This window comes from Flavobacterium endophyticum, assembly GCF_003634455.1.
Classification (GTDB): domain Bacteria; phylum Bacteroidota; class Bacteroidia; order Flavobacteriales; family Flavobacteriaceae; genus Flavobacterium; species Flavobacterium endophyticum.
This window is the reverse complement of the sequence record NZ_RBLC01000002.1, coordinates 1-115,343: the sequence shown is the minus strand read 5'-3', so window position 1 is coordinate 115,343 and position 115,343 is coordinate 1. Positions and strand designations below refer to the sequence as shown.

At 39.7% G+C, this 115,343-nt stretch carries 98 protein-coding genes, 1 tRNA gene and 1 other RNA gene (1 of these 100 running past the window's edge); 40 read left to right on the top strand and 60 right to left on the bottom strand.

Annotated features, from left to right (window positions below):
* Together CLV94_RS10120 and CLV94_RS10115 are read right to left on the bottom strand one after the other, a co-directional pair.
* On the bottom strand, window positions 1-1,134 hold the 5' portion of the coding sequence (locus tag CLV94_RS10120; RefSeq protein WP_121376617.1) for an aminotransferase-like domain-containing protein. It extends 285 nt beyond the left edge of the window; only the first 1,134 of its 1,419 coding nucleotides appear in the window; its start codon is at window positions 1,132-1,134; its stop codon lies off the left edge, out of view.
* A 56-nt stretch (window positions 1,135-1,190) separates the two neighbouring features.
* Window positions 1,191-1,556, bottom strand: a complete 366-nt coding sequence (locus CLV94_RS10115; protein ID WP_121376375.1) for a hypothetical protein — start codon at window positions 1,554-1,556, stop codon at window positions 1,191-1,193.
* Between the two features lie 229 nt (window positions 1,557-1,785).
* Here CLV94_RS10115 and CLV94_RS10110 point away from each other — a divergent pair, with 229 nt between their 5' ends.
* Both CLV94_RS10110 and CLV94_RS10105 read left to right on the top strand, forming a co-directional pair.
* A complete protein-coding gene (locus tag CLV94_RS10110; RefSeq protein ID WP_121376374.1) occupies window positions 1,786-2,688 on the top strand; it encodes a T9SS type A sorting domain-containing protein in 903 nt (300 codons plus the stop codon).
* Between the two features lie 231 nt (window positions 2,689-2,919).
* Window positions 2,920-3,969: a glycosyltransferase family 9 protein gene (locus CLV94_RS10105; RefSeq protein WP_121376373.1), complete on the top strand. Its 1,050-nt coding sequence runs from the start codon at window positions 2,920-2,922 to the stop codon at window positions 3,967-3,969.
* 48 nt (window positions 3,970-4,017) lie between these two features.
* Here the strand turns inward: CLV94_RS10105 and CLV94_RS10100 are convergent, their stop codons facing one another.
* Window positions 4,018-4,548: a hypothetical protein gene (locus tag CLV94_RS10100; RefSeq protein WP_121376372.1), complete on the bottom strand. Its 531-nt coding sequence runs from the start codon at window positions 4,546-4,548 to the stop codon at window positions 4,018-4,020.
* 66 nt (window positions 4,549-4,614) lie between these two features.
* Here CLV94_RS10100 and CLV94_RS10095 point away from each other — a divergent pair, with 66 nt between their 5' ends.
* The gene (locus CLV94_RS10095) at window positions 4,615-5,133 is read left to right on the top strand and encodes a DUF1801 domain-containing protein (RefSeq protein ID WP_245982529.1); all 519 of its coding nucleotides are present in this window, start codon (window positions 4,615-4,617) and stop codon (window positions 5,131-5,133) included.
* A 53-nt stretch (window positions 5,134-5,186) separates the two neighbouring features.
* On the opposite strand, the gene CLV94_RS10090 is transcribed toward CLV94_RS10095, so the two are convergent.
* Both CLV94_RS10090 and CLV94_RS10085 read right to left on the bottom strand, forming a co-directional pair.
* Window positions 5,187-5,510 (bottom strand): nuclear transport factor 2 family protein, encoded by a 324-nt coding sequence (locus CLV94_RS10090; RefSeq protein ID WP_121376371.1) that lies wholly within the window; start codon window positions 5,508-5,510, stop codon window positions 5,187-5,189.
* A 20-nt stretch (window positions 5,511-5,530) separates the two neighbouring features.
* Complete coding sequence (locus CLV94_RS10085) at window positions 5,531-6,325, bottom strand: SDR family oxidoreductase (RefSeq protein WP_121376370.1); 795 nt, start codon at window positions 6,323-6,325, stop codon at window positions 5,531-5,533.
* Between the two features lie 124 nt (window positions 6,326-6,449).
* Here CLV94_RS10085 and CLV94_RS10080 point away from each other — a divergent pair, with 124 nt between their 5' ends.
* The 4 genes from CLV94_RS10080 (at window position 6,450) to CLV94_RS10065 (ending at window position 9,410) form a co-directional block, all read left to right on the top strand.
* Complete coding sequence (locus CLV94_RS10080) at window positions 6,450-6,806, top strand: winged helix-turn-helix transcriptional regulator (RefSeq protein ID WP_121376369.1); 357 nt, start codon at window positions 6,450-6,452, stop codon at window positions 6,804-6,806.
* A gap of 35 nt (window positions 6,807-6,841) precedes the next feature.
* A complete protein-coding gene (locus CLV94_RS10075) occupies window positions 6,842-7,474 on the top strand; it encodes a class I SAM-dependent methyltransferase (RefSeq protein ID WP_121376368.1) in 633 nt (210 codons plus the stop codon).
* A gap of 254 nt (window positions 7,475-7,728) precedes the next feature.
* On the top strand, window positions 7,729-8,859 hold the full coding sequence (gene chrA / locus CLV94_RS10070) for a chromate efflux transporter (RefSeq protein ID WP_121376367.1): 1,131 nt from the start codon (window positions 7,729-7,731) through the stop codon (window positions 8,857-8,859).
* An 89-nt stretch (window positions 8,860-8,948) separates the two neighbouring features.
* Window positions 8,949-9,410: a hypothetical protein gene (locus tag CLV94_RS10065; protein ID WP_121376366.1), complete on the top strand. Its 462-nt coding sequence runs from the start codon at window positions 8,949-8,951 to the stop codon at window positions 9,408-9,410.
* 124 nt (window positions 9,411-9,534) lie between these two features.
* Here CLV94_RS10065 and CLV94_RS10060 read toward each other — a convergent pair whose 3' ends face one another.
* From CLV94_RS10060 to CLV94_RS10045, 4 genes are all read right to left on the bottom strand, one after another.
* Window positions 9,535-10,443 carry an SDR family oxidoreductase gene (locus tag CLV94_RS10060; protein WP_121376365.1) on the bottom strand — a complete coding sequence of 303 codons (909 nt, stop codon included), beginning with the start codon at window positions 10,441-10,443 and terminating at the stop codon, window positions 9,535-9,537.
* Between the two features lie 57 nt (window positions 10,444-10,500).
* Window positions 10,501-11,685 (bottom strand): MFS transporter, encoded by a 1,185-nt coding sequence (locus CLV94_RS10055; protein ID WP_121376364.1) that lies wholly within the window; start codon window positions 11,683-11,685, stop codon window positions 10,501-10,503.
* A gap of 85 nt (window positions 11,686-11,770) precedes the next feature.
* The gene (locus tag CLV94_RS10050; RefSeq protein ID WP_121376363.1) at window positions 11,771-12,607 is read right to left on the bottom strand and encodes a helix-turn-helix domain-containing protein; all 837 of its coding nucleotides are present in this window, start codon (window positions 12,605-12,607) and stop codon (window positions 11,771-11,773) included.
* 42 nt (window positions 12,608-12,649) lie between these two features.
* Window positions 12,650-13,060, bottom strand: a complete 411-nt coding sequence (locus CLV94_RS10045; RefSeq protein ID WP_121376362.1) for a VOC family protein — start codon at window positions 13,058-13,060, stop codon at window positions 12,650-12,652.
* Between the two features lie 194 nt (window positions 13,061-13,254).
* On the opposite strand from CLV94_RS10045, the gene CLV94_RS10040 reads away from it, so the two are divergent.
* From CLV94_RS10040 to CLV94_RS10030, 3 genes are all read left to right on the top strand, one after another.
* Window positions 13,255-14,109, top strand: coding sequence for an AraC family transcriptional regulator (locus CLV94_RS10040; RefSeq protein WP_121376361.1), 855 nt, complete (start codon window positions 13,255-13,257; stop codon window positions 14,107-14,109).
* A 162-nt stretch (window positions 14,110-14,271) separates the two neighbouring features.
* Complete coding sequence (locus CLV94_RS10035; protein ID WP_121376360.1) at window positions 14,272-14,766, top strand: hypothetical protein; 495 nt, start codon at window positions 14,272-14,274, stop codon at window positions 14,764-14,766.
* A gap of 161 nt (window positions 14,767-14,927) precedes the next feature.
* Window positions 14,928-15,527 carry an HD domain-containing protein gene (locus CLV94_RS10030; protein WP_121376359.1) on the top strand — a complete coding sequence of 200 codons (600 nt, stop codon included), beginning with the start codon at window positions 14,928-14,930 and terminating at the stop codon, window positions 15,525-15,527.
* An 816-nt stretch (window positions 15,528-16,343) separates the two neighbouring features.
* On the opposite strand, the gene CLV94_RS10025 is transcribed toward CLV94_RS10030, so the two are convergent.
* Window positions 16,344-17,216, bottom strand: a complete 873-nt coding sequence (locus CLV94_RS10025; protein ID WP_121376358.1) for a hypothetical protein — start codon at window positions 17,214-17,216, stop codon at window positions 16,344-16,346.
* Between the two features lie 8 nt (window positions 17,217-17,224).
* Window positions 17,225-19,120, bottom strand: coding sequence for a phospholipase D-like domain-containing protein (locus tag CLV94_RS10020; protein ID WP_121376357.1), 1,896 nt, complete (start codon window positions 19,118-19,120; stop codon window positions 17,225-17,227).
* Window positions 19,121-20,074: 954 nt separating this feature from the next.
* On the opposite strand from CLV94_RS10020, the gene CLV94_RS10010 reads away from it, so the two are divergent.
* From CLV94_RS10010 to CLV94_RS10000, 3 genes are all read left to right on the top strand, one after another.
* Entirely contained in the window at window positions 20,075-21,451 is a 1,377-nt protein-coding gene (locus tag CLV94_RS10010) for an RCC1 domain-containing protein (RefSeq protein WP_121376355.1), read from the top strand.
* Between the two features lie 379 nt (window positions 21,452-21,830).
* Complete coding sequence (locus CLV94_RS10005) at window positions 21,831-22,223, top strand: RCC1 domain-containing protein (RefSeq protein ID WP_121376354.1); 393 nt, start codon at window positions 21,831-21,833, stop codon at window positions 22,221-22,223.
* Window positions 22,190-23,206, top strand: coding sequence for an RCC1 domain-containing protein (locus CLV94_RS10000; protein WP_170148782.1), 1,017 nt, complete (start codon window positions 22,190-22,192; stop codon window positions 23,204-23,206). The genes CLV94_RS10005 and CLV94_RS10000 overlap by 34 nt, the downstream gene beginning before the upstream one ends.
* Before the next feature lie 163 nt (window positions 23,207-23,369).
* Here the strand turns inward: CLV94_RS10000 and CLV94_RS09995 are convergent, their stop codons facing one another.
* The 19 genes from CLV94_RS09995 to CLV94_RS09905 all read right to left on the bottom strand — a co-directional run bounded on the left by CLV94_RS09995 (window position 23,370) and on the right by CLV94_RS09905 (window position 43,719).
* Window positions 23,370-26,291 (bottom strand): PQQ-dependent sugar dehydrogenase, encoded by a 2,922-nt coding sequence (locus tag CLV94_RS09995; RefSeq protein WP_121376352.1) that lies wholly within the window; start codon window positions 26,289-26,291, stop codon window positions 23,370-23,372.
* A 259-nt stretch (window positions 26,292-26,550) separates the two neighbouring features.
* The gene (locus CLV94_RS09990) at window positions 26,551-27,327 is read right to left on the bottom strand and encodes a T9SS type A sorting domain-containing protein (RefSeq protein ID WP_121376351.1); all 777 of its coding nucleotides are present in this window, start codon (window positions 27,325-27,327) and stop codon (window positions 26,551-26,553) included.
* A gap of 18 nt (window positions 27,328-27,345) precedes the next feature.
* Window positions 27,346-28,530 carry a hypothetical protein gene (locus CLV94_RS09985; protein WP_121376350.1) on the bottom strand — a complete coding sequence of 395 codons (1,185 nt, stop codon included), beginning with the start codon at window positions 28,528-28,530 and terminating at the stop codon, window positions 27,346-27,348.
* A 153-nt stretch (window positions 28,531-28,683) separates the two neighbouring features.
* A complete protein-coding gene (locus CLV94_RS09980) occupies window positions 28,684-29,796 on the bottom strand; it encodes a hypothetical protein (RefSeq protein ID WP_121376349.1) in 1,113 nt (370 codons plus the stop codon).
* A gap of 151 nt (window positions 29,797-29,947) precedes the next feature.
* Window positions 29,948-30,697 (bottom strand): LytR/AlgR family response regulator transcription factor, encoded by a 750-nt coding sequence (locus CLV94_RS09975; RefSeq protein ID WP_121376348.1) that lies wholly within the window; start codon window positions 30,695-30,697, stop codon window positions 29,948-29,950.
* 6 nt (window positions 30,698-30,703) lie between these two features.
* Window positions 30,704-32,680 carry a tetratricopeptide repeat-containing sensor histidine kinase gene (locus CLV94_RS09970; RefSeq protein WP_121376347.1) on the bottom strand — a complete coding sequence of 659 codons (1,977 nt, stop codon included), beginning with the start codon at window positions 32,678-32,680 and terminating at the stop codon, window positions 30,704-30,706.
* Between the two features lie 695 nt (window positions 32,681-33,375).
* Window positions 33,376-33,753 (bottom strand): hypothetical protein, encoded by a 378-nt coding sequence (locus tag CLV94_RS09965; RefSeq protein WP_121376346.1) that lies wholly within the window; start codon window positions 33,751-33,753, stop codon window positions 33,376-33,378.
* 192 nt (window positions 33,754-33,945) lie between these two features.
* Window positions 33,946-34,030 (bottom strand) — tRNA-Ser (locus tag CLV94_RS09960).
* A gap of 157 nt (window positions 34,031-34,187) precedes the next feature.
* Window positions 34,188-35,324, bottom strand: coding sequence for a 3,4-dihydroxy-2-butanone-4-phosphate synthase (gene ribB, locus CLV94_RS09955; RefSeq protein WP_121376345.1), 1,137 nt, complete (start codon window positions 35,322-35,324; stop codon window positions 34,188-34,190).
* Window positions 35,324-36,778: an LptF/LptG family permease gene (locus tag CLV94_RS09950; RefSeq protein ID WP_121376344.1), complete on the bottom strand. Its 1,455-nt coding sequence runs from the start codon at window positions 36,776-36,778 to the stop codon at window positions 35,324-35,326. Before CLV94_RS09950 ends, ribB begins: the two co-directional genes overlap by 1 nt.
* A 7-nt stretch (window positions 36,779-36,785) precedes the next feature.
* Complete coding sequence (locus tag CLV94_RS09945; protein ID WP_245982528.1) at window positions 36,786-37,430, bottom strand: LolA family protein; 645 nt, start codon at window positions 37,428-37,430, stop codon at window positions 36,786-36,788.
* Window position 37,431: 1 nt separating this feature from the next.
* Window positions 37,432-39,903, bottom strand: coding sequence for a DNA translocase FtsK (locus CLV94_RS09940; RefSeq protein WP_121376342.1), 2,472 nt, complete (start codon window positions 39,901-39,903; stop codon window positions 37,432-37,434).
* 40 nt (window positions 39,904-39,943) lie between these two features.
* Window positions 39,944-40,318, bottom strand: coding sequence for a diacylglycerol kinase family protein (locus CLV94_RS09935; protein ID WP_121376341.1), 375 nt, complete (start codon window positions 40,316-40,318; stop codon window positions 39,944-39,946).
* Between the two features lie 16 nt (window positions 40,319-40,334).
* The gene (gene tpx / locus CLV94_RS09930) at window positions 40,335-40,832 is read right to left on the bottom strand and encodes a thiol peroxidase (RefSeq protein WP_121376340.1); all 498 of its coding nucleotides are present in this window, start codon (window positions 40,830-40,832) and stop codon (window positions 40,335-40,337) included.
* 111 nt (window positions 40,833-40,943) lie between these two features.
* A complete protein-coding gene (locus CLV94_RS09925; RefSeq protein WP_121376339.1) occupies window positions 40,944-41,681 on the bottom strand; it encodes a heavy-metal-associated domain-containing protein in 738 nt (245 codons plus the stop codon).
* A gap of 87 nt (window positions 41,682-41,768) precedes the next feature.
* Window positions 41,769-42,329, bottom strand: coding sequence for a helix-turn-helix domain-containing protein (locus CLV94_RS09920; protein WP_121376338.1), 561 nt, complete (start codon window positions 42,327-42,329; stop codon window positions 41,769-41,771).
* 84 nt (window positions 42,330-42,413) lie between these two features.
* Window positions 42,414-42,671 carry a DUF6952 family protein gene (locus CLV94_RS09915; RefSeq protein ID WP_121376337.1) on the bottom strand — a complete coding sequence of 86 codons (258 nt, stop codon included), beginning with the start codon at window positions 42,669-42,671 and terminating at the stop codon, window positions 42,414-42,416.
* A gap of 27 nt (window positions 42,672-42,698) precedes the next feature.
* The gene (locus CLV94_RS09910) at window positions 42,699-43,010 is read right to left on the bottom strand and encodes a thioredoxin family protein (protein ID WP_121376615.1); all 312 of its coding nucleotides are present in this window, start codon (window positions 43,008-43,010) and stop codon (window positions 42,699-42,701) included.
* A gap of 73 nt (window positions 43,011-43,083) precedes the next feature.
* On the bottom strand, window positions 43,084-43,719 hold the full coding sequence (locus tag CLV94_RS09905) for a peroxiredoxin (RefSeq protein WP_121376336.1): 636 nt from the start codon (window positions 43,717-43,719) through the stop codon (window positions 43,084-43,086).
* A gap of 292 nt (window positions 43,720-44,011) precedes the next feature.
* On the opposite strand from CLV94_RS09905, the gene CLV94_RS09900 reads away from it, so the two are divergent.
* Window positions 44,012-45,946 carry an amino acid permease gene (locus tag CLV94_RS09900; protein WP_121376335.1) on the top strand — a complete coding sequence of 645 codons (1,935 nt, stop codon included), beginning with the start codon at window positions 44,012-44,014 and terminating at the stop codon, window positions 45,944-45,946.
* A 72-nt stretch (window positions 45,947-46,018) separates the two neighbouring features.
* Here CLV94_RS09900 and CLV94_RS09895 read toward each other — a convergent pair whose 3' ends face one another.
* Together CLV94_RS09895 and CLV94_RS09890 are read right to left on the bottom strand one after the other, a co-directional pair.
* Window positions 46,019-48,199, bottom strand: a complete 2,181-nt coding sequence (locus tag CLV94_RS09895; RefSeq protein WP_121376334.1) for a S9 family peptidase — start codon at window positions 48,197-48,199, stop codon at window positions 46,019-46,021.
* Window positions 48,200-48,410: 211 nt separating this feature from the next.
* Window positions 48,411-49,637 (bottom strand): aminotransferase class I/II-fold pyridoxal phosphate-dependent enzyme, encoded by a 1,227-nt coding sequence (locus CLV94_RS09890; protein ID WP_121376333.1) that lies wholly within the window; start codon window positions 49,635-49,637, stop codon window positions 48,411-48,413.
* Between the two features lie 177 nt (window positions 49,638-49,814).
* On the opposite strand from CLV94_RS09890, the gene CLV94_RS09885 reads away from it, so the two are divergent.
* The 5 genes from CLV94_RS09885 (at window position 49,815) to CLV94_RS09860 (ending at window position 56,946) form a co-directional block, all read left to right on the top strand.
* On the top strand, window positions 49,815-50,273 hold the full coding sequence (locus CLV94_RS09885) for an Lrp/AsnC family transcriptional regulator (RefSeq protein WP_121376332.1): 459 nt from the start codon (window positions 49,815-49,817) through the stop codon (window positions 50,271-50,273).
* A gap of 539 nt (window positions 50,274-50,812) precedes the next feature.
* Window positions 50,813-52,219 (top strand): dihydrolipoyl dehydrogenase, encoded by a 1,407-nt coding sequence (lpdA, locus tag CLV94_RS09875; protein ID WP_121376330.1) that lies wholly within the window; start codon window positions 50,813-50,815, stop codon window positions 52,217-52,219.
* Window positions 52,220-52,326: 107 nt separating this feature from the next.
* On the top strand, window positions 52,327-53,613 hold the full coding sequence (locus CLV94_RS09870; protein ID WP_121376329.1) for an anthranilate synthase component I family protein: 1,287 nt from the start codon (window positions 52,327-52,329) through the stop codon (window positions 53,611-53,613).
* A 61-nt stretch (window positions 53,614-53,674) separates the two neighbouring features.
* Complete coding sequence (tilS, locus tag CLV94_RS09865; RefSeq protein ID WP_121376328.1) at window positions 53,675-54,979, top strand: tRNA lysidine(34) synthetase TilS; 1,305 nt, start codon at window positions 53,675-53,677, stop codon at window positions 54,977-54,979.
* Window positions 54,976-56,946, top strand: a complete 1,971-nt coding sequence (locus CLV94_RS09860) for a protein-disulfide reductase DsbD family protein (protein WP_121376327.1) — start codon at window positions 54,976-54,978, stop codon at window positions 56,944-56,946. The genes tilS and CLV94_RS09860 overlap by 4 nt, the downstream gene beginning before the upstream one ends.
* A 30-nt stretch (window positions 56,947-56,976) precedes the next feature.
* Here the strand turns inward: CLV94_RS09860 and CLV94_RS09855 are convergent, their stop codons facing one another.
* Together CLV94_RS09855 and CLV94_RS09850 are read right to left on the bottom strand one after the other, a co-directional pair.
* Window positions 56,977-58,338: a CoA-disulfide reductase gene (locus CLV94_RS09855; RefSeq protein ID WP_121376326.1), complete on the bottom strand. Its 1,362-nt coding sequence runs from the start codon at window positions 58,336-58,338 to the stop codon at window positions 56,977-56,979.
* A 71-nt stretch (window positions 58,339-58,409) separates the two neighbouring features.
* Window positions 58,410-59,612: a sensor histidine kinase gene (locus CLV94_RS09850; RefSeq protein ID WP_121376325.1), complete on the bottom strand. Its 1,203-nt coding sequence runs from the start codon at window positions 59,610-59,612 to the stop codon at window positions 58,410-58,412.
* 196 nt (window positions 59,613-59,808) lie between these two features.
* Here CLV94_RS09850 and CLV94_RS09845 point away from each other — a divergent pair, with 196 nt between their 5' ends.
* The gene (locus CLV94_RS09845; RefSeq protein WP_121376324.1) at window positions 59,809-61,308 is read left to right on the top strand and encodes a YifB family Mg chelatase-like AAA ATPase; all 1,500 of its coding nucleotides are present in this window, start codon (window positions 59,809-59,811) and stop codon (window positions 61,306-61,308) included.
* Between the two features lie 138 nt (window positions 61,309-61,446).
* On the opposite strand, the gene CLV94_RS09840 is transcribed toward CLV94_RS09845, so the two are convergent.
* From CLV94_RS09840 to CLV94_RS09830, 3 genes are all read right to left on the bottom strand, one after another.
* Complete coding sequence (locus tag CLV94_RS09840; RefSeq protein WP_121376323.1) at window positions 61,447-63,888, bottom strand: RICIN domain-containing protein; 2,442 nt, start codon at window positions 63,886-63,888, stop codon at window positions 61,447-61,449.
* A gap of 61 nt (window positions 63,889-63,949) precedes the next feature.
* Window positions 63,950-64,810, bottom strand: coding sequence for a KPN_02809 family neutral zinc metallopeptidase (gene ypfJ / locus CLV94_RS09835; RefSeq protein WP_121376322.1), 861 nt, complete (start codon window positions 64,808-64,810; stop codon window positions 63,950-63,952).
* A 227-nt stretch (window positions 64,811-65,037) separates the two neighbouring features.
* The gene (locus tag CLV94_RS09830; RefSeq protein ID WP_147406613.1) at window positions 65,038-65,412 is read right to left on the bottom strand and encodes a hypothetical protein; all 375 of its coding nucleotides are present in this window, start codon (window positions 65,410-65,412) and stop codon (window positions 65,038-65,040) included.
* Between the two features lie 263 nt (window positions 65,413-65,675).
* Between CLV94_RS09830 and CLV94_RS09825 the strand changes: the two genes are divergently transcribed.
* The 3 genes from CLV94_RS09825 to CLV94_RS09810 all read left to right on the top strand — a co-directional run bounded on the left by CLV94_RS09825 (window position 65,676) and on the right by CLV94_RS09810 (window position 68,254).
* Window positions 65,676-66,200 carry a hypothetical protein gene (locus CLV94_RS09825; RefSeq protein WP_245982525.1) on the top strand — a complete coding sequence of 175 codons (525 nt, stop codon included), beginning with the start codon at window positions 65,676-65,678 and terminating at the stop codon, window positions 66,198-66,200.
* A gap of 619 nt (window positions 66,201-66,819) precedes the next feature.
* Entirely contained in the window at window positions 66,820-67,608 is a 789-nt protein-coding gene (locus tag CLV94_RS09815; RefSeq protein WP_121376319.1) for a sensor histidine kinase, read from the top strand.
* On the top strand, window positions 67,598-68,254 hold the full coding sequence (locus CLV94_RS09810) for a response regulator (RefSeq protein WP_121376318.1): 657 nt from the start codon (window positions 67,598-67,600) through the stop codon (window positions 68,252-68,254). Before CLV94_RS09815 ends, CLV94_RS09810 begins: the two co-directional genes overlap by 11 nt.
* Window positions 68,255-68,311: 57 nt before the next feature.
* Here the strand turns inward: CLV94_RS09810 and CLV94_RS09805 are convergent, their stop codons facing one another.
* The 5 genes from CLV94_RS09805 to panB all read right to left on the bottom strand — a co-directional run bounded on the left by CLV94_RS09805 (window position 68,312) and on the right by panB (window position 73,476).
* Entirely contained in the window at window positions 68,312-69,109 is a 798-nt protein-coding gene (locus tag CLV94_RS09805) for a hypothetical protein (protein ID WP_121376317.1), read from the bottom strand.
* Between the two features lie 56 nt (window positions 69,110-69,165).
* Window positions 69,166-70,491, bottom strand: a complete 1,326-nt coding sequence (locus tag CLV94_RS09800) for an aldehyde dehydrogenase (protein WP_121376316.1) — start codon at window positions 70,489-70,491, stop codon at window positions 69,166-69,168.
* 10 nt (window positions 70,492-70,501) lie between these two features.
* Window positions 70,502-71,839: a hypothetical protein gene (locus tag CLV94_RS09795; RefSeq protein ID WP_121376315.1), complete on the bottom strand. Its 1,338-nt coding sequence runs from the start codon at window positions 71,837-71,839 to the stop codon at window positions 70,502-70,504.
* Window positions 71,840-71,928: 89 nt separating this feature from the next.
* A complete protein-coding gene (locus tag CLV94_RS09790) occupies window positions 71,929-72,618 on the bottom strand; it encodes an RluA family pseudouridine synthase (protein WP_121376314.1) in 690 nt (229 codons plus the stop codon).
* A gap of 39 nt (window positions 72,619-72,657) precedes the next feature.
* The gene (panB, locus tag CLV94_RS09785; RefSeq protein ID WP_121376313.1) at window positions 72,658-73,476 is read right to left on the bottom strand and encodes a 3-methyl-2-oxobutanoate hydroxymethyltransferase; all 819 of its coding nucleotides are present in this window, start codon (window positions 73,474-73,476) and stop codon (window positions 72,658-72,660) included.
* Between the two features lie 108 nt (window positions 73,477-73,584).
* On the opposite strand from panB, the gene CLV94_RS09780 reads away from it, so the two are divergent.
* Window positions 73,585-74,019, top strand: a complete 435-nt coding sequence (locus CLV94_RS09780) for a nuclear transport factor 2 family protein (protein WP_121376312.1) — start codon at window positions 73,585-73,587, stop codon at window positions 74,017-74,019.
* Between the two features lies 1 nt (window position 74,020).
* Here CLV94_RS09780 and CLV94_RS09775 read toward each other — a convergent pair whose 3' ends face one another.
* The 12 genes from CLV94_RS09775 to CLV94_RS09720 all read right to left on the bottom strand — a co-directional run bounded on the left by CLV94_RS09775 (window position 74,021) and on the right by CLV94_RS09720 (window position 86,981).
* On the bottom strand, window positions 74,021-75,751 hold the full coding sequence (locus CLV94_RS09775; RefSeq protein ID WP_121376311.1) for a sensor histidine kinase: 1,731 nt from the start codon (window positions 75,749-75,751) through the stop codon (window positions 74,021-74,023).
* Between the two features lie 103 nt (window positions 75,752-75,854).
* Complete coding sequence (locus CLV94_RS09770) at window positions 75,855-76,220, bottom strand: four helix bundle protein (RefSeq protein ID WP_121376310.1); 366 nt, start codon at window positions 76,218-76,220, stop codon at window positions 75,855-75,857.
* 46 nt (window positions 76,221-76,266) lie between these two features.
* Window positions 76,267-77,397, bottom strand: coding sequence for a sensor protein KdpD (locus CLV94_RS09765; protein WP_121376309.1), 1,131 nt, complete (start codon window positions 77,395-77,397; stop codon window positions 76,267-76,269).
* A gap of 17 nt (window positions 77,398-77,414) precedes the next feature.
* Window positions 77,415-78,500, bottom strand: coding sequence for a porin (locus CLV94_RS09760; RefSeq protein ID WP_121376308.1), 1,086 nt, complete (start codon window positions 78,498-78,500; stop codon window positions 77,415-77,417).
* A 2-nt stretch (window positions 78,501-78,502) separates the two neighbouring features.
* Window positions 78,503-79,063, bottom strand: a complete 561-nt coding sequence (locus tag CLV94_RS09755; protein ID WP_121376307.1) for a K(+)-transporting ATPase subunit C — start codon at window positions 79,061-79,063, stop codon at window positions 78,503-78,505.
* 12 nt (window positions 79,064-79,075) lie between these two features.
* A complete protein-coding gene (gene kdpB / locus CLV94_RS09750; protein ID WP_121376306.1) occupies window positions 79,076-81,121 on the bottom strand; it encodes a potassium-transporting ATPase subunit KdpB in 2,046 nt (681 codons plus the stop codon).
* A 20-nt stretch (window positions 81,122-81,141) separates the two neighbouring features.
* Complete coding sequence (kdpA, locus tag CLV94_RS09745; protein WP_121376305.1) at window positions 81,142-82,830, bottom strand: potassium-transporting ATPase subunit KdpA; 1,689 nt, start codon at window positions 82,828-82,830, stop codon at window positions 81,142-81,144.
* Window positions 82,831-82,833: 3 nt separating this feature from the next.
* Window positions 82,834-82,911: a potassium-transporting ATPase subunit F gene (locus CLV94_RS17260; RefSeq protein ID WP_121376613.1), complete on the bottom strand. Its 78-nt coding sequence runs from the start codon at window positions 82,909-82,911 to the stop codon at window positions 82,834-82,836.
* A gap of 84 nt (window positions 82,912-82,995) precedes the next feature.
* Entirely contained in the window at window positions 82,996-83,277 is a 282-nt protein-coding gene (locus tag CLV94_RS09735) for a DUF7674 family protein (protein WP_121376304.1), read from the bottom strand.
* 161 nt (window positions 83,278-83,438) lie between these two features.
* Window positions 83,439-84,791 (bottom strand): sigma-54-dependent transcriptional regulator, encoded by a 1,353-nt coding sequence (locus tag CLV94_RS09730; RefSeq protein ID WP_121376303.1) that lies wholly within the window; start codon window positions 84,789-84,791, stop codon window positions 83,439-83,441.
* 36 nt (window positions 84,792-84,827) lie between these two features.
* Window positions 84,828-85,283 (bottom strand): hypothetical protein, encoded by a 456-nt coding sequence (locus tag CLV94_RS09725; protein ID WP_121376302.1) that lies wholly within the window; start codon window positions 85,281-85,283, stop codon window positions 84,828-84,830.
* 273 nt (window positions 85,284-85,556) lie between these two features.
* Window positions 85,557-86,981: an L-serine ammonia-lyase gene (locus CLV94_RS09720; protein WP_121376301.1), complete on the bottom strand. Its 1,425-nt coding sequence runs from the start codon at window positions 86,979-86,981 to the stop codon at window positions 85,557-85,559.
* Between the two features lie 794 nt (window positions 86,982-87,775).
* Between CLV94_RS09720 and CLV94_RS09715 the strand changes: the two genes are divergently transcribed.
* From CLV94_RS09715 to CLV94_RS09690, 6 genes are all read left to right on the top strand, one after another.
* Window positions 87,776-90,274 (top strand): M14 family metallopeptidase, encoded by a 2,499-nt coding sequence (locus CLV94_RS09715; RefSeq protein ID WP_121376300.1) that lies wholly within the window; start codon window positions 87,776-87,778, stop codon window positions 90,272-90,274.
* A 2-nt stretch (window positions 90,275-90,276) separates the two neighbouring features.
* A complete protein-coding gene (locus CLV94_RS09710; RefSeq protein WP_121376299.1) occupies window positions 90,277-91,542 on the top strand; it encodes an SMP-30/gluconolactonase/LRE family protein in 1,266 nt (421 codons plus the stop codon).
* 5 nt (window positions 91,543-91,547) lie between these two features.
* Window positions 91,548-91,961: a hypothetical protein gene (locus CLV94_RS09705; protein ID WP_147406612.1), complete on the top strand. Its 414-nt coding sequence runs from the start codon at window positions 91,548-91,550 to the stop codon at window positions 91,959-91,961.
* Window positions 91,962-92,031: 70 nt separating this feature from the next.
* Window positions 92,032-93,000 (top strand): endo alpha-1,4 polygalactosaminidase, encoded by a 969-nt coding sequence (locus CLV94_RS09700; protein WP_121376297.1) that lies wholly within the window; start codon window positions 92,032-92,034, stop codon window positions 92,998-93,000.
* Window positions 93,001-93,147: 147 nt separating this feature from the next.
* Window positions 93,148-95,037, top strand: coding sequence for a molecular chaperone DnaK (gene dnaK, locus CLV94_RS09695; RefSeq protein ID WP_121376296.1), 1,890 nt, complete (start codon window positions 93,148-93,150; stop codon window positions 95,035-95,037).
* A gap of 121 nt (window positions 95,038-95,158) precedes the next feature.
* Window positions 95,159-95,791, top strand: a complete 633-nt coding sequence (locus CLV94_RS09690) for a hypothetical protein (protein WP_121376295.1) — start codon at window positions 95,159-95,161, stop codon at window positions 95,789-95,791.
* Between the two features lie 63 nt (window positions 95,792-95,854).
* On the opposite strand, the gene CLV94_RS09685 is transcribed toward CLV94_RS09690, so the two are convergent.
* Window positions 95,855-96,916 carry a glutaminyl-peptide cyclotransferase gene (locus tag CLV94_RS09685; protein WP_121376612.1) on the bottom strand — a complete coding sequence of 354 codons (1,062 nt, stop codon included), beginning with the start codon at window positions 96,914-96,916 and terminating at the stop codon, window positions 95,855-95,857.
* An 88-nt stretch (window positions 96,917-97,004) separates the two neighbouring features.
* Here CLV94_RS09685 and ffs point away from each other — a divergent pair.
* The 3 genes from ffs to fsa all read left to right on the top strand — a co-directional run bounded on the left by ffs (window position 97,005) and on the right by fsa (window position 98,766).
* Window positions 97,005-97,103, top strand: an RNA gene (gene ffs, locus CLV94_RS09680) — signal recognition particle sRNA small type.
* 129 nt (window positions 97,104-97,232) lie between these two features.
* A complete protein-coding gene (locus tag CLV94_RS09675; RefSeq protein WP_121376294.1) occupies window positions 97,233-98,036 on the top strand; it encodes an SDR family oxidoreductase in 804 nt (267 codons plus the stop codon).
* A gap of 73 nt (window positions 98,037-98,109) precedes the next feature.
* Entirely contained in the window at window positions 98,110-98,766 is a 657-nt protein-coding gene (fsa, locus tag CLV94_RS09670) for a fructose-6-phosphate aldolase (RefSeq protein WP_121376293.1), read from the top strand.
* A gap of 74 nt (window positions 98,767-98,840) precedes the next feature.
* Here the strand turns inward: fsa and CLV94_RS09665 are convergent, their stop codons facing one another.
* Window positions 98,841-100,250: a TlpA family protein disulfide reductase gene (locus CLV94_RS09665; RefSeq protein ID WP_121376292.1), complete on the bottom strand. Its 1,410-nt coding sequence runs from the start codon at window positions 100,248-100,250 to the stop codon at window positions 98,841-98,843.
* 209 nt (window positions 100,251-100,459) lie between these two features.
* On the opposite strand from CLV94_RS09665, the gene CLV94_RS09660 reads away from it, so the two are divergent.
* Window positions 100,460-102,076: an ABC-F family ATP-binding cassette domain-containing protein gene (locus CLV94_RS09660; protein ID WP_121376291.1), complete on the top strand. Its 1,617-nt coding sequence runs from the start codon at window positions 100,460-100,462 to the stop codon at window positions 102,074-102,076.
* A gap of 86 nt (window positions 102,077-102,162) precedes the next feature.
* On the opposite strand, the gene CLV94_RS17055 is transcribed toward CLV94_RS09660, so the two are convergent.
* Window positions 102,163-102,327, bottom strand: a complete 165-nt coding sequence (locus CLV94_RS17055) for a hypothetical protein (protein ID WP_170148781.1) — start codon at window positions 102,325-102,327, stop codon at window positions 102,163-102,165.
* 176 nt (window positions 102,328-102,503) lie between these two features.
* On the opposite strand from CLV94_RS17055, the gene pyrR reads away from it, so the two are divergent.
* The 6 genes from pyrR to CLV94_RS09625 all read left to right on the top strand — a co-directional run bounded on the left by pyrR (window position 102,504) and on the right by CLV94_RS09625 (window position 106,907).
* Complete coding sequence (gene pyrR / locus CLV94_RS09650; protein WP_121376289.1) at window positions 102,504-103,043, top strand: bifunctional pyr operon transcriptional regulator/uracil phosphoribosyltransferase PyrR; 540 nt, start codon at window positions 102,504-102,506, stop codon at window positions 103,041-103,043.
* Window positions 103,044-103,086: 43 nt separating this feature from the next.
* Entirely contained in the window at window positions 103,087-104,016 is a 930-nt protein-coding gene (locus CLV94_RS09645; RefSeq protein ID WP_121376288.1) for an aspartate carbamoyltransferase catalytic subunit, read from the top strand.
* 73 nt (window positions 104,017-104,089) lie between these two features.
* A complete protein-coding gene (locus CLV94_RS09640; protein ID WP_121376287.1) occupies window positions 104,090-104,422 on the top strand; it encodes a ribonuclease Z in 333 nt (110 codons plus the stop codon).
* Between the two features lie 68 nt (window positions 104,423-104,490).
* On the top strand, window positions 104,491-105,396 hold the full coding sequence (locus CLV94_RS09635) for a ribonuclease Z (RefSeq protein WP_121376611.1): 906 nt from the start codon (window positions 104,491-104,493) through the stop codon (window positions 105,394-105,396).
* A gap of 183 nt (window positions 105,397-105,579) precedes the next feature.
* Complete coding sequence (pdxH, locus tag CLV94_RS09630; RefSeq protein ID WP_121376286.1) at window positions 105,580-106,221, top strand: pyridoxamine 5'-phosphate oxidase; 642 nt, start codon at window positions 105,580-105,582, stop codon at window positions 106,219-106,221.
* Window positions 106,222-106,415: 194 nt separating this feature from the next.
* Complete coding sequence (locus CLV94_RS09625) at window positions 106,416-106,907, top strand: CAP domain-containing protein (RefSeq protein WP_317125113.1); 492 nt, start codon at window positions 106,416-106,418, stop codon at window positions 106,905-106,907.
* Window positions 106,908-107,274: 367 nt separating this feature from the next.
* Here the strand turns inward: CLV94_RS09625 and CLV94_RS09620 are convergent, their stop codons facing one another.
* The 3 genes from CLV94_RS09620 to CLV94_RS09610 all read right to left on the bottom strand — a co-directional run.
* Window positions 107,275-109,218 (bottom strand): OmpA family protein, encoded by a 1,944-nt coding sequence (locus CLV94_RS09620; RefSeq protein WP_121376284.1) that lies wholly within the window; start codon window positions 109,216-109,218, stop codon window positions 107,275-107,277.
* Window positions 109,219-109,230: 12 nt separating this feature from the next.
* On the bottom strand, window positions 109,231-110,142 hold the full coding sequence (locus CLV94_RS09615) for a PorP/SprF family type IX secretion system membrane protein (RefSeq protein ID WP_121376283.1): 912 nt from the start codon (window positions 110,140-110,142) through the stop codon (window positions 109,231-109,233).
* Window positions 110,143-110,191: 49 nt separating this feature from the next.
* Window positions 110,192-115,343: gliding motility-associated C-terminal domain-containing protein (locus tag CLV94_RS09610; protein ID WP_147406611.1), on the bottom strand; the 5,152-nt coding region annotated here is incomplete at its 5' end.

Sequence of the window (115,343 nt, the reverse complement as noted above, 5' to 3'; positions counted from 1 at the left end):
GTTGGCATAAAGCTTATTGCGAAACATACGCAGGTGGTGGTCATAACGTCCGTGTTCCAGAAAATCAGCAATGACGTCGGAATAGAGCGACGGATTGCATACGGTCTGCACGAGCTTTTGGCGTATGATCTTGTCTTTGAACTGCCCAGGGGCAATCCAGCCCACGCGGTAGCCGGGTGCCAGCGTCTTGGAAACCGATCCGGCCCAGAGCACCAGTCCTGCTTCGTCATAAAACTTGCAGGGCTTAGGGCGTTCGGCTCCAAAATAAAGGTTGCCGTAGATGTCGTCTTCAATCAGCGGGACATTATAGGCGGTGATGAGCCGCACGAGTTCTTTTTTGTTTTCGTCGGGCATCTGGAAACCCATCGGATTGTTGAAATTGGTCACGAAGCAGCAGGCCGAGATCGCAGGCAGTACTTTTTTTAAGGCATCCAGATCGATGCCATAGACGGGATGGGTCGGAAGCTCTACTGCTTTCAGTCCGAGCAGCTTTATGGCCTGCAAGATGCCAAAATAAGCTGGGCTTTCTATGGCCACCGAGTCGCCGGGCTTGGTAACTGCCATCAGGGCGTGATAGATGGCGTTCATGGCGCCCGAAGTAATGACAAGGTCATCTTCGGTTACTTTGCCTTCTAAGACCAGCGACCATTTGGCGATTTCACGGCGCAGGTGCTCGCTGCCTTGCACCGGTTCTAGATCGGTACCGCTGTCGCTTCGGCTGCGTATGGCCTTGATGACTCCTTTGTTGAGCTTGGCCAATGGCAGGAAATTCCTGCCGGGCAGTCCCAAGGCAAATTGGGTCACATCGGGCTTGGCAATAGTATCGTAGACCTTGCTGATAAGGTCTTCTGGGGTTTTGCCTTTTCCAGCATCGGCTATAGCCGTAACAGAGGGCAGGGCCAGTTTTCGCTGTGAGGTCTTGCTGACGTAATAGCCTGTCTTGGGACGCGATTCAATCAGCGAGCGACTTTCGAGCTCGAGGTAGGCTTGCTTGGCGGTATTGATGCTGACATTATGGAGCTTTTGCACGCTGCGTATCGATGGCAGCTTGTCGCCGAGAAGCAGCGTCTCGTTCTGGATCTGTTCTTCGATAATCTTGGCTATTTTCAGGTAGAGTGTTTCCTTGCGCTGCATGGGCTTGTTGTTTTTTGGGCGATAATAGGATGTGCTTGTGCGTTGGGCATCTGGGCTTAGTTGAGCCATTTCAATACCCTGCAAATACTGTCTTTTAATTGTTCTGGATCGCTATAATTGCCGGTGCCTTTTTCTTTGAGGTAGCGGGACACGAAAGATACGAAGATTCCTTTTTCGTCTGCATTCATATCAGGACTATTGTACACCTCAAAATCGATTGCTCCCTTGGCATTGAGCACGAGGCTCGCAAAGGCAACAATGCGATCTTCTTTTTTGGCCAGCAGGAAAGGGACGCCAAAAGCAGCGGTAATATCGTGTTCTAGCGGGAAGGCTTGAAGAAAGATTTTTTTCAGCGCTTCCATGTCGGTAATATACACTTGTGCAAATTGCAGTGTTTCTTGGTATTCTAAAGAGGTTTCCATGACTGTACGTATTTGGTTTAGTAAAGTTAGGAAGACGGCAGGTTTGGTTACAGATACAGAAATATGTTTTTTAATGGGTACAGATAAGAGGCTACAACTGCAGTGAGGCAGTTGGTTGGTTGCTACTTTATCGGCATCATAAGTTATTAAGATACTTATTGTCTTTATAGATAAATTATTCTATATATTATGTTATATTTATATCATATTAACAATAAAGTTATAAATTATGAGAAAAACTTTACTTTTATTTGCACTTACAGCAAGCACATTCTCTTTTGGGCAGGTTCCGATCGGTTCGGGGACTCTTGTAGACAGCAATGCGGGACTCACGACGCCTATCTCGATTTATTATTCGACTTCATTGTCTCAGACTATTTATTTTGCTTCTGAAATCGGTACGGCAGGAACGATCACTTCGATTGATTTCATGCTAAACACTACCGGCTCGCTGGCCAATACCAATACGATGATTGATGTATGGGTAGGCCATACTTCAAGAGCTTCCTACAGTCCTGTAGTCGGCGCTTCCGGTGCGGACTGGATTAGCGTGGCCAGCCATTCGCACGTACTGACCAACGGTTCTTTTACGCTGACGGGTACGACGCTTAGGTTTACGTTTGACACGCCGTTTTCCTATAATGGAACGGATAACTTGGTGATTACAGTAGATGCCAATAAAGCAGGCGATGACGGAAATACGATAAAATTCTATCAAGCTGCTGCGACAACAGATGTAACGTCGTTAATGATCAGGACGGATCAGGCAGCGGAGAATGCCGATCCGCTAAATCCGCCTCTAAGCTATACGGGAACTACGACAGCTACTTCGGTGCAAGCCAAAAGAACGCGTCCGCAGATTGTCTTGAACGGCATTACGTTAGGAGTTGACGAGCATGGTTTGGCAAGCCGTATTGCGATATATCCAAATCCGGTAACCGACAATCTTTTTATCGGATCTGAAGATAAGGCCACTGCCGGCGAAATTTATACCCTGACCGGACAGCTGGTACGTTCGGCAGCCGTAGAACAAAACAAAGTGTCGGTAGACGATCTGGCTTCGGGTGTGTATCTTTTAAAACTTCGTATGGAAGACGGCACGGCCGCTACTAAACGATTTGTAAAGCAATAAGGTTTTACCAACCTTTTGAAATACGAAATCCCTTTGCGAAAGCAGCGGGATTTTTTTATGCGGATTGGTTTCTTTTCAAAAAGCTTGGTTCAGGCTCGAAATAAGTTAACAATTTAATTATATAAACAGAGACTTGCTGCAGTAGGAATTTAAGATATTACAACCGCTGTTTTGGCTTATCGTGCAGGCCATAAATATGTAATAACTTATAAGGTTCTCAATGAGACAGACATGGGTATTCTAAAAAAAATAAACCGCAGGCGCAGGGCCTTTATGAAAGGCCTTACCAAAAATATCGGGAGCTGCAGCTATCCTAAAATAAAGGAGACTCCTGAAGACATCAAGATTGAAAAGGTGTTGGTCTGCAGGCCTAACGGACGTTTGGGAAACCTGCTCTTGGTCACGCCGCTGGTGCAGGAAATCACAGCCGTCTTTCCAAACTGCAAGATCGACCTTATGGTAAAAGGAAATCTGGCTCCGATACTTTTCGAGAATTATGATGCTATCGATCATACGATCAAGCTGCCCAAGAAGCCCTTCAAGAGCCTTTTTAAGTACTTTCAAAAATGGACGGCCATTCGCAGGACGCGCTACGACCTGATTATCAATGTTGTCAGCTATTCCTCGTCAGGAAGGCTGGCCACTTGGATTGCCAGAGGAAAGTACAAGCTATTTGGCAATGACGAAGGAGGCTTGATTGCTTCTCGGTATGAAAACGCGCAGCACATGGCCAAGTTTCCAGTCTATTATTTCCGTGATTTCCTGCTCCATTGCGGCCTTCCGGAACGAAGCGGGGCGGTTCCGTTGCTCGATCTTAAATTAAGCACTGCTGAGTTGGAGAAAGGCAAAGGCATCGTACAAAATATAGTCGGAGACGGCAAGAAGACCATAGCCCTCTTTACGTATGCGACCGGACATAAATGTTATTCGTGCGATTGGTGGGCTCAATTTTACGAGGCCCTAAAGCAAGCATTTCCGGAGTGCAATATTCTTGAAATACTGCCTATCGAAAAGGTCTCGCAGATTTCTTTCCAAGCTCCGGCATTCTACAGCAAAGATGTACGAGAAATTGGTGCTGTCATAGCCAATACCGATGTTTTTGTAGGGGCAGACAGCGGTATCATGCATTTGGCTAGTTCGGTGCAGACACCAACGATAGGACTTTTTTCGGTTACGGATAGTACTACATACCAGCCTTATGGAAATAATAGCCTCGGTGTCAATACAGAGGAGATTGGAATTGAGGCATGCCTTGCCCTTATCAGGAGCCGTATCGGTTAGGGAAGGGATAAGTCTCTCCTGACAATATAAATCGGTACGCTATATAAACTAGGCCGGATCCAGATCGTTCGCTTCATTGAATTTGCGCATGGCATTCGAAAATAACCGTTCTGCTTCATACACGTTTTGGTACAGCTTTCGTTTTTCTTTAGAAAGCTCGAGCAAGCGGTCTAATTCCTTATCCAGTTGTTCGCCTTTGGCATTTTTGATTGTGATTTCCTGTGCTATTTCTTGTCTGGAGTACAAGTGCAGTTCTTTTAAGGATTTGTAATAACCGATGGCTGTCTGCTTCAGCTGCTGTCCCATAGTCAGATCATCAGGCTGGAGCGTTTCGATCTGCTTGATGATGGCGTCAAATTCAGTTTCCTGCGTGTCTACAACAGACAAGGCTTTGTTGAAATCATGCTGTATGAGATAGTCCAGCTTGCGGGATTCGGAGCCTTTTTCGTGAATGAGAATGTGTGAAATCTGTTTTTCTTGAAGGATGGCCTTTCTGAAATCCGCTGCTTTCTGCTTGCCGCAAGAAAAGAACGAGAGCGTGATCATCAAAAAAAGAACGGCCTTATTTAGTTTTTCCATAATCTTTTCCTTTTGCGTATTCTAATCAAAGGGGGATGGTATAGTGAAGTTACTAAATTTTTTAGGATGTTCAAAATAACAATCGGCATATTCTTATCTTTACAAAAACGAGCGGCTCTTGCGCTGGATACTACAGAAACAACCCAAATACGATGTACGATGGCTGAGAAAAAATCAAAACTGGCAGAAATCAAGACCAAACCAACCGTGGCAAGCGTAGAAGATTTTATCAATACGATTCCGGAGGAGCAAAAGCGAAAAGATAGTTTTGTGATTTTAGAAATGATGAAAGAGGCGAGCGGAGAAGAACCTGTCTTATGGGGCAGTTCCCTCATCGGGTTTGGTACTAAAAGATACAAGAGCGCTGCCACAGGAAGAGAAGTAGATTGGCTCAAGATAGGCTTTTCGCCGCGCAAGGCCAATCTGTCTCTATACATCAACGTAGGCATAGCAGAACACGCCGAGACTCTTAAAAAACTCGGCAAGCATAAGACAGGCGTAGGCTGTCTTTATATCAACAAGCTAGCTGATGTTGATTTGGATGTACTGAAAGGAATGATTGCCGCTTCTTTGGATAAAAAGTAAAAGCAGCATCGAACGCGAAGAGCAAAAGAGCAAGCATTCCGATTCGCATTTTCTTAAGCTGTTACTTCCAACGACTGGATCAGTCCGTCGATAATCTCAAAATGATAATTCAGGATAAGCGGACTTCCTTCAAATGTGCCCGAAACTTCTGTTGTCAGAATACTTGAGCTGCCTGATTCCGTATAACCGATCGGTTTCATGACGGCTTTATATTTCTGGTTCGCTTCAGCAATCCATTTCTCAATTTCAATCGTTCCAGTATACGCCTTGCCTTCATCTAAAACGGTAGCTGTTTCTGCAAAACAGTTGGCATAGGCGATACTATCGAAGTTGTTTTGCGCCTTTACTAATTCAAGGATACTATTGGGTAAATTCATGATTTTATTTTTTAGAGTTATTAAATTGTCGGGAGGGTACCGCCATCAATGATGTATTCGGTTCCGGTCAGATAGCTCGCTCGCGGCGAAACTAAAAAACCGACAAGTTCTGCTACTTCTTCTGGCTGTGCTGGCCTGCCGTAAGGAATGCCTCCAAGTGCGTCCATTACGCTTTGCGCGGCTTCTTCTATAGATCGATTGGAACTTGCCGAAATCCGTTCTATCATTCTTGTTGATGCTGTCGTCATGATCCAGCCTGGCGATACGGTCAATACGCGGACGCCTTTTGGCGCAACTTCGTTAGACAATCCTTTGCTATAGTTTATCAATCCTGCTTTTGCCGCTGCATAAGGCAAAGTAGAATCATACAAAGGCAATTTGCCCTGTATGCTAGCAATGTGGATAATAACGCCGCCTTTGCGTTCGATCATTTGCGGCAAAAACTTTCTGTCTAGGCGCACAGGAGCAAGCAGATTTGCTTGTATCGTACTTTCCCAAGCCTCGTCATCCAATACGGCAAAACCGCCGCTCGGTGTTTCGGAGCTGCCTAGGTTGTTTACAAGAATATCGAGCCTGCCGTATTTTCCTAAAACTTCGTTTACCACCTTTTGCGTTCCTTCAGGCTTGCTCAGGTCTGCCGAAATAAAATGCAGGTTTTCGTTTGCTGTTTCGGGCGCATTTCTCGCCGTGATGATTACTGTTGCGCCTGCATGTAGCAGTCGTTTTGCAATAGCATTTCCGGCACCTTTTGTACCGCCAGTCACCAAGGCAATCTTGCCTGACAACTCATTGTTGAAATTAAATTCGTGTTCCATTTTACATTTGTTTAGTGCAAAGTTGGGACATACAATCAGTTTGTACAAGTACGGAAAAACGAATTGCATAGGGATAAATTTATCCTATATTGTACAGCTTGAGACAATGGATTATTTTTGTAGTATGTATGAAAGAAAGATCCCGTTGAGTTTAAACTGCGGCCTTGACCTGATAGGCGAGGTACTGTATGGCAAATGGAAAGTCCGTTTGCTATGGTTTATCAATGAAGGGCATAAGCGCCCCAGCGAATTGCAACGCAAAATTCCCGACGCTTCCCGAAGGGTGCTGACGATGCAGCTTAAAGAACTGGAAGAACACGAATTGATTACAAAAAAGATCTATCCCGTGGTTCCGCCAAAAGTAGAATACAGCCTTACCGAATTCGGCAAGACCTTGATTCCTGTTATTGCCACTTTGGGACAATGGGGAGACGAGCACGAAGAACGACTGAGGGAAGTTATCTTGAAAAGAAATTTATAGTACATTGTAGGATGAATCATATAAGCAAATAGAAGATGACAGACGAAACTGGAAAGCCAGAGTTTTGGGAAACCGCTTTTGAAGAAAAGCAGGAGATGTGGGGCTTTGAGCCTGCTAAGTCGGCAGTAGCGACAAAAGATTTCTTTGTGGAAAAAGGCGTAAAGAACCTCCTGATACCCGGAATCGGCTATGGACGGAATGCCCAGATTTTCAAAGACAGCGGCATGACCGTAACCGGAATAGAGATTTCAAAAACGGCTATCGAAATGGCAAGAAAGCATTACGGAACGGATATGGTCATCCACCATGGTTCTGTAACCGATATGCCTTTTGATGCCAAAAAATACGACGGCGTATTTTGTTATGCCCTAATCCATCTATTAGATACGCACGAAAGAGAAAAGCTGATTCAGGACTGCTACAACCAGCTAGAAGACAATGGCTATATGGTCTTTACGGTAATCTCGAAAGAAGCGCCTACCTATGGACAGGGAACTCTTGTGAGCAAAGACCGTTATGAAATCTTTGCAGGAGCACAGCTGTTCTTTTATGATACCGAATCCATCCATGCTGAGTTTGGCAAGGCCGGATTGTTTGAAATTAGTGAGATTCAGGAAAACCAGCCGTTCTTCTTGATCAAATGCAAGAAAGAAGCGGGTCAGCTTTAGAAGATAATCCGTAGCAAAAAAGCCTTCAAGATCGTTGATTTTGAAGGCTTCTTTTTAAATAAGAAAGACAATAATAAGGTATTGTGAAAGCAGTTGCACTACCAAAGAAGCAAGATGACAATTTTGCAGTCTTGGTTTATCTATTCGATTATTATCAAAGTAAAAAGTACAATCTGCACAGACAATTATTATAGCTTTTATAGTTATTTTAGCATGCCTAAAGACGGCATATTCCACAGGTAAGAAAAGAGACAATGGAAGCTAAAGTCAGTATAAAAAAAATCATACAGCTATTTCTAAAATTGGGCTTTATTGGCTTTGGCGGTCCTGCAGCGCACATTGCTATGATGCAGCAAGAAGTCGTATTGAAAAGAAAATGGATGAGCGAACAGCATTTTCTAGACTTGCTCGGTGCTACCAATCTTATACCCGGACCCAACAGTACCGAGATGGCTATACACATTGGTTATGAGAAGGGAGGATGGAAAGGCTTGCTAGCGGCAGGACTGAGCTTTATTCTTCCTGCTGTTTTCATTACGGGTATATTTGCTTTTCTATACCAACAATACGGACAATTGCCTGAAGTGCAGCCTTTTATTTATGGTATCAAGCCTGCGATTATTGCAGTAATTATCGGAGCAGTTTATCCGTTGGCAAGGAAATCCTTAAAATCACTATTCTTAGTAATTGTTGGTATCGGGGTACTGACAGCCTCTCTGTTCAATATCAATGAAATTTACCTTATGTTTGGGGCTGGCTTGCTGGCTGTCGTGTTTTATTCTCTCGCAAGCAGAAAGACATCTACTTTACAAAACGTTGCACCGTTTCTGTTTTTACAGCTAAGCGGCAGTAGCTTATTCTCCGATACAACTATCCGATTGTTCTTCATCTTTCTGAAAATAGGCGCTATCTTGTATGGAAGCGGTTATGTATTGTTTGCTTTTTTAGATACTGAATTAGTAGCAACAGGGTTATTGAGTAGGCAGCAATTGACGGATGCTATTGCTGTAGGTCAGTTTACGCCGGGTCCCGTTTTTTCATCTGTTACTTTTATTGGTTACCAAATTAACGGCTTCATGGGAGCCGCAGTATCTACCATTGCAATATTTCTCCCATCATTTATATTTGTGGCACTGCTCAATCCCCTGATGAAAAAAATACGCCAGTCCAAGATGCTATCCGCTTTTCTTGATGCGGTAAATGTCGCTTCTGTAGCCATCATAGCCTCAGTATGCCTTGCAATGGGCAGAGAAACAATTTATGATTCGGATACCGTTATTATTGCCCTTAGCAGTGCTTTTGTCGTATTCCGCTTCAAGAATATCAATAGTGCACTGATTGTATTGGGAGGCGCTTTGCTGGGCTTTGTATTATATCAATTTTAAATAAATGCCATATACTATTATGTCGTATCTTAGTTCCAGATTTCTAATTTAATTCCTAACGGGACAGTAGTAATTTAAAATTTTGGCTTATGAAAAGTAGTAAAAGATTAATTTTTGGTATGTTGCTTTTGATATCTGCGATTTCTCAAGCTCAGGTAAATGTCAATGTGAACATAGGAAACCCTCCGGCGTGGGGGCCTGTCGGCTATACAGATGTCCGTTATTATTATATTCCCGATATTGAAACCTATTATGACATACAGACCTCTGACTATATCTATATCAGCAAGGGTAAATGGATTCATGGCAGGACACTGCCTGTGGCGTATCGAAACTACGATCTTTATGGCGGCTACAAGGTTGTTTTGACAGATTACAGAGGCAATGCTCCCTATGCAAATTTTAAAGCCCATAAAATAAAATATGCCAAAGGCTATAAGGGAAAACCACAAAAGACTATCGGCGCTAAGCCTGGAAAAGGTAATAACAAGGCGCAAGGCAAAGCCAAAGGACATGGTGAAGGAAAAGGACATGGAAAAAAAGGCAAATAAGTAAGCCTCGCACAAGCAGATAAAAAAAACCTGATGCATTGCATCAGGTTTTTCTGTTTAGAAACATACGATACGAGAGCCTATTGTAGCCTATTATAACGTATTGATTCTGTGCTTCTCATAGCTAGAGAAGATTACTGTAAACTTTCGCAAATTCTGCCGCGAACTCCGCCAGCTTTACGCTGCCCAAGACCGGCTTGTTGCGGTAATAGTCTTCATAGAGCGAGCCATTACCCTGGCTGGCCTGCATTTCGACAAAACCGTGGGCGACTTGAGGATTAAAGCCGATGCGCAGCCAATTGTCGAGCAGCTGTTCGTCTGAGATGACCTGCCATTGCAAATCGGGCTTGCCGATGGCTTCGCCCAAGGCCTTGGCGATTTCGTTGGGAGCCACTTCGTCGCTGGCGACATAACGCACAGTTCTTCCATCAAACGGACGGTCTATTTCTTCGGCTATCGCGCTGGCGATATCGGTCGGATATACCCACGGTTCTTTCGTATCGCCGCCGTAGTTTGAAATGATGGAACCTTTCGACTTGATGGTCTGCACAAAAGAGAACATATTGATGTAAAATCCGACCGGACGGATAAATTTGATGGAAACGGCTTCGGGCAATTGACGCAAGAGCTTTTCGACGTTATGGTGAAAAAGCAAGATGCCGATTCCGGTGTCTGTATGCGCGCCGACACTGCTCAGGTGCACGACTTTTTGTGCGCCAGATTGCTCGATGGCTTTTTTATAGTTGCGGCCAATTTCTGTAATGCGGCTGATAAAATCGACTTCCTTGTCGAATAGATCTCCGGCCGCCTCCATAGTTTCCATAAGGTAAACGATATCGGCTCCTGTAAAGGCAGCGGCCAAGAAGTCGGTGTCAAACATGCTGCCGATAGCGGCTAGTGCGCCCAGCTGCTCGATTTCTTTTTTTCTTTCAAGGGTACTGCTGATAACGGTAACCGAATGTCCTTTCTGTACCAGTTCGCGTGTGAGTGGTTTTCCGATATTTCCAAGAGAACCTGTTAAGACTATTTTCATTTGTATGTTTTTTTGATTAGTGGATATTTGAGAGTAATAAAGCACGTTCGTGCCGATTTAGGCTTTGTTCTTTCCAAGCAATAAGACAACGATGGCGAGCAGCGCGCTGACTCCGCCGAATATATAAACGGATTGGTAATCGAACCAGCTGGCTACAAATCCGGCAATAGGAGCGGCGATTCCAAGCGACAAGTCGAAGAAGGCTGCATACGCTCCTAAAGCGGTGCCGCGCATTTGCGGATTCACTTTTTTTATCGCTAAAACGCCCAACGACGGAAATATGAGCGAGAATCCTGCGCCTGTCAAACTGCATCCTGCTATGGCCATCACTTTTGAAGTAGAGAATCCGATTAAAAGCTGTCCAAGGATTTCGATCAGTAACGAGAACAAGGTCACCCTAAGTCCTCCATATTTGTCAGGAAACGAAGAAAAAAAGACCCTGACAAGCACATACGAAACCCCAAAGCAGACAAAGGCCAGCGAAGGATCGCCCCATTGTTTTTGGACAAAGAACAACGCGATAAAAGACGAAATACAAGCGAATCCTATCGATGAAAAGGCCAGCGCCAATCCTTGTCCGGCAATGCTGCCGATTACTTTGTAGAACGGCGTGCGAACATGACTTAGGTCTACAGATAGGGTAGGAAGCTTTTTGATAATAAGCCAGCTGATGATCGACAAAAGCACGAGGGTAGCAAAGGCGCTTTCAATCCCGAAGATTTTTGTCATTCCGATGCCCAAAGGCGCGCCAATCGCAATTCCGGCATACATGGCAATACCGTTCCAGGTCATTACCCGTCCTGATTTTTGGGCTCCCACCAAGCCGATTCCCCAAGTCAAGGCTCCGGTAAGAAATAGGCTTTCGGCAATGCCATGAATCATCCTTGCGACCAAGATAATCCCAAGCGCCAAAGATACGTTTGACATAAAAAAGGTAGAGGCAACGTACAAGATGCCCGTCGTTGTCGTAAGAATGGTCCCCAAACGGGTGCTGACTTTTGCGCCTTTGGTGTCGGTCGTCTTGCCTGCATAGGCTCTTGTCAATAACGTTGCCAAGGCTTGCAGTCCTATAACGATACCCACGGTAACGCTCCCGAATTCTAGGCTGTTTTGTATGTAGCCGGGCAGTATGCCCAGCGTTATTCCGATGGTAAGGTAGATTGCGAATACCGATAAGATAATCGGAGCGATCGCGGCATAAAAAGAGGTTTTGGTAGTATCCCCGCTGATGATTGTATCCATATTATTGTAATTAAACTTTCGGGTACAAAATTAGGCAGGGAGGATAGGGGATAACGCTGTTATTTCATGGTATTAGTTGGACAAATCATGGTTTTCTGTTTCTAAAATGAAGCGGGGTAGTGCCCGTATTCTTTTTAAAGAAGCGCGAAAAGTAGGCGTAATCGTCATAGCCCAATTCATAAGCAACAGCCGTAATGTTGAGGTCGGTATACTGCAACAGCCGCTTTGCTTCCAGGATAATTTCTTGATGGATCCAATAGCTGGCCGCAAATCCGGTGATCTTTTTTATAGCCTCATTAAGATAGAGCGGCGTGATGTTGAGAAAGTCGGCATACTCCTTCACCTGCTTGTATTCTCGAAACTTCTGCTGGATGAGCTGCTTGAACTTTGCGGTTATCACGTATTTAGAACCTTCAAAATCAATGCGCTTTTCGTTGGTCGTCAATATTTTTTGGGCTATCCATCCCACAATCGTTTTGGTCAGGGAGGTGAGCATTTGCGCTTTTAATAGGGCTTCGCCGCTTTCGAGCCACTTTTGTAGCATAGCCACCAATTCAAAAAGATCCTCATTTTTATCTAAAAGAAGGTATTGGTTGCTATTTAAGAAGGTATCAAAAACTTCGCGGTACTGTTGCAAGGCAAAACTGGGATCGACAAAAAACAGCCATCCTTCCGGCTTTTCCGAGCTGATATTGCGATGCACCTGTCCGGGCGCAACATAACAAAGAGAATTGGGTTCTAAGGTTATCGTATTGAAATCCAATTCCCATGTCGAAGTTCCTTTTGCTTGGATGATAAACATAAAATGATCGTCCCTGTGCGCAGGATGGGTCACATCTGTAAGCAGCGATAAGGACTTTATATCAATCCCAATGCTTTTTAATTCATCTTTATGCAGCAGTATTTTAGGCTTCGGGTTCACGCTTTATGCAATTTCTTAGGGCGATAAAAGTACAAATTTAATCTAATTGCTGTTGTCAAACTTTGCTATGGCTTCGGGTGTTGCAGGCGTAAACAGATTTACGAGGTTGCCGTCGGGATCGCGAAACAACAGCGAGGTATTACCCCAAGGCATCGCCGTAGGCTTCTGGACGATACGATCTTCAAGATAGGCTGCCAACCGGGCATAGTCTTTTTCTACATCGTCTACCCTAAATTCGAGGATGACGCTGCTGTTTTGGGCGGGCCTTGCAATAGCCTCGCCGCCAAAGAAAAGCAAGGTCTTGATGCTTCCGATAGCCAAGGTGGCGGTGGCTGTTTTTAGCTCGGCAAAGTCGGGAGTATAGCGCACGGCGGTCTTGCCCGTTACCTGTTCGTAAAATGCTACCAATTCGTCTAGACGATCGGTAATAATGCGGATGGATACGAAATTCATTTCTTCTGTTTTAAAGTTATACCGCAAATGTAATGGGGCGGTATGACAACAGTCTGTCAGCAGTCTTGGCTTTTTTCTTTCGGACTGGATTTGTTGTGTCGGAATGCAGATCCGTCGGCACCGATAATCCGATTTCTTAAATTATAGCGTATCTTTGGTATTCGGACACGCAGAAACGATGCCACTACATTGCTATGATAAACGATTATAAAAAGCACGATCTATACGGCAAGACCTTGCTTCAAAAAATTGCTTTGACGCCGCCCTTCCAGTTTGATTTTCCGGTCACGGAACAAGCTTGCTTTTTATACGTGCTGAAAGGGGATGTCGAATACCAGATCGATGACGAGCGGCTCAACATTCCGACGAACTATTCTTTATTGCTGAACTGCATCCAGTCCGGAAAGCAGCTCCATCATTCCCATCCGAAAAGCAATTGCGAGATTGTGATCGTTACCTTTTATCCGGAGATATTAAAGAAGATATACGACAGGGAACTGCCGGTATTGCTTCAGGTACCAAAGAATACCATCTCTAACCAATCTAGCGAAAAGATAAACAACGATTTCCTGATCCAAAAATACATCGAAGGATTGCTGTTTTATTTCGAGAATCCGTCCCTGATCAACGAAGACATCCTGATCTTGAAAGTAAAGGAAATCATATTGCTCCTATCGCAGACACAGAATGCGGAAGCGATACAGCTTATTTTATCGCAGCTTTTTTCTCCTACTACCTATACGTTTAAGCAGATTATCGAGGCGCACCTGTTTTCGCAGCTTACCATTGAAGAACTGGCACAGCAGAACAACCTAAGCGTATCTTCCTTCAAACGCGAATTCGCTAAGATATACAACGATACGCCCGCCAACTACATCAAAGCCAAAAAGCTGGAGAAAGCGGCCGAACTGCTCTTGCTGTCTGACCAGCGTATTACTGAAATTGCGTTTGATTGCGGGTTTAATGATCTTGCAAATTTCACCAAAAGCTTTACCAGCAAATACAAGGTTTCGCCTACAGCTTACCGACAAAAGCAAAACAGCAAGTAATAAGTACCTAATAGACTATCTTCTTTTAAGCCTCTTTCTGATCTATCAGAAGTGTGTTTTTTTTGTGAACCAAATTGCCAAACAATTGAACCGATCCGCTAAATGATTCTGTTTATTCTGATAGACATTTGTCCCGTCATTACTAACTTAAAATAAGATAAAATGGGACTTTCAAATTTAGGAATTTTTCATACCGTTATCGGTATTGCGGCCATTGTTGCGGCCATCGTAGGATTTGTCAAATACGGTAAGATCTATCTCGGCGCCTTATCGGGTAAAATATATTTTTATGGAACCCTTATTACGTCGCTGACGTCGTTGGGCATTTCAAAACATGGCGGACTGAATGCGGGACATGCTTTTTCTGTGTTTATCATGTTCCTTGTAGTGGAAGCCTATTTTCTTTACTCTAAAAAGAAAAGCAGCGGCAGGGCGCGTCATTTTGAAAACTTCTGCCTGTCGTTTAGCTTTTTCCTGTCGCTTGTGCCTACCGTTAACGAAACGTTTACCCGCGTTCCGATTGGACATCCGTTGGCAAAGGATAGCAGCGATCCTATCATCGGAAAGACGCTTCTTGTTTTGCTTGTCCTTTTTATTGCCGGCTTCGTCTATCAGTTTAGGAAACAAAAGAAAAACAACAACACGGTTGCTATATAAGCTGCATTTTTATAAAACGGACTTGAAATTTTAAGGGAATTGCTACGCTGCCTCCGCGCGAATCGCTGTACCTTTGCAGTAATGTTTATCAACAACAAAAAAGCTTGAGATAACCAATTGCTTTGTCTTGGCTTTGCGCTACTAGCATAACTCGAAACGTAATGGATACAAACAATTTGCTGCAACAGGTCGCCTTTATCAAGGAAATCGATAAATTAAAATACATACAGCGCCGGACTAAATTATTTAACAGCGACCGGCATGAAAATGATGCGGAGCACAGCTGGCATCTGGCCGTAATGGCGCTGGTCTTGGCGGAGCATTCCGACAAGCCGATTGACGTGCTTAAGGTCGTAAAAATGGTATTGATCCACGATCTGGTCGAAATTGACGCAGGCGATACGTTTATCTACGATACTACAAAAAATCATACTAATACGGAGGAAGAGCTTTTGGCCGCAAAGCGAATCTTTGGACTATTGCCGGAAGCGCAGGCGCAAGACTTCATAGCGGTTTGGGAAGAGTTTGAAGAAGGAAGTACCGATGAGGCAAAATTTGCCAGGGCCATGGACCGCTTTGAACCTTTATTGCAGAACTCTAGCAACAATGGCGGAACCTGGGCCGAATTCAATGTCGAATACCACACGGTTTACGACAAGAAAAAAGCAATCGCAAACGGTTCAACTTCTATTTGGAACTACGCGGAGCGTTTGTTAGAAGAGAGTGTGGAGAAGGGGATACTTCGGAGGGATAGTTTGTAGTTGATAGTTTTTAATGGATAGTTGATAGTGGAAAGCTGTAAAGTCATAAAGTTGGGAGTATTGGGAGAGGGCAAAAGCCTAAAAGTCTCAAGCTCTGCAAAGAATTGATATAGTGCTATAAGCAGGAAGTGTTTGTTATATTACATCAGTCTTATGTTGTGTAACAAGCACTTCTTGTTGTATGCTATCTTTATCGTGTTACATGACATCAGTTCTATGTTGCACAACATACGATTATTGTTATATAACATTAGTATTATGTAATATAATGTTTGTCAGGTGTAGCCCAGTAAATATTCCTTGTAGCATAACATCATCTATAGGTACTAATACATCTACTGCATGTAGTATGACATACTAGTACATGTTATAAAGCAATAATTTTATGTTGTATTTCATGTGTATGTTGCTGTATAGCACCGTCACTATGTTGTGTTATAAGGAGTATGTGTTATTCTGCATCTGCTCCATGCAATACTGAACCGACAGGATGCAGTACTGATTCTTCCGAGTAATAGAGTAATTGACTTTACATATAATTTCTTGATAACGAAAGAGGCCAGAATCTGGGTAACTTCTGTTTTCTTTATACAATACTAAAAGTTCTAGGATAAAAACACAACCGAAAAGTAATAACTGTTCAAAATACGGGCGTAATTGGTCAGTTTTACGGTGTAACTGTTTTTTGGGATAGGAAAAAATAGGGTGGTATTTTGGGAATTTTTTGTGTTTGAAATTTTTTGTAGGAAAAAAAGAATTGTTATCAAACTTTAAATATAATATGGTTTTTAGTTTACAGAGTTAGTCTATCACTATTTAATACTTTTTCCATTCAAATTCCTTAAAGCCACTTTCTAAAGCCCATTTTTGCCAAACCGCCCGAAGAATTTCATTATCTCGTAGTGCCATAGTGTGCTTATAAGATTGCGACTTTTCATTTTTGTCTCGTTCGTGCGTTTCTAATACATGAAGAAAAATATGTTGATTTTTTTTGTTTTTTGTAGGGGGCAAGCACAACGAGTTATTGGTTTCTAGAGCTTTAGCTACATCTACCTTATTGACTTTACAAAATTGTCTTATTTTGTCTATTTCAGAGCTGCCGAAATAGAATTGACTATTTCTTTCCTTGTTTTTATATTCTAAATAACCGTCTGTGAATATATAAATATGATTCTCGTATTTGATGAATGTCGTATCTATACCATCAGTCAAATATGTGTCTTCTTTAGTAATTTGTTGATTTTCGATTTTATCAATCAAGATGCTTATTAAGTCTAGTCCTTGATTTCTGGTATTTGCATAGGTTTTTTTGACCATATTTTCAAAATTGTCAATTTCTTGTAGCAGCCCTTTGCTTTTATACTCTCCAGTAGAATTAATAAAACGTTGCTTTTCTCCCAAATTTTTAATTTTATCTACATCTATAGAAGCTAGAACCTTTTCTGAAAATAGAGAAAACGAAATGCTCGACTTATCACCAACTTTTTCACCAGGTTTAACACATTCAGTCTTGAAATACTGAATTAATTTATGGATTTCATCTATATCTTTTGAGGGTTTGTTGTCTAGACGGCTCGACATATCTGAAATGATGACAATGTTTTTGTAGATTAATTGCTTGCTTTGAGATTCCGGATTGCATGAAACTATCAATAGTATCAGCAAAATAATTTTTATAATTTTCTTCATGACAGTCTTTAAATTGTTGTTGTTTGTTCAATTTCTTGAACTCTCACAGCTACTTCATCAGTGGCATAATATTTAGGTAGATGCTCTATAAAGCCTGATTTGTATGCAGAAATTACACTGTCTAGAATAACATCCGTGAAGATTTTACCACTTATGATTTTTGCACTAAAATCATCGAATATAGACTTAATTTGCTTCAGTAATTCATAATACTTACCTTCTATCTGATTCTCACTATTATTTATTTCTGTTTCCAAATTCAAAATTTTACTGTTGTTTTCGCTAATCGCATCTTCATTTACTTTCACTTTTTGACTTAGCAAGTCTTTATCTGAAATAAGATCTAATAGTTCTTCATCCAAAACTTGAATATTTTTGTTTTTTTCAGCATTAACTATTTCTCGTTTTGATTTTTTATAAGCATTGATTATGTAGTCGATTATAAAATGTGTCAATATCAGTGGAAACATCCCAAATGTGAAAATTAAGTAAAATTCACCGTGTTTAACAACATCCCAAATTTGTAATGTAGATTCTCGTCCTACTAACAGACCTTGAATTTTGTCTGAATTAATTGCAACCATTGTCGAAACTACAATGTCGAATATTACTAAACCCATCCAGAATAAAAGATTGTTTACTAGTTTATTTTCACTTCCAAGAATTTTTAAATTAGATAATAAAACAGGTATGATAAAGAATAATGCTGCGATAAATCCGAACAGAACTCCTTGTTGTCTAAATATTTTAATAATAGCGTTTGCATCAATAAGCTGAGGAAGGCCTGGATTTATTCCAGACTCTAGCGAAGCTTGAATAATATTGCTTTCAAAAAATACCTTGTAAATTGCAGAAGCAAAAAATATAGATAGATAAAAGATAAAAATTACTAAGCCAATTAAGATAAAAATTGTGCCGATTGTCCAAAACTTTTTTATTACAAAAGATTGTTCTAAAGTCCGTCTATCAAGTTTATTTTTCTCAATTTCTTTGTTGAGCTGCAAAAGACCTTTTTCACCTGTGTTTTGATTACCTGATTCTAAAAGAGATTTTTCTTGTTTTAGTTCTAATATTTTATCTTTAATTTGACGCTTTTCTAATTCGTTATTCTTTTTTTCAACATTAATCTTATCTGCTTTTTCAATCTCTAAATTTGTTTTTGTGCTTTCAAAAGCATTTGTAATGTTTGACATAAGTATATTTTTTCGACTACTTAAGCCTTCATCGGTAGCATAAGTTTTAATTTTTTCTTTAATAGTATTATATTCGGTTCTGAAAATGTCAATATTTCCTTGGTTTTCTTTAGAGGCTTCATAACCTTTCTTTTTATATTCTTCCGTGTTAATTTGTGCAGAAGAATAGACAAGGTCGTTTAACTGTCGTGTAAATATGTCAATAATATTCATAGTTTGGGGTACTTGAATCTGTTGAATAGGAGATGAATTAGCTACTATACTATTAACTGCAATATTGTGGTCAATGTTATATCTCAGTCGTTCAAATTCCGATAAGAACTGTGAATAGACTGAAACGTTATCTGAAACTTGAATGTTTTCAATGTTGTTATTACTTGCATTGATAGAGTAGTTGTATGAACCGTTGATTGAAATTCTATTATCAATAAGACAAAATTTATGATGCATTATGCCTCGTACATCACCTGTTTCAAAAGAGTGAACACTAATGCCTGCTCCTTTTAGCATTAACTTTACAGTTTCATTTTGAACATTTGAAGAAAGAATAACATCTATAATCAAATTTCTGTTTTTTGACTCAATGATTGCCATAGCAATATCTCTATCGGTAAACCAAGCCATCGCAATATAAATACATTGACTTGCATTGTTGATTTCAGAAAGTATTCGTTGCTTAATTTCAGTACCATTTGTCAGCAGGTCGTTCATAGTCTTTCTTTTTGTTTAAGGGTTATGGTTGTAAAAACGATAAATTTTGGCATTCAAAATTTTCCACATCAATTTATGCCAATATTAAGTAAATGCATTACAGAGCAATTGCGGTTTTCCGTAAAGAAGCAAAATAATATAAAAGGGAAGTAGAGCTCGGTTTGGCTCTTTTGTTTTGGAAATGCTAATGTAGGTGAAATTCTATAAAAAACAAAAAAGATGCTAAGCAACTTTATTTCTTTAGATCCTTCTAATTATCTTTTAATACTCTTAATATCAGACATATTATCAGTTGGTCTTTAAATTTAAGTTAACAATAATAAGACATATATAAGTTGATACCTAACGTACATTTGAAATGTACTAAAAAAAGAAAAACTATTTAACATTAATGTTTGAAGGATTTGTAAGGAATGAATTTTCTTTCGAAACTTTTCTACGAAAGAGTTTCAAGTTTTTTGAAGACTCAACTTTCGGTTCCGTTGTTGTACATAAAAAAAGAAGAATCTTTGATTTTACTGAAAATCCTTTAATCTACTTCAATAGTATCTATTATAATTTAATAATATGTATTGCCTTATTGGCTTCATTTGTTTTTAGGAAGATACTCCTGAGGGATGGACTGTGAATAAAAAAAGAAACCCTTGCAGATGCTCAATCTACAAAGGTTTTTGCGTAGCAAGTGGGATACTTTATTGATTAGACGCTTGCTTTATCCGTTATTTATTTCCAAAAAACGATTGTACATCGAAAGCCAACGCTTAGACCTAAAAAAGAAACGCTTGTTCATTGGCTGAAATTTTTTTGTTTATTTTCTTAATTTTTGTACTGAAAATGCTACGTACTACTCTTTTTACAAAAGATTAAATTGGGTAAGATTCGCTTTTAGCAAGAAAAATAATTATTTAAATACCAATAATTTCTGAAACAATTTCAGACCGAAAAACAGCAAGCATGAAGAAAACAATTACACTTTTTTTAATTTTTTTATCATTACAAAACTACGCACAATGCTGGCAGACCATAAGTTCAGGCATAGACCACACACTTGCCATAAAACCCGACGGAACGCTTTGGGCCTGGGGCGAAAATGGAGTCGGCCAATTGGGTGACGGTTCGGATGTTGACAAGAACGTGCCCGTGCAGATCGGCACAGCAAACAACTGGAAAGAAATCAGTGCGGGTACAAGATTTTCCCTAGCCATAAAGACCGATGGGACACTCTGGGCGTGGGGAAACAACGCCTTAGGCCAGTTGGGGGATGGTACCAATACTCGCCGATATTACCCAGTTCGGATAGGAACCGCAACCGACTGGAAAAGTATCAGTGCCTCAGCAGGAACATTAGGGGGACATAGCCTGGCCATAAAAACCAACGGCACACTCTGGGCATGGGGCTTCAACTCATCAGGTCAGCTGGGCAATAGCTCGCTTACTAGCAGAAACCAACCTGTCCAGGTAGGGACTGATACCAATTGGAATGCTATCTGCGCCGGAAGCAGCTACTCAGTAGCTATTAAGGTTACCGGAACACTTTGGGCATGGGGAAATAATGTTTCATACCAATTAGGTGACGGTACCGGCACTAGCAAATTAACACCTACACAGATTGGCACGGCTACCAATTGGAAAAGCATAGACACTACAAGAAATCATACCCTGGGTATCAAAACAGACGGGACGCTTTGGACATGGGGGTTTGGAAGTGAAGGACAATTGGGCTTGGGAACGGTACTATATATCAATGTTCCTACTCAAGTAGGATCAGATAATGATTGGGCAAAGGCCGTAGCAGGAGACGATCATTCCCTTGCCCTGAAAACCAATGGCACCCTTTGGAGCTGGGGCAAAAATGAAAGCGGTGAACTGGGCCTCGGAACAAACAGCACTACTGACATAACGGTTCCTACCCAGGTAAATACCAATGCGGATAAGACTTTGATTTCAACAGGGGGAGAGTTCTCACTAATAATGAATGCTGATGGCTTTCTGTATGCAACAGGTTTCAACGCTGATGGAGAATTGGGAGATGGGACCAACACCAACAAAAACACACTTACGCCTGTTATCTGTACTGCCCTGGGCGTAAATGAATTTGGAGCCACGAAAGTCAACGCTTATCCCAATCCGGTCAGAGACCTACTGCAACTTTCTTATGGGCAGGGAATTACTATGGTTTCCGTTTATAATCTGTTAGGACAGGAAGTATTCAGCAAGTCCATTCAGGACAATGAAGCTGCGCTTGATTTGTCTGCTTTGTCACCAGGAACCTATTTGGTAAAGGTTACCTCTGCTGCTAATACACAGACCCTGAAAATCGTAAAACAGTAAAAACTTCGTTTAATGAATTTCTTTGATAGAGCATAATGCAAAAAACGCCGTAAGACATTTGTTTTACGGCGTTTTGCTTTACATTACCTTTCAGTCTGTGGAAAAGAGGAATCAAACTTTATTGATAGACGCTTTCTTTACCCATTATTTATTTCCAAAAAACGATTGTACATCGAAAGCCAACGCTTATATCTAAAAAAGGAACACTTGTTCATTCGCCGAAATTTTTTTGTTTATTTTCTTAATTTTTGTACTGAAAATGCTAGGTACTACTCTTTTTACAAAATATTAAATTGGGTAAGATTCGCTTTTAGCAAGAAAAATAATCATTTAAATACCAACAATTTCTGAAACAATTTCAGACCGAAAAACAGCAAGCATGAAGAAAACAATTACCCTTTTTTTTATTTTTTTATCATTACAAAACTACGCACAATGCTGGCAGACCATAAGTTCAGGCACAGACCACACACTTGCCTTAAAAATTGACGGTACGCTTTGGGCTTGGGGCGACAATGGCACCGGCGAATTGGGAGACGGTACCACAGTAGACAAAAACCTGCCCGTACAGATCGGTACAGCAAACGACTGGCAAAAAATCAGTGCAGGAAATAATTTTTCCCTAGCCATAAAAACCAATGGAACACTTTGGGCATGGGGAACCAATCTATTTGGCCAACTGGGAGATGGAACAAATATCTCCAAACAATCTCCTGTTCAGATAGGAACCGCAACAGATTGGCAAATATCAGTGCCGCTTCAGGATTACTAGGAGGATCTAGCATAGGCCTAAAAACCAATGGTACTCTCTGGACATGGGGTGACAACGCCCAAGGCCAACTGGGCGACAACACGCTTGTCAATAAAAATCAACCCGTCCAGATAGGCGTCGATACCGATTGGCTGGCTATCGAAGCCGGAAGCGCTCACTCAATTGCTATTAAGACCACTGGAACGCTTTGGGCATGGGGATGGAATGGTACACACCAATTAGGTGACGGCACCAATACTAACAAAAAAATACCTACACAGATTGGCACAGCCACCAACTGGAAAAGCATAGACGGAGGACATACCCATAGCCTAGGTATCAAGACAGACGGAACGCTTTGGGCATGGGGATTTGGAAGTGATGGAGAATTAGGCCTAGGAAACTCATCCTCAGCCGTGACACCTACTCAAATAGGAACAGATAATGATTGGGCAAAGGCCGTGGCCGGATCCGACCATTCTCTTGCCCTGAAAACAAACGGCGGTCTTTGGAGCTGGGGCAACAACGAAACTGGTGAGCTGGGCCATGGAACAGCCAGCACCACCAACATCACTATTCCTACCCTGATAAGTACCAATGCAGACAAGACCTTGATTTCTGCAGGACGAAATTTCTCGCAGATAATGAATAGCGATGGCTTTCTATATGCAACGGGGGTAAATACTTTGGGGCAATTGGGAGACGGAACCAATACCAACAAAAATACACTGACACCTATTATCTGTACTTCCTTAGCCGTAAATGAATATGCAGCCACGAAAGTCAACGCTTATCCCAATCCGGTCAGAGAATTACTTCACCTTTCTTACGAGCAGGGAATTACTATGGTTTCCGTTTATAATCTGTTAGGACAGGAAGTATTCAGCAAGTCCATTCAGGACAATGAAGCTGCGCTTGATTTGTCTGCTTTGTCACCAGGAACCTATTTGGTAAAGGTTGCCTCTGCTGCTAATACACAGACCCTGAAAATCGTAAAACAGTAAAAACTTCGTAATGAATTTCTTTGATAGAGCATAATGCAAAAAACGCCGTAAGACATTTGTTTTACGGCGTTTTACTTTACATTACCTTTCGGTCTGTGGAAAAAGAACTACTTTCCAATAGATTTTAACTGGCATTTTCTTTACTCTACTTTAATAGTATCTATTATAATTTGATAATATGTATCGCCTTATTGGCTTCATTTGTTTTTAGGAAGTATACTCCTGAGGCATGCTCTGAAATATCAATCAGATTTCCGGATCCTTGTTTTATTTTAGCGCCGAGGGCTGAAAATACGGTCCATTCTAGTTCTTTTGATAATTGGAATATTCCTGTTGACGGATTTGGATAGACTTTTATTTTATTTGAATTTTCTTCAGGAATTTCAACACCAAGATCACAGTGATGTACCATATAGGAAATCTCTTTTGTATTACTGCCAATTGTATTGCTAACGGTTAATAAAACATCTCTAGTGCCTTCTGTCGAATACAGTACAGAATGGGGACCGACTCCAGTTGCTGTTGCCGGCTGCGCTCCAGCACCAAAGTCCCATGCATAAGTATCTACGGTTCCTATAGAGACCGATGTGAAAGTAACTGCTGCGTTGATGCATCCCATCTGTGGGTTTACTTCAAAATCGGCGATTGGGGCTGCAGTTGCTCCAGCAAGTACAAACTCCATCTTATTGATATTAATATCGGCTCTTTCAAAATGCAAGGTGATGACATGTACGCCCTGAGTTAAAGGAATATTAGTTACTGTAGCGGTTTGCCATGCTTGGAAGCCTCCTGAGTTTGGTATCGTCACAGATCCAGTCACATTGATACCATCGACTTCAAGATGCAGCGTTTTGGCATTATAGGGAGTTGAGGTTCTGAAGCTGATATTGTAATTGCCTGTAGTAGTTACTTGCGCCGTATATTTGAGCCATTCATTTGTAGCAACATACGCTATATTATAACCTCCTTCACTGCAGGCTTCTGTTCCCACTCCGTCGCCTGGCCTGTAGACGTTATCACCGCCACCGTTGGTGTCAAAATAAGCAGCAGGGCCAATATCGTAGTTTTCTGCTTCTATAACACCCGGAATCTGGGCTACAATACCTTGATAGGGAGCAGTCTGTAGGGGAGTTGCAGTATAGAATGCCGTAAATGTAGCAGTGCCAGTGGCAGGTGCCTGAAATGTCTGATTAGCGGCTCCGCCTTGGCTCCAATGGTCAAAGTCATAACGGGTAGTACCTGCATATTGTGGCGTTGGGGCATTCAGTGTCTGCAAATTGGCATTGGCAACGACTTGTCTTGTAGCAGGCGCTACTATTGGCTTTTGATTGAATTCTAAGTTTAGCAAAGCAGGGGAGCTGGTTGTCGTGATATCCACCAGATTGGGATCAATATCTACAGATGCCGTAGCAGTCAGTCCGTTGCTGTCTGTTACCGTTACCGTAAATCGGTACCAAACGTTCGGTGTCTTTTCGCCCTGGTTTGATGCTGTAAAATTTCCTGATCGGACACCTTGAGGGCTGGCACCTGGATGCGAATGTCCTGAACCAGGAACGTCTTCATGAAACAGGTCGATGCTCCAAGAAAAAGCGCTGGCAGGCAATACTCCGTCTTCCACATCGGTTGCGGTGGCTTCAAAATGAACCACATCATCGGCATTCCATGTCAAAGTAGGCAAGGGGGCGATAATCTGTACTTGTGGTCTATTGCTAAACGGTACTACCGTTAGTATTGCAGAATTGCTTGTTACTGTTCCTGCGGAATTGGAAACTATAACCGAATAGCTGCCGGCATTTGCCATAGTCACTGCCGGAATGGTATAGCTGGCTGCAGTTGCTCCGGTTATATTTACGCCATTAAACTGCCATTGGTAGGTTTGTCCGACTCCGCTAGCGGTAACGCTAAAGGTTACAGGATAGGTTTCCATTATTGTTTGCGAAACAGGATGGTCGACTATGGTTGGAGCAGCAGTTTCAATGTAATTCAGCTTGATCAAATCGCCTGTGTTGCTGTAACTGCAATAGTAGATATACCCATCATTTCCGAGCATCATGCCCAGTGCATATTGCTGTGGCGCAGTATAGAATACGTTGGAAACCGGATTTGCGATTGTCGGATCAAAAGCTCGGATTTCATTCCTTACATAGTCCTTAAATATAAACTTTCCTTGAAGATTTGGATATCGAGGCGTTGCAGGATTATAAAGCACTCCGTTTGTCAGTGCGTTCCCTATGCTTCCTGTCGCATACGTAAATATCGGATTGGTAAATAAATTCGTTTCGGTCTGTACTCCGTCGCCGCCTTGCGGGTGTCCCCATCCATAGTTGCGGATGGTTGGATTGCTGATTTCATTTACTTCTTCCCATGAAGTTCCAACATCCAAGACAAACAATTTATTAGCTGTGGGATTGGGAATCAGCCTCCACGGATTACGGAAACCATATACCCAAATGCTTTGTCGCTGTATAGAACCGGTTCCATAAAACGGATTTCCAGGAGCTGGCAGTCCGTTTTCGGTAATTCGAAGTATTTTTCCTTTATACGTATCTAAATCTTGGGAATTAGTGTTTTGCTGGCTATCACCGACTGTCACATAAAGATAGCCGTTAAAGAACTTCAAATCGCCGCCATTGTGGAATCCGCCGCCGATGGGTTCTAATAGCAAGATTTGTTGCCTGCCTATTTCCTGATTGGCATTGTTGATCTGGACTCTTTCAATCCGATGCCTGATGACCGCTCCATCGTTGACAGAATAAAACACGTAGATATAGCCGTTTGTGGCAAAATCAGGATGTAATGTAAGTCCTAGCAATCCTTGCTCATTGTCTGTAACGGTTGTTACTGTAAAGACAGTAGAAACGGTATTATTTTGGTACACTTTTACGATACCGCCTCGTTCTGCTATAAATATTCGCCCGTCTGAAGACTGCTCTAAAGACAGTCCTTCCTTAATTACTGCTGCAGGCGTAAGATTTTCTGTAATGTATTGGCTGCTGGCCTGCCATGTACTGATTAAAAATACAGTAAGCACTAAAAATAATGGGTGTAGGCGTTTTGGGAAACGGAAAGGTAGATTTGGATTCATAGCGATTTAATGAATTAGTAGGTTTGGTTAAACAAAGTTAGCATATTCTTATACCCTAAATGTTAGTTTAAAAAAAAATTAAAGGGCACCTCTGTAATAATTCAATAAATAATCTGGCCGTTACCGTCAAAAAAAAAGAGACAACCAACAGGTTGTCTCTTCATCTATCAATAATTATAAGTTTATATTCTTTCTCAGTTAGTTACATTACTATTTTGTAAAATACCTAAACTGAGGCGTAATCAAAATAAAAAACGTATTACTCTTTTATAACTTTTAGTGTTTTAAAGGCGTTATCGGCAGCTACCTTTACAAAGTAAGTACCTGATGTTAAACTCGAAACATTAATAACTGTTTCAGTAGCGTTTACTTGTCTTTCCATAACCTGCTGCCCTAAGGTATTGAAAACAGCGATGGTTCTGATTTCTTTATCAAACGAAACATTCAGTACATCCTTTACCGGGTTTGGATAAACCACTAAATTAGCAAGCGAAAGATCGTCTGTAGACAAAGAATTCTGTACTGAAACAACGTTCCTAAAAACTGGCCCCCATTGACCCGTGTTGTCTTTTACACGGATATTGAATACGTGCAAGCCTACGGAAGGCAATGCGATTCCGGTTCTGCTTAGTTGTTCGTAGGCACTGTTAAAGCTGCCATCAGTGGCCAAAATTGCTGTTCCGTTTCCAGCTCCCGGATCGGTATCCCAGAAATATTCGGCTTGCAATATTGACATTACAGATGTAGTGCCAGGCTGTTCCACATTAATAATGTTGGTAAAAACAGGTCCCCATTGCCCGGTATTGTCTTTTACTCGAATACAGAATTTATGCAATCCTACGCTTGGTGCAGTAATTCCTGTTTTGGTTAATCGTTCAAAAGCACTGTTGAAATTACCATCGGCAGCCTGGACAGCAGTTCCAAGTCCAACTCCCGGATCGGTATCCCAAAAATATTCAGCCTGCGTTATCGAGCTTTGTGCAGTACAAAAGCTAACAGCCAGTACTGCAGTTATAGTATATATAAATTTTCTCATCTTACTTTAAATTACGAATTATTTAGAATAAGCTGATCCACTTACATTTAATGTGCTGGTGCTTAAAATGGTTCTAGGGGTGATAAAATAGTTTACCTGAGGCCTTCCGCCATTGTCCGCTGGAAAGTAATTCGCCCAGCTGTTGGAACCGCCGTAATGCCCGGCATCATTTCTGGTTAAATCTAAATCGGTATATTGTACCGCAGGGTTTCCTGCATTTACATTGCCTCCTGTAACCGTATAAGCTGTATTGTCGAAATTCATGTTGACAGATCCTGTATTGTTGCTTTGTGTGATTGTTCCCTCTACTACAAAGGCATTTGTAGATACGTTATAGCTCGCTGTTACTGTTGCTATATTATCCGAATAGATACAGGTATTAGTTTGGGCCACAACAAAAGAAATCGCATTGTTCATGATGGCAACGTTTCCGCCACTGCCCGGATTGCCATTTCCGGTGATATAAATTGGCGCTACGTCTCCGCCATTTGGCTCATACACTGTATTGTTTACGATTTCGTTGGATCCGCCTGCTTTGGTTGCGTATACTCCAAATCCTGACGTAAAATTATTGTAGAACTTAAAATTATAGCTGGTCTGTTGATTCGCAATTACGGAAGAGGCTGAATTTCCTATAATTTCAACATCGTCAGCTGCCAGGGAAGTATCAGAAGAAGTGTTGTAGGCCGTCATTCTCTGCACTCTGTTTCCGGTTATCCTTCCGTGCGAAAAGAACACATAGCCGCCAACGGTACATCCAGACATGTTTGTGGTTGTGTTCGCTTGGGTTGTATCCACATTGTTCAAATTGCAATTGAACAGATTGATGGTAGTTCTTCCGCCAGTTGTTGGACCTGTTGCGATTACGTTGTAAATGGTAAAGCTACCGGAATTTAAGTTGCTTATCGTCACCACGCGTCCTGCAGCCGGATTGATATTTATCGTTCCTCTGATGAAATACTTGTTGTAATTGGTTTCGGAAACGAAAGTTAGCGATTTGTTGATGGTCAAGTTTTCAACGTAGGCAGAGCCATCGGTTTTTGGCTGGATAATGATGCGGTCACCGTTGGCAGCTGCTGTTATAGCTGCAGATACAGTAGTGTAAGCACCATTTGCTCCAGATGCCCTAACATACAAATCAGCTGCATTGGCCATCGAGGTAAACAAGCCCGCGATTGCGATAAGAAGTAATTGTTTTTTCATTTTGTCTTAAAATAATAGAGTTGGTATTTTATTTTTTTTAACGAGCCGAAAGCAACAATTTTTTTATTAATAATTGTTGCTTTGGAAGTTATTTTATTTAAAAATTTGAGGCATTAGCTTTCACTTTTTGGTCTTTGAAAGCTACTATTGTCTCTATTTTTCAAGCTTCAACCAGAAATAGTCATTCCATCCTTCGATCAATCGGGTAGGGTCTGTATTCTTAGTTCTGTCTTGTTCAGGTATTTGCACTACTTTTTTATCCTTAACTGTAAATTTGTAGATCCTCGCATTGCTTTCACCTTCAACTGAAAGTTCAATTCTATAAGCGCCATCGGTAAGGTCAGCAAATTTGATTTCCCCTGGTTTATTAACCAGTTTGAAAGCACAAGAAACTTCGTTCCATTTGGCCTGTTCTACCTGAGCTTGGTTAGGCCCGTTTCCATAATGCTGTGCATACAATTTGTTGTCTTTAAACATATTTACCGACCACTTTACACTCTTGGTCGTTTTTTTGCTGTTTGCAGGAAACGGCTTAAACTCTTCATGTGTGATATAGTACCCAAAAACCAAATTTCCTGTATCTGCATAATTCAAATAGGCAAAATTATTCCATGGCCCACGTGTAACAAACATATCTTTTATAGCACCATACGGGTCATCGTTTATCAGCTTGTGCAGTTCAAAGTCGAAAGCATAGAACATTTTGTCGCCGGCATAAAAATCCAATCTGTAATTACCCGGGCCCCAGTCTGTTATAAATGATTCTGACCATCCAACCCATTCGCCATCACGCTTGTAACGACTGCTTGGCACATTAAACTTTGTCTTCTTACCGTCATCAAAAACTTGATGTCCGTCATATTCAAAATAGTTCATGTATTCGCCGTCTTTATAAACCTTGATTCTTAAATACTCTGACTGGTCTGCGGTATAGTCTACTGCTTTTCCGCTTGCTGTTTTATTCGGAATAAAGGTGCCGGTATAGTCAGCACATCTTCCGTCTCTGGTTCCATAAAGAAGTGAGTTAAAAGTTATGGCCGGTGTCTGCTTATACATACTCCAGTCTAACTTTAATCCGGTTGCGAATCCGCCGGCTGCTGCTTTACCTTTTACTTTTTTTGCTACTTTGTCGACACCTTTGGCACCTTCTACCACGTTGCTGGCAGTATTGGCTGCTTTTGTAACTTTATTCAAAAGTTGCGCATTGGCTGCCGTAAAGGAAAATAATAGTGCAACAATCATCGCACTGGTTTTAATCTGTTTCATGTTTTTAATGTCTTTAAAAGTTAGTACTTTTTTAATTACAGGTCAAACATAAATCAAAATGGAATGGAAATTTTAGGCAATGTGTATACGTTTCCTTTTGGAGGAAATTCGTAGGATAGTAAAGGAAATTCGTTTTAGGGAAATTTTCGACCTAAAGGTTTTCGAGCAAGACCAAGAATTCTTCCTTTTTACGGACTGAAAGCGGTATGGCCGTTTTGTTTTTCATCATAATCGTATTTCCTCCATCGGTTTTGATGAAATGGTCGAAATACGCCATATTGATCAGGTGCGACTGGTGTGACCTGAAAAAATTATAAGGCGACAGCATCGTTTCATATTCCTTAAGATTGGTAGAAACAATAAGCTTTGGCGCATTAATGAAATTAAAAGTGGTATAATTTTTATCGGATTCGCAGTTGACAATATCCTGGATATTGACCGAGTAAATTTTATCGGCCGTTTTTAGGATTAGCTTCTGCAGGTTTTTCGGCCTTTCGAGATTAGAGAACAGATTGCTTAGCTTCATGTCAAAAACTTCCTTACTCAGGGCTTCCTCAGCTTTCTTAACAGCATCAACCAAGTCTGACGCATCCAACGGCTTTAACAGGTAATCAATAGCTGAAAAGCGGAAGGCCCGAATCGCAAAATCCTCATAACCCGTAATGAAAATCACCTTAAAGTTAATCGGTTTAAGTTTTTGAAGCAGGTCGAAACCGGTACCATCTGGCATTTCAACATCGAGAAAAACAATATCCGGCGAAAGCTGCTTAATGGCTTCAATTCCGGATTCTACAGAATCTGCCTGCCCGATTACTGAAACATTAGGGCAACTGGCTTTGATAATGGCAATATTCTTTTTTCTGATATTTTCGATATCGTCTACGACAACGGCTCTTAACATGTTTTTTTAATTTTCGTAAATATACGGGATTTCAAAACTAATTTTGGCACCTACAATATTTTCATCGGTATCTTTTATATTATCTGCCTGCACGATAAAGTCGGCATTTTTGGTATAGTTTACAAGACGTTCCTTCGTTATGGTCATTGCAAGCGATTTGTGGTTGGTCACTTTCTTCTCGGCATCAAAGCCTTTTCCATTATCCGAAACCTCGAAGAAGAGTTTGCTTTCCTTCAGGTAAAAGTGAATCTCGATCATTCCGTTCTTATCCTTGTTGCCCAAACCATGCTTGATGGCATTCTCAATAAATGGCTGAGTCAGCATTGGCGGCAGCAATATGGCTTCGGTATCGATGGCATCTTCTACTTCAATCTTATAGTCGAATTTGTTGGAATACAGCAGCTGCTGTATGGAAAGGTAGTTCTCGATCATCTCGACTTCTTCGGATAAAGAAATGTAGTTTTCATTGGAATTCTCTAAAATTTGTCGAGTCAGTTTTGAGAATTTGGACAGGTAATTTACTGCGTCGCTATCTTTCTTATCGTGGATGAGCCCTTGGATGTTATCAATGGAATTGAAGATAAAATGCGGATTCATCTGCGTAATCAGAAGCTTCTGCTTGATCTGGTTTTTCTCCAGTCCGGCTATGGCGTGTTTTTGTTTGTTATTTCGGTAATAGAAATAAACTCCTAGCAGCAGCACTAGAATTGCGCCAGAAAGTGCAATAAGCCAATTATTCTTAACGGCCGCTTTCTTTTGGGAAACGAGCTTGTAGTTTAGTTCTTTTTTCTCGAAGTCGTATTGGAGCTGCTGTTTTTCAAAAGCGCCTTTTGCTTCGAGAATCTGGGTTGAGTCGACAATCTTTTCATAATACTTATACATTTCGAGGGCCTTCTCAAAATTTTTGGTCTTGATGTTTATCGTATATAGCAAATCAGCGCCTTGTTTCTGAAGAGCGATGTTACCCGTTTCTTTGCTCAAGGCAAAACCTTTGGCGGAATATAAGTTGGCTTTGTCTAAATCTCCTTTTTCAAAATTGAGCAACCCAAGACCCAGCGTAGACATGGCAATGGATAGGTTGTCGTTTTCTACAGTTAAGCTTTTCATTCCAAGAACTTCCTGGTATAATTTTTCTGCTTCCTCAAAATGGCCAAGCTTTGTGTGTGCCTCTCCCATTCTTGCCAACGCTTGTGCTGTCTGCGAATCGGCTCCTATTTTTTTCGTAATAGCCAGCGCTTTACTATTGTAAATAATACTCTGATTGTATTCCTTCATCCGGGTGTAGCAGAACGCAATATGGCCATAACACAAGGCTTTAAGGTAAAGAGTGTGAGTGATTGAATTTTTGGCATAAAAAGCATCATAGTAACCAATAGCTTTCAGGTCATAAGATATGGCTTTTTCGTACTGGTTTTGGCTGGAATACACATTGGCCATCATCGTCAGGGCATAGGACATTTGCTCGGCATACTTCACAGGATCCTTTTCATAAAACTTAAGAGCCGCATAAATCAGCGGAATTGCCTCTTTGTTTTTTTCCATCTTAGCATAAAATGCCGCTTTGTTTAAAGAAACTACGTACATTTCATCATAGGATTTTATGGATCTTAAAATCGCAATAGCTTTGTCGTGGTAAGCCAATGCTTTTTCGGGCATCGCTTTTTGGGAATATCGATTTGCTACAATAGAATAATGCGCGGCAAGCCATTCGGCATATATTATTTGCTCTTTGAAGGTATTGCCTTTTTTATAATTTTTCAGGGCTAAGTTGCCCAATATAGTATTAAGGTAGTAATAATTTTTGTCGTCTAGTGAATAGTAGTTATCCATGACGTCAGATATCGCCTGTAATTTTGTAGTGTCATGGACCTTGGTGTTCCTAAGGACAATTTTCAGCGAATCAATAGTCTTGTCTTGCGAATAGCTGCTCGAAAAAAACAGGATTGAAAAAGCTAAAACTAGCAGTTTGGGGATTTTAAACATTGTAATGGCAATCGGGGTTTAATTTTCGTAAATGTAAGGGGTTTCAAAACTGACTTTAGTGCCCCCTATATTTTTAAGTGAATCAATATCATCCTGGCAATAGGAATTTGAATAAAAGAAACCAATTAAAAGCACAACAGTTGTCTTAATAATCCTATGCATGGGACAAAATATGATATTAAATGTCCAAATATAGAGAATAAAAAAGAATATTTTTTTAGGAAACAGAAATTAAAACAGGCTTAATAGTTTTAATAATATTCTCAATTGGGCGGTTTGCTTTCTTTTTTCCAAGTAAGTCTTTTGTTTCTGAGTTTATTGATATAAAAAAACAGCCTTAATTCCTAATGATAAAAAGATAGCAGTTCAAAAAAAGGTCGCAGAATTGCCTCGTAAACTTTGCGGGTTTTTGAAAATTTTGGAGGCAGAAGAGAGGTAGGTCATAAAACAGAAAAACCTGCAAATTTTGAAGTTCGCAGGTTTTATGCTTTTTGACAGATATTTTGTGAACTGGACTGCGTAATGCCGGTATAGGATTTAAAAGCCAGGTTAAAATTTTGAGTGATACGAAATACGGCTTCCTCTAAATATTTCATACTCATGGCGAAGTTCAGGAAATATGTATTCTACCTTTTGGAATATCCGGTCCACTTTTTTAAAGCATGCAATTGCGGTAACACAAAGTCGTTTTAAACTTAATTAAAATGTTTTTTGATAAACAACAGCAGATTTTCTTCACTCATTTTATTGGAGGTACTTTCTGATACTACCACATTTTTATATTGTGGTGTTTCTGCCAGATATTTCATAAATTGTTCCTGGATCTGCCCAGTTCCTGTTATATGGATTTCATCAATGTTTGGCATTTGACTGGCAATTTCCTTGAAGAATTTCTGTGTTAGGGAAATCTCCTGATTGTTTGCTGCATTTTCGTTGGAGTTATTATCCGGGCCTGCGTTTTTGACCTGCCCAATAACTGCAAACACTTTTTCTTCTTCCTCTAAATTCCCTACGATGGTTGCATTGTGGGAATCCATCCAAACCCCAAATAACTTCTTGTTTTTAGCTGACATATCTTTACTTTTTTTAAAGATAAGTCATGCGCACAGTATACAATGGAATTTGTGTTAAGATTGTGATTAGGTATGGGATACTGAATGTAATTTCATAAAAGAAAGGTGCTACCATTTTATGAACTTCTTTGATACTGCTACAAAACAAAAAACGCTGTAAAACATAAGTTTTACAGCGTTTTACTAGTTCAGCGGAGAAAGAGGGATTCGAACCCCCGGACCTGTTACAGTCAACAGTTTTCAAGACTGCCGCATTCGACCGCTCTGCCATTTCTCCAGTATGTTGCTCTCATTTCCTGATTGCGAGTGCAAATATAGAAACCTTTTTCGAGTTTCAAAACATTTTATCATTAAAAATAAAACATTTTTTGGGCAACATTTTTAATTATTTCATTTTCTAGACGTTAGAAGAAAAATAATTTTCTGTGTTTTTTCTAGAATTCGACATATTCCATAATTTCTAGGCCATATCCTATCATTCCGACACGTTTGGTCTGTTCTGAATTGGATAGTAATCGGATGTTTGTGATGTCAATATCATGCAGGATTTGCGCTCCAATACCAAAATCTTTATTGTCCATTTTTACTTGTGGCGCTTTAAAGATTCCTTTTTCCTGCAATCCTTTGAGTTCTGTGATACGATTCAACAATTCGATAGGCTGGATTTCTTGGTTGATAAACAAGATAGCGCCTTTGCCTTCTTCATTGATTTTCTTGAACATGTTCTCTAATTTCTGATCTGGATCGTTGGTAAGGGTCCCTAAGATATCATTATTGACTTGAGTAGAATTGATCCTTGTCAATATCGATTCGCCGATATTCCAGCTTCCCTTTGTCAATGCAATATGCACCTGCTTGTTTGTTGTTTGCAGGTAGGCTCTTAGCCTGAATGTACCGAAACGAGTTTCTACTTCGTAATCTTCTTTCTTTTGGATTAGGCTGTCGTGTTGCATTCTGTAGGCAACCAAGTCTTCAATAGAAACAATTTTCAGGTCAAACTTCTTGGCTACTTCCAACAGTTGCGGCAGACGCGCCATAGAACCGTCTTCATTTAAGATTTCTACAAGAATTCCGGCTGGTTTTAATCCAGCTAGACGCGCTAAGTCGATTGCAGCCTCTGTGTGGCCTGTTCTTCTTAAAACGCCACCTTGTTTTGCTCTTAGCGGAAAAATGTGACCAGGACGTCCTAAATCTTCTGGCTTGGTGTTGTCATCGACTAAAAACTGGATGGTCTTTGCGCGATCGTGTACAGAAATTCCTGTCGTACAGCCATGGCCGATCAAATCGACAGAAACTGTAAATTGGGTTTCATGCAATACGGTATTGTTTGTAACCATCAAATTCAAGTCTAGTTCTTTGCAGCGTGCTTCGGTCAGAGGAGCACAGATAAGTCCGCGACCGTGAGTAGCCATAAAGTTGATCATTTCTGGCGTTACTTTTTCGGCGGCGGCAATAAAATCGCCTTCGTTTTCGCGATCTTCGTCATCGACAACAATAATGATTTTTCCTTGACGGATATCTTCAATTGCTTCTTCTATAGTATTTAACTGCGTAATTTTATTTTCGGACATTATTTAGGTGTGTTGTTGTTTTTTAGTTTAAATAGTTTTTGGAATCCTTTTTGGATAGGGGTAAGGATTACATCCATGTTGATTAATCCAATGTCGTTTGTAGCTCTGTAGGTCAATAAAATAGCCAAAGGAGACAAAATAAAGGAAGACATCCAAGAGCCTAAGAAGGGAGGGATTCCGTTTTCTTGGGCCAGTTTCCTTCCAAAAGTATTGATAAAATGGAAAGTAATAAATATCAAGACGGCAAATACGATGGGTAGGCCTAATCCTCCTTTTCGGATAATTGCACCCAAAGGAGCGCCGATAAAGAACATCAGCAGGCAGGCAAAGGCAATTACGAATTTTTCAAAAAGAGCCAACCAGTGGTTATTGATATTTTTCTGCTTTAGGTCTATTTCTTGCTTGGTACCGTCAATTGAAAATCGGGAGCTTTCTAAATTGCTATTGGCAATTTCTAACACTCGTGATTTGTCTGTAGCAGACAAAAGGCTGAGAAGATCGGCTGTATCGGAAGCTTTTTTAGGCTTTTCGATAGTGACTGTCGGCTTGGTAAAACTCGTGATTCCGGTTCTTTGATAAATGTTTTCGGCAAAAGAAACTAAGTCCTTATCATAGTTTTTATGCAATGAATCTAGGGTATAGGTTAGTTCGCTCACATTGAGCATGGCATTTGTGTTTGTAATGTTGGATTCGTCCTCCACCGTATTCAGTTTTGACAAATCGATATTGATGATGTCTTTTTTGAACGAAGCTTTTACAAAAGGTACTCTTCTGCGTTCTTCGTATTTTTTGGGAATGATGTTTTCGTAATAGTTTCCGTTGAATAAGATCAGCTGGAGCATGCTGGATTCTTCTTGATTGACAAGCACTCCATTTTTGGCTTTTATTACGACGTTATTTCCAATACCGTTCGCTGCTTTTTTGTGTATCGTAACGCCTTCCAGCTTTTCGCCTTTATCGCCTGATTTCTTATTGACTTTGATGTTATATTCTCCTACATCGCTAAACTGTCCTTCTGCAATAGCCATTGCGGGTTTGGTCTGTACGATGTCTCTTCGGAGGTTCAAGAACTTATATTCAGCAGCAGGAATAACGTTATTGGCAAAAAAGAAAGCGATGATGCTTAATAGAAAGATAAAGACCATCAAGCTTTTCATAGCTCTTTGCAATGAAATTCCAGAAGATTTCATGGCGGCAAATTCATAATTTTCGGCAAGATTACCAAATGTCATGATGGAGGCCAGCAATATCGAAAGAGGCAATACCAGCGGAATCATCTTTGGCGAATAAAAAAGAAGGAATTTTGCGATCAGCAGTACATCTAGGTCTTTCCCTGCTAATTCTGCGATAAAGAGCCAGACAGCTTGCAGGATGAAGATGAAATAAAGGATTACAAAAACCGTAGCTAATGTTTTGAGGAATGTCGTTAGAATGTATCTGTCAAGAATTTTCACCGATGTATCAATCTAGTTTGTTGATATAGTAATTAGGGTATTTACTTTCCGCAAAGGTAAATTGATTTTTTGATAATGGCTGATTGGTTTTAAAAGAATTAACAGTGATTGTTGTTTTTGAACCATTCTTTCCTATTTCCATAAGATTGTAGATGTGTTTGGTCTGTACGTCGATGCCCAGAAAAATCTCTTTTCTGTCGTCTTTAGAGCTTGTAGGCACTAATTTTACGTATTGGATTTTTCTGCCGCGTACGTTTTGAAGGATATCCCAAGAATATTTGAATCCGTGATTAAAAAAGGTAAGCATTTTTGACGGCGTCACAGCATCTTCTTCGTTTTCGTCAAATTTTGAGATGCTTATTTCTTCGTCTTCTGGAACGATATTGTATATTTTTTTTCCGTCATAGATTTTGGTCACTCCCATGAAGTTGAGCACATATTTGTTACCCTGCATGATTACATTTCCTTTGCTCTCTTGATTAAGGTTTTCCTTCGGATTCGTAAGGGAATATTTAAAATCAATCGAGATATTATCATAGCTTTTTACCTTGGCAGAAACTTCATCCAGCAGATTTCTCGCTTTTTGGCTGTTTTGCGCTTGAAGATTGAAGCCGATAAGAATTAATGTAATAATTTGTAATAACCTTTTCATTTTAAAAATCATTTTTCTCATTGTTAAAAAACTGGTCAAGAGAAGCTAAGTCGGGGATATTGACACTTCTGGCCTTGCTTCCCTCAAAAGGGCCAACGATTCCAGCAGCTTCCAATTGATCGATTAATCTTCCAGCTCGGTTATAGCCCAATTTCAGCTTGCGCTGTAATAATGAAGCAGAACCTTGCTGTGCTGTAACAATGATTTCAGCAGCTTCCCTGAACATAGAATCTCTTTCCGAGATATCTACATCAAGTTTGATGCCATTTTCTTCTCCTATGTACTCTGGAAGAAGGTATGCGTTCGGATACGCTTTCTGTGATCCTATGAATTCGGTAATCCTTTCTACTTCTGGCGTATCTACAAAAGCACATTGGACACGAACAACGTCGTTTCCGTTGGTATACAATAAATCTCCTCGTCCGATCAATTGATCGGCTCCTTGGGTATCTAAGATGGTCCTAGAGTCAATTTTTGAAGTAACGCGGAATGCAATCCTTGCCGGGAAGTTTGCCTTGATGATACCGGTAATTACGTTTACCGAAGGTCTCTGCGTAGCAATAATCAAATGAATACCGATAGCTCGTGCCAGCTGGGCTAGCCTTGCGATAGGCGTCTCGACTTCTTTTCCGGCAGTCATGATCAAATCGGCAAACTCATCTACGACCAAGATAATGTAAGGCAAAAAGCGGTGTCCTAATTCAGGATTTAATTTACGAGACTTAAACTTTTCGTTGTATTCTTTGATATTACGAACCATCGCGTCTTTCAATAAAGAATAGCGGTTGTCCATTTCAACGCATAGCGAATTCAGCGTGTTGATTACTTTGGCATTGTCTGTAATGATAGCTTCTTCGGTATCAGGAAGCTTTGCTAAATAATGGCGTTCGATTTTATTGAACAGCGTAAGCTCTACTTTTTTAGGATCGACCAAGACGAATTTTACTTCGGCTGGATGTTTTTTATACAGCAACGAAGTCAATACAGCATTTAGTCCGACCGATTTTCCTTGTCCGGTAGCACCTGCCATCAAAAGGTGAGGCATCTTGGCCAAATCGACAACAAAGGTTTCGTTAGAAATTGTTTTCCCTAGAGCAATCGGCAATTCCATTTCGGCTTCTTGGAATTTAGCGGCTCCGATAACGCTTTTCATGGAAACCATCGTAGGGTTCTTGTTCGGAACTTCGATACCGATAGTTCCTTTTCCAGGAATAGGAGCGATGATACGGATTCCCAAGGCAGAAAGAGACAAAGCAATATCGTCTTCTAAGCTTTTGATTTTAGAGATTCGGATTCCAGCTTCTGGAACGATTTCATACAACGTTACGGATGGCCCGACAGTGGCCTTGATCTGGGCAATTTCAATTTTATAGTTTCGAAGCGTTTCTACGATTCGGTTTTTGTTTTCTTCTAATTCTTCTTGGTTGATGGTAATTCCTCCCGTAGCATATTCTTTTAGCAAGTCTAGCGTCGGGAATTTGTAATTGGACAAATCTAAGGTCGGATCAAATTCGCCAAAATCGGCTACTAATTTTGAAGCCAGATTTTCTATGACCGTATCTTCATCTGCAAATTTTTCAATCACGAAAGCATCGTCATTGGTTTCGATAATCTCTGGAGTGTGATGCTGGATAGGAGCAACAGGAGCCTTGATAATCGGCTCTATCGTAATGTGCGAAGGATTATTAATCGTAGGCTTTAGCGCTTCTTTGTTGATTTCGAATTGAGAAATCGGTTTTAGCGTAGGTTCTTCAATTTCTTCGTCTTCATCTTCTTCTACTTCAACAATATCTTCTTCTAGAATTTCATCCGTCAGTTCTTGTACGGCGACTGGCGCAACGATTGATTCTGCCGCAGCTCTTTCTTCGGCCTTTCTCTTTTTGGCTTCAAAATAATTTTTGATTCCGTCTGGAGAGATTTTGATCTTGAAGATAAGATAAACGAGCAGTCCGAAAATCAAAACGAGCAAGGTTCCTGCCTTTCCAAGATAATCTTGGATGAAAAGGTTCATTTCAAATCCGATAACGCCACCTAATTCAGGCAAGAAATCGGCAAAGAATCCGAATAATATCGAGATGATGATGATGGCAAACAAGTCCCAGAACCACGTATTCTTTAATTTTCTTACCGGCATGTCTAAGATAAGATACATTCCGGTTATGAAAAACAATCGCACCAATAAGAAGGAAGCGACTCCAAATCCTTGGTATAGGAATAAGTTGGCAAGATATGCGCCAAATTTTCCCAGCCAGTTTTGGACTTCTATAGACCTATCGGCCAAAGCATCTACTGCACTTTGGTCATACTGTCCGTATAAGAAAAATGAAATGAAAGCCAGCAATAAGGCCACAGAAAACAAGACTAATAAAGCTCCAATGATTACTTTATGTTGTCTGGTCAATTTCCAAGGTTTTTTCTCTTTGGGTTGAGCATCTGCTTTGCCAGCTGTTTCTTTTTTTGTCGTTTTAGCCATTCAAAAAGGTGATGATTATACGTAAAAATAAATAATTTTTTTACAAATTCTGAAATATTGGTATATATATGATGAGGCCAACCGCAATAGCGGCAACGGCTGCAAAGAAGACTGCTCCGGCGGCAACATCTTTAATGAAGCCAATCTTGTCATGAAAGCTAGGGTGGATAAAATCTGCAATTTTTTCTACTGCCGTATTTAGCCCCTCGATGCTCAAGACCAATCCGATTGCCAAAGTCTGGAAAAGCCAATCTGTTTTTGAAATTTCAAAATAGAATCCAGCCGCTGTCATTATGATACCCAGAAAAAACTGGACCATGACGCTGTGTTCGGTCGTGACTAATTTATAGGCACCGTGGATTGCATACTTAAAACTTTTTAGCCTTCCTGATACAAAAGAATGGTCTGTCTTCATATAGTAATTTAAGGTTTTACAATACTGCCAAAGCGCTTTCGTAGTTTGGTTCGTTAGCAATTTCGCTAACTTGCTCTGTATGTAATACTGTTCCGTTTTCATCAAGCACAACCACAACTCTAGAATGAAGTCCGGCTAAAGCACTGTCGGCAATTTCTAAACCATAGTCTTTTCCGAAGCTTCCGTCTCTAAAATCAGATAGATTCACTACGTTTTCAAGGCCTTCGGCACCACAGAAACGTTTTTGCGCAAAAGGCAAATCTCTTGAGATGCAAAGCACAGTAGTATTTTCTAAACCGCTGGCTTTAGCATTAAAATTTCTGACAGAAGCCGCGCAAGTTCCAGTGTCGATACTAGGGAAAATATTCAATACTAATTTCTTTCCTGTAAAATCAGAAAGTGAAACTACGCCAAGATCTTTATTTACTAATTTGAAATCAGGTGCTTTTGAGCCTATTTTTGGTAATTCACCGCTTGTTTTTACTGGATTTCCTCCTAATGTTACTGTTGCCATCTTTTTAAATTTTATAAGGTTCAAAAGTATGAAAAATATATTTGTGAAATTGCCGTAAAACAAAAAACTCTCCCACATTATGGAAGAGTTCTGAATTTGGCGGAAGATAGATTACATCAGAAAAAGCATCGCCAAACTCATTAAGATCATAAGTCCGTCCTCGATAATCGTTACGGTACTCATTGGGAGATTAAATACGGTCCCAAGACAAGCGCATTGGATTTTCTTTTTGTTGAGTACGCTTTTCAATACGCCAATAATGCTGATTGTCATTACGATTAAAGTAACCAAGTTTGTTAGAAAAGGCTCAAAATTTAAGGCAAAAGCAAGTCCTAAAGCCAATTCTAAGAAAGCATATAAATAACCCCAGCCCTTAAATTTTCGTGCTACGACATCATACATAGAATAGCTGTCTGCAAATCCGCGGAGGTTTAGCATCTTAAAGAAAGAGAAAGTCAGGAAAAATCCAGCCATGAAGACACGCATGGCCGTCATGTAGTCGAAAATACCATTGCTAAATCCAGCGATTAAAGAAATGGTCAAGATGTACGAAAAGATCAAGACAATCGGCTTGTAGGTTTCTAACCATGTTTTTTCAGGCTCTGCAATCGGTGCAAAAACATTTTGATGCATCGTTACATTTTTTTCAGAAAGCTGGTATTTTGGATAGTCTTTTAGGATGTCTTGCAGTTCTGAACTAGCAATATGTCTTTCCATTTCAATCGTAGCTTCTCCTTGCTCCAGATTGATATCTACATTTTGTACCGAAGGAATTTGTTTTAATGTGGAAGATACTTTGGCGGCACATCCTTCGCAAGTCATACCTGATATTTTATACGTATGTTTCATGTTTTTTGTCGTTTGATTTGTAGGATACAAAGTTGCGAAACATCGGTCGGAAGACTATTATGTTATTTCATGAAAGAATATTAACTTTTACAGTTCGTCGATATTCTTCCGTTTGGTTTCTTTCAACGACTTATAAAAGGTAGGAGTGAGGCCGGTGACCTTTTTAAATTGGCTCGATAAATAAGCCGTACTGCTGTAGCCTAGCTGTATTGCGATCTGAGAAAGTGACAGTTCATCATACACTAATAGTTCTTTGACTTTTTCTATTCGCTGCGCAATAAAATATTTTTCGATCGTAGTGCCTTCGACTTCTGAAAAAAGGTTGCTGATGTAGTTGTATTCGTAATGGAGCTTTTCTGAAAGCAGGCTCGAAAGATTAGTATTCTCAATTTCTTCTGAATGATGTATCAATCGGATGATTTCGGTCTTGATCTGCTCGATAAGTCGGCTTTTCTTATCATCGATCAGTTCAAAACCAAGATGTTTTAATGCATTTTCGAGCTCTTCGAGTTGTTCTTTAGAAATAGTTTCAGCAGTTTCTACTTCGCCTAACTCAATGGTTATAGGCATCAGACCTGTTTTTTCGAATTCCTTCTGAACGGCCATCTTGCATCGGTTGCAGACCATGTTTTTGATGTAGAAATGCATTTATTGATATCTAGATTAATTGGAAACTCAAAGGTATAAATAAAAAACGCTCCCCAAAGAGAGCGTTTTATAAGGCAAAAAGGATTATTTGTCAATGGAGCCAAGAACCCGCTTCATAAAATTATTAAGCGCTTCTTTTTTTTCTGTACCGTCTTTGATCATCTTATTGACTTCAAGTGCACCGTACATATTAGAAATCAATTCCCCGATAACATCTAATTCTTCGTCTTTTAAAGAAGGAACCTCAGTCAAAGCTTCGAGGACTTCAATTGTTTCGATAATATAATCCTGGTCATTTTCTTCGATAAATTGAGTCAGGTGCTTTATAACGGGTAATTTCATTGTAGACTTCTTAAATTTTTAGATCTTTTAATTTGCTATTTCATTTACCAATTCTGATAAAACTTCTGCTTTATTAGTTTGTGTCTGATTGACCAACTGTCCGTTTACGAAAGTTGCGAAAGTCGGCAGGTTAGAAACATTGGCTAATTTTCTAGATTCTGGAGCATTTTCGGCATCTACCAAAACAAAAGTTACGTTTTCATTTTCGGTAGCCAATTTTTTGAATTTTGGCTTCATGATACGGCAGTTCCCGCACCAAGAAGCAGAATATTGCACGACAACTTTTTCATTAGAGTTTACTACATCCTGAAGCGTGTCTTCGTTTAAATCAATTAACATAGCAATTTTTTTAAGTATTGGATTAGATTGTTCGGCTTTCCCATGATGATTGCCGAACAATCAAAAATTTATTTTAGTTATTCAAGTAAGAAGCAACACCTTCTCTTGTAGCGAACATTGCTTCTTTTCCTTCTTCCCAGTTTGCAGGACAAACTTCTCCTTTAGTTTGAACGTGAGTATACGCGTCAACTAATCTCAAGTATTCTCCAACGTTTCTTCCTAATGGCATATCGTTTACGCTTTCGTGGAAGATTTTTCCAGTCTCGTCAATCAAGTAAGTCGCTCTATACGTTACGTTTGAACCTTCGATGATAACTGAGTCAGTTTCTTCGCTGTAGCTTGTAGATTCGATATCTAAAATTCCAAGGATGTTGGCAAGGTTACGGTTTGTATCCGCTAGGATTGGATAAGTAACGCCTTCAATTCCACCGTTGTTTTTTGGAGTGTTTAACCAAGCAAAGTGTACTTCGTTGGTATCGCATGAAGCACCGATAACGATAGTGTTTCTTTTTTCAAACTCTGGCAATGCGGCTTGGAAAGCATGCAATTCTGTCGGGCAAACAAAAGTAAAATCTTTTGGGTACCAGAACAAAAGTACTTTTTTGTTGTTGTTTACTGCTTCTTCAAAAATGTTGATTTTCAAGTTGTCGCCCATTTCTGAGATAGCGTCTACTGCAATGCTTGGAAATTTTTTCCCTACTAATGACATAATTATATGGTTTAAAAGTTATTTTTTCTGATGCAAAGCTACACTTATGATTCACTTTTGTTTATAGAAAATTATTATAAATATTTATTTTGTAATAGCTTCAGGCTATTCTTTTTGATTTACTGATAATTATATAATTTTCTTCAGATAATTTTAATGGATTCCTAGTTTTGGCAATTTTCTTTTTCATAAATCCTATTATTAAGTTTGGTTTTATATATTTGTTTTTGGTTAAAATTTACACAACAGAAATAGATTCTTCACGAAATCAATTAAATACGCACTCCAAAATATGAGTTTTTCCAATTTATTCCGAAAGAAAACAGTACAGGATATTTTAAAACAAGTTGAAAAGAATGAGATCGACGGACATGGCTCATTGGGAAAGCATCTTACAGCTCGCGACCTTACAGCATTTGGAATTGCGGCTATCGTTGGAGCAGGGATTTTTAGTACTATCGGTAAAGCTAGCGCAGATGGAGGTCCGGCAGTTATTTTTCTGTTTCTATTCACAGCTTTAGCGTGTAGTTTTGCTGCTTTTGCTTATGCTGAATTTGCCTCAATGGTACCTGTTTCAGGCAGTGCTTATACGTATTCGTATGTTGCTTTTGGTGAATTAATTGCGTGGATTATAGGCTGGGCATTGATTATGGAATATGCTATTGGAAATATTACCGTAGCAATATCGTGGAGCGATTATTTTACAGGACTTCTGGAAAGCGGTGGACTCTATCTGCCCCAATGGATACAGATGGATTACCTGACAGCTTCTAATGGTTTTGCTGATGCTACGGCCTTAATGCAAGGCGGAAAGTCTTTTGCAAACCTTGATGCTGGATTGCAGGATGCATATACAGCTTGGACAACTTCGCCTGTAATCGGTTCGTTTCATTTTGTAGCCGATTTACCAGCATTATTTATCATTGTACTGATAACTGCCTTGGTGTATAGAGGGATGAAAGAATCTAGAAATGCCAGCAATATGATGGTTGTTATTAAGCTTTGTATCATTCTTTTGGTTATTGCAGTTGGTGTTTTTTATGTAGATACGGCCAATTGGGACCCATTCGCTCCCAACGGAGTAGGAGGTGTGCTTAAGGGAGTTTCTGCAGTATTTTTTGCCTATATAGGCTTTGATGCCATTTCTACTACGGCAGAAGAATGCAAGAATCCGCAGCGCGACCTGCCAAGAGGAATGATGTGGGCGATTATTATTTGTACGGTCTTATACATTGCTATAGCCTTAGTCTTGACAGGAATGGTAAAATACAGTTCGCTGAATGTGGGCGATCCGCTGGCTTTTGTTTTTGACGAATTGGATTTAAAATGGATGTCAGGCATCATAGCAGTAAGTGCAGTTGTAGCTATGGCAAGCGTTTTATTGGTATTCCAGATGGGACAGCCAAGAATCTGGATGAGCATGAGCCGTGACGGACTTTTGCCTCAGAAATTCTCGAAAGTGCATCCGAAATTCAAGACGCCATCTTTTGCTACTATCGTAACAGGTTTTGTTGTTGCCATTCCGGCGCTTTTTCTTAACCTGACGATGGTGACTGATTTATGTAGTATCGGGACGCTTTTTGCTTTTGTGCTTGTGTGTGCCGGAGTTTTAGTATTGCAGAACAAACCAAATATTCCGCGAGGGAAATTCAAAACGCCTTATGTCAATTCCAAATATATTGTGCCGATTTTATTGATTGCAGGAATCGTTTACTCTTTTACCTACAATAAGAAAAACACGATAGATTTTGTGACGAATGTGCCGCAGATAAATGCGCCAGCTTCTATTGTGACTTCCTTAAATAAGACTGAGACAGAAGAAGTCTATGCCTTTTTGGTAGAAAACCATAAAGAAAAAGTCTTTAATAAGACAACCGACTTAGAGCAGATATTAAGTGATTTCCAAAATAATGAAACAGAATATGTTGCCGTGGTCGAATCGCTTCCTATTGACAAATCGTTGAAATACGAGACAGGCTTTGCCTTGTTCAAACATAAAATTCCGATGTGGATTTTCTTGATTGTTATAGTAGGTCTGGCTGTATGGGCTTTCCGCCAAAATCTATCTTTAATTCCTTTACTCGGACTCGTTTGCTGTTTGTATATGATGGCAGAATTAAGCGTCTGGAACTGGATTTATTTCTTCATATGGCTGCTGATAGGACTGGCAATTTACTTTGGCTACAGTCGAAAAAATAGTAAGCTTAATTTTGTGAAAGAAAGCTAGCAGTATTTAAAAATAAAAAAAAACCGTTTAGGGAATTCCCTAAACGGTTTTTTTTTTATTGTAGCATGATTATTATTTCAAATGCAAGAAGAAATAATTAGCAATTTTTTGGTTCAGATGAATTCTATCCTTGCCGCTAACGTTATGCTCGTGAGTAGGATATAGGAAGTAATCAACTTGTTTTCCTTCCTTGATACAAGCTTGGATAAACTCCATACTGTTTTGCTGAACGACAACCGGATCTTGCGCTCCATGAATCATCAACAGATGGCCTTTTAATTGTTTTGCCTTGTTGATTACGCTTGTTTTTTCATAACCTTCTGGATTTTCCTGCGGCATGTCCATATACCTTTCGCCGTACATGATTTCGTAATATTTCCAGTCGCAAACCGGACCACCAGCAACACCAACTTTGAAAACATCGCTATGGTTTAGCATCAATGAAGTAGTCATGAATCCTCCAAAACTCCAGCCATAGACACCGATTTTATCTTGATCTACGAAACTTTTTGATTTTAAGAATTCAATTCCCTTCATTTGATCCGCCATTTCGTTCTGTCCTAGATTTCTGTGGATTACATGCTCGAAGTCTTTTCCTCTAGCATCGCTTCCTCTGTTATCTACCGTGAAAACCACGAATTCATTTTGCGCCATAAAGAAATCAAATAAAGTAGCGCCTCCAAGCCATTCGTTTTGTACCAATTGTGCATGAGGACCGCCATATACATATACCATTACTGGGTATTTTTTATTCGCATCAAAATTTGCAGGATAAATCAAGCGTCCGTTCAAAGGTGTTTTGCCATCAGCAGCAGTTATCGTTACCAATTCCATCTTTGGAAGATTTGTTTTTCCTAAGTAAGGATTAGAAGCTTTGATAAGATTTGTAGATTTTTTAGCCTTCAAGTTTACGATCGACACTTCGTTTGGTGTATCGACATTGGAATATTGGTCAAACAATAACGTTCCGTCACTGCTGATACTTCCTGAGTGCATTCCTGAAGCAGTGGTCAATTGAGTCGTTTTTCCTGATTTTAAATCGACTTTAAAAAACTGCCTGTCTAAGCCTTTATTTGTAGTTCCGATATAAAATACATTTTTACCTTCCTTGTCAAAATCCAAAAGGGTAGTGACTACAACATCATTATAACCTAGTTTTTTGACTAATTTTCCATCGGTGTTATAAAGATACAACTGCTCAAAGCCGTCTTTTTCACTACGGTATAAAAACTCGGTATTCGAATTAGGCAAGAAAGTCAGGTCGTGCAATGGTTCTACATAGGTCGGAGCTTTCTCTTCAAACAACGTTTTTACCAAGGCACCAGTAGAAGCATCATATTTGTTCAGCTTCAAATGATTCTGTTCTCTGTTCAATACTCCGATATAAATAAACTTTCCGCTCGGTTCCCAAGTAATGCTAGTCAAGAATTGTTCTTTAGGCTCGCCCGTCTGCAAAGTCAGTGATTTTTTAGTGTTTACATCATAAACCACTAAGGTTACTTCCTCGCTTTTCATGCCTGCCATCGGGTATTTGATGTTCTTGTTGGTGGCAATTCTCGCTCCGAAATCTGTCAGCGGATAATCTGCAACCATAGTTTCATCTTTTCTGTAATAAGCCAATTTATCACTTTTTGGGCTCCACCACATTCCTTTATTGATTCCAAATTCTTGTCTGTGCGTGTAATCGCTTCCGTTTACGATTCCTGCATTTTCGTCAGAAGTTACAGTAATCGTTTGTCCGGAATTAGAAGTAATTTTGATATTATTATTGTCTAGCCAAGCTGTATATTTTCCGTCAGAAGAAATAGTTTGGTTTCTGCCTTCAGAAGAAAAAGCAGTGCCGTTTTTCACTTCTTTTTTATCAACATCAAATTGGATAAGGTATTTCGAATTCTTTCCGTCAACTTCAAATTCTAAAGTGTTTTTGTCAATCCAAGAATAGGAATACGGAAACATTCTTAACTGAAATTCATCGGAAGCAAATTTGCCTTTTAAAGCATTTTGTAATTCGGTTTTTGTCAATAGCGTCGTTTCGGCCCAATTGCCTTCCTCGCTTTTTGAAACCAGTTTTGAATACGAATTATCGAGATACGTTATTGCCTTGGTATCTTTTCTCCATTGCGGAGAAACAAGATTTTCAACAGCAAAATTACGGTACTGTCCAAAAGTAGCTTCCTCGATAGTCAGGTTTTTCTGCCCGAAAGCCGTCATCCCAACCAAAAGGAAAGCTGATAAAAAAGATATTTTTCTCATGTTGTAAAAATTAAAGTCGCTAATTTACTCAAAATACTAGTCGTGCAAATGAAAGATTGTTACAAATATTCCTTAAAAAAAAAATATTCTCAATGTTTTCAATATGTATTGAAAAATCCGTGAAATCGACACAGTCCGCGTCAAAAAAAATGCCTTATTGATTCCAAAGCGAAATCAAAAAGGCATTTTTATAAATATTTTATATCGTAAGCTATTCGGCTAAAACCATAGATTGGTCTAATATCCCTAATTCTAGCATACAGGCTTTCATCATAGAATACGTTCTCTCGATATCATTGTCCAAACCGATAGAAAAACGAATCAAGCCATCCGTAAGTCCCATTGCAGCCTGTTCTTCCAAAGGAATTTCGCTCGAAGTAGAAGTACCCGGAGCACTAAACAACGTCTTGTAAAACCCTAAGCTTACGGCAAGATAGCCTAGGTTTCGCTGTTGCATCAATTCCATCAGCTCGTTTGCTTTGTCTAACGTACCAACGTCAATTGTCATCATACCGCCAAAACCATATTCAGGATTAATCATGCCTTTGTATAGCTCGTGGCTCGGATGACTTTTCAATCCAGGATAAACCGTTTTCAATCCGTCTTTTTCAAATTTTTCTGCCAAATATTGTGCATTATGGCTATGCTGTTTCATTCGGATGTGCAGCGTTCTTAAGTTTTTCATCACGCTCGCTGAACGAAGGCTGTCCATTGTGGGGCCTAAAAGCATGCTTGCACCGTTATTTACATTTTTCAGGTCGTTGATAAATTCTTGTGAAGCACAAACTACGCCGCCAACCGTATCGCTGCTGCCGTTGATGTATTTTGTCAAGCTGTGGATTACGATATTAGCACCCAATTTTGCAGGAGCAACAGACAGAGGAGAAAAAGTATTATCAACTACTAATTTGATATTGTGCTTTTTGGCAATCTTGGCTAATCCAGCAATATCAGCTACTTCAAGCAACGGATTGCTGACCGTCTCGCAGTATAGTACTTTAGTTTCCGGAGTAATTGAGGCTTCGATAATATCTAACTTAGTGATATCCACGAAAGTGGTTCTGATACCAAATTTAGGTGTAAAGTTTTTTAAGAAAGCATAAGTTCCGCCATATATCGTTCGGCTTGAAACAATATGGTCGCCATGGCTGCACAATTGCAAAAGTGTAGGCGTTATTGCGCCCATTCCAGAAGCTGCAACGTTCGCAGATTCTGTTCCTTCCATGGCAGCTAAAGCCTTGTCAAGGTACAGATTGCTAGGCGAGGAGTGGCGAGAATACAAATAACAACCTTCTGCATTGCCTTCAAAAGTATCGAACATTGTCTTTGCCGATAAAAAAGTGTAGGTTGATGAATCAGAAATAGAAGGATTTACGCCCCCAAATTCCCCAAAATACTGCAAGTCCTGAATATTATCTGCTGGATTAAAATTTTTCATGAATATATTTTTTGTAGTTATGATTGCTTTTAAATAATTAGACAAAAAAACAGTTATGTAAATAATTAATCAACCATATGGAATATATTTAGAAGATTAAACTATAAATACTACTTTTGGTAATTATATAAACTATTCAGGTCTGGAATAATTCAGTCCTGCCGAAAATTTATCCAAATGACTTTAGATGCAATCGACAAAAAACTTTTAAAGCTACTACAAGAAGATTCTAAACGCACGACCAAAGAACTTTCTTTAAAATTAGATTTGTCCGTTACCGCAGTCTACGAGCGCATAAAAAAGCTTGAAAGGGAAAAAATTATTGAAAAATATGTCGTTCTTTTAGACAGGAATAAAATCCAAAAAGGCTTTGTGGTTTTCTGTCACCTCAAGCTGATGCAGCACACTAAAGAATTTATTTCACAGTTTGAAAAAGAAGTTATAAAGCTGACAGAAGTCTTAGAATGCTTTCATGTGAGCGGCGATTACGATTATATTCTAAAAATCTGCGTAGAAAATATGGAAGAATATCGAGAATTTATGGTCACAAAACTTACGACGCTGCAACATATCGGAAGCACCCACAGTACCTTCATGATTGGTGAAGTAAAAAACACTACTGCTTTCGTATTATAAGTTTATTTTTAACGTAACTTGCTTATTGTTAAATATTTATTTTTATAATTTTTTTGTTAAATTTTTGAAATAACATTAATAATATTGAATCTCTTGTGTATAATTTCTTATATTTGATGTTATTAACTTAACCGAAATATTGTTATGAAAACAAACATTTTAAACATCGCAGGAGTAGAAGTACTCTCAAAAGAAAATTTAAAAGCAATCAAAGGTCAAGGACCGGTAGATCTTTCGTTATGCGGTTGCTCATGTAGCGGCTCTGTAACAGGGCCTAAGTATTGCGTATATTATATTGCTTGTCCGCAAGTTTATACTTGTGACCAATCAGCGATATAATTAGCACAAAAAATTAAAGAGCTGCTCAAGAGAAATCTTGGGCAGTTTTTTTATGTTGTCCTTTCAAAGAAACACAGCGATCAGTGATTTGAAAGCAGAAGCAGTATTTTAAACAAACTTTAAATGCCAAAGGACTTCCTAAACAAAAAAACTTCCTTAATTTTGTGACACAAATTTTAAAAACACAAAAAATAGATATCATGAGTTCATTTGACGTAGTCGTTATTGGTTCAGGACCTGGTGGATATGTTGCTGCGATCCGTGCTGCACAATTAGGTTTCAACACCGCAATCATTGAGAAATACAGCACTTTAGGAGGAACTTGCTTGAACGTTGGATGTATCCCGTCAAAAGCACTGCTTGATTCTTCGCACCATTACCACGATGCTATTTCGCATTTCAAAGAACATGGAATCGAAATCACAGGAGAAGTAAAATTCAGCATTGAGCAGATGATTGCCCGCAAAGGAAATGTAGTAGACCAAAACGTTTCTGGTATCAAATACTTGATGGACAAAAATAAAATCACTGTTTTTGAAGGAGTAGGTTCTTTTGAAGACGCGACCCACATCAACGTTGCAAAAAAAGATGGATCTTCTGAGACGCTTGAGGCAAAATATACGATTATTGCAACAGGTTCTAAGCCATCATCTTTGCCTTTTATCAAAATTGACAAAGAAAAAATCATTACTTCTACAGAAGCCTTGAACTTAAAAGAAGTGCCGAAACACCTTATTGTTATTGGCGGTGGCGTGATCGGACTTGAATTAGGACAGGTGTATCTTCGCTTGGGAGCGCAAGTTTCTGTAGTAGAATATCTAGACAGAATCATTCCTGGAATGGATGCTGGCCTTTCTAAAGAATTGACAAAAGTCTTGAAAAAACAAGGCATGAAATTCTATACATCACACAAAGTGAAATCCGTAGAAAGAAATGGCGAAGGCGTTCAAGTGCAAGCTGAAAATGCTAAAGGTGAAACAATCACTCTTGACGGAGATTACTCTTTAGTTTCTGTAGGCCGTCGTCCGTATACCGATGGATTGAATGCTGACAAAGCAGGCGTAAAAATTACAGAAAGAGGACAAATTGAAGTAAACGACCATTTGCAGACATCAGTTCCAAATATCTACGCTATCGGCGACGTGATTAAAGGTGCTATGCTAGCGCACAAGGCAGAAGAAGAAGGGGTATTTGTAGCGGAAACTATCGCAGGACAAAAACCTCATATCGATTATAACCTGATTCCTGGCGTTGTTTATACTTGGCCGGAAGTTGCTGCTGTAGGAAAAACAGAAGAGCAGTTAAAAGAAGCAGGAGTAGAGTACAAAGCAGGAAGCTTTCCTTTCAAAGCCCTTGGGCGTTCTCGCGCCAGCGGTGATACAGATGGTTTCGTGAAAATTCTTGCTGATGCAAAAACAGATGAGGTGCTTGGCATCCACATGATTGGAGCCAGAACTGCCGATTTGATTGCTGAAGCTGTAACTGCGATGGAATTTAAAGCTTCCGCTGAAGACATTGCAAGAATGAGTCATGCGCATCCAACCTATGCTGAAGCTGTAAAAGAAGCCGCGCTTGCTGCAACCGACAACAGATCAATTCACATGTAATAGTTTAAAAACTGAATAAAAAGACCCGTTTCCAAAAGAAGCGGGTTTTTATTTGTCGCTAAAAAATAAAAAACTTAATCGTAATTTTGCTCTTCAAATCAAAGCTCTTGAGAACATCGATAAAAATAACGCTAGAAAATCCATCCGAATTTAAAATACAGCTCTTGCTCTGGTCGCAGCAATTTCGTGAAGCCATTTTTCTAGATAGCAATAATTACGATCAAAAATATAGCTTGTTCGATGCTGTTCTGGCCGTCGATGCTTTTACGTCTGTCAAAACCGACGAACATAATGCCTTCGAAGATCTGAAGCAATATCAGCAGATTACAAAAGACTGGCTTTTTGGCTATCTTTCTTACGATTTGAAAAACGATACAGAGGAACTAAAATCAAGCAATTATGACGGACTGCATTTTCCGGATGTATTTTTTTTCCAGCCCAAAAAGCTTTTTCTTCTAAAAGAGGATCAGCTTGAAATCCAATATTTGAATATGTGTGATGATGAGGTAGAGGAAGATTTGGAAGATATCAGAAATCAGAAATCAGAAATCAGTCAAAAATCAGATATCAAAATCCAGCAGCGAATTTCCAAAGAAAGCTATCTTGAAAAAGTTTCAACCATGTTGGAACACATCCACAGAGGTGATATTTACGAAGCGAATTTCTGCATAGAATTTTTTGCTGAAAATGTATCCTTAAACCCAATCGAAACCTTCACGCGCCTGAATGCAATTTCAGAGCCGCCGTTTGCTGTATTTTTTAAGAATAACAAGCAATTTCTTTTGTCTGCATCACCAGAAAGATATTTGCGGAAAGAAAACGACAAGATTATTTCCCAGCCTATCAAAGGAACTGCAAAAAGGCACGCAGACGTTCAAGAAGATGAAAGCATAAAGCAAGAATTGTTGGCTAACGAAAAAGAGCGTTCTGAAAACATCATGATTGTTGATCTTGTGCGAAATGATTTGTCGCGAACCGCCTCAAAAGGCTCTGTTGAGGTCGAAGAGTTGTGTGGGGCCTATACTTTCAAGCAAGTACATCATTTGATTTCAACGGTTGTTTCGACTGTAGAGAGCGATAAATCTCCTATAGAAATTATCAAGACCACTTTTCCGATGGGAAGCATGACTGGAGCGCCGAAAATTTCTGCTATGAAGATTATTGAAGAGTTGGAAGAAACAAAACGCGGCCTTTACAGCGGTGCGGTAGGTTATTTTACGCCAGACAATAATTTCGATTTTAATGTGGTCATCCGAAGTATTTTATACAATGAAGAAATTAATTATGTCTCGTTTTCTGTAGGTAGCGCTATAACCTCGCTATCCGTTCCTGAAAAAGAATACGAAGAATGTTTGCTGAAAGCCAAAGCCATGCGGGAAGTATTAGAAACATAACATTGTACTGACAGCCTTTGTATCTGTTAGGTATTAATTTTTCCTTTTCCTATCTTTGAAAATGCTTTTGAAATTTCAGAAATATCTTGCCGAAAACCTTCCTTTCTTAAGAGAAAAAAAACTGCTATTGGCTCTCAGTGGAGGCATTGACAGCATGGTTTTAGCGCACTTGCTGAAGCAGTCTGGTTATACGGTTTGGCTGGCTCATTGCAATTTTCAGTTGAGAGGAAAAGAAAGCGACGAAGATGAAGAGTTTATCAGAAATTTTGCTTCTGAAAATAACTTTAAATTATTTGTAACTACTTTTGATACAAATAGTTTTGCTAAAGATAATAAACTATCCATTCAAGTAGCGGCACGTCAGTTACGATACATTTGGTTTCATCAATTACTTCAAGAAAACAACTTAGATTATGTGTTGACGGCGCATCATTTAGATGATAATTTAGAAACTTTCCTGATTAATTTTTCCCGTGGCACTGGCTTGGAAGGCTTGACCGGAATTCCTGTTCAGAACGATAAAATTGTTCGCCCACTTTTAACTTTCAGTCGTGAGGAAATTCAAGATTTTGCTGCTGAAAATAAGATCCAATGGCGCGAAGACAGCAGCAATTCATCGGATAAATACTTACGAAATAAATTACGCCATGATGTGGTTCCGATATTAAAAAGCCTCAACCCTGCTTTTTTAGATTCTTTCCAAGACACTTTAAGCCATCTGCAACAAGTAAAATCGTTGGCAGAAGACGCTTCCGTTTTAATTTATAAGCAAGTCGTTTCCGAAAAAGAAAACCAAAAACATTTCAATATTGCAGAATTGAAGAGGCTTCCCAACTATCAAGCCTATTTGTTCGAATGGCTCAGGCCTTTCGGTTTCAAAGCTTGGCAAGACATTTATGAATTGGTTGATGCTCAGTCTGGAAAAGTGATCGTATCAGAAAATTATAGATTGCTGAAAGACCGTGAGTACCTTATTTTAGAGCCTATTTCAGAAAAAGACTCAGCCATTTATGAAATTTCTGAAGACGAAATAAAATTTCCGATACATCTGAAAATCTCTGCCGCAGATCAAATTCAAAAACAATCCGATACCGCTACGATTTACGTAGATAAAGAAACGTTAAAGTTCCCCTTGCATATTCGAAAATGGCGTGAAGGTGATTATTTTTGCCCAGCAGGAATTGACGGCAAGAAGAAAGTCAGCAAGTATTTTAAGGACGAGAAAATGTCTTTGAGCGAAAAAGAAAGTACTTGGCTTCTGATTTCAGACGATAAGGTTGTCTGGATTATTGGAAAACGTTCAGACCGAAGATTTTATGTAAACAACACAACTCAAGAAATATTAAAAATAGAAACCTTAAAATGAAAAAAATAAGCCTCCTACTGTTCTTTTTCTTCGCTTTTATTTCTTCTAACGCTCAAATTTTAGATCCTGTAAAATGGACTTCAAAAATAGAGAAGACCTCCGATACAGAATATCTTTTGACTTTTAATGGAATCATTGAACCAGAATGGCATATGTATTCGCAGTTTACGCCAGAAGGTGGTGTCAATCCGCTAGAAGTGCTGATGAATAACGGAGAAGGTAATTTTGAGCCTATTGGAAAAGCTACAGAAAGCAAGACTAGAACAGAATTTAATGAGGTTTTTGAGATAGACGAAACGTTTTTTGAAAATATTGTTCAGCTACAGCAAAAAATAAAAATCAATAATAAAGAAAATAACCTGATTCAGATTGAATTGTCGTATCAGGTCTGCAAAAAAGTCTGCATTCAGCAGAACAAGTATTTCGAGTTTGATCTAAAAAATCTTGCAGCTCAAGAAGTAATGACTTTTTCCGAACCTGTAGTAACCAAAACGGAAAAGAAAACAGAACAAACTGTAGCTCAGACACCAGCAAAAGAAGCTGAAAAAGGATTGCTTTCGATCTTTTTAATTGCCTTTTTCTCAGGCTTTGCAGCGTTATTGACACCATGCGTTTTTCCAATGATCCCAATGACGGTAAGCTTTTTTACAAAACAAAGCAAGACCAAAGCGCAAGGAATCAGAAATGCTATCTTGTACGGTATTTCCATTATCCTGATTTATGTAATCTTGGGTTCGCTGGTTACGGCAATCTTTGGTGCTGATGCACTTAATGCCTTGTCGACGAACGTATGGTTCAATATCATTTTCTTTATCCTTTTGATCTTTTTTGCATCGTCTTTCTTAGGTGCTTTTGAAATAGTCTTGCCGAATTCTTGGGCGAATAAAGTTGACCGACAGGCAGACAGAGGAGGATTCATCGGAATCTTTTTCATGGCCTTGGCTTTAGCAATAGTTTCTTTCTCTTGTACAGGTCCCATCGTTGGTTCACTTTTAGTGGAAGCTGCCTCAAAAGGCGGTATTGCACCGATTGTCGGAATGGTTGGTTTCTCATTGGCTTTAGCGTTGCCATTTATGCTTTTTGCCTTATTCCCAGGATGGATGAATTCATTACCAAAATCAGGTGGATGGTTGAATACGGTTAAAGTTTCTTTAGGGTTCCTAGAATTGGCTTTTGCCTTTAAATTCCTTTCTAAAGCAGATTTGGTTATGCAGACACATTTGCTAGAAAGAGAAGTGTTCTTGGCTATTTGGATTGCTGTTTTTGGAGCCTGGGCGCTTTATTTATTTGGAAAAATAACACTGCCGCATGATAGTCCGCTTTCGCATATTTCGGTCGGAAGGTTTTCACTAGGACTTTTGGTATTATCTTTTACGATATATTTGATTCCGGGGCTTTGGGGAGCGCCATTAAAAATTATCAGTGGTTTCCCGCCTTCAATTACCTATAGTGAGTCGCCTTATGGAGTTGGTAATTCAAAAGGAGGAGGAGCTTCTTCTGGAGAAGAATTGCCCGAAGGTGCAAAATTAGCCGTTCATGATATTGTTGCTTTTACGGATTATGACCAAGGAGTTGCTTATGCCAAAAAAGTCAATAAGCCTATTTTACTCGATTTTACAGGATTTGGCTGTGAGAACTGCCGTAAGATGGAAGACTTTGTATGGTCGGACGCCAAGATACAATCCATACTTAAAAACGATGTAGTGCTGATCTCTTTATACGTGGATGAAAAGCAAGAACTACCTGAAAGCGATAAATACGTTTCTAAGGAAACAGGCAGAAAAATAAAGACCAAAGGAAACAAATGGAGCGATTTCCAGATTACAAGATATAAAGCGAATGCTCAGCCTTATTATATTATCCTTGATTCTGAAGGGAAAGACTTGAATGAGCCTGTAGGCTATACGCCCGATATTACAGAGTACGAATCTTGGTTGAAATCAGGAATTTCAAAACATACTAAATAATAAAAAAAGCCTCAAATTTTGAGGCTTTTTTTATTTTCCTAACTGACTTATCAATTTTCTTGCTGCAATCTGCACCGGATCCCAGACAGGTGAGAAGGGCGGAGCATACGACAGATCTAGATCAATAATGTTTCTCAAGGTAAGCCTGTTTGTCAAGGCAGTCGCTAAAACATCAATTCTTTTAGCAGCACCTTCTTCGCCTACAATCTGGCCTCCTAAGAGCCTTCCTGTTTTTTTGTCAGCGATTAACTTTACAGTGATGTCTTTTGCATCAGGATAATAATGTGCCCTGGTTTTGGATTGTATAGTTGTAGTGACATACTCAATATTTAATTTTTGTAGTTCCTTTTCTAGCAGTCCGGTTCTCGCTACTTCGTAAGAGCATATTTTGCACACTGCTGTGCCTACTACGCCCGGAAATACGGCTTTACCACCTGCAATATTCTTTCCGGCAATTACGCCAGTTTTGTTGGCCACTGTTCCTAATGACACATAAAATGGTTTTTTGCTCACGAGATGGAACGTTTCCGCACAATCACCAGCAGACCAAATGTTTCGGATATTTGTTCGCTGTGTTCTTGCGACTTTAACGGCGCCTTTTTCGGATAGTGCAATTTTAGAGTTTTTCAGAAAAGCGGTATTTGGGCTAGTGCCCATTCCTAAAATAACCAAATCAGCTTTAAGCGTTCGCTTATTGGTTACTACGGCAGAAATTCTATCCTTTTCGGTTTCGAAATGCTTCAATTCTTCGTTTGAATAGATTGTTACGCCTAGGTTTTTCATGGCTTTGTGGATTAGCGTTCCCATATCAGGATCTAATGTATTCATGATCTCTTCCGAACGATTGACCAAGGATACTTTCAGTCCTCTTATGAGCAGTGCTTCTGCCATTTCTAAACCGATATAGCCACCGCCGACAATCACTGCATTTTTGGGATTGAAATCTTTTATATAGCTGTCGATTTTTATACCGCTTCGCAATGTTGATACACCAAAGATCCCGTTAGCATCTCTATTTGCGACATCAGGACAGTATGCTTTTCCGCCAGTAGCAATCAAGAGTTTATCATAATTTTCCCAGAACTGTGTTTTTTCTGTGCTGTTTTTTACTAAAACCCTGTTGTTGGAAGTATCTACCTCAAGTACTTCGTGTAAGATACGCGCATCTATATTGTATTTTTTTTTGAATTGCTCCGGACTTCTGACAATAAGTTTTTCAGAAGAGCTGATTTTTCCCGAAATAAAATAAGGAATTCCGCAAGCCGAATAGGAGGTATACTCTGATTTTTCAAAGACAATGATCTCTATTTCTTTATTTTCTCTCCGTACTTTGGACGCAGCACTCATTCCCGCCGCATCACCTCCAATAATTACCAGTTTTTGTTTCTTCATAGTTTTAAAAAAAATCAGCCAAGATATTTAAATATAAACATTTTGGCTGAGATATGGAAAATGGGGAGGTATTACTTTTTAAGAAAAATCCTAAATTCAGTTCCTAAGCCCAATTCTGAATCGAGTTCTATTTTTCCATTTAATTTTTGGACCATCTTTTGTACGGTTGAAAGTCCGATACCAGTGCCTTTTGTGGCAAAGCGATCTGTTTTTCCTAACGTCTCAAAAATGTTGAAGATTTTGTCGTAATTATCCTTCTCAATTCCGCAGCCATTATCTTTAATAGAGATGGCATAATAATCTTCTGTTTCGGAGAAATTAATATAAATGATTCCCTTTGGCTTGTCATTGTACTTTATGCTGTTACTGATCAGATTGTAAAAAATCTGACCCAAAGCCATCTTATTTGACTGTATCTTATGGTTCTTTTCGGGCAATATGAATTCGAATTCATTTTTGGTATCCAATATGTCGATAAGGTACTGCATAAAATCGTTCAGCCTTATGTTCTCGTTGGTGATTACCTGCTCATTATCATATTTATAATATTCCAAAATCGCATCGACCAGTTTTTTTAGCTCTTCAGACGACTTATAAATATAATCTAGCATCTGTATTCCTTCGTCATCTAATCGATCATGATTGGTTTCCTGAAGCATTTTGGCGAGCATCATGATATTGTTCAAGGGAGATTTTATATCATGTGAAACGATAGAGGCAAATTGTTCCAAATCCTTGTATTTCGAAAGCAGCATATTGTGGTTTTCCATCAATTGGAAATTCTTCTTTCGCAATTCTAAAAGATTAATGACTTGATTTGCCAGCTTTTCTAGAGCCAAGAGCTGAAAATTATCCAAGCTTCTAGGGTGATTGTCAATCACACAGAGCGATCCTAAAGCATAGCCATTCGGATCTACCAAAGGAACTCCTACATAACAGCGTATGTTCGGAAATCCAGTCACCAGCGGACTATCATAAAAGCGATCGTCATCTAAAGAATCAGGAATAATAAGCATCTCTTTAGGATTGTTTAGCGTGTGGGCGCAAAAAGAGGTTTCTCGAGCTCCTTCAGAAAATTCAAGGCCTATTTTTGACTTGAACCACTGGCGATCCTTGTCGACAAGAGTAATGGTTGAAATCGGAGTCTGGCAAATTTCAGAAGCAAGCTTGACGATATCGTCAAAATCCTTTTCAGGAGCGCTGTCTAATATTTTATACGCTAAGAGGGCATCGAGACGCTCCTTTTCATTGTGTGGTATTTGAGGAGAAATCATTGGAAGCAAATAATAAGGGTGTTCTACTTATACGAAAAAAATGAGTTAATGGTTTTCTGTTTTTAATTAAAAAGATAAAAATATTTCATTTATGCTTCTATTCCACATTTATTACTGAGTTTAACAGAATTAGATTTTATTTTTTTCAATGCTGAAACAAGAAAATTAGTATTTTAGCGTATATAATTTATAAGCCATGTTAGTAAAAGTATACGGAAGCGCCGTTTTTGGCGTTGAAGCCACAACCATTACCATTGAAGTAAATATAGACAAAGGCATAGGCTACCACTTGGTAGGATTGCCCGATAATGCCATCAAAGAAAGCAGCTACCGAATAGCTGCGGCATTAAAAAATAACGGCTACCAGCTGCCGGGAAAGAAAATCACGATTAACATGGCGCCAGCCGATTTGCGAAAAGAAGGTTCTGCCTATGATCTTACATTGGCAATAGGTATTCTTGTGGCTTCAGGACAGATTCAGTCTGATGATGTGGATAAGTATATTATCATGGGCGAACTCTCGCTAGACGGAAGTCTGCAGCCGATTCGCGGAGCTTTGCCAATTGCCATTAAGGCTAAAGAGGAAGGTTTTAAAGGATTTTTTCTTCCGAAACAAAACTTAAAGGAAGCTGCTATTGTTTCAGAGCTTGAAGTGTATGGCGTCGAAAATGTTCAAGAAGTTATCGACTTCTTTGAAGGCAAGAGTACTATGGAGCCTGCTGTTTTTGATACACGAGAAGAATTTTATAAGACATTGGATTTTCCAGATTTTGATTTTAGTGATGTAAAAGGGCAGGAGTCTATCAAGCGTTGTATGGAAATTGCTGCAGCAGGAGGACATAATATTATACTCATAGGTCCGCCTGGAGCTGGCAAGACGATGCTAGCCAAGCGACTGCCCAGCATTTTACCTCCCATGACATTGCGTGAAGCTTTAGAAACTACAAAAATACACAGCGTAGCTGGAAAAGTAAAAGACGCAGGGTTGATGAACCAAAGGCCGTTTCGCAGTCCCCATCATACGATTTCAAATGTAGCACTCGTAGGCGGCGGAAGTTACCCGCAGCCGGGAGAAATCTCAATGGCGCATAATGGTGTCTTGTTTTTGGATGAGTTGCCTGAGTTTAAACGAGAAGTACTGGAAGTCATGCGGCAGCCGTTGGAAGATCGAGAAGTTACTATTTCAAGGGCGAAATTTACGGTTACTTATCCAGCATCATTTATGCTGGTTGCTAGTATGAATCCTAGTCCGAGTGGATTTTTTAACAATCCAAGTGCCTCTATGACTTCATCTCCAAATGAAATGAACCGCTATATGAGCAAGATTTCAGGACCTTTGTTAGATCGGATTGATATTCATATTGAAGTAACTCCCGTGCCGTTTGACAAGCTTTCAGAAGAAAGAAAAATGGAGAACAGTGCCAGCATCCGAGAAAGAGTGATCAAGGCAAGAGAAATCCAGGCCCTTAGGTTTTTAGAGTACGGCCAGGTGAATTACAATGCGCAGATGACTTCCAGGCATATTCGAGAATTTTGTGTGCTAGAAGAAAAGTCAAAGCAATTGCTAAGGTCGGCAATGGAAAGACTGAATCTTTCAGCCAGAGCTTATGACCGGATTTTAAAGGTAGCCCGTACTATAGCTGACTTAGAAAATGCTGCAGATATAGATTCAAATCATATTGCAGAGGCTATTTAGTATCGAAGTTTGGATAGAGAGGGGTGGCTTGGATAAAACATTAAAGCCTATTGTACATAGGCTTTAATGTTGATTTAAAACTTTTATTGCTTAGATAGGGTATACAAAACCCTATCTAAGTTTTATAAATGAAAAAATCTAAAGTGATTTTACAAATTTATTTGAATATATGATTTGGCCATTATCTTCAATCATCACTACATAAATACCATTTGCCAAATTGCCAACATAGATTTGAGAATCTTCAGTATCTATTTGTTTAGTGCTTATTATTCTTCCTTGAAAATCTATAAGTTTAAATGTTGCATTCTTAATTGTAAGATTGTTAATGTTTATATAGTCAACTAAAGGGTTTGGATAAACATTAATATTTTTAGGATTATTAGCTTTAAGTCGGCTACCAAAAGGAATGAGTGGAGTGTATGGAGTAAATTTCCATTTTTGACGTGGCTCATTATCAATTTTAGGTAAGGCCAATAAATAACTATTTGTTTCATCAGAACGATGTAAATAAGCCCTTGTATAGGCATTGTTTATTTTGTAGCCTAGGCCGTCTTCAACAATTTTCCATTCTTGGAATGTCGAAGATGATTCGTCTGATAGTTGTACATATCTTCCTTTACAGTTAACAGATTGAAGATCAATTGAGTTTTGAAGAAATTTTCCAGTGCTGTTATTTTTTATTTTGTAATGTCCTGTACCTAATTTGATTACTTCCCAAACTTGATTGTCGGCAAAAGAAGTACTTCCAATAGCTAAAGAATTGGCATACGGAAGGCTAGGATTTTTTTGCAGGTACAAATTTGTATCTAAATTGCTAATAGTATATAAGCCAGAATCTAGAGAATTAGAAAAATTATTAGCTTCTTGAAAGGTAATATTGTAGGCAAAGTCATTTGTATTGATCATATTGACTCCATTAATATTATAGTCTGAAAGGTCTTCTATTAAAGTTCCGTTGACTTTAAAGTTTTCGAAATGTACTCCATTGACGTATCTATCGCAACTTAATCCTTTTATTGAAGAAGGCTTTTCCCCGTAACCATTATAACTCAAATTTTCAAAACGTATATTTTCAACTCTTTTACCATCTGTCATAGCCGCTCCAACACCTCCGCTTTCAACATTTACAGATAATAATCTTCCATTTGAAAAATCTTCCACTCTAATGTCTTTAAATAAAAAATTACTGCATTTATTGCCATCTGAACAGTTGATTGAGATGGCGCCCAAGAAATCTCCCGCATTTTCGCGAACGGTCCCATCAGGATTAATCCAAATCTCATCATGTTCTAAGATATCTATATTATTAAAAAACAAATTGTAAATATCTAGGCCTTCTATGCCATTCCTTTCTTCATTGCCATGCCAGCCTATTTCTATTGGATGCGCCTTATCAGCATATAAACTAGTATTCTGCACATTTATATTTAATGCGGGTCTGTTAAGATAAGTTTCATTCCAACTTGGCGGAGTATATCTAGAAGCATATATAGAAATGCAATCGTCTGAAGTTCTCAGAAAACAATCATTAATATCAACATTCATACACCCTTTCATGTGAATACCATCTCCCCATCTAGCTCTTGAAAATACTTTTACATTATTAATAGTAACATAGTTATTATCGCCTAAAAACATATTTACATCTTGAGAGTCATTGAGTGTCACACCATCGACAAGGACATTATTACATCTGAAAAAGGTTATTGGCCTTATATAGTCATAATTGCTAAAAACTTCATCGTATTGTTTTCTGTGATTGGTTAAGTCGATGATACCTCTACCATATATTTTTACATTGCTGACATCTTCGGCTATCACTCCGCCTTTTAAGACACCGCCTCCTTCTATGTATATTTCGTCGTTGGCTAGCAATTTTATTCTTGATTTATAATTTGAATAATCTTCGGAAACGGGTCTTACGATTAAAACAGCTCCAGACCTTATATGGATTTTTTTATTTATATTATTCAGGTTTAAGTCATAGATATGCTCTCCAGCCTCATAAGTATATACTTCAGATCCTGAAGATGCTGTAGGAGCTGTATAATTTGAAATTCCGTTAGCAAAAAGATGTAAGCCACTATATCTATTTCCACCAGGTTCAATCGAAAATTTACCCGGATTTGTTAAAGTAAAAATGATTTTATTATCCTCAATAATTGGTATAATATTTCTTGATAAAGGTCTTATTAGTATGCTAGCACCATTAAGGTCAGGCAGAGTATTGAAGGTAATTTCAATTGTTACCGAACCACTGAAATCAAAATTTACAAATGAAGACCTTTCGCTTTTGGTCAAAGTTCCATGGGTATTATTTACAAAAGTGCTATAGACAAATAAATCTTTCCAAGTAGATGAACCTGTTTCTTTAACTCTGACGGAATACTTAGTATTTCTGCCTACCAAATAGTTTGCAGGTGTTATTCCTGTCAAACCCGTTAAAGGAGCAAGCAATGGAGGATTGTTTTCTACTAATGTATCCGGAGGGCTTGCATAGGTAATTAATTGATTTTGTGAAAACACATTAAGTGTTATAAAATTCATTAGCAATAAGAAATAAATAATTTTTTTCATGTTGGTTGAGGGATTGGGATTAATTTATTTAAAAAGAGGATTCCATTTGAATCCTCTTCCTTTATTCTATTTCTGCAAAAGTATCACCTTGTTTTATATCACCGGTTTTAAAACCTTTATTAAACCAGTACATTCGCTGCTCTGATGTTCCATGCGTAAAAGAATCGGGAACAACTTGGCCTTGCATTTTCTTTTGAATGGCATCATCGCCTACAGCATTTGCGGCGCTTAGGGCTTCTTCAATATCGCCTGGTTCTAAGATTTGGTTCATTTCTTCGTTGTAGTGTGTCCATACGCCAGCATAAAAATCAGCTTGGAGCTCTAAAGCTACAGAAAGTTTGTTGGCTTCGGCTTCACTAAGACCCTGTTGCATTTGTCTCATTTTTGCAGAAGTCCCTAAAAGCGTCTGTACGTGGTGTCCAATTTCATGGGCGACCACATAAGCTACAGCAAAATCACCGCCTTTGGCGCCAAACTTCGATTTTAACTCTTCAAAAAACGACATGTCCATATATACTTTTTGATCGCCTGGACAATAGAACGGGCCAGAAGCTGAGCTGGCTCCGCCGCAGGCCGTCTGAACTTGTCCACTAAATAAAACTAATTTAGGCGCTTTATAGGTCCATCCGTTTTCTTTGAAGATTTTAGTCCAGACATCTTCATTGTCAACTAGAAGGGCATTTACAAATTCTCCTTCTTCTTTCTCTTTGGCAGTCAATTCCCTGGACTCTGTAGAAGCGGATTGACCTTGTTGCAATTGTTCTAAAATGGGAGCAATATTTTGGGCATTTTCACCACCAAAAATATTTACTAATAATATAATAATACCAATAATCCCGCCTCCGGCGACTACTTTGCCGGTTGAGCCTAAGCCTCTACGGTCTTCCATATTATCACTCTGACGTCTACCTTGCCATTTCATAATTGTTCGTTTTTATACAAATTAAATACTTTTTAAGATAAAATTATTCATAAAAACGAAAATTAATCAGAAAAGACCAAATATTTAAAATTCATAAAAGAAGCAAAGAAGGCAATGTTTTTATCCTATTGCTAAAATGCTTTTTTGTCTTTTTGTTTTATATTTAGTATTGGCATTCAGGATAACAAACGAGACAGAATTGCACTACAAAATGACTTATAACTAATTTAGCTAATGAGATACCTATTCCAAACTTGGTCGCCAAGCTTTTGGATTCCATAACCTAAATTTTCGGTTTCTAGTTTTTGCGATGAATTATCATCAAAAATCAGTTCGAGGTAGAGTTTTTGGTCTTCTTCGCAGACGTTCCATTTTCCGTTATATTTCTGAGTATTTTGATTCGGCAGATAGAAATTTCCGCCTGAAACATTGCTGAAGGATTCGAGAACATAAACAGAACTGAAATCTGGATATAAAAAGAGGGCATATTTCTGTTCTTCATACCAACCTTCGTCGGAATAATCAGTGTCGCTGTTTACTTTTTCTAGACGCAGCACTCTATTTGAAAGAATATTGATCATTCGGTTTATTGAGGGATTCATAGATTGTAAGGTTTTAAATTGCACTTAACTTGTTGTATAAAGGTTATTTGATATACGCACTTTATCAGCTTTCTCACAAAAAACAACGGTATAAAATTGATTTTTTATAATTGTATGTAAAAGAGCTTATTTCCTGTATTTTTTAATAGTTATTCCTGAGCAGACAAGAAATAAGGCTTGATAAAAAAGGGGAATTTTCCCCTTGCAACATTTTTCCAATTAAGATAGTTTTGTTGCTTATTAACAACTTAAACTTTTAAAACATGAAAAGCTCAAAAACTATTTTTTTAGCTGGATTATTTTGTTTAACTTTTTTCCTCCAATCTTGCAGCGAAGACAGAATTTATGAAAAGCCTACCCAATTGATTACAAATGATTTAGCGCTACAGTTGAATAGCAATTATAATATGAATACATTGCAATCAAAAGCTGCGACTGTTGATAGTATTAGGGAAGATGCCAATGCTGTGTGGTATTCTGTAGAAGAACTAGAGAGATATATTAATTATGTGAAAACGGAAGGAATTAATAAAGGATATACAGTCGATGGTATCAGAATGTATTTTGGTAAATATCCAAATGATCCGAAATTAGGAGAGAAAGCAGGAATGACGACCGTATTTCTTTCGCCGACAGGAGCAAAAAGTGACGAGCAGAAAGCGGGAACAGGAACGTCGAATAGCACAGCTGACCAAGAGGAAAATCATTATGATATAACCGATCTTTCTCCAATGAATTACGGATCAATGGGCAATCCTCCAAAAATGACATATCCTTATAATAAATAATGTTAGAAAACTTAAGATTTTATAGTATTTACTTAGCTTTATTAGCAGGAATTGTAGGGTTGTTTTTTCTTTACAAACTCCCTGGTCATAAAGCTAAGTCTTTGCTAGGCATGATCTTTTTTTCTGTCCTGACGGAATTTGTCGGAAGCAATCTGACGCGATGGACAGGACTCATAAATTATTGTGTTTTTAATATTTATATACTTGTTAGCTTTACTTATTATTTGATTCTCTTGAAATACTTATTGGTTCATCGAAACCACAAGAGATTCGCCGATATACTCCTTATTATTTTTGTTCTTTTTTATATATGTGATTTTATTTTTATACAAAAAACGATATTTGAGGCATTTACGTTTAGTTTTGCTTTTGGAGTTATATTTGTTTTAATACTATCATGTTTGTACCTTGTGGAAATATTTAACTCAAAGAAAATTTTGAATTTCGGAAAATCGATTTTTTTTTGGTTTATACTTGGCGTCTTGCTTTTCCATGTTCCTTTTTTGCCCTTTATGCTGGCTATTAAGTGGTTTTTGATAGAAAGCAACGAAACTATTTACAGCTTGATGCTGTTTATTTTAAATCTTTTGATGTACGGTTGTTTTATAATCGGATTTATATGGAGCGAAAAGAAATACAATTACTAGTTATTTCATTAAGCATTGTACTTTTTACTTTGCTGATACTGATTCTAGTACTGTTTTTCTATTTTCATAAAAAGAAAACCAATTTTTTAATCGAAAAGATGGAATCCGATCTTCATTTTCAATCAGAGCTGGTGAAATCCAGGATTGAGATGAAAGACCAGACATTGTCGGAAATCAGCAGGGAGCTTCACGATAACATCGGACAAATATTATCAGTAGGCATCATGCAGATTAACTTGTACATGCAAAATCAGAAAGAAGTCAGCCGAGACGACCTAAACGATTTAAAAGGCATGTTGTCTAAGTCACTAGACGAAATCAGAACTTTGTCAAGAATAATCAATAGAGATAACTTACTCGAATCTAATTTTTTAGAAGCCATACAATTGGATTTAGAACGAATCCGAAAGCTCAAAAAAATTGATTGCACTTTTAGCCTGAAAGGAGATTTTCCTGAAATAAATGTAGAGCATGAATTGATTATCTACAGGATTTTCCAAGAAGCCATCCTCAATATTTTAAAACATTCTCATAGCGAAGTAATCGATTTCCAGATTGACTGTCTTGACAACGATACCATACAAATGAAGCTGACCGACCACGGAATTGGTTTTAATGCAAAGAAAAAAAGCAGCGGTTCAGGGCTTAATAATATAATTGTCCGTGCAAAACTTATTGGGGCTACCGTTTTGATTGAGTCGGATAATTCAGGAACCAAGCTATTATTTACTTACCCAAAAAGAATAAGCAATGAAAACTAGTACAAAAAATAAGGTCATTATAGTAGACGACCATCTGCTGTTTTCGCAGTCGCTGAAATTTTTGATTAACAGCTTTAACGACTTTGAAGTCACGCATAGTTTTGAAAACGGCAAAGAATTCATACAGTTTCTCGAGCAAAAAGAGAATTTAGACATCGAGGTCGATTTGATTCTTTTAGATGTCAATATGCCTATCCTGGATGGCTTGGGGACAATGATGTGGCTTAAAGAAAACAGGCCCGATTATAAGGCGATAGCACTTTCTGTAAACAATGAAGAAGATATTATCATCAAAATGATCAAGAATGGCGCGAAAGGCTATCTGTTGAAAGATACAACACCTACAATTTTCTATGATGCGCTAAAAACCGTAATAGAAAAAGGATACTTTTTTACGGAAATGGTTTCTGGGATTTTAGTAAACAGAATCGATAATAAAGACAAAAAGCTCGAATTTAAAGAAAAAGAATTGGACTTTATCAAGCGTGCTTGCAGTGAAAAAACCTATAAGGAAATTGCAGACGAAATGTGCCTGAGTCCCAAAACGATTGACGGCTATAGAGAAAATATCTTTGCCAAACTGGAAATAAAGACAAGGATAGGCTTGGTTTTATATGCGATAAAAAATAAAATCGTCTGTGTATAATTAGGCATAAAAAAACTCCATTAATCTAATGGAGTTTTTTATTGATTATGTGTTATTCTAATATTCGGAAGAATTTCCAATTTCATCTAATTCATTCTTATCGTCGATTCCTACAGCGTTTGCATAAATCATATACTGCATCGAATAGATAATCGGTATGGTGAATATAATTCCGATACAAAAAGCAAAAATTCCTAAGCAAGCTAAAACCACAGCTAAAATCATCAATCCTAAAAGAATAAGGAAATTTTTTGATACAAGCATCAAGCTTCCTTGAATAGCATCAACAGCTTTAAGATTTCCGAAAATGATCAATGGGGTAGTGAACAAGGTCAGAAGCAAGATAATATAACTTATTATCGCGCCAATAATCGGAACTCCAGATAACTCTAGTGCTGTGCTGATACCATTACTGCAGATACCAATCAATACTCCGGCAAGCACAATTTCTTTCAAATATTCGCTTTTGTAATAATAAAAAAGCGTAGAAAAATCGAAATCCTGTCTTGCGTCAGCATGATGGGCAACCCTCAAGATTCCAGCATAAAAAGGCTTGATGAGTGCAACTGCAATCACGCCGCCTACAAGGGTAACGATGATTCCGGCAGCCGAAAAGTTTTGAATCTGGAAGTCGGCAATGTCGCGACCAAAAGCATCCAATCCGACAAAAACGCCTGCCAAACCAATTATGATTCCCAAGAATACGATGGAAACAAGCAATATTCCTGCTCCAGTAATCCAGACAATTTTCTGGTAATTATTAAAAGTTTGAGAAAGAACTTCGCCAAATTCAAGTGAATATCCATCACGCTTGATGTTTTCGAGCTTTTCTTTCGTTGTAGTAATTTTGTACATAGTAAATTAGTCCGTTTGTCGCGCGAAAGTAATCAATATTTTTTATTTTTTTGGTATCAGAACCATTTCAGCAATTTCCGTATCATTTTCAGCTTGTTATTATAAGGAGCATAGCGTAGGGGAATATCAAGCCATGTCGCTTTTTTTACGATTGATTTCTGGTGGGAGAATGTCTCGTAGCTCTTTTTGCCATGATAAGCTCCGATACCGCTGCTTCCAACACCGCCAAAAGGCAACCTTTTATTCGAAAAATGGACTACGGTATCGTTTATGCAACCGCCTCCAAATGAAAATTTCTGGATGATACGTTCGGCAAAGGCCTTATCTTCCGTAAAGGCATATAAAGAAAGCGGCTTTTCGTATCTAGAAATAATTTTCTCTAAGTCGTTTTCGGTTTCATAAGAAAGGAGCGGAAGCAACGGCCCGAAAATCTCATCTTTCATGATATTGCTGTCTAGCGTGGGTTCATCAATCAGAGTAGGAGCGATATACAGCATTTCTTCGTCATGTATTCCGCCCGCAATTACTTTACCTTCTTCAATCAAACTTATGAGTCTGAGGAAGTTCTTTTTGTTTATAATCCTCGTAAAGTCAGGAGAAAGCGCTGGATCTTCGCCAAAAGCATTGCTGATTTCTTGTCTCAATAAGCTGATAAACTTGGCCTTGATGCCTTTTTGTATGAGAAGGTAATCTGGAGCAATACATGTCTGTCCGGCGTTGATGAATTTTCCCCATACAATCCGTTTTGCGGCTATTTGCAGGTTGGCGCTTTTGTCAATAATACAAGGGTTTTTCCCGCCTAATTCTAAGGTAACAGGAGTGAGGTTGGCCGCTGCCGCTTTAGCCACTTCTTTCCCTACAGCAACGCTTCCAGTGAAAAAAATATAATCCCATCGTTTGGAGAGCTGGCTTTTGGCAACATCGGCATCACCCAACACGGCAACCACTTCTGAAACCTCAAAAGTTTCCCTGATAATTTTAGAAATCAGGCTTGAGGTGTGCGGAGTCAATTCCGAAGGTTTCAATACAATAGAATTTCCAGCCGCATACGCAGCAATTAGAGGACAAATGGCCAATTGGAAAGGATAATTCCAAGGCGAAATGATAAGTGTCTTTCCGTAAGGCTCCGTATAAATATAATCTGACGAAGGGAAATTAAGTATTGAAGCTCTGACTCTTTTTGGTCGTGCCCACGAACGTATGTTTTTTATCGTATCCTTTAAATCAGATTGTACTACGTTTATTTCTGTGAGGAATGCTTCAAAAGCAGGCTTCTTGAAATCCTTATGCAATGCGGCGATAATTTCCTCTTCATGGAGCGAAATGGTATGGGAGAATTTCTTGAGTTTTTCTTTTCTGCGGTTGATTTCCTTTTGATCCATCATTTTTAAATTATTGCAAGCCTATTCGAAAGCCCAGATAGAAATCTGCCTGTTCGCCGTCATTAATCAAAGCGGTAGCGATAGAGCTGGAACCGATAAAAAATCCTCCGGCCCTGATTCCTAATCCAGCGGTAAATCCAGAAATTTCATTAGAAGCCAAAGGAGCATACACTTCAAAGCTTTCTGTTGAATATCTTGGCGTTACTGAAAATACATTTTGCGCCGTAATCTGGTCGTCGCTGTCATCTTTGTTCATTTTTTGCTGTCCGAAAACAGTAACGTAGAAATCAGGAATGATTTTCACATCTGCATAGGCAGAAAAAACAGTTGGCAGTTTTACTTTAAAATCACGTGAAGATGAGGTTGTCGTTAAAAAACCGCTCTCTAAAAGAATTTGTTCTATTTCTTCAAAGCTTTCGACATTTTCAAACTGGTTTAGGTCTAGCGACTGCCCAGCAGGTATGTTGAGTTCGTAATTGGTATTGTTGTTATTGTCGGATTTAAAAGTCATGCTTCCGATATTGCGCACTGCAGCACCAGCATTGATCTTGTAGCCGTCGTTATCGTCTTTCCATTGATAATTGACGCCAAGGTCTGTGGCAAAGCCGTTTAATTTTCCAAAAATTGAACTTGTATAATTGCTGAAATCAGTAAAATTTTCTGCCAAATCTCCAGAATAGGCGATATTCAATCGTGCTGTAGCATCGGTCATTTCAACATCACCGAGATTGTTTGTTATGGTTCCAGAAAATCGATCGAGTCCTAGGTTGGCATACGATCCTGGAAATAATAGCTTTAGCGTAACGCCGACATTAAATTTGTGCTCGTCGTCTTCATAAACGTTTCTTGAAACCCCGAAGGCAATTTCTCCCCAAGTCGTACCGTTGGCACGCTGATTTTTATTGCTTTCAATTGTCGTGGCTCCAAAAATAGCGCTCAAGGCTCCATTCGTAACAGCATCACCAATAGTCGGATCTACGTCGGTAAAATTGACTTTTCCGTAGGCTTTAGTCGCGAAAGAAAAGGCCCATTTGTCCATTTTCATAGCAAATGCAGGACCATAGACTTCGCCGTCGAAACGCAAATCGACATCTTCGTTTCCTTCAAAAAGCTTTTGTTCAAGGTCATCGCCGCTTACCAAATCATCAAATCCAAGCCTGTTGTTGGAGAGATTAAAGCTTCCTGAAAAGACACCAATTTCATATTTGGTTTTCAAGTTAGCGAGTTCTGCCGGGTTGGCAGCAGCATTTAAAAGTCCACCTCTTCTTGAGGTAGAGATTCCTGAAAAGTGGTCTTGCGAAAAACTGCTTGCCGTAATCAGGAGGCAGGAGAAAATTAATAGTTTCATAGCGGTAGTTTTTTTGTATAAATTTAAGGGAATTTTCGGCTTAAAGTTATCAAATTAACGCAAAAAACTATTATTTATTCTTAAAAAGATTAAATCGCTTTCCATATAGGGTCGTTAGGAACTGGGGCGATTATTTCTAAAGATTCTTTAGTCACGGGATGAATGAAGACAAGCTTTCTGGCATGCAAATGTATGCCACCATCAGGATTGCTTCTGTCAGCGCCATATTTTAGGTCGCCTTTAATTGGCGAACCGATAGCAGCCAGTTGTGCGCGAATCTGATGATGCCTGCCCGTATGCAGATTGATTTCGAGCGCAACATAATTGTTTAGCTCTTTGATTATTTTGTAATCTAAGCTGGCAATTTTGCTGTCGGGAACTTCTTTTAAATGGGCTTTTGAAGTATTGTTCTTTTCGTTTCTTTTTAAGTAATGGACTAATTTGGCGGAAGCTTCTGCAGGTTTGTTTTTTACGACAGCCCAATAGGTTTTTTGGGTTTCCCGGTTTTTGAACAATTCGTTGAGCCGAGTCAAGGCTTTAGATGTCCTTGCAAAAACGACGATTCCTGTAGTAGGTCTGTCTAGTCGATGTACGACACCGAGAAAAACTTCGCCAGGCTTGTTGTATTTTTCCTTGATATAGTCTTTGACAACATCGCTCAAAGGCTTGTCGCCTGTTTTATCGCCTTGGACGATATCACCAACGCGTTTGTTGACGACAATAATATGATTGTCCTCGTGCAAGACTTGAAGATTATCCTTTGTGGAAAGCGTTTTCATTGTTTTTGAAGATTAGATTTTCGGGTATTCAAAAGACAATTAGTATTGTTCTTTCTCGTTTGGAAAATCTTTTGACTTCACATCGGCAACATATTGTCCGATTGCAGTCGTCATTCCTTCATATAAATTCATGTATCTTCTCAAGAATCGCGGACTGAATTCGTTGTTCATTCCAAGCATGTCATGGATTACCAAAACTTGCCCGTCGACACCGCCTCCGGCACCGATTCCGATTACAGGTATGGAAATACTTTGAGCTACTTTTTCAGCTAAATGGGCAGGGATTTTTTCTAATACAAGCGCAAAACAGCCTAATTTTTCAAGCAGTTTGGCATCTTCTAGTAATTTTTCAGCTTCTGCATCTTCTTTAGCACGAACACTATAGGTACCAAACTTATAGATTGATTGCGGTGTCAAACCTAAATGTCCCATTACAGGAATTCCAGCATTTAATATCTTTTTTATAGAATCTTTAATTTCGCTTCCGCCTTCTAGCTTAACAGCATGTCCGCCACTTTCTTTCATGATTCGGATGGAAGAACGCAAGGCCTCTTTAGGATCAGACTGGTAACTTCCGAAGGGCAAATCGACTACTACTAATGCTCTTGTTATCGCCCTTACAACACTAGAGGCATGATAAATCATCTGGTCTAATGTAATTGGCAACGTAGTTTCGTGGCCGGCCATTACGTTTGAGGCAGAATCTCCAACCAAGATTACGTCAACACCAGCTGTATCAACAATTTTTGCCATGGTGAAATCATAGGAAGTCAACATCGAAATTTTTTCGCCATTGGCTTTCATTTCAATCAGCGATTTGGTCGTAATTCTCTTGTAATCTTTTTTTGCTACAGACATAATGTAAAAATTATAAGATGTAAATGTACAAATTGCTTTATTTATGGCTGTAACATAAACCGTATTTTTTATACTAACTTTATGCTTTGGAATATTAAATAGTTCATCATGAGGAAATTACTTTTTATTGTTTTCTTGCTGCCTTTTCAGCATTTGGCCGCGCAAGAATCAGAAATCAAACATTCTATAGAAATCTTTTTTGATGGTTTTCATTCTAGAGACAGCCTGAAAATAAAATCGGTTTGCGACGCAGGCCTGATATTGCAGTCTATTTCTGAAAGCTCAAAAGGGACTAAGCTGTCAACTGAGAAAGCTTCGGACTTTATAAAATCGATTGTCAGCATTCCTGACAAGATGAAATTCGAAGAGCGGTTACTTTCCTATAAAATTCAGGTTGATGGCGCTATGGCACATGTATGGACGCCGTATGAGTTTTATGTCAACGGAAAGCTAAGCCACAAGGGAGTCAATTCTTTCCAATTGTTTAAAGAAAAAGAGACTTGGAAAATCATTTATATTGTGGATACCCGAAGGAAAGGCTGAATCAGCTAATGCTGGTTTTTAATTTAATAGTGAATTCGCTTCCGAATCCTAGATTGCTTTCTACAGAAATCGTTCCTCCTTGTGCTTCAATAAATTCTTTGCTGATGGCAAGGCCGAGTCCTGTTCCTTCTTTTTCGGCTCCGGGAACTCTGAAATACTTATCAAAGATTTTGTTTTTATATTGTGGGGAAATCCCGATTCCGTTGTCTTTAACGCTTATTTCAAGAAAACTTCCTTTAGCTTCTGCGGTAATGACTACCGTTGAGTTTTCATACGAATAACGGATCGCATTAGAAATCAGATTGGAAACGACCCAGGTTGTTTTTTCTTGATCGCCAGCTATTTCGGGCAAAAATTCGGGAAGATTCAGATGCAAGCTGATGTTTTTTTGTTCGGTCAATATTTTTGTAGCTTCAACGGCATCGGCAATAATTGTTTTTGGATCACAGTTTTCAATCTTTAGCTGTGTTTTTCCTGTCTCTACCTGCGTAATATTTAATAATTCTCCAGTGGTCCTCAGCAATCTTTTAGCATCGTCTTTTATACTGGAAACCAATTGTTTTTGCTCCTCATTTAAATTTCCGATGCTGTCGTTTTCAAGCAGTTGCAGGCTCATTTTCATGGAAGCAATTGGCGTCTTGAATTCGTGCGACACCATAGCGATAAAGTTCGTCTTCGCAAAATCCAGTTCTTTATAAGCTGTCACATTACGCAAGATTATAAAAGAACCGATTAGTTTTTTTTCTTCTTCGCCTGTTGGCAAGACAAGAATAGGCACGACTTGTTTTTCGAAATAGCTTTCCTTGTTATCGGCATAAATTTTCAGGGTTTCTTGTGGTTTTTTAGTATTTTCACTAATAAGATGCTGTAGCAGCGAACGGACAAGGTCATTAGAAAGCGCTACTTCGCTGGCTGACTTTCCAATAATATCGCTCGCTTTCAACCCCGAGATTTTTAAAGCTTCTTCATTGGCAAAAAGGATGTTGTTTTTGTCATCAAGGCCAATGGCTGGATCTTGCATATTGTTGATGAGCGTTTCGATTCTTTTTTTCTCCATCATCAGCTTGGCCAAATTGCTGTCGCTGTATTCCTGGAGTTTTCCCGCCATTGTATTGAAGGACTTCGCAAGATTGCCAAATTCATCGTGTGTTTCAAAATTGACGCGTTGGGAATAGTTTTTTGCAGCAATTTGTCGGATGCTTTCCGTCAGGTCTTTTATAGGATTTGCAATATCGCTAGGCAGGTTGATGAGCAAAGTAAAAGCAATCATAAAGCAGGTGAGGCCTGTAATAGAAATCCAAAAGATAGCACTGTCGGCTGTTTTTTTTGCCACGATGCTTTTTCTCTGTATCGCATCCATGTTGATTTTCATGATGTCGTTGAGGTCTTTTCGGATCTGACTGGCAATGGATTTGTTTTCGGGCTGTAATTGGAATGCTTTTGCATCTTCAGACAAGCTTTGGGTGAGCTCTTTTTCTCCAATTTCTGTGACATTCTGGTTCTGCAATTTCAAAAAGCGATTAAAATTTTCGAAGGATTGTTTTTCACCTTCGATCTTATCAAGCTCTTTCATCATATTGCGGGAATAGTCTAGGGAATTGTAATTGGCAACAAGAATATTTTCGGTGTCGTTTGCAATAACGTGTACTTGTCTTACGGCCAGAGCCACAAGCAAGACAATCATAAAGAAAAGTAATCCGACTCCGAGCCTTAATTTTGTTTTAATTCGCACAGTTGATAGTTTATAGGTGATAATTTATAGTTGATAGTTTATAGTTGAGAATGGATAGTTTCTAGTTTATAGTTGATAGTTGAGAATGGATAGTTTCTAGTTTTTAGTGTGGTTTGTCTAGGTTTACTCTGGATGTCTTGACAATTGCGGTAAGCATTTTGATCAGTTCGACACTATCTTCGTAAAGGGATTGAAATTCTTTTTCCGATAGATAATGGGTTTCGTGTAACAAACGGAGCCAATATTCAGTTTCTTGTGCTTCTTTCAGCGAAATATTCATCTTGTTGCTAAAATCTTTTTTTGATGCGCCTTGCAAGGCTTCGCAGATGTTTGCTCCAATTGAAGTACCGCTTCTGACTAATTGTTTTGATAAAATAAATTCCTTTTTGTTTTCTGAAATATGCTGATACAATTTTACGATTCTCACAGCAAACAGAAATGATTTTTCTTTGATAATGCTATTCTTCATAATTACTTTTTTATGGCTTAAACTTTCAACTAAAAACTTTCAATTCTCAACTAAGAATAATCAAATCAATTTCACTCGAAGATAGCTTATTTAATAATTCTTTGAAAGCATTTGTGGAAAGAATAATCTTCATCAGATTCATTCTGGGTTTTCCGATGCAGACTGTCGTAATGCCTTTGTTTTCGGCTTGTTCTATGATTGCTTTGGCAATTTTAGTGTGTTCAATTTTGATGACTTCGGCTCCTAATTCGGTTGCCAATTTGAAATTGTTAATGAGGTGGCGCTGTTTGTCTAAAGGAATCTTATCGGCACTTTCACGGGGAAGCTGTACATACAGTACATACCATTTGCTGCTGTTGTAATAATTTGCCAAGCGGGCTGTTTTTCGAATTACTTTTTTAGCGGTTTCCTCGTTGCTGCTGATACAGGCCATAAATTTTTCATGTCGGGAACCTTTGTTTTTCGGAACTTCAATTTCTACTTTTCGTTCGACTTGGCTGGCGACTTCTTTCAAGGCTAATTCTCTCAATTGCAGAATGTGCTCGCTTTTGAAAAAGTTTTTCAGCGCCATTTCAATCTTTTCGGTCTTGTATATTTTTCCTTCTTTGAGCCTTGTAATCAGCTCGTCAGCTGTCAAATCGATGTTTACGACTTCATCGGCCTGTGCCAAAACGCTATCTGGAATGCGTTCCTTTACCTCAATTCCGGTAATGTATTTTATTTCCTCGTTCAGGCTTTCGATGTGCTGGATGTTTACGGCGCTGATTACATTTATGCCAGCTTCCAGTATCTCGAAAACATCCTGCCAGCGTTTTTCATTTTTGCTGCCTTCGATATTGGTGTGGGCGAGTTCGTCTACAATTACGACTTCCGGACGGAGGCTGATAATGGCCTGTACATCCATTTCCTCCAGCTCTTTTCCTTTGTAGAATAACTTTCTTCTTGGAACAAGAGGGAGTCCTTCAAGCAGTTCGTGGGTTTCTTTACGATTGTGCGTTTCTATGTAGCCGATTTTAACGTCAATACCATTTTTTAATAGCGAATGGGCTTCTTGAAGCATCCGAAAAGTTTTGCCTACACCGGCACTCATGCCGATGTAGACTTTAAACTTCCCTCTTCTTGATTTTTGGATTAAGTTTAAAAAATGCTGTACGTTATCTTCTCTTTTACTTTCCAAAATAGTGTGTTTAGGTATTAAAACGATAGTGCCAATGAGGTAACGGCTACAAAGTTTTGTTTTGTAGGATCGCCATTTTCGGTGAATATTTCATCTTTGCTGTTCAAGCTTCGGGCTTCGATTCTCCAAACGACATTATCGTAAATGCTGTAATCAAAGTTAACGGAATACCCAAAAGTTTTAAATCCATTAGGAGTTTCAGTAGCGATAATTACGCCGTTTTCGTCTGCATAATATTCTCCTCTTGCGCTGATGCTGACTTTATCTGAAGCCTTATATTTTGCGATCAAGACAGGAGAATACCATGAATTATAACTGTCGCTTCCTTTTTCTTTTTGCTCGGCTCCAATATCAAAACCCGCTGTCAGACCCCATTTTTCGTTTAACTGAAAGATGCCATATAAATTGTGAAAGTAGCGCATTCTTTTATCAGTATCAGGTTTGTCATTTCCAACAAACGAACTGCTGTTCAATGTGATAGATGCGTTTGGTTTATACGTTACTTGATGTCCGAAAGCCAAGGTTTTGTTGCCGTCAACCCGTAGGATTCTTTGCCATCCGTTTAAGACAAGCCCGCTAAGAAACCATTTTCCATTGTCGGTAGTATAGGATATTTTGGCACCGCTTTCATAATAAGGCGAATTATCAGCCAAGATGCTTCGGGTTAGTGTCCAGCAGTCTTTGCCGACGGCACTTTCAAATCCGATATGCGAGGCAAAAATTCCGGCATCGACCCACAGGTTTTTTGTTTTTGATATTTTGACACCTGCATTGGCTTCATAAATATTTTTAAGGATGCCTTCTTCTGCGGCAAGATTGGCATTGCCATAGGTTCCAGTCATGATGGCAAGATTGGCCCTGACATTGTCTTTTTCATAATTGGCCTTGATGAAACCTAAGTTTAAGGCGACTTCGTTATGTCTGTTATGTGAATAGATGAATCCTGGTCGGGTATTGTTTTCAGGCGCTCCAAAATCATAGGCATAATAGGCTTCTACATAGCCTGAAATTTTCAAAGGCGATTCTGATTTTTTCAGCGTGTCGGTTTGGGCTCCTGCGAAAGAAGTTATTGCGATAAAAGCTGTGGTAGCTAAATTTTTCATTTTTATTTTAGTTTATCTAAACCGATGTTTAATTGTAATACGTTTATTTTTTCTGGACCAAATACGCCTAGGAGCGGCTTTTCTGTATTTTCAGCAATAAGCTTTTCTAGTTTTGACTCTTCAATGTTTCTAGTTTTTGCAATACGCTTGATCTGTACTTTTGCACCTTGTACCGAAATGTTTGGGTCTAATCCGCTGCCGCTGGCGGTAACCAGATCGGCAGGAATTTCATTTGCTTTTATATCAGGGTTTTGGATCAGGAAGGTGTCGATTCTTTTTTGGACTTCTGCCAGATATTCAGGATTGCTTGGTCCTTTATTGCTTCCGCCAGAACCCGCTGCGTTATATCCTACGGCAGACGGCCTAGAATTAAAATATTTAGCATCGGTAAAAGACTGGCCAATGTTTTTATAGAATTTCTTCCCGTTGCTTTCAACCACAATTCCTTTTCCCTGGTTTGGTGCTATCTGGGCTATTCCAAAGATGAACAGCGTGTAAATTCCAGCGAAGAAAACGATGGTTGCCAAGGTTAATTTGATTCCTATTACTATATAATTTTTCATTTCTGTAGTGTATTAGATGAAGAATGTCACGATAATGTCAATAATTTTTATTCCGATGAAAGGAACAATGATACCTCCCAGGCCATAGTACAAAAGGTTTCTTCTCAATAAAGCAGAGGCACCGATTGGTTTGTAAGTCACCCCTTTTAAAGCCAGCGGAATCAAAAACGGAATCACTATGGCATTAAAGATAACAGCTGATAGGATAGCGCTTTCAGGGCTGTGCAAGTGCATGATGTTTAGTCCTTGCAAGGCTGGAATTGCGGTAATGAACAGGGCAGGGATGATAGCGAAATATTTGGCTACGTCGTTGGCGATACTAAAAGTGGTCAAGGTTCCTCGAGTCATCAGCAATTGTTTTCCGATTTCTACGATTTCAATCAGTTTGGTAGGGTCATTATCTAAGTCTACCATGTTTCCGGCTTCTTTGGCAGCTTGGGTACCGCTGTTCATGGCAACGCCTACATCGGCTTGCGCAAGGGCAGGAGCATCGTTTGTTCCGTCACCCATCATCGCGACAAGCTTGCCGCGCATCTGTTCTTCTTTGATGTAATTCATCTTATCCTCAGGTTTGGCTTCGGCAATAAAATCATCGACTCCGGCTTTTTCAGCAATGAATTTGGCGGTCAGCGGATTATCTCCTGTTACCATTACTGTTTTGACTCCCATTTTTCGCAAGCGCTCAAAACGTTCTTGGATTCCAGGCTTGATGATGTCTTGCAGTTCAATTACGCCTAATACTTTATCGTTTTCAGAAACGACCAAAGGCGTTCCTCCGTTGCTAGAAATTTCGGTTACCTTTTCAGCAGTGTCTTTTGGAAATGTATGTCCGGCATATTCACTTAGTTTTCGGATAGAATCATAAGCTCCTTTTCGGATTTTTGTACCATCAGGAAGATTAACACCGCTGCTTCGTGTTTCGGCAGTAAATTTTATCAAAGTGGCTCCTTTTACAGAAAGGTTTTTTGATGCTTCTTTGCCTGCTAATTCTATAATTGATTTACCTTCTGGGGTTTCATCGGCTAAAGACGAAAGAATGCTTGCTTTTATAAATTCGCTCTCGGATACGCCAGTTGTAGGATAAAAATGAGTTGCTTTTCTGTTTCCGATCGTGATGGTTCCTGTCTTGTCTAAAAGCAGTACGTCAATATCACCAGCAGTTTCTACTGCTTTTCCAGATTTTGTAATCACGTTGGCACGTAAGGCTCTGTCCATTCCAGCAATACCAATGGCTGACAACAATCCACCGATGGTTGTCGGGATCAAGCAGACAAACAATGAAATAAAAGAAGCGATGGTTATTGTGATGTTGGCATAATCAGCAAAAGGTTTTAAAGTGACGCAGACAATGATAAAAACCAAGGTAAAACCTGCTAATAAGATAGTCAAGGCAATCTCATTTGGCGTTTTTTGGCGTGAAGCCCCTTCGACCAAGGCAATCATTTTGTCCAAAAAGCTTTCGCCTGGTTCTGTGGTAACTTTGACTTTAATCTTGTCAGAAAGTACTTTTGTACCGCCTGTTACGGAGCTTTTATCACCTCCAGCTTCTCTGATTACAGGAGCACTTTCTCCCGTAATGGCGCTTTCGTCGATAGTGGCAAGGCCTTCAATGATTTCTCCGTCGGTCGGAATCGTGTCGCCCGCTTCGCAGATGAAAATATCGCCTTTGGCAAGGCTAGAGGATGGTACGATTTGCAATTCATCAACATACATTTCTCCAATCGGAAAAATTTTCTTTGCAGGCGTTTCTTCTCTGGTTTTTCGCAAGCTGTCCGCTTGTGCTTTTCCTCTTGCTTCCGCGATTGCTTCTGCAAAATTAGCAAACAGCAAGGTAAACAACAAAATGATGAATACCGTGAAGTTGTAGACAAAACTGCCTTGTGACTGTTCTCCTGTGAGAATCCAAAGGCAAACGCAAAGCATGACAGCGGTTCCGATTTCTACAGTAAACATAATCGGATTTCGGAACAGCGTTGCCGGATTAAGTTTCAGAAAAGACTGGGCAAAAGCTTCTTTCAGCAGTTCTTTTTGAAACAGTGATTTATTTTGAGTTTTCATTTTTTTTGAAAATCAGTTGATTAATAAAGAGTGAAATATTCTGCAATCGGTCCTAGCGTCAAGGAAGGGAAGAAGGATAAGGCAGCGATAATAAAGATCACGGCAAAAACCATAAGTCCAAACGTTGATGTGTCGGTTTTTAAAGTTCCCGCGCTTTCAGGAATATGTTTTTTAGAGGCTAAAATTCCGGCTATAGCTACGGGTCCGATTATCGGAAGGAATCTTGAAAGCAATAAGACAATTCCGGTTGTAATATTCCACCATGGATTGTTGTCGCCAAGTCCTTCGAAACCACTTCCGTTATTGGCTGCAGAGGAAGTGAACTCATACAATATCTCGCTGAATCCGTGGAATCCTGGATTGTTCAACGTGCTGGCTCCTTGTTCAGGAAAAGCGGTTGACAAAGCAACGCCAACCAAGATCAGGAAAGGATGCAACAATGCGATAATCATGGCAATCTTCATTTCTCGGGCTTCGATTTTTTTACCTAGAAACTCGGGAGTTCTTCCGACCATCAATCCGCTGATAAATACAGCTAGGATAATAAAGATGTAGAAGTTTAAGATTCCGACACCGCATCCGCCATAAAAGCAGTTGACCATCATGGCAAGAAGCTGGTTCATTCCAGACAAAGGCATCGCGCTGTCGTGCATCGAGTTGACAGAACCTGTAGAGATTACGGTTGTCGCAATGCTCCAATAGCCAGAGGCTGCTGCTCCAAAACGCACTTCTTTTCCTTCGGTCGCACCAGCTGTAGTGTCGATTCCCATTTGGGTAATGGCAGGATTTCCGTTCATTTCGGTAATAACAGTCGGAATTGTCAATGCTAGGAATCCGATAGTCATTACGCCAAAAATCATCCAAGATAATTTTCTTCGGTTCAAATAGAATCCTAAGGCAAATACCATAGCAAACGGAACAATCATTTGGGCGATCATCTCGACTATATTGGTCAGGTAATTAGGGTTTTCAAGCGGATGAGCAGAATTGGTACCGAAAAATCCTCCACCGTTTGTTCCTACGTGTTTTATGGCAGTAAAAGCGGCAACAGGACCTGTCGAAACTTGAACAGCATCTCCTTGTAATGTTGTCATTTCTTGCTTGCCTTCAAAAGTCATCGGAGTTCCGTTAAAAAGCAGCACGGTTGCTACGATTACGGAAATTGGCAATAAGATTCGAGTACATGACTTGATAAAATAATTGTAAAAGTTACCAAGGGTTTCTGTCGTTCTTTCTTTTAACGCATTGAACAAGACAGCCGCTGCGGCCAATCCGATTCCGGCAGAAACAAACTGCAGGAACATCAAGAAGAGCTGGCTGAGGTAGCTTACGCCCGTTTCTCCAGAATAGTGCTGCAGGTTGCAGTTGACCAAAAAGGAAATAATCGTATTAAACGCCAAATCGGGCGTCATGTTTGGATTATTGTCTGGATTGAGCGGCAGCCAGCCTTGGCAGAGCAGTACGATCATTCCTAAGGCAAACCAGACTACATTGATGGCCAGTAATGCGACCATGTGCTGTTTCCAGTTCATTTCTTTTTTAGCATCAATGCCGCTGACTTTGTAGAATAGAGTTTCAATCGGGACAAAGACAGGGTCTAAAAAAGTCTTTTGTCCTAAGTACACTTTGGCGATGTACCTCCCTAATGGTATGGCTAAAATCAGGGTCAGGACAAACATGGCTATAATTCCTATAATTTCTGTGTTCATTTTTTAAAATTTTTCAGGTTTGAGTAAGACATAGATGATATAGGCAAAAACAGCGAGGGCAATAAGAAATAAGGCTATCATAATTTTAGATTTTATCAAAATAGTAAATCGATACATAAAAAAGGGCAAAGCAGAGCAGCCCTACGATGGTGAGGATAGCAATTGTCATACTCCAGAAGTATTAATTTGTTTTACATATTCCTTGTGCAGCGAAATCGGCAACAATTGCGAAATCTTCAATCGGTTCATTTCCATATAATGCGAAACCGAAAACAGATAGACATTCGTAATTGCGTTTTTCATTTCTACATTGCCTTTGACAAGCAATTCTTCGGCTAGGGCAAGGCATCTTTTTGTTCGAGCCATTTTACCTAATTGGAGACTGCTGATGGTAATTTCTGCCAAGCGCTCCATTTTTTTGATAAGGCTATCATTGAAATTTTTCATATGATTAAGTTATTTTCGAAGCCTTATGCCAAATTAGAGTCCAATTTTTTGGCAGGACTGCTAAAGCGCTTGTTTCCTATGCTTTACATTTTATTGGGACGTATGCCAAAAGAAAAACCCTATCGAAATGATAGGGTTGGCACTTTCAAAATGATAGGTATTTAGCTGATTTTGTATTCCTCAAGCTTCCTGTATAAGGTCGTCAGGGCAATATTTAGCAGCTTTGCAGTTTCTGTTTTATTGTGGTTGGTATAGTTTAATACCTTTTGGATATGAATTTTTTCGGCAGAAGCTAGAGAAAAAGCGGATAAGACAGGTGCTTCTCCTGTTGTTTCAGAAGCTTTCAATTGCTGGATTTCCAAAGGAAGGCAATCGGTAGTCAAAATGTTTTCCGTTTCTAATATGACGCTGCGTTCCAAGACATTTTTCAGTTCTCGGATGTTGCCGGGCCAAGTATGCAGTTTTAACAGCTGTATGAATTCTCCTGAAAAGGATTTGATCTTTTTATTGGTTTTCAAAGCAAAGAAATGCAGGAAATGATTCGCCAAAGGCTCTATATCTGCAACTCGTTCTCGCAAAGCGGGCAATTGGATTTGGAATACCGAAAGACGGTAGAATAAATCCTGCCTAAAATGGCCTGCCTCTATTTCTTTAGCCAGATCTCTGTTGGTAGCGGCAATAATCCTTACATTGACTTTGGTTGGCTTGCTTTCACCGACTTTTATAAACTCCCCGTTTTCGATGACACGCAATAATTTTGCCTGAAGATCTAGGGCCATTTCACCGACTTCATCTAAAAATATGGTTCCGTTGTTGGCTTCTTCAAACAATCCCTTCTTGTCTTTTGAGGCTCCCGTAAAAGAACCGGCAATATGGCCAAACATTTCGCTTTCTAATAAATCATGACTGAAAGCGGAACAGTTGATGGCGACAAAAGGTTGATTCTTTCGCAAGCTCGATTGGTGAATGGCGGAAGCAAAAACTTCTTTTCCTGTTCCTGTTTCTCCTGTCAACAAAACAGTCGTGTCTGTAGGTGCTACTTTTCTCGCTAGTTCGATAGATTGCTGCAGTGATTTGGAGCTTCCTATGATTCCGTCAAACGAAAGCTTGGTGTCCAGTTTGGCTTCTAGCTGGGCAATTCTTTGGGTCAGATTACTTTTTTCGATGGCACGATGGAGCAGGGGAATGATCTTATTGTTGTCGTCGCCTTTTACAATATAATCAAAAGCACCGTTTTTTATCGCTTGAACGCCATCGGGAATATTTCCGTAGGCCGTCAGCAAGATCACTTCGGTCTGTGGCGATTTTTCTTTGATGGCAATGGTCAGGTCGACGCCGTTTCCGTCGGGAAGCTTGACATCGCAGAGCACGACATCAAAAAGCTGCTGTTCTAGTTTCTTTAATCCAGATTTGCAATCTCCGGCTTCTACGACTTCAAAACCTTCAAGGCCGATAATACGGGCCATCAGGCTTCTTAATTTTTCTTCGTCGTCAATGATTAGAATTTTTTTCAAAGGGAATAGAATTTAAGCAGACTCAAATATCAGAAATTAATTAATTTTACGCCATTGGGTATCAGTGTAACGATACTGAGGGTTAACGACATCATTATAGGTTCTTAGCTTGTAATGATTTTCATCCGTAAATAGCAATTCTGCAGAGGTATTAAAAGTGCTTATTAAATAGCCATTTAATGGTGAATAATACCATAAACCAATCGATACATTACTTAATGTACACTCAGTAGCCCCGTTACTCATACGAAATGTTGTTCTTATGCATTGACCATTTGTTTTATACTCAAGTGTAGAAAGATCATTGCAAGGTAGTAAAACATTAGAAACATTATAAACAGTTCCATCAGCTTTATATTGAGTTGATTTTTCTAATACCCATTTACCTATTAGTGGTCGGTATGTATCTATATTGTCAGTAGCGCTATCATCATCAGATGAACATGATAGAATAAATAAGGATGTTATTAAAATAAATAATATTTTTTTCATAATTAATAGTTTTAGGTATTATAGTAATTGGTTTTACTGGTATAGTTAAAAAACAAAAAACAGAATATTTTTATACGATCATAGTAACTCTTAGGATAAAGAACAAATATATATTAAGCGAAGTATAAACTAAATATATGTTTACATCTTTTTTATGCTTCTCCTAAAATTCTACTATTTTAAAGGCGTATTATATTTTGTACTTGTATAGGTGCTCACAAAAGACCTCAAAGATTTTGTTTTTCAGGTTTTAAGTAAAGTATTGGAATATCTCTAACAGTCAGCCATGTTGACGCTGATGGCCAAACCACCTTCGGAAGTTTCCTTATATTTCGTATTCATATCTTTTGCCGTTTCCCACATCGTATTGATAACCTTGTCTAAAGGCACTTTGGCATTCTTAGGATCAGTTTCTAGGGCTAATTCTGCGGCGTTGATGGCCTTGATAGCGCCCATGGTATTTCTTTCGATACACGGAATCTGAACCAAGCCGCCAATCGGGTCGCAGGTCATTCCCAAATGATGTTCCATTGCAATTTCTGCAGCCATAAGTACTTGTGCCGGTTCGCCGCCCATCAGTTCGCACAAAGCTGCTGCTGCCATGGCAGAAGAAACTCCGATTTCGGCCTGACAACCGCCCATTGCTGCGGAAATCGTAGCGCCTTTTTTAAAGATACTGCCGATTTCGCCAGCCACCATCAAAAACTGCTTGATTTCTTTTTCTCCCGCTTGGTGGTTTTCAATCACCATATAGTACATCAAGACGGCCGGAATAACGCCAGCGCTTCCGTTGGTCGGAGCCGTTACGACTCTTCCAAGTGAAGCATTCACTTCGTTGACTGCCAGTGCAAAACAGCTGACCCATTTTAGGATCTGGCGGAATTTTACTTCTGTCTTGCGAATAGTCTCCAACCATTCTTGCGGATTGCTGTAATTGGCCAGTCCGATAAGGTTCTGGTGCATGTCGAAAGCACGTCGGCGTACGTTGAGTCCGCCAGGCAAGATGCCTTCAGAATGGCAGCCGATGTACATGCATTCGAGCATGGTATTCCAGATGCGCATCAATTCGCTGTGGATGTTTTCTTCCGTGCGCATTGACTTTTCGTTTTCATAAACGATTTCAGAAATGCTTTTGTTTTCCTTGATGGTATAATCAAGCAGTTCTACCGCATTTTGTATCGGGAAAGGAAAGGCGCATTTTATGGCCTCCTTTTTAATCGCATTCGCTCTTTCTTCTTTTACGACAAAGCCGCCGCCAATAGAATAGAACGTCGATTCGTATTCGCTATCGGCAGTATAGGCGGTAAAAGAAAATCCGTTAGAGTGGAAAGGAAGGAAGTTTTTATTAAATACGATATCCGCTTCCATGTCAAACGGAATCATAGTCTCGCCCGCTAAAGGCAATTGCTTGCTTTTCTTGATCTCAGCAATGATTTTATCGATATTCTCAATCGGAATATACTCAGGATCGGCACCTGTCAGGCCTAACATGACGGCCAAATCAGTAGCATGCCCTTTTCCTGTCAGCGAAAGCGAGCCGAACAAATCTACTTTGATTCGGATGACCTTGCCTAAGATGTTTTCTTCACGAAGCTCTTTCAAAAAGCGTTCTGCTCCGCGCCAAGGTCCTAAAGTGTGGGAACTCGACGGGCCGACGCCAATCTTAAGCATATCAAATACCGAGATACATTCTTCCATAGTAATTACAAGACAATTTTACGCAAATATAATTTTTTTACGATTGCGAAAACGTTGTAAATTTATTAAATGTGCATTATTCCTAGATGATTTTAGAAATTTGATATAATTGGGTGATTTAAAGAGGGTTGGTTTGATAAAGTCGTAAAGTTGCAAGTCGTAAAGTTGCAAGTTGTAAAGTTGCAAGTTGTAAAGTTGTAAAAAGTATAAGGCATGTTGGTGAGGTCTTAAAATACGTTTATGGCGAGTCGTCTAACAGAGTTGACAGGCTAAAGTGAGGTCGTTTTGAGGTGTCTAACAGAGTTGACGGCTTGTTTCAGCTCGGGAGAGACTGTCTAACAGAGTTGACAGGCTAAAGTGAGGTCGTTTTGAGGTGTCTAACAGAGTTGACGGCTTGTTTCAGCTCGGGAGAGACTGTCTAACAGAGTTGACAGGCTAAAGTGAGGTCGTTTTGAGGTGTCTAACAGAGTTGACGGCTTGTTTCAGCTCGGGAGAGACTGTCTAACAGAGTTGACAGGCTAAAGTGAGGTCATTTTGAGGTGTCTAACAGAGTTGACAGGTTAAAGTGAGGTCGTTTTGAGGTGTCTAACAGAGTTGACAGGCTAAAGTGAGGTCGTTTTAAGGTGTCTAACAGAGTTGACAGGCTAAAGTGAGGTCATTTTGAGGTGTCTAACAGAGTTGACAGCTTGTTTCAGCTTGGGAGAAGCTGTCAACTGCGATAAATGGGTTGCCGTTCAGAATTTTCGCCTTCCAAAACGAAATTTCTTTACATTTGGATTCTTATTAACTGTTTTATGAAAAAACTATTCATTGTCTTGATGCTGTCTTGTTTATCAAGTAGGGCACAAATCAAGAGTCCAGCAGAATTTTTGCCGAATTACGGAAAGCAGGTCAGCTTTTATAGCGAACTCGAATCTTATTACGCTCATCTAGTTGCCAATTCTAATTGGATACAGCATAATCCGTATGGCTTTACTTCGCAAGGACGCACCCTGAATACCTATTATATTTCGACGCCGGACAACTTGAAAAACTTAGAAAGCATTCGAGAAAATCACCTGTATTCGATTGGCATGACCGATAAAAAACCTGCCACTGCAAATGAAAAAGCGATTGTCTGGTTAAGCTTTAACGTACACGGCAATGAAATAGGTGCGGCAGAAAGCGCCATGAAAGTAGCGTATGAACTGCTCAATCCTCAGAATGTAGAAACTAAAAAGTGGCTCGAGAATACGGTCATTATTTTAGACCCGTGCCTAAACCCTGACGGTTTTTCACGATATGGCAACTGGCTCCGTGATATTTCTGGAAAAAACATACATACGGAATTAGCGGATAGGGAACACATGGAACCATGGCCGGGCGGAAGACAGAATCATTATGCCTACGATCTCAATAGGGACTGGGCGTGGCAGACACAAGTCGAGACGCAGCAGCGCATGGTAGTGTACAACCAATGGATGCCGCAAGTGCATGTAGACGTTCATGAAATGGGCTATAACGAGCCTTACTTTTTTCCGCCGGCGGCAGAACCGTTTCATGACTTTATCACCAAGCCCCAACGCGATTTCCATAACGCTATTGGCGAGAATACCTCTAAAAAATTCGATGCCCAAGGCTGGAGCTATTATACTAGAGAGCGCTTTGATTTGTTTTATCCAAGCTATGGCGATACCTATCCGAGTTTTAATGGTGCTATCGGAATGACCTACGAACAAGGAGGCATCGGTGCCGGACGTGCTGTAATGATGCAGAACGGAAGCATCCTTACCTTGCAGGACAGGATCAATCATCATTCAGTTGCCGTATTGACTGCTGTAGAAACAGCATCGAACAGAAAGGAAAAGCTGATTGCGGATTTCAAGGCGTATTTTAAAGACAGCCGCCAAAACCCCAAAGGAAAATACAAGACCTATGTCATAAAAAATAACGGCAAGTCAGAACAGCTGGCGGTATTGCTGCAACAGAACGGTATTGAGTTTGCGTATGCCGACGAAACCAAAAAGCTGTCGGGCTATCACTATCAATCCGACAAAGACAAGCCGTTCACGATTGAGCCCAACGATATGGTGATTCAGGCGAGCCAGCCAAAATCGGTCTTGACGCAGGTATTGTTTGAGCCGAACCAGCGATTGTCCGACAGCTTGTCTTACGACATTACGGCTTGGGCCTTGCCGCATGCTTTCGGCATTGAAAGCTATGCTTTAAAAAATGCGCTGTCAGTAAAATCCAAGACCCAGCTCAATCACCCAGATAAGATTGTTGCCGAAAATGCTTTTGCCTTTTATATTCCGTGGAACAGCAGGGTTTCAGCTAAAATTGCGGCTGGACTATTGCGAAAAAATATCAAGGTACGTTCTTCAAGAAAGGCATCTGCTTTTGGCGCTATCAAGATAGGGCTGGGCGATCTCATCGTATTGAAATCGGACAATCGCCAACTGCCTGATTTTGAAAAGACATTGGAGAGCTTATTGATTGAGAAATCGGACTATAACGTTATCAAGAGCGGCTTTTCTGTCAGCGGAAGCGATTTAGGCGGTGAAAACTATCCGTTGCTGCGTGCGCCGAAAGTCTTGCTTCTAAGCGGCAGCACTATCAGCCCGACCGATTTCGGACAGGTTTGGTTTTATATGGACCAGATCATCAATTATCCTGTCAGTATTGTAGATGTAAACGATCTCAGGAGAATCAGCCTCTCCGAATTTACCACCTTGATCTTGCCTGATGGCTGGTATGACCTGTCCGACAGCCAGAAGAAAAATATCGATGACTTTATTTCAAAAGGGGGGAAGGTAATTGCCCTGCAAAATGCCCTAAGCTTGTTTGAAGACAGGGAAGGCTACAGCCTTACGCAATATGCCACCGACGAAGAGAAAGACGAAGCCAAAAAAGAAAGCAATGAAGAAGCATTGAAATTGCGCTTTCAGCAATACCAGAATGCGGAAAGGCGTTCGATTTCCAACGCCGTTCCTGGAGCCATCGTAGAAAATGTATTGGACAAGACGCACCCGCTTTCGTACGGACTGGGCGATACCTATTACAGCCTGAAAACATCGGACAAGCATTTTAAGATATTGAAAAATGTATGGAATGTGGCGTATGTTCCTGAACACTACAAAAGCTTTGGCTTTATCGGCAAGAACCTCAAAAAGAAACTAGAGAATACAGCTTCTTTTGCTGTAGAGCCGATCGGCAAAGGACAGGTAATCTATATGATCGACAATCCGCTTTTCAGGGGATTTTGGGAAAACGGAAATTTACTGTTTAGCAATGCCTTGTTTTTAGTCGACTAGCCATGAAAAGATATGTGCTTATACTAGTTGTTGTATTGTTTGGCGCGTATGCCAAAGCACAGACATTGAACGAGGTGTACGGACAGAGCGTAAAAGCTTATGAAGCTAAAGACTATAAGTCTTTTTTAGCATTGACTCTAAAGCTAGACAGCCTGAGACCATCGCACCCGACATTTACGTATAACCTAGCAGCGGCACATGCCTTAAACGGGAGTGTCGAAGAAGCCAATTTGTATTTGGAGAAATTGGTACTGACAAACAACAAGACTGAATTTGAAAAGGATGCCGACTTCAAGAGCCTAGAAACTACAGCCGCCTATAAAAAGACCCTATTGTTGAAAGCCGAGCTGGAAAAAGAAATCAAGAATTCAAAGAAGGTGATTTCCTTATCCGAAAAAGACCTGCATCCCGAAGGATTGCTGTTTCTGGAGAAATCAAAGACCTGGCTGGCAACAAGCATCCGAAAAAGAAAAATCGTTTCTTTCAATCCTAAGACAGGAAAGTGTACCGACTGGCTTACCGGCAAAAACATCTTGGCGGTTTTTTCAATCAAAGCAGACAAAGACGAGAAATATTTATGGGCGGCTACTGGCGCCTTGCCCGAAATGGAAAAATACTCGAAAGCACTAAAAGGAAAAGCAGAGATCTTACAAATTGACATCAAGACCAAAGCCATCGTAAAGCGGTTTTCTGTTGGCGGGGAACATCTTTTTGGCGATTTGGTAGTTGCTAAAAACAACGTGGTCTATAGCACCGACAGCGAAAAGCCGATTGTTTATAAGATCGAGAAAGATACGATTACGGAATGGCTCAGCCTTAACGGAGAAGCGCTCAGCCTTCAGGGAATAGCTCTCAATACGGAGAATACAAAACTGTTTGTGGCAGATTACCTGAGCGGAATTGTAGCAGTAGACATCAAAAACAATGCTGATAGGTCATGGCTGGAATTTCCGAAAGGCAGTACCAAAAAAGGCATCGACGGCCTGACGTATTATGACAATTCGCTGATTGCGATTCACAATGGTGTGCAGCCGATACGCATCGTTCAATACAAGCTGGATAAAAACCAGAAGCAGCTGACAGGCTTTACCACCCTAGACAATAACCGTCCGGAATTTAATGAGCCGGTACTGTCGATGCTCAAAGGCAATAAGCTGTATTTCTTCGCCAATTCGCCTTGGAAGTTTTATTCTAAAGAATTTGCGTTGGATTTGAGCAAGTTTCAAAACCCTATGCTATTTAGTCATGATCTTAAGGGCAAAATATGAAGGCAATGTTTTTTAATACTAGGGTAGTCTCGATAATTTCTTTACTGATTTTATTGCTTCCGTTTCTAAAACTAACAGAAAGTGAAACTACGGCAGATTTTATGGATGGTAATTTTGCAAATGCCGTAAAATACAAAACGTTTAGCGGTTTTGGCATCGCAATTTATTCAGCGCAAAATATAAGCAAAGGAATTCCAGCACTATTTTTATTGTTTTTAGCTATTTTCTCTGTTGCTATCTTTCAGGCCGTACTGATGATTTTTAAGAGAAATAAGCTTGTGCCATTCTTGAGTATTTTTTTAATTTTAGCCTTAGTAGTAGTTTACTTGCTCTTACCAACTGCCGATTGGCATTCAGAAATCTTATATGGATATTATGCGTTTGGCCTATTTCAGTTGCTGATCTATTATCGAGTATAATTAAACTGAGCAATGCTTTGTTTTTGGCAGACTAAAACGCACTTACTTCCGTTATCTTCTAAAAAAAGATATGAAAAGAATAATCGTCCTGCTAGTGGCAGTTACCTTTTTGAGTTGTGATAAAGACAATGACTCGTCTCCTTCAGAAGAGCGCAATTTTAGACAAGACATGCGCGATTTTGTCATCGGAATCAGCCAAAAGGCAAAAGGCATCAGGCCTGGTTTTGCTGTCATTCCGCAAAACGGAATCGAATTGGTTTCTGAAAACGGAGAAGCAGACGGCCTTCCTGCCCAAGCTTATTTAAATGCCATCGACGGAAACGGACAAGAAGATCTGTTTTACGGATATGACAATGACGATCAAGCAACTCCTGCGGATATTTCAAATTATGTAAAAAGCTTTTTAAACCTTTCAAAGAGCAAAGGCAAGACCATTTTAGTAACGGATTATTGTTCAACGGCTTCAAAAATGAACAACTCCTATCAAACGAATGCAATAAACGGCTATATTTCTTATGCCGCGCCACAACGGAATTTGACCGTAATCCCGACTACGGTTCCCAATAATTCCAATACTGCCGTAATCACAAACTTGTCACAGGCAAAAAATTTCTTGTATTTGATCAATACTGAAAACTTTACATCGAAAACGGCTTTTATAAACGCCGTAAAAGCGACGAATTATGATGCGATTATAATGGATTTGTTTTTGAACGAGGAACAATTTACGGCTACAGAAATCAGCCAATTGCGAGAGAAAGCCAACGGCGGAAAACGTTTGGTAATCTGTTATATGTCTATTGGAGAAGCCGAAGATTACCGCTACTATTGGCAGCCTTCTTGGAATACGTCAAAACCCAACTGGATGGCGGCGGTAAATCCGGATTGGCCTGGAAATTTCAAAGTGAAATATTGGAATGAAGACTGGCAGAAAATTATTTATAAGAACAATGATTCTTATCTGGACAAAATTTTAGAAGCTAATTTTGACGGCGTTTACCTCGATATCATTGACGGTTTTGAGTATTTTGAGAAATAAAAACAGTTTAAAAATGTCATCTTGTCATATTTATAAATGCCAATTTTAACAAAAACTGACAATTTTAATTATTTTTTGTCTTGGCACAAAGATTGTCTAATTGTTCACGAGTTCAAAAATTAGTATAGAAACAAAATATATATAAAAATGGGTAAAATAATCGGAATTGACTTAGGAACAACAAACTCTTGCGTTTCTGTTATGGAAGGAAGCGAACCAGTTGTAATTCCTAATGCTGAAGGAAAAAGAACAACGCCATCAGTAATTGCATTTGTTGAAGGTGGAGAAATCAAAGTTGGTGATCCTGCCAAAAGACAAGCAGTGACCAATCCAACAAAAACTGTTGCTTCAATCAAACGTTTCATGGGAAATAAATTCTCTGAAAGCGCTACAGAAGCTAAAAATGTACCTTACAGTGTTGTAAGAGGTGACAATGACACGCCACGTGTTGACATTGACGGCCGTCTTTATACGCCACAAGAATTATCAGCCATGACACTTCAAAAAATGAAGAAAACAGCTGAGGATTATTTAGGTCAAACAGTTACAGAAGCAGTTATTACTGTTCCTGCTTATTTCAACGATGCACAACGTCAGGCTACAAAAGAGGCTGGTGAAATTGCTGGTTTGAAAGTAATGCGTATCATCAACGAGCCAACTGCTGCAGCTTTAGCATACGGTTTGGATAAAAAAGGTACGGATCAAAAAATTGCAGTTTACGATTTAGGTGGTGGTACTTTTGATATCTCTATCCTTGAATTAGGAGACGGAGTTTTCGAAGTATTGTCTACAAACGGAGATACGCACTTAGGTGGAGATGACTTTGACCAAACTATTATTGATTGGTTGGCTGAAGAATTCAAATCAGAAGAAGGTTTGGATTTGCGTCTTGACCCAATGTCTTTGCAACGTCTAAAAGAAGCTGCTGAAAAAGCTAAAATTGAATTGTCATCTTCTGCTCAAACAGAAATCAACTTGCCATACGTTACTGCAACAGCTACAGGACCTAAACACTTAGTGAAAACTTTGACTAGAGCGAAGTTTGACCAATTGACTGACGCGTTAGTAAAACGTTCTATGGCTCCAGTTGCTAAAGCATTAAAAGATGCTGGCTTGAGCATTTCAGATATCGACGAAGTTATCTTGGTTGGTGGTTCTACAAGAATCCCAAGAATCCAAGAAGAAGTAGAGAAATTCTTCAACAAAAAACCGTCAAAAGGAGTTAACCCTGATGAGGTTGTAGCTATCGGTGCTGCAATCCAAGGAGGAGTTTTATCTGGAGATGTTAAAGATGTATTGTTGTTAGACGTTACGCCTTTATCTTTAGGTATTGAAACTATGGGTGGTGTTATGACAAAATTAATTGAGTCTAACACAACTATCCCAACCAAAAAATCGCAAGTGTTCTCAACAGCTTCTGACAACCAGCCATCTGTGGAAATCCACGTTTTGCAAGGTGAAAGAGCTTTGGCTGCAGATAACAAAACTATCGGTCGTTTCCACTTAGATGGAATTCCACCAGCAGGTAGAGGAGTTCCACAAATTGAAGTAACTTTTGATATTGATGCTAACGGTATCATCAAAGTTTCTGCAACTGACAAAGGAACTGGTAAATCTCACGATATCAGAATTGAAGCTTCTTCTGGATTGACTCAAGAAGAAATCGAAAGAATGAAAAAAGAAGCAGAAGCAAATGCTGATTCTGATAAAGCGGCAAGAGAAAAAATCGAGAAATTGAACGAAGCGGACAGCATGATTTTCCAAACAGAAAGTCAGTTGAAAGAATTTGGTGAGAAATTATCAGATGCGAACAAAACAGCTATCGAATACGCTTTGACAGAATTGAAAATGGCGCATGCTAACCAAGACATCGCTACAATTCAACCAGCTTTAGACAAAATCAACGAGGCATGGAAAAATGCTTCTGAAGAAATGTACAAGCAAGGTGATGCTCAAGGCGCTCCACAAGATGCACAGCCGCAAGGTGAAGCAGGTGGTGACAACGTTCAAGATGTTGACTACGAAGAAGTGAAATAATCGCTTTTTAAATTATAGTTCAAAGCGCAGGGTTATGAACCCTGCGCTTTTTTTTGTGCACTACTTTAACAATTAGGGTCTTATATTTTTTGTATTTTAGGCATTCCAAAAAAAATATACTATGAAAAAGACCGCATTTTTAATCTTACTCGTACTTACTGCTGCCTTTAGCTACGGACAGAAAAAAGGATCCAAAAAGAAAGCCGCTACAAAACCAGCTTCGGCTGCCTTGGCAAAAGCAGACAATCTTACGGCAGAAGTCGTAAAAGGAAATTTCTACCTGTTTATTAATAACAAAGCCAAAAAAGATACAATCGGAATCAAGACTGTTGATGAAAAAAGTCTGCCGAAAGATTGTACACTTAAAGGCTTTACTGCAAAAGGAACACCTTTATACTTGCTGACATGGACAGAGGAGATTACAACCAAAACCGAGTTAAAGACCGAAGTAAGAACCATTCTGTTTTCTGAAGTATACGATACGGCTTCAAAAATAAAACTGTTTTCGAACCAGCAGACAACGACAAACATTACAGAGAAGGTTTTTCTTGATCGATTAAAGAACGCGTCGGAAACGCAAGAAAAGGTGAGGAGAGAAGGCTTTGAGTTTGTCTTGACACCAGAAGGTGACATCTTACAGAAGAACAAGACACAACAGAATACTTTTGCCTTCAATGCAGCGGATAAAAAATATGTAGAAGGAAAAACAACGAGTACGGCGCCAGCCACACCGGCAAAGAAAAAGAAAGCCTAATGTACAGCATAAAAAAACCGAGCACTTAGCTCGGTTTTTTTATCTGAATATATTTTCAAATTTTTATTCTGAAATCTTGATCTCAAACATTTTGTCCCATTTTTTACCAGTGACAAAAAGCGTTTTTGTTTTTGGGTTATAAGCCAATCCGTTCAATACATCGTTTCCTGGATCATGGCCTATCATGTTGACTTTAGTCTTTAATTCTCTTAAGTCAAGAATGCCTTCAACAGCACCTGTTTTCGGATTGATTACAGCTACGGCATCTTTTTGGTATACGTTTCCGTAAATTTTTCCGTCTACCCATTCCAGCTCATTGACAGCTTTTATCTTGCTTGCTTCAGAATATACGTTGATATAATCTGCTTCTTTCATCGTTTCCGGATCCAAAACCCAGATTTTTTCGGTACCGTCAGATTGGTATAATAACTTTCCGTCGTTACATAATCCCCAGCCTTCAACTTTTTTGAAGTACTCAAAAGTTTTGATTTGCTTAAGATTATCAGCATTATAGATAAAACCTATGTTTTCTTGCCATGTCAGCTGGTACACTTTATTGTTTAGGATAGTAATTCCTTCTCCGAAATAGCGACCTTCCAAGTTGATGGATTGGTAGGCTTTCCCAGTTTTATAATCGGTTTTCAGCAATTTTGAAGTACCGCGCTGTCCGGTTCCTTCAAATAAAGTATCTCTGTAAAATTCCAATCCTTGCGTATACGATGTTTCATCGTGCGGGTAGGTATTCACAATCGTATACGTAAGCAATTTCGGCTTTACGTTAGAAACCACTTCGATTCGGGTTTCGGTTTCTACATTTTGTCCTTCATAATAGACAAGTGCTTTTACGTTTTGGTAGCCTAATTTGGTATCGGCCAAAGCAAAATCTAATTTCTTGTTTCCGACAACCGCACCGGCTCTTTTCTCGTTCACATAATAGATGATAGAGTCGATGGTCTTGTTTTTATCGTTCTTTAGCATCAAAGAAAGCGATTCTTGAGGCTGATATGACTCCTTTAAGCTAGCAGAATCAATGCTGAATAAATTTTTTTTCTCTTTTTCGTCATCACCGCAGGACACGATTACCGTCCCTAATAAAATGAATGCTAATAGTTTATGTTTTTTCATTGTTTTAAAATTGATTAGGACAATATACAACGTTATTTTATAACCGCCAATTGCCTTGCAAAAATATAAAATCTTTGTATATTTGCACCGGCAAGTCCTACACGACCAGCTCCTGCAGACTCCCCCAGGGTGGGAACACAGCAAGGGTAAGCGGTTGTAGCGGTGCGATGTAGGTCGCTTGCCATTTTTTTTTAATCTTCCCTTTGCGGAGGATTTTTTGTTTTTAACCCTTTCAGGGTTTTGAACCCTGAAAGGGTTGGTCTTCTGAAATAAAAAATAAACACTAAATTTGGCTTCAAATTTCTAAGAAGCTATCATGTCTAAAATCATACTAATTACCGGCGGTTCTTCAGGAATCGGAAAATCCATTGGAGAATACCTCGTCCAAAAAGGATATACCGTCTATGGCACCAGCCGTAATCCAAAGCGCATCACCGATTCTAAATTTCCTCTAGTTGCGCTTGATGTTCGAAATGTAGAAAGCATCCAGAATGCTGTTGCGGAAATCATCCAAAAATCAGGAAGAATTGACGTCGTAATAAACAATGCAGGTGTCGGTATTACGGGACCTTTAGAAGAAATTCCAACATCTGAAATAAAGAACAACTTCGAAACCAATTTTTTTGGGCCTATTGAAGTCATGAAAGCTGTGCTGCCGCAAATGCGGTCACAGAAATCGGGCTTGATTATTAATATCACTTCGATAGCTGGCTATATGGGATTGCCGTACAGAAGCGTCTATTCGGCTTCAAAAGGAGCTTTAGAGCTGATTACGGAAGCGTTGCGCATGGAAGTCAAAGATTTTGGCGTAAAGATTACCAATATCGCTCCAGGCGACTTTGCAACCAATATCGCTTCGGGCCGATTCCACGCGCCGCTGATCAAAGGTTCCGCTTATGAAAAGCCATACGGCGACACGCTAAAAATGATGGACGAACATGTGGATTCAGGAAGCAATCCGAACGAAATGGCGCTAGCTGTTGCCAAGATTATCGAAAATCCGGATCCTAAAATACATTATAAAGTAGGCGTTTTTATGCAGAAATTCTCGATTGTACTAAAGAGAGTTCTGCCAGATAAAGTTTATGAAAAAATGCTGATGAACCATTATAAATTGTAATTTTGCTACCGAATTTTGAGATCTTATTCAAGATTTGATTATAAGCGTAAACACACAAATTAAACTATAACAGATGAAATTTTTTATTGACACGGCTAATTTGGCTCAAATTAAGGAAGCACAAGCTCTTGGCGTTTTGGATGGCGTAACAACGAATCCGTCATTAATGGCAAAAGAAGGAATTACAGGAAAAAACAACATCCTAAAACATTATGTAGATATCTGCAATATTGTGGAAGGTGATGTAAGTGCCGAAGTAAATGCGCTTGATTTTGACGGAATGGTAAAAGAAGGTGAAGAGTTGGCCGAACTGCATGAACAAATCGTGGTAAAACTGCCGATGACGAAAGAAGGCGTAATGGCTGCGAAATATTTTTCAGATAAAGGAATCAGAACGAATGTTACTTTGGTATTTTCTGCGGGACAGGCTTTATTGGCTGCAAAAGCAGGTGCTACTTATGTCTCTCCGTTTATCGGTCGTTTGGATGATATTTCTACAGACGGCTTAAACTTGATCCAAGAAATCCGTGAGATTTATGATAACTTTGGTTTTGAGACTGAAATCCTTGCGGCTTCTGTTAGAAATACCATGCACATTATCAACTGTGCTAAAATCGGTGCCGATGTCATGACCGGACCGCTTTCGGCTATCACAGGATTGCTAAAGCATCCTTTGACTGATTTAGGATTGGCTCAGTTTGTTGCTGATTTTGAAAAAGGAAATAAATAAGAAGATGATCTTTTAGATATAAAAAAATCCCGCCTAAATTAAGCGGGATTTTTTATTTAGTATTATTCGCGAGATTATTTCAAATGCTCGATGAACTTGACATCAAATAAGTTGACGAAAGCGTTGTTGATCGTTCCGTCTGCATTGGTGGTAATAGCGCGGTGTATTTTTGTAATGACCCATTTCTGTTTCAATTCCTCAAAATCTTTTACCCTGAATTCTTCTATATCGCTGAATTTGTATTTAGAAAGATTGGTCTTCCATTTGGATTGATTGTCGTCAACATTGACAGCAATAAAAGTATAGGCAGGATATTTAGCTTTTAGTTCCATTGCTTTTTTGTGGACGGTTTCGAAATGAGATTCTGCATTTTCTGTCCAGAAAAAGATAACGCATTTTCCTTTCACAACATCCTCGCTGCTGACGGTTTCTCCATTCAAATCAATCAAGCTGACTTTTGGCAATGGATTGCCATTTTTTAGCATCTGGATTGCGTTCCCTATTTTTATGATTTCATTCTGGTTGCCTTTGTCCGTCGAAAGTTGGTTATAGCGGTCAAGGAATTTTTTATTGTTTATAATATGCTGGTCTTCTAATAGATAAGCAAAAGCAATATTGTCTAGGATCGTATTTTTTATTTCCGGATTCTTGAAAAGCGTGTCGGCAATATTAAGCTTAGTGATGTTCATGTCTAAAGCCTTGTCTTCTTCCGAAGCCTTTTCGTCCGCTTTTTCCAAAGCCATATTGTTGAGCATATAGGTAAGATATTTTACAAAAGGAGAGAAATTAGTCAAGTCCTTGTTATTGTAATCAATCTCGTCGCGGTATTCATAAAAATTCTTTGGTAATTTTTGAGAGACATTTTCGCCTGTCCTGATTTCATGAATTACAGGATAAATTTCTTTTTTCGTATAATAAGGAAAATCAAGAGAAGCCAAAGCATACAGGTCAAACTCATCGCTCCATTTTAAAGCTTCTTTCTTGGTCGTATAGTAGTTTTTTCTAGAAGTATAGGCCGAGTCGATGTATTTGTTGAATTTATTCAAGTCATAGTCAAATACCGTAAACATTTTGTTTTTGTCTTCTTCATTCTTAAGATACATTTCCATCAAGAAATTGTTCTTTTCTTCGCCGCGGCCGCAAAACACAACAGATTCGTCAAAGTCATTCGAATTCATGCGTACCATGATACTGTCGTTCTTGTCAAAGTAAACATATTGGTATTCTGGCTCGTGCTTGAAAGTGTATAATCCAGGAGCCAAAGAATCGAATTTCTTAAAAAAACGATTGTTCCTGTCCAAAGGAATAGTATCTATCACTTTGTTGTCTTTAAGAAACAGGACATAGCGATTTAGAGGATTTGTAACTTCGCCACCGAAATAAGCAGTAAAATTATCGTTTTTGAATTTCTTTTCGCAGGATCCCATTAGGAACAGGCTGAAAATTGAAAACGATACGATTTTAAAAACTTTCAAATTGTGCATGTAGTTTAGATCTAATAAACAAAAATATTCAGATGCATCTAGATTCTCTGTTAAGGCATAGTTAAATATAGATGCCTTCAATTATTTAGAATGCGATTAAATAATTAAATAAGAACTTTAAGTTTCATGCTGTAAAACTATCTCTGGTTCCTATGCCAAAAGTGCAGTATTTTTTCTACTTTTGCAAAACTTTTTTAAAAACTATAGCAATGTTAACAGTAAATAATTTATCAGTACAGTTTGGCAAAAGAATTTTGTTTGATGAAGTAAATACAACCTTTACAGATGGTAATATTTACGGAGTTATTGGAGCAAACGGTGCTGGAAAATCTACCTTCTTAAAAATACTTTCAGGAGAATTTGACCCGACTTCAGGGAATGTTTTCTTGGAACCAGGCAAACGTATGTCGGTGCTGAACCAAAATCACAACATGTTCGATGAGCATACGGTTTTGGAAACAGTAATGATGGGGAATAAAGTGCTGTATGCCGTTAAAAAAGAAATGGACGAGCTTTATCTGGATTATACAGATGAAAATGCAGACAGGATAGGCGAGTTGCAGGTACAGTTTGAAGAAATGAACGGCTGGAATGCTGATTCTGATGCTGCTTCTTTGCTTTCGAGCTTAGGCATTACAGAAGACAATCACTATACTTTGATGGCCGATATGGAAGGAAAACTAAAAGTCCGCGTGCTTTTGGCACAAGCGCTTTTTGGTAATCCTGACGTTTTGATTATGGATGAGCCTACCAACGACTTGGATTTTGAAACCATTGCTTGGTTAGAGAACTTCTTGGCAAACTATGAAAATACCGTAATCGTCGTATCGCATGACCGTCACTTCTTGGATGCCGTGTGTACGCATATTTCGGATATCGACTTTGGAAAAATCAACCATTACTCTGGAAACTATACCTTCTGGTATGAGTCTAGCCAGTTAGCCGCAAAACAGAGAGCACAGCAAAACAAAAAAGCTGAAGAAAAGAAACAAGAATTAGAAGAATTTATCCGTCGTTTTAGTGCGAACGTGGCAAAATCGAAACAAGCTACTTCGCGTAAGAAAATGATCAGTAAATTGAATATCGCCGAAATCAAACCATCGAGCCGTCGTTACCCAGCGATTATATTTGACCAAGAAAGAGAAGCGGGAGACCAAATCTTGAACGTGGTAAATTTAAGCGCTTCAATTGATGGAGAGACGTTGTTTACAGGTGTAGATTTGAATATGGCAAAAGGCGACAAGATTGTCTTGTTTTCTAAAGATTCGCGTGCTACGACAGCTTTTTATGAAATCTTAAACGGAAACCAAACTCCAGATTCTGGAACTTTTGATTGGGGAATTACAACCACTCAAGCGTATCTTCCGGTTGAAAACCACGATTTCTTTGAAAACGACCTGACTTTAGTAGATTGGTTAAGACAGTGGGCAAAAACAGAAGAAGAGCGTGATGAAGTGTATATCCGCGGATTCTTAGGGAAAATGATTTTCTCTGGCGAAGAAGCTTTGAAAACAAGCCGTGTATTGTCTGGAGGAGAAAAAGTACGTTGCATGCTTTCTAGGATGATGATGCAGCGAGCGAATGTCTTGATGTTAGATGAGCCTACGAACCACTTGGATTTGGAATCGATTACCGCTTTCAACAACTCATTGAAAAACTATAAAGGTTCTGTTATTTTCACGACACATGACCACGAGTTTGCGCAAACTGTAGGTAACAGAGTGATTGAACTGACGCCAAAAGGAGCCATCGACAGATACATGACTTTTGATGATTATCTTGATGATGAAAAAGTACAAGAGCTTAGAAAGAAAATGTATTCTTAAGGAATAAGCCTCATACAAATAAAAAAATCCCGTTCTTAAAGTACGGGATTTTTTGGTTTAAAATGGTTGGTTTTGGTTATGGTGTTTTATTTCTTAAATCTGCTGATGATAAAGATGATCAAAGCGATGATGGCAACAACAATAAAAATGCCGACGCCCACGCCGAGATTAAAAATACCTTCTACGACTTCGCAACTTGAAAAAGAAAGAAGTATCAAAAGCATAATGGATATTCTAGATATCTTGTTCATGGTTTCTAGTTTTTTATTTTTATAAAGTTCTCCATTTTGCACAGAAAAATATTACATCATTAGTATTTTTGGTTATATAATTATGATCCTGTTGGCATATGGCCTAAAACTGTATTTTTAATTTTACTTAAAAATAAATTTTGCCTACTTTTACAAACCAAACACAACACTTCATTATGAGTCAAAAAATATTGCTTACTTCAAAAGAAGTCAATATCATTCTGCATCGTTTGGCCTGCCAGTTAATTGAAAAGCATCTCGATTTTTCAGACACGATTCTTGTTGGTATTCAGCCACGCGGAACTTTCTTGGCAGAACGCCTCAAAGAAATCCTTCAAAATGAATACCATGTAAAGGAAATAGCTTTAGGTTATCTGGACATCACTTTTTTTAGAGATGATTTCCGCAGGACCGAAAAACCTTTGGAAGCCAACAAGACGCAGATTAATTTCTTGGTAGAAAACAAAAAAGTGATTTTTATAGACGATGTTTTATATACCGGAAGAAGCATCCGTTCGGCCTTGACTGCAATACAGTCTTTCGGAAGACCGGCTGAGATTGAATTGCTGGTGTTGATCGACAGGCGTTTTAGCCGCCATCTGCCAATTCAGCCTGATTACCGCGGCCGACAAGTAGATTCTATAAACAATGAAAAGGTAAAGGTCAGCTGGAAAGAGCAGGAGGGAGAAGATGTGGTTTATCTGGTGACCAACTAATAAGTTCTTAAAATAACAACAACACAACACAACACATATAAAAATGAGCGAATTAAGCGTAAATCATTTATTAGGAATAAAATATATCAACAAACAAGATATTGACCTTATTTTTGAAACAGCCGATCATTTTAAGGAAGTCATTAACCGTCCGATTAAAAAAGTCCCTTCGCTTCGAGATATTACCATTGCCAACATATTTTTTGAAAACAGTACAAGAACCAAGCTTTCGTTCGAATTAGCCCAAAAGCGACTTTCGGCTGATGTCATCAGTTTTTCGGCAGCCCAGTCTTCGGTCAAAAAAGGAGAAACCTTGATTGATACCGTAAACAATATCCTTTCGATGAAAGTCGATATGGTCGTAATGAGGCATTCCAATCCAGGAGCGGCTTATTTCCTTTCTCAGAATGTAAATGCGAGTATCGTCAATGCAGGCGATGGAGCGCATGAGCATCCGACTCAAGGTTTGCTGGATTCTTTTACTATCAGAGAAAAATTAGGCGAAGTAGCGGGAAAGAAAGTAGTTATTGTAGGCGATATTTTGCATTCAAGAGTAGCGCTGTCTAATATTTATGCCTTGCAGATGCAGGGAGTCGAAGTAAAAGTCTGCGGACCAAAAACCCTGATTCCAAAATATATTGAATCTTTAGGAGTTACTGTCGAGCCAAATCTGAGAAAAGCTTTAGAATGGTGCGACGTGGCCAACATGCTACGCGTGCAGAACGAACGAATGGACGTGAATTACTTTCCTTCTACAAGAGAATACGCACAGCAGTATGGAGTAGACAAAGCCTTGTTAGATTCGTTGAGCAAAGAAATTGTAATCATGCACCCGGGACCTATAAACCGAGGCGTTGAGATTTCTTCGGATGTAGCCGATTCGCAGCAGTCTGTCATCTTAAACCAAGTCGAAAATGGCGTGGCAATACGAATGGCGGTGATTTACTTATTGGCTTCAAAAATCAAGCAATAGCTAGCAAAAAGACAAAAACCTTTGTAACTTTGAATTGCTGCAAAGGAAATTCGTATTTCATAAAATAAATAAAATGAAAGTAGATCAAAAAGGACATACTACCGTAATAAAAGATACTCAAGGGAGTGTGAATTCCTTCCTTGAAAAAGTGACGAACGAATACGGCAGTTTTAAAAATCAAAACCTTATTTTGGATATTTCGGCCGATAAAGAGGTAACGCTTGACCAAGTATTATCTTTCCTTTCTTTGTCTAACAAACATAGAAAAGCAAAAAAATCATTTGTCTTAGTAATTAACGATTTTGATTTTAACGAAGTTCCTGATGAGATGATTGTCGTTCCTACGCTTCTTGAAGCGCATGATATTATTGAAATGGAGGAAATCGAAAGAGACCTCGGGTTCTAATTTATGATTTTAGATTTATGACTTCTGAGGAAGTCATTAGTGTCTTTAAATCAAAATCAAAAATTAAAATGAAGCTTACCATTTTAGGCTGTTATGCCGCAACACCCCGAACCATTACCAATCCGACATCGCAGGTATTGGAAATCAGGGACCGAATGTTCTTGATCGACTGCGGAGAAGGAACTCAGGTCCAGTTGCGGAAGAATAAGATCAAATTCTCGAAAATAAACCACATTTTTATTTCGCACCTTCATGGCGATCACGTGTATGGATTGGTCGGACTAGTTTCTACCTACATGCTCCTGAATCGCGTAAACGACCTGCATATTTACGGTCCGAAGGGAATTAAGGAAATCATCACGCTGCAGCTAAAACTGTCGAATTCATGGACCAACTATAATCTCTATTTTCACGAATTAGAATCGACAGTATCTGAAACCGTTTTTGAAGACGATAAGGTTGTCGTTAAGACCATTCCCTTAAAACATAGGATTTATACAAATGGCTACTTGTTCCAAGAAAAATTTAGCGAAAGAAGGCTGAATATTGACGCTGTACAGCACTACGAGATAGACCAAGTCTATTACAGAAAAATCAAGCATGGCGGTGATATTACTTTAGAAGACGGTCGTGTCATTCCAAATACAGAACTGACTTTTGATCCCGAAAAACCGAAAAGCTATGCCTTTTGTTCCGATACGGTTTATAATGAAGATATCCTGCCTTTGATCGAAGATGTTGATGTGCTGTATCACGAATCTACCTTTTTAGAAACCGAAGCCTTGCTGGCGGAAAAAACGATGCATTCTACCGCAAAAGAAGCCGCAAGAATCGCACTGAAGGCAAAAGCCAAAAATCTTGTCTTAGGCCATTATTCTACACGATACGAATCTATTTTAAAGTTCAAAGAAGAAGCGGAGACCGTTTTTCCAAATGTGCTTTTGGGAGATGATGGGGAGAGTTTTTCTTTTTAGGCACTAAGGTTCTAAGAAAAGAAATTCATTATTGAAACAACTTAGTTGATTCTCTAAAATAAACCAGCCTAAGTGCCTTAGCGACTCAGAACCTTAGTACCTCAAAACTAAACTGACAAATATCATATCCCAACATTTTAAACTTTGTAACTTTGTGTTTCAGAAACTCTCTATTAAAGAAACATGAAAGACTTAAGCAACTACAGAAAATCATACGAAAAAAGCGAGCTTATCGAAGGCGCTATTCCTGATAACCCTTTTGAATTATTTTCTATTTGGTTTCATGAAGCCGAGGCTATTGGCGGTACCGAAGAGGTCAATGCTATGACCATTGCTACGATTGGCCAAGATGGTTTTCCAAAATCAAGAATCGTGCTTTTAAAACAGTTTACGTCTGAAGGCTTTATTTTCTTTACAAACTACGAATCGGAAAAAGGGAAATCAATCGCAGAAAACCCAAATGTCTGCTTGTCTTTTTTCTGGCCTTATGCTGAAAGACAGGTAATCATTAAAGGCAAAGCAGAAAAAACATCAGATCAAGTTTCTGACGAATATTTCCATTCCCGACCTTTTGGCAGTCAGCTTGGCGCCGTTGCTTCTCATCAAAGCGAAGTCATTTTGAATAGGGAAGTGCTGGAAAATAAAATCCGTACTCTCGAAACGGAATTTTCTGGAAAAGAAATTACGCGACCTTCCTATTGGGGAGGTTATCTTGTGAAACCCCATGAAATTGAATTTTGGCAGGGAAGACCTAATAGATTGCACGACCGCATTCGTTTTCAACTTCAAGATTTGGTTTGGAAAAAAGACCGCCTTTCTTCTTAGAATGTAGGTTTTTACTTCTAAAAAATATAATAACATGCATTTCGTCGATTTTATTTTGCAGTTCAACGATGTTTTTGTAATATTGAATCGTTAAGTAAGAGTTGTGCCCCATCATGATCTTGCTTGATATTTGAAAAAGTTTTCCCAAAGGCTTTTTTGAATCTAAATCTTAATCTACTTAACCTATGAAAGCAATGATGCTCAGAACATTAGTGCCAATGGCTCTGTTGTTCACTATGTTATCCTGTTCTTCGGACTCTTCTGATGAAAACAATGTCCCTAATTCGACCCTCGTAGAGAATTATGACTACAATCCCACAGAATTAGATTTAATGCGCATTATCAACGAACACCGGCAATCCGTTAATTTGCCAATCCTACAGCCAATCAATCATATCTCTTACAAGTCTGAGGAACACAATGAATACATGATTGAGAATAACGTTGTCAACCATGCTTTTTTTGAAGAAAGATCACAAAACCTTATCCAAGTACTTGGAGCGGTAAAAGTTAATGAAAACGTGGCCTACAACTATCAAACGCCACAAGCTGCATTACACGCATGGCTACAAAGTCCTGGCCATAAAGCGAACATCGAAGGAGACTTTACCCATTTCGGAATCTCTGTTCGTACAAGCCCAGAAACAGGACGCAAGTATTATACGAATATGTTCATAAAAAAATAAAAAAGCCGAGACTCAGTAAAAAGGACTGCAGTTTCATGCAGTCTTTTTTTTGAAGCGGCCTAAAAAGATTGTTATTTACGTTCACCTTTCATTTATTACTGATTGCAATAATTCAACAGGAATTATTTTTTTTAGATAATTAATATTAGATGGGGTTTAATTTTCGTGGATTATTTATAGAAGCTTAGGCTGTTTATACAATAGATTCATATAAAGATTGTTCTTTTGTTTTGATTAATCTTTCAGTACCGAATGTGTGAAAACTATTGTATGGGGATATATTTTTAAAATATATTACAGTAGGGTAAATAACAAAAAAAGCATCCTTCTAGTCAAGGATGCTTTTGCTTTTTATGGGCATTTAGGATTATAATTCAGTTATGATAAATTCACTGCGTCTGTTTAACTGATGTTCTTCTTCTGAACATTCAACTCCATCAGCGCATTTGTTTACTAATTGGGTTTCGCCATAACCTTTTCCTGTTAATCGCGAAGCTTGTATTCCATCTTGTATCATCCAAGCAATTGTTGATTTTGCTCTTCTGTCGGATAGTTTTTCGTTGTATTTGTATGTTTGTCGGCTGTCGGTATGTGATCTTACATCTACTTTCATCGTAGGGTATTCACGCATCACATCAACAATTTTAGCCAAATCTGTAGCTGCATCTGGTCGGATGTTCCATTTGTCTAAGTCAAAATAAATAATCTTGATTCCAAATGTTTTTGCTAAATCATCACCCACTTTGACTTTCTTAACTGATTTTTCAAGAGCAATTGGAAGATCGGTTTCACCGCTTTCTTTAGGCAGCGTCACTTTTACTTCTTTAGTAACATACTCTGGTTTTTCAGCTTTTACGTAATACGCTTTACCACATTGTACTTCTTCGAAAATATATTTCCCTGTAGCATCTGATGTAGTTTCTTTTAGCTTGTTGAATTTCTCGTCAGACAAAGTCACTTTTGTGTTTGGAAGGATAGCTCCCGTTTCCATGTCTGTTACGATTCCTGATAAAAGCTGTTCGCAAGCAAATTCTAATTTTTTAGTCTCAAGGAATTTGTAAATGTCATCGTTTCCGTTTCCGCCTTCTCTGTTAGAACTGAAGAAGCCATTGCTGGTTTTTGTATTGATAACAAATCCGAAGTCGTCTTTTTTGCTGTTTGCTGGTTCTCCGATATTTTTTACTTCTTTAAAACTTCCGTCTTTTTCAATTTTTGAAACAAAAATGTCGAATCCTCCAAGGCCAAGCTGACCATCAGAAGCAAAATACAATTCGTTTTCATCCGATACAAAAGGAAAAGATTCTCTTCCAGGCGTATTGATTTTAGGCCCTAAATTTTCTGGAGTTCCAAAACTTCCGTCACCATTAATGCTAACTTTGAAAATATCAGACTGGCCTAACGTTCCTGGCATGTCAGAAGCAAAATACAATGTTTTTCCATCCGGACTTAAAGCAGGGTGGGCCACGCTGTAGTTATTATTGTTGAAAGGCAATTCGGTTACATTGGTCCATTTTTCACCTTCCAGCGTAGCTTTGTAGATTTTCAACAACGTTACTTTGTCGCTACTTTTTCCTTTTTTTCCGTCGTTATAATTGTTTCGGGTAAAGTACATCGTCTTTCCATCTTTGGTAAAAGCTGGAGTTGCTTCATGGAATTTTGTGTTCAGGCTTTTCGCAAATTTTTGCGGAGCAGACAAAGCACCTTCCGGACTCATATCGGCAACATACATGTTTGTGAAATATTGATTGGTCCAAGAATGCTGTCTTTTCGAGAAATTTCCGGTATCTCTAGCAGAAGTAAAGACAACTTTGTCGCCAAAGAAAGCACTTCCATAATCAGAATATTCAGAATTTATACCTGCATTTTCTACATTGTATCTTCCGGAATTCTTCTTGATTTCTTCTAGATAATTTTTTCTTTCCTCGTATAATTTTCCTCTAGAATCGATGCCCGACTTTTGGTTGAATTTTTCAAGCATTTCGTTTGCTTTGCTATAATCACCGATACCTTTCAAAGATTGAGAATAACGATAATAGTATTCGGCGTCTACATCTTGTGTCATTGCAAAAAGCTCACCGTACCATTTCGCGGCATTTTCCAGATCAGCATTGAAATAATAAGAATTTCCAAGCTTCTGAAGCATGTCTTGCGATTTGTATCCTTTTTCTGCAACACGCTCGTATGTTTTTATTGCATCGACGTAAGCGTATTTTTCGTATTCCTTATCCGCTGATGCTACAGCCGCTTTTTGAGAATATCCGCTGATACAGATGATGCTTAAAAAAGCTATATATGTAAATTTGATTTTCATAATTACGCAGTATTAGAAGAACCTAGGTGAAGTTACTTTGTTGAATTTGTTGAAAAGCTCGAATCGTAGGAACACCTCATGTGAGCCCGAGTTGTAGTTGGACAGTTTTGTCGTTTCTAGATCGTATCCGTACCCTACGAATATTCCATCGGTAACTTGAAAACCGGCCATTGCGCTTACCGCGGCATCCCATCTCCAGGCAGCTCCAATCGTAAATTTGTCGTTGAACAAAAAGTTCCCAGACACATCAAGCTGTAGGGGAGCCCCTTCAATTGTTTTCATAAGGAAAGCGGGCTTGAATTTGATAGTAGGGCTTAAGTCGAATACATACCCTCCGATTAAGTAGAAATTCATTCTTTCTTTGTATACAGAAACAGAATTGTCTTCATATCGAGTCGATTCGAAAAAGTTAGGCACAGAAAGACCTACATACAATTTATCGGAGTGAAAATAAACTCCGGCACCAACGTTTGGCGTAAAATTATTGTTGAAATTTTGCAAATGCGGATCTCCTGCATCGGCTGGATTTAATTTGTTTACGTCTAAGCTGAATAGGTTTGCTGTTCCTTTGATACCAAATGAAAGATTATACGTTTCCGATGTCTTTACAGTATAAGAGATGTCTGCCGAAATTGTATTTTCGTCAGTTGGACCGATCCTGTCATTGACAAAAGAAAGTCCAACACCTAATTTACTATTATTAATAGGAGTATTTAAAGAAACTGCATTGGTCACAGGAGCACCGTCTAATCCAACCCATTGGGTTCTGTGAAGGCCAAAAATGCTCATGACGCCTCTTGAACCAGCATAAGCCGGATTTATATTAATAGTGTTGTACATATACTGCGTGTATTGTGCATCTTGTTGCGCAAAACCTGCAAAACCTGCCAACATTAAAGCGAAAAATAAAAATTTTGTTTTCATTTATTTTGTTTGTTTAGTTCCAGGGACTTACATCCCTGGAAGTTAGACTTTATCTATTAATATATAGATAGCTTGCTTTTTCTCTAGATTTTCCATCAGCATCTACGTATTTAAGTACGTAGTAGTATGTTCCATCAGGCAATTCTTCTGATTTTTTAACTGTTGCTCGACCTTCTGATATTCCTCTGAATACTTTATTTGTATTATCATATCCTTGGGCATCGAATACTAAAACACCCCAACGATTATAGATTTCTACCGTATTATTTGGGTAACAATCAAGACCTTCAATCATAAAGAACTCATTTAGAGTATCTCCATTTGGTGATATTGCATTGTGTACGATGATTTCGCAAGGCGCTAAAACGATACATTCGTCATTTACATTCATGTTGACTTGAATAGTTCTAGGACAATCGCCATTAGCGATAACATAGCTCAAGATGTAATCTCCAAGTGCAACTTGCGCAGGATCAAATGTACTTCCTTGCAATCCGCCTGAATTATTAGTATCAACCCATGTACCTGTTGTTTCTACTGAACCATCAAGCAATGTGAACAAATCAATTGAAAGATCCTCGACACACAGTTCGCTAGGAATTGTTTGTGTTGGGCTTGTTATCGTAACATTTACAGTTTGTGTAAATGTATTAGAATTGCCACAGCTGTCAGATGCAGACCAAGTTCTCACGATAGTATAACCTGTTGCTGTCTGATTTTCAATCTGTTCATCAAATATAACATTTTCTACTGAAGAACAAGAGTCTGTGAATTGTAAAGCTGGCGCATCTGGAATAGCACTACAAACTACATTTATCGTTCCTTCAAAAGGAGTAATTAATGATGGAGCAGTATTATCTTCTACTGTGATGGTTTGGGTTGCTGAAGTTGTATTTCCACATAAGTCAGTAGCAATCCAAGTTCTTGTTATCACTGAATCACCAGTACAAGCTCCATTCGCTGTAGTTTCTGTCATCGTAACTGTTGCAAGGCTACAGTTGTCAGTTGCCGTTAGAGTTACTGCTGTTGGAATTGCTCCACAAGCTACGGTAACGTCTGCCGGTACAGTCTCAACAAATGTAGGGGCTTGCGTATCGCTTACCGTTATTGTCTGGATATGTTCTACAGTATTTCCGCAAAGGTCGGCAGTCGTCCATTTTCTTGTAAGCGTGTAGCTTCCGGCGCAAGCACCATCAGTTCTAGTTTCAGCAAAAGTTACAGTCGCACTTCCGCAAGCATCAGTTGCAGTCAATACAGCCGGAGCCGGGATATTGTCGCAAGACGCAGCCACTTCAGCCGCAGGCAGTGTTCCTGCAAATACAGGAGCCTGGGTATCGGTTACGGTTACTGTCTGAGTATGCTCGGCTGTATTTCCGCAAAGGTCGGCAGCCGTCCATTTTCTAGTAAGGGTATAGCTTCCAGCGCAGGCACCATCGGTCCTTGTCTCGGCGAATGTTACAGTCGCAGTTCCGCAGGCATCGGTTGCAGTAAGCGTAGCCGCTGCAGGTATGTTACTGCAAGATACAGCAACATCAGCAGGAGGTGTCCCTACAAATACAGGAGCCTGGGTATCGGTCACGGTCACTGTCTGAGTATGCTCTGCAGTATTGCCGCAAAGATCGGCAGCGGTCCATTTTCTTGTCAGGATATAGCTTCCAGCGCAGGCACCATCGGTTCTAGTTTCAGCAAAAGTTACAGTCGCACTTCCGCAAGCATCGGTTGCAGTCAATACAGCCGGAGCCGGGATATTGTCGCAAGACGCAGCCACTTCAGCCGCAGGCAATGTTCCTGCAAATACAGGAGCCTGGGTATCAGTCACGGTCACTGTTTGCGTATGCTCCGCAGTATTTCCGCAAAGGTCGGCAGTCGTCCATTTTCTTGTAAGCGTGTAGCTTCCGGCGCAAGCACCATCAGTTCTAGTTTCAGCAAAAGTTACAGTCGCACTTCCGCAAGCATCGGTTGCAGTCAATACAGCCGGAGCCGGGATATTGTCGCAAGACGCAGCCACTTCAGCCGCAGGCAGTGTTCCTGCAAATACAGGAGCCTGGGTATCGGTTACGGTTACTGTCTGAGTATGCTCGGCTGTATTTCCGCAAAGGTCGGCAGCCGTCCATTTTCTTGTCAAGGTATAGCTTCCAGCGCAGGCACCATCGGTCCTTGTCTCGGCGAATGTTACAGTCGCACTTCCGCAAGCATCAGTCGCAGTCAATACAGCCGCAGCCGGGATATTGTCGCAAGACGCAGCCACTTCAGCCGCAGGCAATGTTCCTGCAAATACAGGAGCCTGGGTATCGGTCACGGTCACTGTCTGAGTATGCTCCGCAGTATTTCCGCAAAGGTCGGCAGCCGTCCATTTTCTTGTAAGGGTATAGCTTCCAGCGCAGGCACCATCGGTCCTTGTCTCGGCGAATGTTACAGTCGCAGTTCCGCAGGCATCGGTTGCAGTAAGCGTAGCCGCTGCAGGTATGTTACTGCAAGATACAGCAACATCAGCAGGAGGTGTCCCTACAAATACAGGAGCCTGGGTATCGGTCACGGTCACTGTCTGAGTATGCTCTGCAGTATTGCCGCAAAGGTCGGCAGTCGTCCATTTTCTTGTAAGCGTGTAGCTTCCGGCGCAAGCACCATCAGTTCTAGTTTCAGCAAAAGTTACAGTCGCACTTCCGCAAGCATCAGTTGCAGTCAATACAGCCGGAGCCGGGATATTGTCGCAAGACGCAGCCACTTCAGCCGCAGGCAGTGTTCCTGCAAATACAGGAGCCTGGGTATCGGTTACGGTTACTGTCTGAGTATGCTCGGCTGTATTTCCGCAAAGGTCGGCAGCCGTCCATTTTCTAGTAAGGGTATAGCTTCCAGCGCAGGCACCATCGGTCCTTGTCTCGGCAAAAGTCACAGTCGCGCTTCCGCAGGCATCAGTCGCAGTCAATACAGCCGCAGCCGGGATATTGTCGCAAGACGCAGCCACTTCAGCCGCAGGCAATGTTCCTGCAAATACAGGAGCCTGGGTATCGGTCACGGTGACTGTTTGCGTATGCTCCGCAGTATTTCCGCAAAGGTCGGCAGCCGTCCATTTTCTTGTAAGCGTATAGCTTCCGGCGCATGCACCATCGGTTCTTGTCTCGGCAAAAGTTACAGTCGCACTTCCGCAAGCATCAGTTGCAGTTAACGTAGCTGCAGCCGGGATATTGTCGCAAGACGCAGCCACTTCAGCCGCAGGCAATGTTCCTGTAAATACAGGAGCCAGGGTATCGGTCACGGTCACTGTCTGAGTATGCTCCGCAGTATTTCCGCAAAGGTCGGCAGCCGTCCATTTTCTAGTAAGGGTATAGCTTCCGGCGCAGGCACCGTCAGTCCTGGTCTCAGCGAATGTCACCGTTGCAGTCCCGCAAGCATCAGTTGCAGTTAACGTAGCCGCAGCCGGGATATTGTCGCAAGACGCAGCCACTTCAGCCGCAGGCAATGTTCCTGCAAATACAGGAGCCTGGGTATCAGTCACGGTCACTGTTTGTGTATGCTCCGCAGTATTTCCGCAAAGGTCGGTAGCCGTCCATTTTCTTGTCAAGATATAGCTTCCGGCGCAGGCACCATCGGTTCTAGTTTCAGCAAAAGTTACAGTCGCACTTCCGCAAGCATCGGTTGCAGTCAATACAGCCGCAGCCGGGATATTGTCGCAAGACGCAGCCACTTCAGCCGCAGGCAATGTTCCTGTAAATACAGGAGCCTGGGTATCGGTCACGGTCACTGTCTGAGTATGCTCCGCAGTATTTCCGCAAAGGTCGGCAGCCGTCCATTTTCTAGTAAGGGTATAGCTTCCAGCGCAGGCACCATCGGTCCTTGTCTCGGCGAATGTTACAGTCGCAGTTCCGCAGGCATCGGTTGCAGTAAGCGTAGCCGCTGCAGGTATGTTACTGCAAGATACAGCAACATCAGCAGGAGGTGTCCCTACAAATACAGGAGCCTGGGTATCGGTCACGGTCACTGTCTGAGTATGCTCTGCAGTATTGCCGCAAAGATCGGCAGCGGTCCATTTTCTTGTCAGGATATAGCTTCCGGCGCAGGCACCATCGGTTCTAGTTTCAGCAAAAGTTACAGTCGCACTTCCGCAAGCATCAGTTGCAGTTAACGTAGCCGCAGCCGGGATATTATTACATGAAGCCGTTATGTTTGAAGGAAGGGTTCCATTGAATGTCGGAGCCTGCGTATCAGTCACGGTCACTGTCTGGGTATGTACCGCAGTATTTCCGCAAAGGTCGGTAGCCGTCCATTTTCTTGTAAGGGTGTAGCTTCCGGCGCAGGCACCATCGGTCCTAGTCTCAGCGAATGTCACCGTTGCAGTTCCGCAGGCATCGGTTGCAGTTAACGTAGCCGCAGCCGGGATATTATTACATGAAGCCGTTATGTTTGAAGGAAGGGTTCCATTGAATGTCGGAGCCTGCGTATCTGTCACGGTCACTGTTTGTGTGTGTACGGCAGTGTTCCCGCATAGGTCGGTAGCCGTCCATTTTCTTGTAAGCGTGTAGCTTCCGGCACAGGCACCGTCTGTCCTTGTCTCCGCAAATGTCACAGTCGCGCTTCCGCAGGCATCGGTTGCAGTAAGCGTAGCCGCAGCCGGGATGTTTCCGCAAGCTGCCGTAATGTTTGATGGCAATGTTCCTGCGAATACAGGAGCCTGGGTATCAGTCACGGTCACTGTCTGGGTATGTACGGCAGTATTGCCGCAAAGATCGGTAGCCGTCCATTTTCTTGTAAGGGTATAGCTTCCGGCGCAGGCACCATCGGTTCTTGTCTCGGCGAATGTCACCGTTGCAGTTCCGCAGGCATCGGTTGCAGTTAACGTAGCCGCAGCCGGGATATTATTACATGAAGCCGTTATGTTTGAAGGAAGGGTTCCATTGAATGTCGGAGCCTGCGTATCTGTCACGGTCACTGTTTGTGTGTGTACGGCAGTGTTCCCGCATAGGTCGGTAGCCGTCCATTTTCTTGTAAGCGTATAGCTTCCGGCGCAGGCACCGTCTGTCCTTGTCTCGGCAAATGTCACAGTCGCGCTTCCGCAGGCATCGGTTGCAGTAAGCGTAGCCGCAGCCGGGATGTTTCCGCAGGCAGCATTTATGCTGGCAGCAGGCAATGTTCCTGCAAATACAGGAGCCTGCGTATCAGCCACGGTCACTGTCTGGGTATGTACGGCAGTATTGCCGCAAAGG

What these genes read in the sequence shown, in the direction of transcription:
- CLV94_RS09845 (WP_121376324.1), top strand. Translation starts at nt 59,809, where the DNA reads ATGTTAGTAAAAGTATACGGAAGCGCCGTTTTTGGCGTTGAAGCCACA.
- CLV94_RS09935 (WP_121376341.1), bottom strand. Translation starts at nt 40,318, where the DNA reads ATGAAGACAGACCATTCTTTTGTATCAGGAAGGCTAAAAAGTTTTAAG.
- pyrR (WP_121376289.1), top strand. Translation starts at nt 102,504, where the DNA reads ATGAGTCAAAAAATATTGCTTACTTCAAAAGAAGTCAATATCATTCTG.
- CLV94_RS09940 (WP_121376342.1), bottom strand. Translation starts at nt 39,903, where the DNA reads ATGGCTAAAACGACAAAAAAAGAAACAGCTGGCAAAGCAGATGCTCAA.
- CLV94_RS09965 (WP_121376346.1), bottom strand. Translation starts at nt 33,753, where the DNA reads ATGTCAGCTAAAAACAAGAAGTTATTTGGGGTTTGGATGGATTCCCAC.
- CLV94_RS09620 (WP_121376284.1), bottom strand. Translation starts at nt 109,218, where the DNA reads ATGAAAATCAAATTTACATATATAGCTTTTTTAAGCATCATCTGTATC.
- CLV94_RS09885 (WP_121376332.1), top strand. Translation starts at nt 49,815, where the DNA reads ATGACTTTAGATGCAATCGACAAAAAACTTTTAAAGCTACTACAAGAA.
- tpx (WP_121376340.1), bottom strand. Translation starts at nt 40,832, where the DNA reads ATGGCAACAGTAACATTAGGAGGAAATCCAGTAAAAACAAGCGGTGAA.
- CLV94_RS09665 (WP_121376292.1), bottom strand. Translation starts at nt 100,250, where the DNA reads ATGCACAATTTGAAAGTTTTTAAAATCGTATCGTTTTCAATTTTCAGC.
- CLV94_RS09755 (WP_121376307.1), bottom strand. Translation starts at nt 79,063, where the DNA reads ATGAAAAATTATATAGTAATAGGAATCAAATTAACCTTGGCAACCATC.
- CLV94_RS10075 (WP_121376368.1), top strand. Translation starts at nt 6,842, where the DNA reads ATGACAGACGAAACTGGAAAGCCAGAGTTTTGGGAAACCGCTTTTGAA.
- dnaK (WP_121376296.1), top strand. Translation starts at nt 93,148, where the DNA reads ATGGGTAAAATAATCGGAATTGACTTAGGAACAACAAACTCTTGCGTT.
- CLV94_RS09840 (WP_121376323.1), bottom strand. Translation starts at nt 63,888, where the DNA reads ATGAAAAAAATTATTTATTTCTTATTGCTAATGAATTTTATAACACTT.
- CLV94_RS09895 (WP_121376334.1), bottom strand. Translation starts at nt 48,199, where the DNA reads ATGAGAAAAATATCTTTTTTATCAGCTTTCCTTTTGGTTGGGATGACG.
- CLV94_RS09860 (WP_121376327.1), top strand. Translation starts at nt 54,976, where the DNA reads ATGAAAAAAATAAGCCTCCTACTGTTCTTTTTCTTCGCTTTTATTTCT.
- kdpB (WP_121376306.1), bottom strand. Translation starts at nt 81,121, where the DNA reads ATGAAAACTCAAAATAAATCACTGTTTCAAAAAGAACTGCTGAAAGAA.
- CLV94_RS09925 (WP_121376339.1), bottom strand. Translation starts at nt 41,681, where the DNA reads ATGAAACATACGTATAAAATATCAGGTATGACTTGCGAAGGATGTGCC.
- CLV94_RS09850 (WP_121376325.1), bottom strand. Translation starts at nt 59,612, where the DNA reads ATGATTTCTCCTCAAATACCACACAATGAAAAGGAGCGTCTCGATGCC.
- CLV94_RS10110 (WP_121376374.1), top strand. Translation starts at nt 1,786, where the DNA reads ATGAGAAAAACTTTACTTTTATTTGCACTTACAGCAAGCACATTCTCT.
- CLV94_RS09675 (WP_121376294.1), top strand. Translation starts at nt 97,233, where the DNA reads ATGTCTAAAATCATACTAATTACCGGCGGTTCTTCAGGAATCGGAAAA.
- ribB (WP_121376345.1), bottom strand. Translation starts at nt 35,324, where the DNA reads ATGTCCGAAAATAAAATTACGCAGTTAAATACTATAGAAGAAGCAATT.
- CLV94_RS09710 (WP_121376299.1), top strand. Translation starts at nt 90,277, where the DNA reads ATGAAAAGATATGTGCTTATACTAGTTGTTGTATTGTTTGGCGCGTAT.
- CLV94_RS09905 (WP_121376336.1), bottom strand. Translation starts at nt 43,719, where the DNA reads ATGTCATTAGTAGGGAAAAAATTTCCAAGCATTGCAGTAGACGCTATC.
- CLV94_RS09830 (WP_147406613.1), bottom strand. Translation starts at nt 65,412, where the DNA reads ATGAATCCCTCAATAAACCGAATGATCAATATTCTTTCAAATAGAGTG.
- CLV94_RS09700 (WP_121376297.1), top strand. Translation starts at nt 92,032, where the DNA reads ATGAAAAGAATAATCGTCCTGCTAGTGGCAGTTACCTTTTTGAGTTGT.
- CLV94_RS09970 (WP_121376347.1), bottom strand. Translation starts at nt 32,680, where the DNA reads ATGTTTAAAATCCCCAAACTGCTAGTTTTAGCTTTTTCAATCCTGTTT.
- CLV94_RS09635 (WP_121376611.1), top strand. Translation starts at nt 104,491, where the DNA reads ATGAAGCTTACCATTTTAGGCTGTTATGCCGCAACACCCCGAACCATT.
- CLV94_RS09720 (WP_121376301.1), bottom strand. Translation starts at nt 86,981, where the DNA reads ATGGAAGAATGTATCTCGGTATTTGATATGCTTAAGATTGGCGTCGGC.
- chrA (WP_121376367.1), top strand. Translation starts at nt 7,729, where the DNA reads ATGGAAGCTAAAGTCAGTATAAAAAAAATCATACAGCTATTTCTAAAA.
- panB (WP_121376313.1), bottom strand. Translation starts at nt 73,476, where the DNA reads ATGTCTGTAGCAAAAAAAGATTACAAGAGAATTACGACCAAATCGCTG.
- CLV94_RS09915 (WP_121376337.1), bottom strand. Translation starts at nt 42,671, where the DNA reads ATGAAATTACCCGTTATAAAGCACCTGACTCAATTTATCGAAGAAAAT.
- CLV94_RS09910 (WP_121376615.1), bottom strand. Translation starts at nt 43,010, where the DNA reads ATGTTAATTGATTTAAACGAAGACACGCTTCAGGATGTAGTAAACTCT.
- CLV94_RS10060 (WP_121376365.1), bottom strand. Translation starts at nt 10,443, where the DNA reads ATGAAAATAGTCTTAACAGGTTCTCTTGGAAATATCGGAAAACCACTC.
- CLV94_RS10065 (WP_121376366.1), top strand. Translation starts at nt 8,949, where the DNA reads ATGAAAAGTAGTAAAAGATTAATTTTTGGTATGTTGCTTTTGATATCT.
- tilS (WP_121376328.1), top strand. Translation starts at nt 53,675, where the DNA reads ATGCTTTTGAAATTTCAGAAATATCTTGCCGAAAACCTTCCTTTCTTA.
- CLV94_RS09625 (WP_317125113.1), top strand. Translation starts at nt 106,416, where the DNA reads ATGATGCTCAGAACATTAGTGCCAATGGCTCTGTTGTTCACTATGTTA.
- CLV94_RS09975 (WP_121376348.1), bottom strand. Translation starts at nt 30,697, where the DNA reads ATGTTAAGAGCCGTTGTCGTAGACGATATCGAAAATATCAGAAAAAAG.
- CLV94_RS10095 (WP_245982529.1), top strand. Translation starts at nt 4,615, where the DNA reads ATGTTCAAAATAACAATCGGCATATTCTTATCTTTACAAAAACGAGCG.
- CLV94_RS09660 (WP_121376291.1), top strand. Translation starts at nt 100,460, where the DNA reads ATGTTAACAGTAAATAATTTATCAGTACAGTTTGGCAAAAGAATTTTG.
- CLV94_RS09725 (WP_121376302.1), bottom strand. Translation starts at nt 85,283, where the DNA reads ATGAAAAAAATATTATTTATTTTAATAACATCCTTATTTATTCTATCA.
- CLV94_RS09810 (WP_121376318.1), top strand. Translation starts at nt 67,598, where the DNA reads ATGAAAACTAGTACAAAAAATAAGGTCATTATAGTAGACGACCATCTG.
- CLV94_RS09735 (WP_121376304.1), bottom strand. Translation starts at nt 83,277, where the DNA reads ATGAAAAATTTCAATGATAGCCTTATCAAAAAAATGGAGCGCTTGGCA.
- CLV94_RS10085 (WP_121376370.1), bottom strand. Translation starts at nt 6,325, where the DNA reads ATGGAACACGAATTTAATTTCAACAATGAGTTGTCAGGCAAGATTGCC.
- CLV94_RS09900 (WP_121376335.1), top strand. Translation starts at nt 44,012, where the DNA reads ATGAGTTTTTCCAATTTATTCCGAAAGAAAACAGTACAGGATATTTTA.
- CLV94_RS09990 (WP_121376351.1), bottom strand. Translation starts at nt 27,327, where the DNA reads ATGAGAAAATTTATATATACTATAACTGCAGTACTGGCTGTTAGCTTT.
- CLV94_RS09760 (WP_121376308.1), bottom strand. Translation starts at nt 78,500, where the DNA reads ATGAAAAATTTAGCTACCACAGCTTTTATCGCAATAACTTCTTTCGCA.
- CLV94_RS10080 (WP_121376369.1), top strand. Translation starts at nt 6,450, where the DNA reads ATGTATGAAAGAAAGATCCCGTTGAGTTTAAACTGCGGCCTTGACCTG.
- CLV94_RS09770 (WP_121376310.1), bottom strand. Translation starts at nt 76,220, where the DNA reads ATGAAGAATAGCATTATCAAAGAAAAATCATTTCTGTTTGCTGTGAGA.
- CLV94_RS10030 (WP_121376359.1), top strand. Translation starts at nt 14,928, where the DNA reads ATGGATACAAACAATTTGCTGCAACAGGTCGCCTTTATCAAGGAAATC.
- CLV94_RS09890 (WP_121376333.1), bottom strand. Translation starts at nt 49,637, where the DNA reads ATGAAAAATTTTAATCCAGCAGATAATATTCAGGACTTGCAGTATTTT.
- CLV94_RS10020 (WP_121376357.1), bottom strand. Translation starts at nt 19,120, where the DNA reads ATGAACGACCTGCTGACAAATGGTACTGAAATTAAGCAACGAATACTT.
- kdpA (WP_121376305.1), bottom strand. Translation starts at nt 82,830, where the DNA reads ATGAACACAGAAATTATAGGAATTATAGCCATGTTTGTCCTGACCCTG.
- ypfJ (WP_121376322.1), bottom strand. Translation starts at nt 64,810, where the DNA reads ATGAAATGGCAAGGTAGACGTCAGAGTGATAATATGGAAGACCGTAGA.
- CLV94_RS09705 (WP_147406612.1), top strand. Translation starts at nt 91,548, where the DNA reads ATGTTTTTTAATACTAGGGTAGTCTCGATAATTTCTTTACTGATTTTA.
- CLV94_RS09645 (WP_121376288.1), top strand. Translation starts at nt 103,087, where the DNA reads ATGAGCGAATTAAGCGTAAATCATTTATTAGGAATAAAATATATCAAC.
- CLV94_RS09640 (WP_121376287.1), top strand. Translation starts at nt 104,090, where the DNA reads ATGAAAGTAGATCAAAAAGGACATACTACCGTAATAAAAGATACTCAA.
- CLV94_RS17260 (WP_121376613.1), bottom strand. Translation starts at nt 82,911, where the DNA reads ATGATAGCCTTATTTCTTATTGCCCTCGCTGTTTTTGCCTATATCATC.
- CLV94_RS17055 (WP_170148781.1), bottom strand. Translation starts at nt 102,327, where the DNA reads ATGAACAAGATATCTAGAATATCCATTATGCTTTTGATACTTCTTTCT.
- CLV94_RS10035 (WP_121376360.1), top strand. Translation starts at nt 14,272, where the DNA reads ATGGGACTTTCAAATTTAGGAATTTTTCATACCGTTATCGGTATTGCG.
- CLV94_RS09945 (WP_245982528.1), bottom strand. Translation starts at nt 37,430, where the DNA reads ATGAAAAGGTTATTACAAATTATTACATTAATTCTTATCGGCTTCAAT.
- CLV94_RS09615 (WP_121376283.1), bottom strand. Translation starts at nt 110,142, where the DNA reads ATGAAAACAAAATTTTTATTTTTCGCTTTAATGTTGGCAGGTTTTGCA.
- CLV94_RS09825 (WP_245982525.1), top strand. Translation starts at nt 65,676, where the DNA reads ATGAAAAGCTCAAAAACTATTTTTTTAGCTGGATTATTTTGTTTAACT.
- CLV94_RS09780 (WP_121376312.1), top strand. Translation starts at nt 73,585, where the DNA reads ATGAGGAAATTACTTTTTATTGTTTTCTTGCTGCCTTTTCAGCATTTG.
- CLV94_RS09980 (WP_121376349.1), bottom strand. Translation starts at nt 29,796, where the DNA reads ATGAAACAGATTAAAACCAGTGCGATGATTGTTGCACTATTATTTTCC.
- CLV94_RS09685 (WP_121376612.1), bottom strand. Translation starts at nt 96,916, where the DNA reads ATGAAAAAACATAAACTATTAGCATTCATTTTATTAGGGACGGTAATC.
- CLV94_RS09920 (WP_121376338.1), bottom strand. Translation starts at nt 42,329, where the DNA reads ATGCATTTCTACATCAAAAACATGGTCTGCAACCGATGCAAGATGGCC.
- CLV94_RS09815 (WP_121376319.1), top strand. Translation starts at nt 66,820, where the DNA reads ATGGAGCGAAAAGAAATACAATTACTAGTTATTTCATTAAGCATTGTA.
- CLV94_RS09795 (WP_121376315.1), bottom strand. Translation starts at nt 71,839, where the DNA reads ATGAAACTATTAATTTTCTCCTGCCTCCTGATTACGGCAAGCAGTTTT.
- CLV94_RS10100 (WP_121376372.1), bottom strand. Translation starts at nt 4,548, where the DNA reads ATGGAAAAACTAAATAAGGCCGTTCTTTTTTTGATGATCACGCTCTCG.
- CLV94_RS10025 (WP_121376358.1), bottom strand. Translation starts at nt 17,216, where the DNA reads ATGAAGAAAATTATAAAAATTATTTTGCTGATACTATTGATAGTTTCA.
- CLV94_RS09985 (WP_121376350.1), bottom strand. Translation starts at nt 28,530, where the DNA reads ATGAAAAAACAATTACTTCTTATCGCAATCGCGGGCTTGTTTACCTCG.
- CLV94_RS10115 (WP_121376375.1), bottom strand. Translation starts at nt 1,556, where the DNA reads ATGGAAACCTCTTTAGAATACCAAGAAACACTGCAATTTGCACAAGTG.
- CLV94_RS09855 (WP_121376326.1), bottom strand. Translation starts at nt 58,338, where the DNA reads ATGAAGAAACAAAAACTGGTAATTATTGGAGGTGATGCGGCGGGAATG.
- CLV94_RS10045 (WP_121376362.1), bottom strand. Translation starts at nt 13,060, where the DNA reads ATGAATTTCGTATCCATCCGCATTATTACCGATCGTCTAGACGAATTG.
- CLV94_RS09800 (WP_121376316.1), bottom strand. Translation starts at nt 70,491, where the DNA reads ATGGATCAAAAGGAAATCAACCGCAGAAAAGAAAAACTCAAGAAATTC.
- CLV94_RS10105 (WP_121376373.1), top strand. Translation starts at nt 2,920, where the DNA reads ATGGGTATTCTAAAAAAAATAAACCGCAGGCGCAGGGCCTTTATGAAA.
- CLV94_RS10005 (WP_121376354.1), top strand. Translation starts at nt 21,831, where the DNA reads ATGAAGAAAACAATTACCCTTTTTTTTATTTTTTTATCATTACAAAAC.
- CLV94_RS10055 (WP_121376364.1), bottom strand. Translation starts at nt 11,685, where the DNA reads ATGGATACAATCATCAGCGGGGATACTACCAAAACCTCTTTTTATGCC.
- CLV94_RS10090 (WP_121376371.1), bottom strand. Translation starts at nt 5,510, where the DNA reads ATGAATTTACCCAATAGTATCCTTGAATTAGTAAAGGCGCAAAACAAC.
- CLV94_RS09715 (WP_121376300.1), top strand. Translation starts at nt 87,776, where the DNA reads ATGAAAAAACTATTCATTGTCTTGATGCTGTCTTGTTTATCAAGTAGG.
- fsa (WP_121376293.1), top strand. Translation starts at nt 98,110, where the DNA reads ATGAAATTTTTTATTGACACGGCTAATTTGGCTCAAATTAAGGAAGCA.
- CLV94_RS09995 (WP_121376352.1), bottom strand. Translation starts at nt 26,291, where the DNA reads ATGAATCCAAATCTACCTTTCCGTTTCCCAAAACGCCTACACCCATTA.
- lpdA (WP_121376330.1), top strand. Translation starts at nt 50,813, where the DNA reads ATGAGTTCATTTGACGTAGTCGTTATTGGTTCAGGACCTGGTGGATAT.
- CLV94_RS10040 (WP_121376361.1), top strand. Translation starts at nt 13,255, where the DNA reads ATGATAAACGATTATAAAAAGCACGATCTATACGGCAAGACCTTGCTT.
- pdxH (WP_121376286.1), top strand. Translation starts at nt 105,580, where the DNA reads ATGAAAGACTTAAGCAACTACAGAAAATCATACGAAAAAAGCGAGCTT.
- CLV94_RS09690 (WP_121376295.1), top strand. Translation starts at nt 95,159, where the DNA reads ATGAAAAAGACCGCATTTTTAATCTTACTCGTACTTACTGCTGCCTTT.
- CLV94_RS09805 (WP_121376317.1), bottom strand. Translation starts at nt 69,109, where the DNA reads ATGTACAAAATTACTACAACGAAAGAAAAGCTCGAAAACATCAAGCGT.
- CLV94_RS09790 (WP_121376314.1), bottom strand. Translation starts at nt 72,618, where the DNA reads ATGAAAACGCTTTCCACAAAGGATAATCTTCAAGTCTTGCACGAGGAC.
- CLV94_RS10010 (WP_121376355.1), top strand. Translation starts at nt 20,075, where the DNA reads ATGAAGAAAACAATTACACTTTTTTTAATTTTTTTATCATTACAAAAC.